This window comes from Streptomyces sp. NPDC037054, from assembly GCF_055606745.1.
This window is the reverse complement of the sequence record NZ_JBVJSJ010000001.1, coordinates 850,208-960,875: the sequence shown is the minus strand read 5'-3', so window position 1 is coordinate 960,875 and position 110,668 is coordinate 850,208. Positions and strand designations below refer to the sequence as shown.

Below are 110,668 nucleotides of genomic sequence, written 5' to 3'. Positions count from 1 at the left end.
TTCGGCGCGGCGATCGTCACCGTCACCACCCGGCAGCTCGTGCACGCCGCCCTGTGGCTGGTCGTGACCCTCGGCGGCCTCGCCGTCGAATACCTGCTGCTCACCGCCGAGTTCATCGCCTGGGTGCAGGTCCTCATCTACGTCGGTTCCGTCGTCGTCCTCCTCCTGTTCGGCCTGATGCTCACCCGGGCCCCCATCGGCCGCTCCCCGGACGCCGACTCCGGCAACCGCTGGGCCGCCCTCACCGTGGCCGTCGCCGCAGCAGCCGCCCTGGTCTGGGTCGTCGTCGACGCCTTCCGCACCACCTGGATCGACCTCGACGGCGCCGCCGAGGGCACCACCCGCGCCACCGGCGAGAGCCTCTTCCAGAACTGGGTCCTCCCCTTCGAGGCCCTCTCCGTCCTCCTCCTCGCCGCCCTGGTCGGCGCGATCGTCCTGTCCCGCAAGGCCAAGGCGGACGCGCAGGAAGGGGCCCGCTGATGCACCTCGCCTATCCCGCCGTGCTGTCCGCCCTGCTGTTCTGCACCGGCCTGTACGGCGTCCTCGCCCGGCGCAACGCGATCCTCGTCCTGATGTCGGTCGAGCTGATGCTCAACGCCGTCAACCTCAACCTGGTCGCCTTCGACGTCTGGCTCAGCAAGACCGCCGAGGAGACGCTGCACTCCGGCCAGGCCCTGACCCTGTTCACCATCGCCATCGCCGCCGCCGAGATCGGCATCGGCCTGGCGATCGTCCTCGCCGTCCACCGCAACCGCGGCACCGCGGACATCGACAAGCTCCGCGACACCGCCGAGCCCCGCGACGCCGACGGACCCGACGGCGACGACCCCGACAGCGACGCCCTCACGGCCGGCCCGGCCGAGAAGGCCGAGGCCACCGCGTGACCACCACCACCCTCGCCGTACTCGTCCCCCTCCTTCCGTTCCTCGGCGCCGCCGCCGGACTGCTGCTGGGCCGCACCGCGCCCGGCTTCGTCCGCCCGCTCGCCGTGCTGCCGACGCTCGCCGCGCTGGTACTCGCCGTGCTCGTCGCCGTGCGCCAGGACGGCGGCCGCGCGATCGACGCCGCCACCGAGCTCACGCCCACCGGCTCCGTCCCCGTCGAACTCGCCCTGCACATCGACGGCTTCGCCGCCCTCGTCGCCGTCCTGGTCGGCCTCGTCGCCACCTGCGTGCAGATCTACTCCACGGGCTACCTCCGCGACGACCCGCGTTACCCCTCGTACGCCGCGCTCGTCTCCCTGTTCACCTCCGCCATGCTGCTCGTCGTCTACTCCGGCGACCTGATGGTGCTGCTGGTCGGCTGGGAGATCATGGGCATCTGCTCGTACTTCCTCGTCGGCCACTACTGGGAGACCCCCGAGGCGCGCGCCGCCTCGCTGAAGGCCTTCCTGGTGACCAAGCTCGGCGACGTCCCCTTCCTCATCGGCCTGTTCGCGCTGGCCACCGACGCCGGGTCGTTCCGCATCACGAAGGTCCTCGGCGCCGTCGCGAGCGGCGGACTCGACCACCCGACGCTGATCGCCCTGCTGCTCCTGGCCGGCGTGGCGGGCAAGTCGGCGCAGTTCCCGCTGCACACCTGGCTGCCCGACGCGATGGCGGGTCCCACGCCCGTCTCCGCGCTGATCCACGCCGCGACGATGGTCGCCGCCGGTGTCTACTTCGTCGCCCGTCTCCTCCCGCTCTTCGAGGCCTCGCGGGCCGCGATGCTGGTCCTCGCCGTCATGGCCGCGGTCACGATGGTCGGCTCGGCGCTCGCCGCGCTCGCCCAGGACGACATCAAGCGCGTCCTCGCCTACTCGACGATCGGTCAGCTCGGCTACATGACCGGCGCCCTCGCCGTCGGCGACCGCGGCGCCGCCGTCTTCCACCTCCTGTCCCACGGCGCCTTCAAGGCGCTGCTGTTCCTCGCCGCCGGCGCGGTCATCCACGCCGCCGGCACCAACTCGCTGGCCGCCATGTCCCGCATGGGGAACCTGCGGGCCCGCGTCCCGGACGCCTACTGGACGATGACCGTGGCGCTGCTCGCGCTCGCCGCGATCCCGCCGTTCAGCGGCTTCTTCTCCAAGGAGTCCGTCCTCCGCGCCGCCGAGCACGTCCTGACCGGGCACACCGAGCACGCGCCCGGCGCCGCCGGCTGGACCGTCCTCGTCGCCGGACTGCTCACCGCCCTGCTCACCGCCGCGTACGCCACGCGCCTGTGGCTGCTGGCCTTCCGCGGCCGGGGCGCCGAGGCCCCCGACCACGGCAGGCAGCCGGTGCCCATGACCGCGGTGCTGTGGGTGCTCGCCGTGCCCTCCCTCGCCTTCGGCGGGCTCGCGTTCCGCCTGCTGCCCCACTGGTTCGACGTCGCCTCCCTCGCCCCGACGCTCACCACCTCCGTGCTCGGCACGGGCGTGGCCCTCGTCGGCGGCATCGTCACCTACGCGACCTGGCGGCACACCACCGCGCTCGCCGCCCGCGTCCCCCTGGGCGCCGTCGCCGCCCACCCCGAGGGCGACGCCGGGCAGGTCGAGGCCGAGGCCATCGCCAGCCACACCCCCGCCTACGGCGACGTGGCGTCCGCGCCCGACCCGGCCGACCCGGGCCGGCTGCTGCTCGGCCCGCTGCACCGGCACGCGGCCGGCGGCTTCCATCTGGACGCCGTGTACTCCGCGCTGTTCGTCCGCCCGGTGCGGGTCGCCGCGAGCGTCGTCAGGTTCCTCGACCGGGAGGTCGTCGACACCTACGTACGCGGCGCGGGCGCCCTACCCCGCTGGCTCGGCATCGCCGTACGGCGGGCCCAGACCGGCAATGTGCAGACCTATGTGAGCGCGCTGCTCGCCGGCACCGTCGTCCTCGCGGTCGCCGCCGTCCTCGTCGCCACGGGAGCGTGAGCAGGCGTGATCGATATCAACGAGTCCGTGATGCAGTTCCTTCTCGCGTTCGTCGTCGTCGGCCCGCTCCTCGGGGCCGCCGCCGCTCTCCTGCCGGCCCCGCCCGGACTGAAGGGGAAGTCGCCCGAACAGGCCGTCCTGCGGCACGGCGTCACCGTCACCGGCGCCGTGCTCCTCGCGGCGGTCGTCCTCGCGCTCGGCTTCGACCACGACCAGCCGTCGAAGATGCAGGCAAGCACGGACATCAGCTGGATCCCCGCGCTCGACGTGCGGATCCACCTCGGCATCGACGGCATTTCCCTCCCCCTTCTGGTCCTGACCGCGCTGCTGACCTTCCTCTGCGCGCTCTACTCGTACTTCAAGCTGCCCGCGGGCCCGACCCCGAAGGCGTTCGTCGCCCTGCTGCTCGTCCTCGAGTCCGGCACCCTCGCCACCTTCGCCGTCCTCGACCTGCTGCTGTTCTTCCTCGCCTTCGAGATGGTCCTCATCCCGATGTACTTCCTCATCGCCCGCTGGGGCGGCGAGGGCCGGGCCGAGGCCGCCTGGAAGTTCATCCTCTACACGCTGCTCGGCTCGGTCGTCATGCTGCTCGGCCTGCTCCTGATCGGTCTCAGGGCGGGCACATTCGACATGGTGGCACTCGCCACTGACAACGGCCGGTCGCTGACCACATCCGTGCAGGTCATCGCCGTTCTGGCGATCGGGATCGGGCTCGCCGTGAAGACGCCGATGTGGCCGCTGCACAGCTGGCTGCCCGACGCCCACACCGCCGCCCCGACCGTCGGCTCGGTCCTCCTCGCCGGCGTCCTGCTGAAGATGGGTACGTACGGATTCGTCCGGATCCTGCTGCCCGTCGCGCCCGACGGCTTCCGCACCTTCGCGCCGTACCTCGCCGCCTTCGCCGTCGTCGGCATCATCTACGGCTCCCTGGCCTGCCTGGCCCTCGCCCGGCGCGGCGCCAAGGGCGACCTCAAGCGCCTCATCGCCTACTCCTCCGTCGGCCACATGGGCTTCGTCCTGCTCGGCATCGCCACCATGACGCCCACCGGCGTCAACGGCGCCCTGTTCGCCAACGTCGCCCACGGCCTCATCACCGGCCTGCTGTTCTTCCTGGTCGGCGCCCTCAAGGACCGCACCGGCAGCACCGACCTCGACACCCTCGCCGAACAGACCGGCGCCGCCCTCTACGGCCGGGCCCCGCGCCTGGGCGCCCTCCTCGCCTTCGGCGCCGTCGCCTCCCTCGGCCTGCCCGGACTCGCCGGGTTCTGGGGGGAGATGCTGGCCCTGTTCGGCGCGTTCGACCCCGCCGAGGGCCTCAGCCGCCCCGCCTTCCTCACCTTCATGGCCATCGGCGCGTTCGGCACGCTGCTGACGGCCGCGTACCTCCTCGTCGTGGTCCGCCGCGTCTGCATGGGCGCCGCCCCGCAGGACGCGCCCCGCCTCGCCGACGTCCGGGCGTACGAGTTCGCGGCCTGGACCCCGCTCGTCGTCCTCACCCTCGTCGCAGGCCTGTGGCCCAAGGCCCTCCTCGGCCTGACCGACCCGGCCGTGCAGCAGCTCCTCGCAGGAGGCACCCGATGAGCTCCCTGGCCCAGGGACCGGCACTCGCCCAGTCCGTCGTCCAGTCGGTCGACTGGCTCGCCATCGCGCCGCCCACCCTCGTGGCGGTCGTCGGCCTGGCCGTCCTCGTCGCCGACCTGTTCGTGCCCGAAGGCCGCAAGGCGGTCCTCGGCTGGGCGTCCGTCGCCGGACTCGCCGCCTCCACGGCCCTCCTGCTGCCCCTCCTCGACGGCGACCGCAGCACCTTCTGCCAGACCGGCGACCCCGGCGTCTGCAGCTACACCGCCGACCACTTCACCCTGGTCGTCCAGTTCCTGGTTCTCGGTGGCGCCCTCCTCGCCGCCCTGCTGTCCGTCACGGCGCTCAAGGACGACGCCGAGCGGCTCCCCGCGGGCGAGTTCTGGTTCCTGCTGCTGTCCAGCGCGGCCGGCGCCGCCCTGCTGCCCGCCTCCCGCGACCTCGCGACCCTGATCGTCGCCCTGGAGGTCGCCTCCCTGCCCGCGTTCGCCCTCGTCGGCCTCAGGCACGGCGACCGCAGGTCCTCCGAGGCCGCCCTGAAGTTCTTCCTCTCCTCGGTCACCGCGACCGCGGTCAGCCTCATGGGCATCAGCTTCGTCTACGCCTCCACCGGCACCCTCTACCTCACCGAGATCGCCGAACGCATCCAGCAGGTCGACGGGCAGCTCCACACCCTCGCCCAGACCGGCGTCGTCCTCACCCTCGTCGGCTTCGCCTTCAAGACGGCCGCCGTCCCCTTCCACTTCTGGGTCCCCGACACCTACGTCGGCGCCCCCCTGCCGATCGCCGCCTACCTGTCCGTCGTCGGCAAGGCCGTCGGCTTCACCGGCCTGATCCTCGTCACCGTCGTCGCCCTCCCGTCGTACGCCCACGTCTGGGGCCCGGCCATGGCCGCGCTCGCCGCGCTCACCATGACCATCGGCAACGCGGGCGCCCTGCGCCAGCAGGCCACGCGCGCGTACAGCGCCGTACGCCTGCTCGCCTGGTCGTCCGTCGGACAGGCCGGCTACCTCCTGGTGCCGGTCGCCGCCGCGGCGTACTCCGACGACGCCGAACGCTCCATCGGCTCCACCGTCGCCTACGCGCTCATGTACGCCGCCGTGAACCTCGGCGCCTTCGCGGTCGCCGCCCTCGTGGGCCGCACGCGCGCGTACAACCGCCTCACCGACTACCGCGGCCTGTACGCGACGAACCCCGTGGCCGCCCTGCTGCTGGCGTTCTTCCTGCTCTGCCTCGCCGGGCTTCCGCCGGGCATCATCGGCCTGTTCGCGAAGGTCGCCGTCTTCTCCGCGGCCGTCGACGCCGGCCTCGGCTGGCTCGCCGTCGTCATGGCCGTCAACGTCGTCGTCGCGCTGTTCTACTACCTCCAGTGGACGGCCCTGCTGTTCCGCGCCCCCGAGGGCGAGGCCGTCCGGCACCGCGTCCCCGCCCCGCTCACGGCGGCGCTCGCCCTGACCGCCGTCATCGGCGTCGCCCTGTCCGGCGCGCCCCAACTGGTCCTGCGCTTCGCGGACACCGGCCTCTTCTAGCGCGGACACCGGCCTCTTCTAGCGCGGACACCGGCCTCTTCCAGAGCGGACACCGGCCTCTTCCAGAGCGGACGCCCCCCTTCCGGCACGAGCTCACCCGGACGGCCGACGCCCCCCTCCGCGCGCGTCGGGGAACCGGCGGCCCTCGCCTGGCGTTGACCAGTAGGGAAGGGTCCACTGGACGTGTCACCACGCCACCAGTGGTGCCACGCACAGGCAGAGCAGCACCGATCAAGCACACCGACCAGCACCGACCAGCAGCGACCAGCAAAGGGTTCCCCTGCCGCACCACTTGGAGGGCGTACCGTGCACCGCCGGCACAACGGGCTCAGGACCGCAGTACTCCTCGGGGGACTGTCCGCACTCATCATCGTCATCGGCAGCTTCTTCGGCCGAGTCGGGCTCGTCGTCGCCGTTCTCGTCGCGCTGGGCACCAACGCCTACGCGTACTGGAACAGCGACAAGCTGGCGCTACGCGCGATGCGCGCACGCCCGGTGAGCGAATTCGAGGCCCCCGCGCTCTACCGCATGGTCCGCGAGCTCTCCACGCAGGCCCGCCAGCCCATGCCCCGCCTCTACATCTCCCCGACGGAGGCGCCCAACGCCTTCGCCACCGGCCGCAACCCGCGCAACGCCGCGGTGTGCTGCACCGACGGCATCCTCCGCCTGCTCGACGAGCGCGAGCTGCGCGGCGTCATCGGGCACGAGCTGAGCCACGTCTACAACCGCGACATCCTGATCTCGTCGGTGGCCGGCGCCCTCGCCTCGGTGATCATGTTCCTGGTCAACTTCGCCTGGCTGATCCCCATCGGCCGCTCGGACGACGAAGACGGCCCCGGCCTGCTCGGCATGCTGCTGATCATGATCCTGGGCCCGCTCGCCGCCACCCTCATCCAGCTCGCGATCAGCCGCTCCCGCGAGTACGAGGCCGACGCGTCCGGCTCCCAGCTCACGGGCGACCCGCTCGCCCTCGCCAGCGCCCTGCGCAAGCTCGACGCGGGCACGAAGCAGCTTCCGCTGCCGCCCGAGCCCCGGATCGAGACCGCGAGCCACATGATGATCGCGAACCCCTTCCGTCCCGGCCAGGGACTGTCGAAGATGTTCTCCACACACCCACCCATGGCCGAGCGCATCGCCCGGCTCGAAAGGATGGCAGGCCCTCGGTGAAGACAATTCTCAACGTCATCTGGCTCGTCTTCAGCGGGTTCTGGCTGTTCCTCGGCTACGTACTCGCCGGCGCGCTCCTGTGCGTGACCATCATCGGCATCCCGTTCGGCATAGCGGCCTTCCGCATCGGCGTCTACGCGCTGTGGCCCTTCGGGTACGCGGCGGTCGAGCGCCGGGACGCGGGCGCGGCGTCCTGCGTGGGCAACGTCCTGTGGCTGGTCCTCGCGGGCTGGTGGCTGGCCCTCGGCCACATCGTCACCGGCCTCCTGCTGTGCGTCACGATCATCGGCATCCCGCTGGGCATCGCCAACTTCAAGCTCATCCCGGTCTCGCTGACCCCGCTGGGCCGCGAAGTCGTCCGCACCGACCAGCAGTTCGCCAGAACGGCCTGGTGACGCCGGGCGGCGGTCACGCGCGCGTGCGTGTCACCGCCGCCCCCTCCACCGCCGTACGCCGTACACCGCCGCGCCGACGGCCAGCACGCTCGCACCCACGGCCACGGACGTCGCCGGCAGCGCGAACGCGAGCACCGCGCAGCCGACGAGCCCGACGACCGGCACCACACGCGCCCGTGGGGCCGCGTCCAGCGTCCAGGCCGACGCGTTGGCCACCGCGTAGTACGCCAGCACCCCGAAGGACGAGAACCCGATCGCCCCGCGCACGTCCACCGTGGCGGCCAGCACGGCGACCACCGCGCCCACGGCCAACTCCGCGCGGTGCGGCACCTGGAAGCGCGGGTGCACGGCCGCCAGCGGGGCGGGCAGGTGCCGGTCCCGGGCCATCGCCAGCGTCGTACGCGAGACGCCCAGGATCAGGGCGAGCAGCGAGCCCAGCGCGGCCACGGCGGCGCCCGCGCGGACCACCGGCTCCAGCTCCGGCACACCGGCGGCACGCACCGCGTCGGCCAGCGGCGCGGTCGCGCTGCCGAGGCCGCCCGACCCCAGGACGGAGAGGACGGCGACCGCCACGCACGCGTACACGGCCAGCGTGATGCCGAGGGCGAGCGGAACGGCGCGCGGAATCGTCCGCGCCGGATCCCGCACCTCCTCGCCGAGCGTGGCGATGCGCGCGTACCCGGCGAACGCGAAGAACAGCAGACCGCCCGCCTGCAGCACCCCGCCGACCCCGCCGGACGTCCCGATGTCCAGCCGCCCCGCCTCGGACTCGCCCGACCCGAGGCACACGACCACCACGGCGGCCAGGACCGCCAGCACCACGGCCACGATCACCCGCGTCAGCCAGGCGGACTTCTGGACGCCGCCGTAGTTCACCGCGGTCAGCGCGACCACGGCCGCGACCGCGACGGCGTGCGCCTGCCCCGGCCAGACGTACGCGCCGACGGTGAGGGCCATCGCCGCGCAGGACGCCGTCTTGCCGACGACGAACGCCCAGCCGGCCAGGTAGCCCCAGAACTCCCCGAGCCGCTCGCGCCCGTACACGTACGTGCCGCCCGAGGCCGGGTACCGGGCGGCCAGCCGCGCCGACGAGGAGGCGTTGCAGTAGGCGACGACGGCGGCGGCCGCGAGCCCGAGGAGCAACCCGGAACCGGCGGCGCGCGCGGCGGGCGCGAGGGCGGCGAAGATGCCGGCGCCGATCATCGAGCCGAGCCCGATGACCACGGCGTCCGCGACGCCGAGCGTGCGCCGCAGTTCAGGACCGGTGGAAGTCATGGCCGCACCCTACTGATCCGGCCCACCCGGCCAGGCGACCACCAGGTGCCGCGCGGACGTCCTCTCGGCCGGCACGTGATGACGGCGGCATGAACGACGCCCGGGGCGGGCCAGGACAGGACAGGACCAAGATCACACGGAGCGGGACCGGCGGGGCGGCTTGTTCGCAGCGGGAAGGGGCAGGGTCACGGCATGACGTTCATCAGCTGGATCATCCTGGGGCTGCTGGCGGGAGCCATCGCCAAGTTCCTGCTGCCGGGCCGCGACCCGGGCGGACTGGTCGGCACGACCGTGATCGGCGTCGCGGGCGCGTTCCTCGGCGGCTGGATCTCGGCCCGCTGGCTGGACCACCCGATCACCCGGGACTTCTACGACGGCGCGACCTGGGCGGCGGCCATCGGCGGCGCGCTGGTCCTGCTGATCGGCTACCGCCTGTTGTTCGGCCACTCCCGCGACTGAGGCGGCGGCCTGCCCGGTTGAGGAACGGGGTGGGCACCACGGCGGCCGGCGCCCACCCGACGGACTAGCGGTAGTTCACGAACTGCAGCGCGAAGTCGAAGTCCTTGCCCTTGAGCAGCGAGATGACGGCCTGGAGGTCGTCACGGCTCTTGGAGCTGACGCGCAGCTCGTCACCCTGCACCTGGGCCTTCACGCCCTTCGGGCCCTCGTCACGGATGATCTTCGCCACCTTCTTCGCGTTCTCCTGGGAGATGCCCTCCTCGATCGAGGCGAAGATCTTGTACTCCTTGCCGGAGAGCTGGGGCTCACCGGCGTCCAGCGCCTTCAGCGAGATGCCGCGCTTGACCAGCTTGGACTGGAAGACGTCGAGAACGGCCTTCACCCGGTCCTCGGAGTTCGCCTCCATGAGGATCTTCTCCCCGGACCACGAGATCGAGGCACCCACGCCCTTGAAGTCGTAGCGCTGCGAGATCTCCTTGGCGGCCTGGTTGAGGGCGTTGTCGACCTCCTGCCGCTCGACCTTCGAGACGATGTCGAAACTGGAGTCGGCCATGTCCTGTGGCTCCTTGTATCGGGGTGCGTATCGGGTGCGTACCGGGCGCGGACCGGCGTACGTGGGGTGGCCGCCGGTCCCGGTGGGGACCCGGGCCGCATCCGCACAAGACTAGCCACCCCCGGCCTCCCGGACGCCGATCAATCGGGTGGCGAAGCACCCCTCCGCATCGGGTATTGTTTACGTCGTTGCCACGGAGCACCGCCGAAAGGCGGTTCGAAGGGCAGCAACCCCGGCGGTGTGCCCGAGCGGCCAAAGGGAGCAGACTGTAAATCTGCCGGCTTCGCCTTCCCAGGTTCGAATCCTGGCGCCGCCACACTTGAGGAGACCCCCTCCGAACTGCGGAAACGCAGCGCGGAGGGGGTCTCCTCGTTCTCGTCGTGTCCGGGGGCACCCCGGGGAATCCGTTCGTGAGACCCCCTGTCGGCCGGGGCACACTGATCTCATGTCCACGCCACGCAGACCGTGCCCCGAGTGCCGTCGTGAGATCGCTGTCGTCGCCGGGCGGTTCGCGCGGCACGATCCGCCCGGGGCCCGTGAGCAGGGTGAGCTGGTGTCCTGTCCGGGGTCCCGGCGGCAGGCCCGACTGGGCGTGCCGCAGCCCACCTTGGACGGGTACGTCGTGCCGGACTTTCCCGGGCAGCTGCCGCTCTTCTAGGCGCCCTTCCAGGCGCCGGCCGACAACCTCAGTTGCCCGCCACCGACTTCACCGCCACCGACACCGGCGTCGAACCGCCGACCAGTTCCAGCGTCAGGCCGGCCGTCGACGACGTCTCCACCAGCTCCGCCAGGACGGCTGCCACGTCGTCGCGCGGGACCGGGCCGCGGCCCGTGTGCGCCTCCAGCCGGACGAGGCCGGTTCCGGCGTCGTCCGTCAGTGAACCCGGGCGCAGGATCGTCCAGTCGAGGCCCTTCAGGCGCTGCACGTACGCGTCGGCCTCGCCCTTCGCCCGCAGGTACACGTCGAAGATCTCGCGGCCCTCGTGCTTCGGGTTGGCCCCCATCGACGACACGACGACCAGGCGCCCCACACCCGCCCGCACCGCCGCGTCCGCGAACAGGACCGCCGCGCCCTTGTCCACCGTGTCCTTGCGGGCCGCCCCGCTGCCCGGCCCCGCGCCCGCCGCGAACACCGCCGCGTCCGCGCCCCGCAGCGCCTCGGCGACTTCCTCGACCGACGCCGACTCCAGGTCGAGCACGACCGGTTCGGCGCCGGCCTGCCGCAGATCGCCGGCCTGTTCCGGCTTGCGGATGATGCCCGCGACCTCGTCCCCGCGCGCGGCGAGCAACCGCTCCAGCCGCAGCGCGATCTGACCATGACCACCAGCGATGACAATGCGCATGTCTCCGACCGTACGCCCGCCCCGCCCCGTCCGCCGTGCGACTTCGGCCATCCCGCCCCCGACCCGCCTCGCCCGCTCTCCGGCAGGACGCACCCCCCATGGAGCCCCCCGCTTCGAACTCCCCGCTACGAAACCTCTCCCCGCCCCTGCCGCGGCAGCCCCAGCTCCGTCGAGCCCGCCGTGTTGCAGTACTCCCGCACCGCGCTGGTCCGTGCCACCACGCGCCCCCGGTGCACCACGATGCGGCTGTACGCCAGTGACAGCGCGCCCGCCAGGCCCTCGCCGCGCACCGCCAGCAGCTCGGCGGGGAAACCCGCCTCCACCCGGACCTCGGGCAGTCCCAGCACCGCCCGTGCCGACGAACTCACGGCGTCGTACGCCTCCTCGGGCCGCAGCCCGCACCGTGAGGCCAGCAGGTACGCCGCCTCCAGCGGGTCCCCGCGGCCCACCGGGTTGGACAGGTCCCGCAGTGCCCCGCTCCCGGCCGCCAGCCGCACCCCGGCGGCCCGCAGCAGCCGTACCGGCGCCGCGCCCTGCCGGTCGGCGCTCCCGCAGCCGCCCTGCGGCAGGCACACCACCGTGACGCCCGCCGCCGCGAGCTGGTCCGCCGTGCGGGAGGCCAGCTCGGACGGCAGGCGGCTCAGGCCCGCGCACGGGCCGAGCGTCACGCCGGGACGCAGTCCGCCCGCCATCGCCGCGAGCCGCGCGAGGCGGGCCGGGTCGTCGGCGTCGGTGTGCAGGTCGACGGGGCAGCCGTGCTCGGAGGCGACCTCCAGCACGGCCTCGACGTAGCCGGTCGGGTCGGGGTCGAGGTCCGGGCAGCCGCCCACCACCGTGGCGCCCATCTTCACGGCGTCCCGCAGCACCGCGAGCCCTTCCGCCCCCGCCACCCCGGTCAGCACCCGGGGGACGGCGACCGTGGTCAGCTCGGCCAGCCCGCGCAGCGCCCGCCGGGCCCGGAGGACGGCGCCGAGCGCGCCGAGGCCCTGCACGTCGCCGACGCGCACGTGTGCCCGTACCGCCGTGGCCCCGTGCCCGAGTTGCAGCAGCGTGGCCTCCGTGGCGCGGCGCTGCACGTCGTCGGCGTCGTACGTCACCGGGCCGGCCGCGTCGGCCGTGAGCGCGGTGTCGCCGTGGGCGTGCGGCTCGGCGGGGGCCGGCAGGAGGAGGTAGCCGCCGAGGTCGACCCGGGCGCCGCGGGTGCCGGCCGGCGACAGGCTGCCCGCCGTGCCGACCGCCTCGATGCGTCCGCCGCCCAGCCGTACGTCCACGGTCCGGCCGTCGGTCAGGCGCGCCCCGCACAGCAGGAGCGAGGCCGGTTCGTCCGGGCCCGACGAGGACGACGACGAATGCGGTGGCTGCGGCTGGCTGTCGGGCATCGCGCTCCTGGATCTCGGGGGGCTGCGCTGGGGGAGGACGCAAGATCACGCAGAGTGGGTCGAGCCTAGGACGGCGACCCGGCCGCGGCGCGCAGGAGCGCAATAGTCGTACCGGCGTGGCACGCCGTCCGGCGCGGCCGGAAACCGGTACGGCAGGGGCAGTTGAGGTGCGCGGGAAGGCGGTCCGGGGCAGGTCCGGCGGACGCCGCGAAACGGATTTGGGGGAACCGCTGCCCACCGTGTAATGTCTTCATCGCTCGCCCCAATAGCTCAGTCGGCAGAGCGTCTCCATGGTAAGGAGAAGGTCTACGGTTCGATTCCGTATTGGGGCTCTGGTGTGAGAGGTTCCCGCCGCGAGGCGGGGCCCGATCGCATCCAAGCGGTGTAGCTCAGTCGGTAGAGCAAGCGGCTCATAATCGCTGTGTCACCGGTTCAAGTCCGGTCACCGCTACTCTCAGTAGCCGATTGCGGGGTCGGTCCTTCGATCGGCTACTCTTCTTGCGTTAATACAGTCAATCCGTTCGTCAAGGAGCACTCACGTGGCTGCCACCGACGTCCGCCCGAAGATCACGCTGGCCTGCGTGGAGTGCAAGGAGCGGAACTACATCACCAAGAAGAACCGGCGTAACAACCCGGACCGTCTTGAGATGAAGAAGCACTGCCCGCGTTGCAACGCGCACACCGCGCACCGCGAAACGCGATAAAACAGGCTCGTACACGAGGCCGCCCCCGCAGTCGGGGGGCGGCCTCGCGTCGTTCCCGGCCCCGGTTACCGGCCGGTTCATCAGAGAAGACAGCAGGAGGTGCCGAGCCATGGCGCTCGACCAGTCCTTCGTGGGGCGGAGCTACCCGCCTACCGAGGCCTACGAGGTGGGCCGGGAGAAGATCCGTGAGTTCGCGGAGGCGGTGGGGGACGCCAACCCGGCGTACACGGACCCGGAGGCCGCCAAGGCGCTCGGGCACCCGGACGTCATCGCTCCGCCGACGTTCGTGTTCGCGATCACGTTCAAGGCCTCGGAGCAGGTCGTGCAGGACCCGCAGCTGGGGCTCGACTACAGCCGGGTGGTGCACGGCGACCAGAAGTTCGCCTACGCCAGGCCGGTGCGGGCCGGTGACCGGCTGTCGGTCACCCAGACCATCGAGTCGGTCAAGTCGATGGCGGGCAACGACATCCTGGACGTCCGTGGCGAGGTCCACGACGAGGCCGGGGAACTCGTCGTGACCGCGTGGACGAAGCTGGTCGCGCGCGCGGCCGAGGGGGCGTGAGCATCACCATGACGGCGAAGATCGCGTACGCCGACGTCGAGGTCGGCACCGAACTGCCCGCCCAGTCCTTCTCCGTGACGCGCGACACGCTCGTCCGGTACGCGGGCGCGTCGGGTGACTTCAACCCGATCCACTGGAACGAGAAGTTCGCCAAGGAGGTCGGACTGCAGGACGTCATCGCGCACGGCATGTTCACCATGGCCGAGGCGATCCGCGTCGTCACCGACTGGACCGGTGACCCGGGCGCGGTCGTCGAGTACGGCGTCCGCTTCACCCGGCCCGTCGTCGTCCCCAACGACGACAAGGGCGCCGTGATCGAGGTCACCGGAAAGGTCGGGGCCAAGCTGGACGACAACACGGTCCGCGTCGACCTGACGGCGACCAGCGGCGGCCAGAAGGTGCTCGGCATGTCGCGGGCGGTCGTACGGCTCGCCTGATCGTGACTTTGTGTAAGGGGCGCCCTTCCCTGGAGGGCGCTCCTTACGTGTTTCAGGACACGTGACGTGTTCCCGAACGCTTGACGTAGTTAGTGATTGAGTACTAACTTCGTATTCATGGTCAGGATGAGCGCAGAAGAGAGGCGTGAGAGCGTCATCCGCGCGGCGATCACGGAATTCGCGCAGAACGGCTACCACGGCACCTCCACCGAGGCGATCGCCAAGCGGGTGGGTGTCTCGCAGCCGTATCTCTTCCGGCTCTTCCCGGGCAAGAAAGCGATCTTCCTGGCGGCGACCGAGCGCTGCATGCGGGACATGCGGCGGCTGTTCGAGGAAGCCGCCCAGGGGCTGGAGGGCGAGGAGGCCCACCACGCCATGGGAGAGGCGTACGCGCGGCTGATCTCCGAGCGGCCCGAGCGGCTGCGCATGCAGTTGCAGACCTTCCTCGCGGTCGCCGTCGCCGAGGCGGCGGGGGATCACGAGTTCGGCGAGATGGTGCGCAAGGGCTGGATGGAGATCTGGGACAGCGTGCACCTGCCGCTCGGGGCCGACGCCGGCGAGACCACGACCTTCATGGCGTACGGAATGCTGATCAACACCCTGTCCGCCATGGGCTTCCCGCCCGGCCACCGGGTGTGGGAGGGGCTCGACACCACGGCCCGCGTGAAGCGGGAGGTCGAGGGCGCATAGCGACCCTCATGAGGGGCCGCACGCCGAGGCTCTGTCACACCCACAGAAGTTAGTCATTGATAACTAACACCCCACGGGGGAGCGATGTCACAGCACACGGAGCAACGCCGCGGGGGGACCGCCTGGGCCCTCGCCCTCACCAGCGTCGCCGGATTCATGGCGGCCCTCGACAACCTCGTCGTCACCACCGCGCTGCCCTCGATCCGCGAGGACCTCGGCGGGGCGCTGCACGACCTCGAATGGACCGTGAGCGCCTACACGCTCACCTTCGCGGTCCTCCTCATGTTCGGCGCCGCCCTCGGCGACCGCTTCGGACGGCGTCGCCTCTTCATGGCCGGCATCACCGTCTTCACCGCGGCCTCGGCCGCCGCGGCCATGGCACCCGGCATCGACTCCCTCATCGCCGCCCGCGCGGTCCAGGGCGTCGGCGCGGCCGTCATGATGCCGCTGACGCTGACCCTGCTGACGGCGGCCGTGCCGGCCGAGCGGCGCGGGATGGCGTACGGCATCTGGGGCGCTGTGAACGGCCTCGCCGTTGCCTCCGGACCGCTGGTCGGCGGCAGCCTCACCGAACACATCTCCTGGCAGTGGATCTTCTGGCTGAACGTCCCGCTGGGCCTGGTCCTCGTGCCGCTCGCCCGGCTCCGCCTCGCCGAGTCCCACGGCACCGGCGCCCCGCTCGACCTCCCCGGCACCCTGCTCGCCAGCGGCGGCCTCTTCGGGCTCGTCTACGGACTGGTGCGCGGCCCGGTCGACGGCTGGACCGGTCCGGTCGTGATGACCGGCCTGTTCGCCGGGGCGGCGCTGCTCGTCGGGTTCGTCCTCTACAGCACCCGCGCCAGGAACCCCATGCTGCCGATGCGGTTGTTCCGCTCCCGCGCGTTCGCCGGCATCAACGCGGCGAGCCTGCTGATGTTCCTCGGCATGTTCGGCTCGATCTTCCTGCTGAGCCAGTACATGCAGGGCGTCCTCGGCTACTCGCCCACCGAGGCCGGCCTGCGCATGCTGCCCTGGACCGGCATGCCGATGCTCGTCGCGCCCGTCGCGGGCATCCTCTCCGACCGCATCGGCGGCCGCCCCGTCGTCGCCACCGGGCTCTTCCTCCAGGCCGCCGGCCTCGGCCAGCTCGCCCTCGTGGCCACCGTCGACGCGTCCTACGCCGCCCAGCTGCCCGGCCTCGTCCTCGGCGGCGTCGGCATGGCGCTGTTCTTCGCGCCCGCCTCGAACCTCGTGATGTCCAGCGTCCGCGCGAAGGAACAGGGCATCGCCTCCGGCGCCAACAACGCGCTGCGCGAGGTGGGCGGCGCACTAGGCATCGCCGTCATGGCGTCGATCTTCTCGGCGCAGGGGGGCTACGAGTCCGGCCAGGCCTTCGTCGACGGGCTGCGGCCGGCGCTGGTCACCGGAGCCGCGGTCGTCGCCCTCGCCGGTGTCGCCGCGCTGCTGATCCCGACCAGGCGGAGCGCGGCGCGCGCGGCGGTCCCGAAGGAGCCGGAGCGGGTGCCGGAACCGGCCATCCGCTGACGCGCCGACCGGCCCGCAGCCCGAGCGCGCGACTCAGCATCACCGATCACCGACCGCAACCCGCGCCAGGCGTCACCGACCGCACACCACCGACGCACACCACCCAGGAGGAACCATGCCCACCCTTCCCTGGACCAGCCCGAACCCGGCGCCGACCGGTGCGGAGGTCCACGTGTTCGCCTCCCGCTTCGAGACCCGCACCCTGTGGGGGGCGCTGAAGTTCCTCGCCGGTACGCCCGCCGTGTGGCGGCAGGTGAGCCGGGCGCCCGGGGCGTACGGGGCGACGCTCAGGGCGGCGCCGTTGCGCAGGACGTTCTGGACGCTGTCCGCGTGGGAGTCGCCCGCGGCGCTCAAGGACTTCGCCCGCTCCGGCGTCCACGCGCCGACGTCCCGGAAGCTGTCCGGCCAGATGCGCGACTCGCGGTTCGTCCGCTGGCAGGTGACGAGCGACGAGCTGCCGCTCGACTGGGACGACGCCATCCGGCGTCTGACGTGACCACGCGTGCGTGCGGCCCCGCCCTCGTCGCCGGGCCGCACGCACGCGTGCCGGGGCTGTCGGTGCCGTCTCGTAGTCTTGGGCCCGTGCAGGAACTCCACGACGCCCCCCTCGCCCCGCTGACCACCTTCCGGCTGGGCGGCCCCGCGACCCGGCTGGTCACCGCCACGACCGACGCCGAGGTGATCGCGGCCGTCCGCGACGCCGACGCCACGGGCACGCCGCTGCTGATCATCGGCGGCGGATCGAACCTGGTCATCGGCGACAAGGGCTTCGAGGGCACCGCGCTCGTCATCGCCACCAAGGGCTTCGAGCTGGACGGCACGCGCCTGGAGCTGGCCGCCGGAGAGGTGTGGACCGACGCCGTCGCCCGCACCGTCGAGGCCGGACTCGCCGGCGTCGAGTGCCTCTCCGGCATCCCGGGCTCGGCCGGCGCGACGCCCATCCAGAACGTGGGGGCGTACGGCCAGGAGGTCTCCTCCACGATCACCGAGGTGATCGCCTACGACCGCGAGGCGGGCGAGACGGTCACCCTGCGGAACGAGGACTGCGACTTCTCGTACCGCCACAGCCGCTTCAAGGCCGGCCCCGAGCGGTACGTCGTGCTGCGGGTCCGGTTCGAGCTGGAGGACGCCGGGGGCCTGTCGGGTCCGATCAAGTACGCGGAGACCGCCCGCGCCCTTGGTGTCGCTCCCGGCGAGCGCGTGCCGCTGGCCACCGCTCGGGAGACGGTTCTGAAGCTGCGGGCCGGGAAGGGCATGGTCCTGGACCCCGAGGACCACGACACGTGGTCGGCCGGGTCCTTCTTCACGAACCCGATCCTCACGGCGGAGCAGTTCGCCGTGTTCCACGCGCGCGTGAAGGAGCGGCTCGGCGCGGACGCGGAGCCGCCCGCCTATCCGGCGGGGGAGGGGCGGACGAAGACCTCCGCGGCGTGGCTCATCGACAAGGCGGGGTTCACGAAGGGGTACGGCGGCGGCGCGGCGCGGATCTCCACGAAGCACACGCTGGCCCTCACCAATCGCGGTGACGCCAGCACGGAGGACCTGCTGGCGCTCGCCCGCGAGGTGGTGGCCGGCGTGCGGGAGGCCTTCGGCGTCACGCTGGTCAACGAGCCGGTGATGGTCGGCGTGAGCCTCTAGCACGGGGTTCGCGCGGTCCGGCGCAGGGCTCCGTCAAGCCGTCAGCCACCTGTCGATGTCCGCCAGGAGTTCCGACTTCACCGGCTCCGGGGCCGCCGAGCCACGGACCGACTGACGGGCCAGTTCCGCCAGTTCCGCGTCAGAGAAGTCGTGGTGGTGGCGGGCCAGTTCGTACTGGGCCGCCAGGCGGGAGCCGAAGAGGAGCGGGTCGTCCGCGCCCAGGGCGAGCGGGACCCCCGCGTCGAACAGCCGCCGCAGCGGCACGTCCTCCGGCTTCTCGTACACGCCCAGCGCCACGTTCGACGCCGGACACACCTCGCACGTCACGCCCCGGTCCGCCAGCCGCTTCAGCAGGCGCGGATCCTCCGCCGCCCGCACGCCGTGCCCGATCCGATGCGCCCCGAGGTCGTCCAGGCAGTCCCGCACCGACGCCGGGCCGGTCAGCTCGCCCCCGTGCGGCGCCGACAGCAGACCGCCCTCGCGGGCGATCGTGAACGCCCGGTCGAAGTCCCGCGCCATGCCGCGCCGCTCGTCGTTCGACAGCCCGAAGCCGATGACACCCCGGTCCGCGTAGCGCACCGCAAGCCGGGCCAGCGTCCGCGCGTCCAGCGGATGCTTCATGCGGTTCGCCGCCACCAGCACCCGCATCCCGAGCCCCGTGTCCCGCGACGCGGTCTCGACCGCGTCCAGGATGATCTCCAGCGCCGGGATCAGCCCGCCCAGACGCGGCGCGTACGACGTCGGGTCGACCTGGATCTCCAGCCACCGGGACCCGTCCCGCAGGTCCTCCTCCGCGGCCTCGCGCACCAGCCGCTGGATGTCCTCGGGCTCCCGCAGGCACGAGCGGGCCGCGTCGTACAGCCGCTGGAAGCGGAACCAGCCCCGCTCGTCCGTCGCCCGCAGCTGCGGCGGTTCCCCGCTCGTCAGGGCCTCGCTCAGCGTGTCCGGCAGACGGACGCCGTACTTGTCGGCCAGTTCCAGCACGGTTCCCGGCCGCATCGAACCGGTGAAGTGCAGGTGCAGATGGGCCTTCGGCAGCTCAGAGAGATCACGTACACGCTCCATCCCAGGATCCTGCCGTACGTTTCCGCCGTCCCGGTAGCGGTTTCCCCTTTCGTGGTCTTGCTCGCACAAACAAGCGGGGCCACCGCCTCCGGAAATCCGGAAGTGGTGGCCCCGCGGCCGGAGGCGGACGTCAGTCCCGGGCCTCCGCCAGCAGCTTCTGGATCCGGCTCACGCCCTCGACGAGGTCCTCGTCCCCGAGCGCGTACGACAGCCGCAGGTACCCGGGCGTACCGAACGCCTCACCCGGGACGACCGCGACCTCGACCTCCTCCAGGATCAGCGCGGCCAGCTCGACCGTGTTCCGCGGGCGCTTGCCGCGGATCTCCTTGCCGATCAGCTCCTTGACCGACGGGTAGGCGTAGAACGCGCCCTCGGGCTCCGGGCAGACCACGCCGTCGATCTCGTTGAGCATCCGCACGATGGTCCTGCGGCGCCGGTCGAAGGCCTCCCGCATCGTCGCGACGGCGTCCAGGTCGCCGGAGACGGCGGCGAGGGCCGCGGCCTGCGCGACGTTCGAGACGTTGGACGTGGCGTGCGACTGGAGGTTCGTCGCGGCCTTCACGACGTCCTTCGGGCCGATGATCCAGCCGACCCGCCAGCCGGTCATGGCGTACGTCTTGGCGACGCCGTTGACGACGACGCACTTGTCGCGCAGCTCGGGCAGGAGCGCGGGCAGCGACGTGAAGGTCGCGTCGCCGTAGACGAGGTGCTCGTAGATCTCGTCGGTCAGCACCCACAGCCCGTGCTCGACGGCCCAGCGGCCGATCGCCTCGGCGTCGGCCCGGCTGTAGACGGCGCCGGTCGGGTTCGACGGCGAGACGAAGAGGACGACCTTGGTCTTCTCGGTGCGGGCGGCCTCCAGCTGCTCGACCGAGACGCGGTAGCCGGTGGTCTCGTCGGCGACGACCTCGACGGGGACACCGCCGGCGAGCCGGATCGACTCGGGGTACGTCGTCCAGTACGGGGCCGGGACGATGACCTCGTCGCCCGGGTCGAGGATCGCGGCGAACGCCTCGTAGATCGCCTGCTTTCCGCCGTTGGTCACCAGGATCTGGGCCGGGTCCACCTCGTAGCCGGAGTCGCGCAGCGTCTTCGCGGCGATGGCGGCCTTCAGCTCGGGCAGGCCGCCGGCCGGCGTGTAGCGGTGGTACTTCGGGTTCTTGCAGGCTTCGATCGCCGCTTCGACGATGTAGTCCGGCGTCGGGAAGTCCGGCTCACCCGCGCCGAAGCCGATCACCGGACGCCCGGCGGCCTTGAGGGCCTTGGCCTTGGCGTCCACGGCGAGGGTGGCGGACTCGGAGATCGCGCCGACTCGGGCGGAGACCCGGCGCTCGGTGGGAGGGGTTGCAGCGCTCATGGGGCCATCGTTTCAGACCGGAAACTCCAGCGGCACGGGGGTTTCACAGACTGAACAGGACCGGGCAAAGGCCTGAACATCAGTCCGTATCCACCGCGGGTTCACCGCTGCCCACCCCCGCCGACACGGCGATCTTCCGCCATCCCGGGGCCCGCCGGGCCGGTTCGAAGAGCCGCGCGGCCACTTTCTGTTCGACGCCCGGCCCCGGAACACGTACACTCTCACCTCGTTGGCCTTCAGCGGGTCGCGCTCATCCGGTGCACACCGAGCACCCGGGTGTATGCGGTACGTTGGGGGGCACACAAAGGGTCGTAGCTCAATTGGTAGAGCACTGGTCTCCAAAACCAGCGGTTGGGGGTTCAAGTCCCTCCGGCCCTGCTACACACACCTTCGCCAGGATGTGTGCGCATGTACGTACAGCATTGCACCGCCGTGCGGCTCAGACCGGGCGCGGCACGGCCACGACCCGGAATCAGGTGAGGACGCGTGACGGACGCCGTGGGCTCCATCGACATGCCTGATGCCCAGGACGAGGCGCCGGACTCCAAGAAGAAGTCCCGCAAGGGCGGCAAGCGGGCCAAGAAGGGTCCCCTGAAGCGTCTCGCGCTGTTCTACCGCCAGATCGTCGCGGAACTCCGCAAGGTCGTCTGGCCGACGCGCAGCCAGCTGACGACGTACACGACCGTGGTGATCATCTTCGTGGTCATCATGATCGGCCTGGTGACCGTGATTGACTATGGGCTCAGCAACGCCGCCAAGTACGTCTTCGGCTGAGCACACAGCGAAGAGCGCCGAGGTACCCGGCGCTCCTTTCGCATGTTCCACCCCTATGTATCCAGGAAGAAGCAGCCACCGTGTCTGACCCGAACGTGAACGACGCCATCGAGCCTGCCGAGTCCGTCGAGGACGAGCTCGACACCGTCGAGGGCGCGGACAGCGAGGACACCGAGGCCTCCGCGGAGGTCGAGGCTGCCGACGCCGTCGCGGACGAGCCCGCGGAGGCCGAAGAGGCCGACGCCGAGGCCGCCGAGGAGGAGTCCGAGGCCGAGCCCGAGGACACCCGCGACCCGATCGAGAAGCTCCGCGACGAACTGCGGGTCCTGCCCGGCGAGTGGTACGTCATCCACACGTACGCCGGCTACGAGAACCGCGTGAAGACCAACCTGGAGCAGCGCGCCGTCTCGCTGAACGTCGAGGACTACATCTTCCAGGCCGAGGTGCCGCAGGAAGAGGTCGTCCAGATCAAGAACGGCGACCGCAAGACCATCAAGCAGAACAAGCTCCCGGGCTACGTCCTCGTCCGCATGGACCTGACGAACGAGTCCTGGGGCGTCGTCCGCAACACCCCCGGCGTCACCGGCTTCGTGGGCAACGCCTACGACCCGTACCCGCTGACCCTGGACGAGATCGTCAAGATGCTCGCGCCGGAGGCCGAGGAGAAGGCCGCCCGCGAGGCCGCCGAGGCCGAGGGCAAGCCGGCTCCGCAGCGCAAGGTCGAGGTCCAGGTGCTGGACTTCGAGGTGGGCGACTCGGTCACCGTCACCGACGGGCCGTTCGCCACGCTGCAGGCGACGATCAACGAGATCAACCCGGACTCGAAGAAGGTCAAGGGTCTCGTCGAGATCTTCGGCCGCGAGACCCCGGTCGAGCTGTCCTTCGACCAGATCCAGAAGAACTGAGTCGTCAGTCTTCCGGACCCACCGCTTCCGAACAGGTCAGACAGGCTCTCGCAGCATGTCTGACCTGCTCGGTTTTTGGCCGCGCATGGATACCCGTTATCGTTGTGCGGTATGCCTCCGTCCGGATGATCCGGACCGGTAGGCGGAAAAACTCTCACTAGGACCCGGAGAGAGCAATGCCTCCCAAGAAGAAGAAGGTCACGGGGCTCATCAAGCTCCAGATCCAGGCCGGTGCCGCCAACCCGGCCCCGCCGGTCGGCCCCGCGCTGGGCCAGCACGGCGTGAACATCATGGAGTTCTGCAAGGCGTACAACGCCGCGACCGAGTCGCAGCGTGGCTGGGTGATCCCGGTGGAGATCACGGTCTACGAGGACCGTTCCTTCACCTTCATCACCAAGACGCCGCCGGCCGCCAAGATGATCCTCAAGGCCGCGGGCGTGGAGAAGGGCTCCGGCGAGCCGCACAAGACCAAGGTCGCGAAGATCACGCGCGACCAGGTCCGCGAGATCGCCACCACCAAGATGCCCGACCTCAACGCCAACGACCTGGACGCCGCCGAGAAGATCATCGCCGGCACCGCCCGTTCCATGGGCGTCACGGTCGAGGGCTGACCCCACCCCGTCACCAAGCAGAAGTGTGGAAGGGCCTGCTCGGCCCGGACCACGACTCCTAAGAATCCACAGGAGCAGTAGTGAGCAAGCGCAGCAAGTCCCTTCGCGCTGCGGACGCCAAGATCGACCGGGAGAAGCTGTACGCCCCGCTCGAGGCCGTCCGTCTCGCCAAGGAGACCTCCACGACCAAGTTCGACGGCACCGTCGAGGTCGCCTTCCGTCTGGGTGTCGACCCGCGCAAGGCCGACCAGATGGTCCGTGGCACCGTGAACCTTCCGCACGGCACCGGTAAGACCGCCCGGGTCCTGGTCTTCGCGACCGGTGACCGTGCCGAGGCCGCGCGTGCCGCGGGCGCTGACATCGTCGGCGCCGACGAGCTCATCGACGAGGTGTCGAAGGGCCGTCTGGACTTCGACGCCGTTGTCGCCACCCCGGACCTCATGGGCAAGGTCGGCCGCCTCGGCCGCGTGCTCGGTCCGCGTGGTCTGATGCCGAACCCGAAGACGGGCACCGTGACGCCGGACGTCACCAAGGCCGTCAACGACATCAAGGGCGGCAAGATCGAGTTCCGCGTCGACAAGCACTCGAACCTGCACTTCATCATCGGCAAGGTGTCCTTCGACGACACCAAGCTGGTGGAGAACTACGGCGCCGCGCTGGAGGAGATCCTCCGTCTGAAGCCGTCCGCCGCCAAGGGTCGTTACATCAAGAAGGCCGCCATCACCACCACGATGGGCCCCGGCATTCCGCTCGACCCGAACCGCACCCGCAACCTCCTCGTCGAGGAGGACCCGGCCGCGGTCTGAGCCTGAGGCTCACCACGTCGGACGACGGGCCCCGCACCTTTCGAGGTGCGGGGCCCGTTCTCCTTTTTCCGGCGCCGTAGGGACGTTTCTCCGGCGCCGTAGGGGCGTTTCTCCGGCGTCGTAGGAGCGGATTTGCTTGACAGCCGTGCGGTCACGTACGCTCCTACAGAAGCCAAAGACCGCTGGTCGTTGCCGTGCGCTCGTCAGAGGGCGCGGTGGCCGAAGGATCCGCTGAACTGCGGACGACCCGCGCAGGTGACTGTGGAAGAACTCCCGGAGTGCGCTCGTGGAAGCGTGCGTGCGCCCGGTCGAGTCCGCCCCGTGCGCCTGCGCCGGGGCGTTTCGTTTTCCCTCAGTCCTCCTTCGGGTCCGCGCGGTCCGAATCACCCGGAAGGAGGCCGAGGCTCTATGGCGAGGCCCGACAAGTCCGCCGCGGTTGCCGAGCTGACGGACAAGTTCCGCAGCTCGAACGCCGCCGTGCTGACCGAGTACCGCGGTCTCACCGTGGCGCAGCTGAAGCAGCTGCGCCGGTCGCTCGGTGAGAACGCCCAGTACGCCGTGGTGAAGAACACGCTGACCAAGATTGCGGCCAACGAGGCCGGGATCACGACGCTGGACGACCAGTTCAATGGTCCGACGGCTGTCGCCTTCATCACCGGTGACCCGGTGGAGTCGGCGAAGGGTCTGCGCGACTTCGCCAAGGACAACCCGAATCTCGTCATCAAGGGCGGTGTCCTTGACGGCAAGGCGCTGTCCGCCGACGAGATCAAGAAGCTTGCGGACCTCGAGTCCCGCGAGGTTCTGCTCTCCAAGCTGGCCGGTGCCATGAAGGGCAAGCAGTCCCAGGCTGCCTCTGTCTTCCAGGCGCTGCCCTCGAAGCTCGTCCGCACCGTGGACGCGCTCCGTGCCAAGCAGGACGAGCAGGGCGGTGCCGAGTAATTCGGCTCGCTTTCCGATCCTCGCCGCCTGAGGCGAGGGTCGATGCGGGCCCGACGTACGCCCGCCTCACCCCGTACATCCGGCACCTGCCGATTTAGTGGAAGGACCGCCATCATGGCGAAGCTCAGCCAGGAAGACCTGCTCGCGCAGTTCGAGGAGATGACCCTCATCGAGCTCTCCGAGTTCGTGAAGGCCTTCGAGGAGAAGTTCGACGTCACCGCCGCCGCGGCCGCCCCGGTCGTCGTCGCGGGTGGCGGCGCTGCCGCCGGTGGCGCCGAGGCCGCCGAGGAGAAGGACGAGTTCGACGTCATTCTCACCGGCGCCGGCGACAAGAAGATCCAGGTCATCAAGGTCGTGCGTGAGCTGACCTCCCTGGGCCTGAAGGAGGCCAAGGACCTCGTCGACGGCACCCCGAAGCCGGTCCTCGAGAAGGTCAACAAGGAGCAGGCCGACAAGGCCGCCGAGGCCCTCAAGGGCGCCGGCGCGGCCGTCGAGGTCAAGTAAGACCTCTCGGGTCCCCTGGACCTGTAACGCCTCAGCACCGAGGAGCGATCATCCAACCGGGTGGTCGCTCTTCGGCGTTTCCGAGGCCCGGCGGCGGCTGCCTTGCACCTGTGGCGGTGCGGAGTATGGTGATCTTCGTCGTGCCTCCGAGGGCCAGGAAGACACCGGGCGGCAACCAGTTTGGGCAAGGGGGCCCTTGACGAACCGGACGCAGCGCGCGATTCTCAGGACGCGTCGCCAGAAGGATCCGAATCCGAGGCATGGATCGGCGACGAAGAGGGCAGTATCACCGTGCGTTGAGGGCAGGGCCTTGTCGCAGGAGTTGAGAACAACGAGGGTCTCACAAACCCGCACTGGACATCAGTGTGCCAAGTGGCTACACTGACCCTTTGCGCTGCCTGTTAGCTGCCCCCTGCCCGTCACCAGGGGTCTGCCCTCACTTCAGCACCGACGAAAAGATCGTCTCTGACCTGGGACTCTTGTCTGTGCATGGGTGAGGGGCCGGTACGCGCGTAGTGAGTCCGAGCCCTCGGAAGGACCCCCTCTTGGCCGCCTCGCGCAACGCCTCGACCGCGAATACGAACAACGCCGCCAGCACCGCCCCGCTGCGCATCTCTTTTGCAAAGATCAAGGAGCCCCTCGAGGTTCCGAACCTTCTCGCGCTGCAAACCGAGAGCTTCGACTGGCTGCTCGGCAACGACGCGTGGAAGGCTCGCGTCGAGGAGGCTCTCGAGAACGGGCAGGACGTCCCCACCAAGTCCGGTCTGGAGGAGATCTTCGAGGAGATCTCCCCGATCGAGGACTTCAGCGGGTCGATGTCGCTGACCTTCCGCGACCACCGTTTCGAGCCGCCGAAGAACTCGATCGACGAGTGCAAGGAGCGCGACTTCACGTACGCGGCCCCGCTCTTCGTCACCGCCGAGTTCACGAACAACGAGACCGGCGAGATCAAGTCCCAGACGGTCTTCATGGGCGACTTCCCGCTCATGACCAACAAGGGCACCTTCGTCATCAACGGCACCGAGCGTGTCGTCGTCTCGCAGCTGGTGCGTTCGCCCGGCGTCTACTTCGACTCCTCCATCGACAAGACGTCCGACAAGGACATCTTCTCCGCCAAGATCATCCCGTCCCGGGGTGCCTGGCTGGAGATGGAGATCGACAAGCGCGACATGGTCGGTGTCCGCATCGACCGCAAGCGCAAGCAGTCCGTCACCGTCCTCCTGAAGGCGCTCGGCTGGACCACCGAGCAGATCCTCGAGGAGTTCGGCGAGTACGAGTCCATGCGCGCCACCCTGGAGAAGGACCACACCCAGGGCCAGGACGACGCGCTGCTCGACATCTACCGCAAGCTGCGCCCGGGCGAGCCCCCGACGCGCGAGGCGGCGCAGACCCTGCTCGAGAACCTCTACTTCAACCCGAAGCGCTACGACCTCGCGAAGGTCGGCCGCTACAAGGTGAACAAGAAGCTCGGCGCGGACGAGCCGCTGGACGCCGGTGTGCTCACCACCGACGACATCATCGCCACCATCAAGTACCTGGTGAAGCTGCACGCCGGTGAGACCGAGACGACCGGCGAGTCCGGCCGCTCGATCATCGTCGAGACCGACGACATCGACCACTTCGGCAACCGCCGCATCCGCAGCGTCGGCGAGCTGATCCAGAACCAGGTCCGTACGGGTCTCGCCCGTATGGAGCGCGTCGTGCGCGAGCGCATGACCACCCAGGACGTCGAGGCGATCACGCCGCAGACCCTGATCAACATCCGGCCGGTCGTCGCCTCCATCAAGGAGTTCTTCGGCACCAGCCAGCTGTCCCAGTTCATGGACCAGAACAACCCGCTGTCGGGCCTGACGCACAAGCGTCGTCTCAACGCCCTCGGCCCGGGTGGTCTGTCCCGTGAGCGGGCCGGCTTCGAAGTCCGTGACGTGCACCCCTCGCACTACGGCCGCATGTGCCCGATCGAGACGCCCGAAGGCCCGAACATCGGTCTGATCGGCTCGCTCGCCTCCTACGGCCGGGTCAACGCGTTCGGTTTCATCGAGACGCCGTACCGCAAGGTCGTCGACGGCCAGGTCACCGACGACGTCGACTACCTGACCGCCGACGAGGAAGACCGCTTCGTCATCGCCCAGGCCAACGCGCCGCTGACCGACGAGCTCCGGTTCGCCGAGGCCCGCGTCCTGGTCCGCCGCCGCGGCGGCGAGGTCGACTACGTCGCCGGTGACGACGTGGACTACATGGACGTCTCGCCGCGCCAGATGGTGTCGGTCGCGACCGCCATGATCCCGTTCCTCGAGCACGACGACGCCAACCGTGCCCTCATGGGCGCGAACATGATGCGCCAGGCCGTGCCGCTGATCCAGTCCGAGGCGCCGCTCGTCGGCACCGGCATGGAGTACCGCTCCGCGGTCGACGCCGGCGACGTCGTCAAGGCCGAGAAGGACGGTGTGGTCCAGGAGGTCTCCGCGGACTACATCACCACCGCCAACGACGACGGCACGTACATCACGTACCGCCTGGCCAAGTTCTCCCGGTCCAACCAGGGCACCTCGGTCAACCAGAAGGTCATCGTCAACGAGGGCGACCGGATCATCACCGGTCAGGTCCTCGCCGACGGCCCCGCCACGCAGAACGGCGAGATGGCGCTCGGCAAGAACCTGCTGGTCGCGTTCATGCCGTGGGAGGGTCACAACTACGAGGACGCGATCATCCTGTCGCAGCGCCTCGTGCAGGACGACGTCCTCTCCTCGATCCACATCGAGGAGCACGAGGTCGACGCCCGTGACACCAAGCTCGGCCCCGAGGAGATCACCCGGGACATCCCGAACGTCTCCGAGGAGGTCCTCGCCGACCTCGACGAGCGCGGCATCATCCGCATCGGTGCCGAGGTCGTCGCCGGTGACATCCTCGTCGGCAAGGTCACGCCCAAGGGTGAGACCGAGCTGACGCCCGAGGAGCGCCTGCTGCGCGCGATCTTCGGTGAGAAGGCCCGTGAGGTCCGTGACACCTCGCTGAAGGTGCCGCACGGCGAGATCGGCAAGGTCATCGGCGTCCGCGTCTTCGACCGCGAAGAGGGCGACGAGCTGCCCCCGGGCGTGAACCAGCTGGTCCGCGTCTACGTGGCGCAGAAGCGCAAGATCACCGACGGTGACAAGCTCGCCGGCCGCCACGGCAACAAGGGCGTCATCTCCAAGATCCTGCCGATCGAGGACATGCCGTTCCTGGAGGACGGCACCCCGGTCGACATCATCCTCAACCCGCTGGGTGTGCCCTCCCGAATGAACCCGGGACAGGTCCTGGAGATCCACCTCGGCTGGCTCGCCAGCCAGGGCTGGGACGTCTCCGGCCTCGCGGACGAGTGGGCCCAGCGCCTCCAGGCCATCGGCGCCGACCAGGTCGACCCGCGCACCAACGTGGCGACCCCGGTCTTCGACGGTGCCCGCGAGGACGAGCTCGCCGGTCTGCTGGAGCACACCATCCCGAACCGCGACGGCGACCGCATGGTCCTGCCGTCCGGCAAGGCGCGGCTGTTCGACGGCCGTTCGGGTGAGCCGTTCCCGGACCCGATCTCCGTCGGCTACATGTACATCCTGAAGCTCCACCACCTGGTCGACGACAAGCTGCACGCCCGCTCGACCGGTCCGTACTCGATGATCACCCAGCAGCCGCTGGGTGGTAAGGCCCAGTTCGGTGGCCAGCGCTTCGGTGAGATGGAGGTGTGGGCGCTGGAGGCTTACGGCGCCGCGTACGCCCTCCAGGAGCTGCTGACCATCAAGTCCGACGACGTCACCGGCCGCGTGAAGGTCTACGAGGCCATCGTCAAGGGCGAGAACATCCCTGAGCCCGGCATCCCCGAGTCCTTCAAGGTGCTCATCAAGGAGATGCAGTCCCTGTGCCTCAACGTGGAGGTGCTGTCCTCGGACGGCATGTCCATCGAGATGCGCGACACCGACGAGGACGTCTTCCGCGCTGCGGAGGAGCTTGGCATCGACCTGTCCCGGCGTGAGCCGAGCAGCGTCGAAGAGGTCTGACGGGAGTCCGGCCGGGCTCGTCATGAGCCCGGCCGGCCCCAGGACCCCCGTATCAGACCCCATGACTTACAACCCTGAGAGGGATTGACGCATAGTGCTCGACGTCAACTTCTTCGACGAGCTCCGGATCGGTCTGGCCACCGCTGACGACATCCGTCAGTGGAGCCACGGCGAGGTCAAGAAGCCCGAGACGATCAACTACCGCACGCTCAAGCCCGAGAAGGACGGACTCTTCTGCGAGAAGATCTTCGGTCCGACCCGGGACTGGGAGTGCTACTGCGGCAAGTACAAGCGCGTCCGCTTCAAGGGCATCATCTGCGAGCGCTGTGGTGTCGAGGTCACCCGCGCCAAGGTGCGCCGTGAGCGGATGGGCCACATCGAGCTGGCCGCCCCCGTCACCCACATCTGGTACTTCAAGGGCGTCCCGTCGCGCCTGGGCTACCTGCTCGACCTGGCCCCGAAGGACCTGGAGAAGGTCATCTACTTCGCGGCGTACATGATCACGTACGTCGACGAGGAGCGCCGCACCCGCGACCTGCCCTCGCTGGAGGCCCACGTCTCCGTCGAGCGCCAGCAGATCGAGCAGCGCCGCGACGCCGACCTGGAGGCCCGCGCCAAGAAGCTCGAGACCGACCTGGCCGAGCTGGAGGCCGAGGGTGCCAAGGCCGACGTGCGCCGCAAGGTGCGCGAGGGTGCCGAGCGCGAGATGAAGCAGCTGCGCGACCGCGCCCAGCGCGAGATCGACCGTCTCGACGAGGTGTGGAACCGCTTCAAGAACCTCAAGGTCCAGGACCTGGAGGGCGACGAGCTGCTCTACCGCGAGCTGCGCGACCGCTTCGGCACGTACTTCGACGGCTCGATGGGTGCCGCGGCGCTGCAGAAGCGCCTGGAGTCCTTCGACCTCGACGAGGAGGCCGAGCGCCTCCGCGAGATCATCCGCACCGGCAAGGGCCAGAAGAAGACCCGCGCGCTCAAGCGCCTCAAGGTCGTCTCCGCGTTCCTGCAGACCAGCAACAGCCCCAAGGGCATGGTGCTCGACTGCGTGCCGGTCATCCCGCCGGACCTGCGTCCGATGGTGCAGCTGGACGGTGGCCGCTTCGCGACCTCCGACCTCAACGACCTGTACCGCCGTGTCATCAACCGCAACAACCGCCTGAAGCGCCTTCTCGACCTCGGTGCGCCCGAGATCATCGTGAACAACGAGAAGCGCATGCTCCAGGAGGCCGTCGACGCGCTCTTCGACAACGGCCGCCGCGGTCGCCCGGTCACGGGCCCCGGTAACCGTCCGCTGAAGTCGCTGTCCGACATGCTCAAGGGCAAGCAGGGCCGCTTCCGTCAGAACCTGCTCGGCAAGCGCGTGGACTACTCCGCGCGTTCCGTGATCGTCGTCGGTCCGCAGCTGAAGCTGCACCAGTGCGGTCTGCCGAAGGCGATGGCGCTGGAGCTGTTCAAGCCGTTCGTGATGAAGCGCCTGGTCGACCTGAACCACGCGCAGAACATCAAGAGCGCCAAGCGCATGGTCGAGCGCGGCCGCACGGTCGTGTACGACGTGCTGGAAGAGGTCATCGCGGAGCACCCGGTTCTGCTGAACCGCGCGCCCACGCTGCACCGCCTCGGCATCCAGGCCTTCGAGCCGCAGCTGGTCGAGGGCAAGGCCATCCAGATCCACCCGCTCGTCTGCACCGCGTTCAACGCGGACTTCGACGGTGACCAGATGGCCGTGCACCTTCCGCTGTCCGCGGAGGCGCAGGCCGAGGCCCGCATCCTGATGCTGTCCTCGAACAACATCCTCAAGCCCGCCGACGGCCGTCCGGTGACGATGCCGACCCAGGACATGGTCCTCGGTCTGTTCTTCCTCACCACCGACGGCGAGATGCGCGAGCTCAAGGGCGAGGGCCGGTCCTTCGCCTCCGTCGCCGAGGCGATCATGGCCTTCGACGCGGGCGACCTGTCGCTCCAGTCGAAGATCGACATCCGCTTCCCGGTGGGCACCATCCCGCCGCGCGGGTGGACGCCGCCGGCGCGCGAGGAGGGCGAGCCGGAGTGGCAGCAGGGTGACAGCTTCCGGCTGAACACCACGCTGGGCCGCGCGCTCTTCAACGAGCTGCTGCCCGAGGACTACCCGTTCGTCGACTACGAGGTCGGCAAGAAGCAGCTCTCCGAGATCGTCAACGACCTCGCCGAGCGCTACCCCAAGGTCATCGTGGCGGCGACGCTCGACAACCTGAAGGCGGCCGGCTTCTACTGGGCGACCCGTTCCGGCGTCACCGTGGCCATCTCCGACGTCGTCGTCCCCGAGGCGAAGAAGGAGATCGTCAAGGGCTACGAGGCGCAGGACGAGAAGGTCCAGAAGCAGTACGAGCGCGGTCTGATCACCAAGGACGAGCGCACGCAGGAGCTCATCGCGATCTGGACCAAGGCGACCAACGAGGTCGCCGAGGCGATGAACGACAACTTCCCGAAGACCAACCCGATCTTCATGATGGTGAACTCGGGTGCACGAGGCAACATGATGCAGATGCGTCAGATCGCCGGTATGCGTGGTCTGGTGTCGAACGCGAAGAACGAGACGATCCCGCGTCCGATCAAGGCGTCGTTCCGTGAGGGCCTGTCCGTGCTGGAGTACTTCATCTCCACCCACGGTGCCCGTAAGGGTCTGGCGGACACCGCCCTGCGTACCGCCGACTCGGGTTACCTCACCCGTCGTCTGGTCGACGTCTCCCAGGACGTCATCATCCGCGAGGAGGACTGCGGCACCGACCGCGGCCTCAAGCTCGACATCGCCGAGCGCGGCGCCGACGGCGTCCTGCGCAAGGCGGACGACGTCGAGACGTCCGTGTACGCGCGCTGCCTCGCCGAGGACATCGTCGTCGACGGCAAGGTGCTGGCCCCGGCCGGCACCGACCTGGGCGACGTCCTCATCGAGGAGCTCGTCAAGCACGGCGTCCAGACGGTCAAGACCCGCTCGGTCCTGACCTGCGAGTCCGCCGTCGGCACCTGCGCCATGTGCTACGGCCGCTCGCTGGCCACCGGCAAGCTGGTCGACATCGGTGAGGCGGTCGGCATCATCGCCGCCCAGTCCATCGGTGAGCCCGGTACCCAGCTGACGATGCGTACCTTCCACACCGGTGGTGTGGCCGGTGACGACATCACCCAGGGTCTGCCGCGTGTCGTCGAGCTCTTCGAGGCCCGTACCCCGAAGGGTGTCGCCCCGATCTCCGAGGCCTCCGGCCGCGTGCGGATCGAGGAGACCGAGAAGACCAAGAAAATCGTCGTCACCCCGGACGACGGCAGCGACGAGACGGCGTACCCGATCTCGAAGCGCGCCCGTCTCCTGGTCAGCGAGGGCGAGCACGTCGAGGTGGGCCAGAAGCTCACCGTGGGTGCCACCAACCCGCACGACGTGCTGCGCATCCTGGGCCAGCGTGCCGTCCAGGTCCACCTGGTCGGCGAGGTCCAGAAGGTCTACAACTCGCAGGGTGTGTCGATCCACGACAAGCACATCGAGATCATCATCCGGCAGATGCTGCGCCGCGTGACGATCATCGAGTCCGGCGACGCCGAGCTGCTGCCCGGCGAGCTGGTCGAGCGCTCGAAGTTCGAGACCGAGAACCGTCGTGTGGTCCAGGAGGGCGGTCACCCGGCCTCGGGTCGTCCGCAGCTGATGGGTATCACCAAGGCCTCGCTGGCGACGGAATCCTGGCTGTCGGCCGCCTCCTTCCAGGAGACGACCCGAGTGCTGACGGACGCGGCGATCAACGCCAAGTCCGACAGCCTCATCGGCCTCAAGGAGAACGTCATCATCGGTAAGCTCATCCCGGCCGGTACGGGTCTGTCCCGCTACCGCAACATCCGGGTCGAGCCGACCGAGGAGGCCAAGGCCGCGATGTACTCGGCCGTGGGCTACGACGACATCGACTACTCGCCGTTCGGCACGGGCTCCGGCCAGGCCGTTCCGCTGGAGGACTACGACTACGGTCCGTACAACCAGTAAGGCGTAGGTCCGCGTCACTGAGGGGCGGTCACCCGGTTCACGGGTGGCCGCCCCTCGGCGTGCCCGGTGTGTGTCGCGTCCCCGGCGTGTGACGGGCGTGTCACGAACGGGTGGGTTCCGGGGGTGGGCGGAACCGAAGGGTGGGTATGGGGCGTTCGAGTCTTCGACAGCATTCGAGTTCTCGGCAGCAGTCGACCGCCCCCGGGGAGGCACCCGTGTCGTACCCGACACCGTGGCAGGGCAAGCCGTTGCAGGGACCGGGCGGGCCGCCGATGCTCGCGTCGCACGCGGACCGGGAGCGGGCCGTGGACGTGCTCCGGGCGGGGTACGGGGAGGGGCGGCTGGACCACCCCGAGTTCGAGAAGCGCGTCGCACGTGCCTACCAGGCCCGTACGGTGGCCGACCTGGCGGTGCTGGTGGCCGACCTGCCGCAGGGGCCCGTGCCGCAGCCGATGGCCGCCGTGGGCCCTGTGCCCCGGACGTTCCTGCCGGCGCCGCAGCCGAAGACCAACGGCAAGGCGATCGCGTCGATGGTCTGCGGCATCCTGTGCGTGGCCACGGGCGGGCTCACGGGCCTGCCCGCGGTGATCCTGGGGCACATGGCCCAGTCGGAGATCCGCCGCACCGGCGAGGGCGGCGACGGCTTCGCCCTCACGGGCCTGGTGCTGGGCTGGGTGTCCGTGGCGGGCTGGGTGCTGTTCGTGGGCCTGATCGGGCTGGTGGCGGTGTTGGCGGGGTCTTCCTGACCGGCGCGGGTCAGCGTGACGGCTGGAGGTACGGCCGCAGATGGTGCAGGCGCGTGTAGTAGTCCGGGTGTGAGGCCAGCAGCTTGCTCGCCGCGCTCTCCTCGACCGGGACGCCCCGGTTGGCCGCGGTGAGCAGGGCGATCTGGTGCTGCTCGTGCTGGTGCATCTTCTCCAGTACGGCCGCCAGCATCGGGGCGTAGCCGAGCGCGGCGGCGTGCTGGTCGGCGCGGAGCTCGGAGCGGCGGCCGACGGCGGCGATGGCGTAGGGCAGGGCGAGGATCAGCAGGGGCAGTCCGTACAGCGTCTGGATCGAGAGCGTCGCGAGGCCGATCGCCAGCGTGCCGAGGACGAGGACGCCGAGGCAGGCGAAGACGCTCGACAGGCGGAACAGGAACGCGGTCACCACGCGCAGCACGCGCCAGGCGAACCGGCCGGGCACCGCGTACCAGTAGCCGAGCAGCGAGGACCACGCGTGCCCTCCGACGTGGTGGCCCAGCTCGTGCGCCATGACCGCGGCGAGTTCGCCGTTGGGGAGCTGGTGCATGGCGAAGCGGGTGACGCCGACGATGTGGCCGGCCGCGGCGACCGCGTTGAGGCTGTCGCTGTCCTCCACCCACAGCTCGTACGTGCGTCCGTCGATGCCCGCCTGGGCGGTCACCTGGTGCCAGACAGGTTCGAGTTTGGCGCGTTCTTGCGGCGTGGGGTAGCGCAGACGGAGCAGATGGCGCGCGAGGGCGCGTTCGGTGGGGCGGTGGAACACGAGTGCGCCGCTGGCGAGCCAGGCGAGGACGACGAGCAGGCCGAGGGGGCCGAGCGGCAGGGAGACGAGCGCGACGACGAGGAGGCTGCACAGGAAGTTCGGCAGGTGGAGCAGCAGGTTGCCGACGGCGGTGGCGTCGGTGCGGCGCTGGTGGGCGGAGAGGTGGACGCGGCCGACCTGGGTGGTGTCGATGTGGTGGGGGTGGGTGGGGTCCTCGGCGGGGGAGGGCGGCACCAGCCCGGGGTACGGCGGGGGCGCCTGCGGCGGGACCTGAGCGCGGGCCTCGGCCGTGGGATACGGCGGGGGCGCCGTGGGCTGCACCTGGGGTGTGGGGTACGGCGGGGGCGCCGTGGGCTGGGTGTACTGCGGGGGTGGCATCTGGGGGTACTGCGGCGGCACCTGCGGGTACTGCGGCGGGATCAGGTGCGGAGGGATCTGTTGCGGGTGCGTGGGCTGTGGCCCGCCGGGCTGCGACTGGGCCTGCCCGGCGGCGGGCTGTGGGTATTCGGGCGGGGTCGGTGGTGTCGGCGGGGGCTGCGTCATGGTCATTCCTCGGTGTGCGTGGGTGATGGCCGGCCCGTGGGTCAGCCGATGAGCAGGGAGGCGGGCAGCAGGAGCGTTCCGGCGCAGAAGGCGATCAGGCCGGCACGGATCCACTGGTGCTTGCGCCAGGCGATGAGGCTCGTGTCGGTGAGGGCGGCGACCAGGCCGGCCTCGGGGGCGGCCTGGGTGTCCGCGAGTGCGGCGTTCAGGTGGCCGCCGGCGACGGCCCGCCGGATGTCGCCGAAGTACGTCAGCGGTCGGCCCGGCGCCCAGGTCCCGGTGCGGTAGCGGGGCAGGACGGCCAGGAGCAGCGCGCAGAGCGAGACGGTGAGGGCGAGGACCCCGGTCCACCAGCACAGGGTGCCGGCGGTGGAGAGCGCGTCCGGGGTCCAGCCGCGCCCGGCGAGCAGGCCGCTGAAGACACCGGCGGTCATACCGAGCGCGGCGACGAGGACGGCGGCCTTGCTGTCGGCGCGGGCTATCTCGGCGCGCTGGTCGGTGAGGAGGCGTTCGCAGAGGTGGAGGCGGGTGGGTGAGGGCGGCGCGGGTGCGGGTGCCGGTGCCGGCGCCCCTGAGGGCGAGGGCGAGGGCAAGGGGGTGGGCGTGGGCAGTGGGTCGGCGGGTGTCATGGGCCGGCGTCCTCCTGCGCGCCGTCGTCGGCCCGCGCGTCGGTACGGGTCTGAGGTGCGTGCGCGGTCTGGGGTGCGTCGCCGGTCTCAGGCGCGGCGCCGGCCTGCGGTGTGTTGTCGGCCCGCGGCGCGTCAGGCGCGTTCGGGGTGCTGCCGTAGCCGGGCGGCGGCTGCCAGGGAGGCGTGGCAGGGGCGGGCGGCGCGGGCACCGGCGGCGTGCCGGGCGGCGGGGGCGTGTACGGCGTCGGCGGCGGCGTGTACGGCGTCGGGGCGTACGGCGTCTGCGGGGACGCGTACGGCGGTGCCTGGGGCGGGACGTACGGCGAGGCCTGGGGTGGAGCGGACGTCGGCGGGGTCTGGGCCTGCGGGGCGGCCGGTGAAGGTGGCGTCTGGACCGCCGGGGCGGCCGGTGAAGGCGGGGTCTGCGGTGTCGAGGCGGGCTGGTCCGTCGGGGGCGGGAGCAGGGGCGGGGTCTGCGGGACGCCCGGCAGGCGCTGGTTGAGGATGTCGCTGACCGTGCGCAGCGCCAGCTGCTTGGGGCCCTCCATTTCGAACTTCTCCGCGTTCTCGCCGCCGAGCAGTTCCTTCACGAGGTCCATCTGGGCCTGGATCATGCGGAGTTGGTCCTCGCGCATGCTGTTCATGACGAGCCGCGAGTCCTCGGGGTGCTGGGCGAGGTGCAGCGCCCAGGCGTGCACGCCGCCCTGGGCCAGGTACCACTGGTAGAACTCGATCTTCTTCGCCTCGAGTTGCTGGAGCTCCAGCGCCTGCTGCCCCTGGAGCACCGCCCGTTCGTGCTGCCACTGCTGGTGCTGGAGGGCGAGTTCATGCTCGGTGCGGCCGTATTCCCTGGCGCGGTTGAGCTGGAGCGCGTCCTGCTGCCGGTGCCGTTCGTCCATCTCGGCGTCGACCCGCATGCCCTGCTGCGCCGTGCGGATCTGCTCGGCGGCGGAGTGGTCGATGGCCTGGAGGCGCTGCTGGTGTTCGATGTTCGCCTGGTCGCGGCGCAGGCGCAGCGTCCAGGTGACCTGGAGCCCGGCGGGCGCGCCGAGCGGGCCGACCACGGTGACGGCGCGCAGCAGTTCCTGTTCCGCCGCCGCGCTGTCGGTGATGGCGAAGCGGCGTGTCACCGGCCGGGCCGCCTGCTGGAGTTCGCCCAGCAGCAGCGCGGGGACGTCCCGGACGCCGCTCTCGACGAACCGGGCCGGGTCGAGGACCTGCCAGGACAGGTCCGCCTCGGCGGTGAACTCGAACGCGTCGTTGTCGCTGGGCAGGACGAGCGTGTCGGTGAAGGGGTGGACGCCCATGTCCACCTCGTACACGGCGGTGTAGCGGCGTCCCGCGATCTCGCTCCGCGTGGGGCGCCGGGGCGGCGGATAGGCCTCGTACCCGCCCTTGGGGGTGGCGAAGACCAGGGCGTGGTCGATGCGGACCACGTGCTTGAGGGACGTCTCGAAACGGGACAGTTGCCGCACGGTGAGCACGGGGTCGATCAGCCGGGTGTGCCGGTCCGCGGGCTGCTGCCACTCGGGTGGGCGGTGGAAGCCGGGCATGGTGGGTGCTTCTCCTAGGGACGGTGGGACGGTGCGGGCCCGTGCGGGCGGGCGGTCAGCGGGTCGGAAGGGTGGTGAGCAGCCGGGCCGCGACGCGGGGCGGCGGGTTGCCGTCCTCGCCGGGCATCGTGCGCAGCAGGTGGCCGAGGCGGGCGTGCTCGGTCGGTGTGGTGACGAGGTCCGGCAGGAGCGCGGCGAGCGCCCATTCCGTGGTCGTCGACCGGTCGGCGGTGAGCACCCACGCGCGCAGGACGTCGAGGGCGTGCCGGGTGGTGTGCGGGTCGCCGAGGGCCTCGCGCCACAGGTGGGCGACGCCGTGCGCGGACGCCGGGTCCTCGGTGCTCGCCCGGGCGTACCAGCCGAGGACCAGCGGTGTGCCGTGGAGTTCGTCGCCCTCGGTGCGGCGGCACGCGTTGACGAAGCCGCCGAGCGTCAGGTCGCGCACGGGACGGTCGTCGTCCAGGTGGGCGCGCAGCTCGGTGAGGACCTGCGGGGCGGCGGAGGACAGCAGGAGCAGTTCGACGGCGGCGGCGAGTTCGTCGGCCATCTCCAGGTCGAAGTCGTCCGGGTCGGAGAGGTCGGCGTGCAGCCGGCGGGCGGCTCCGCGCAGGGCGGCGAGAGCCTGTCCCGGACGCTCCGGGCCGATCAGCGCGTAGGCGCGGATCGCCACCCAGCGCAGCCGCCGGTCCTCCTCGTCACGGGACCAGGCGTCGAGGATGCGCGGGACGTTGGGGGTGCCGACGGCGTGGGCGAAGGTGAGGGAGTTGACGGCGACCTGCCGGTGGCGGAAGCGGCTGGACCGCGCCCACGGCTCGATGACCAGGGCCATCGCGGACGGCAGGTCGGTGCGGGCGAGGACGGCGACGGTGGACGCGGCGCGGGTGCGGACCAGGGGCCGGCCGTCCTCGGCGAGGCGGCGCAGCCACTCGATGAGCGCGGGACGCGCGGAGGGGTGGCCGGTCCACACCTCGCGCAGCAGCACCAGCGAGACGCGTTCGTCGAGGAACGCCGCCTTGGTCTGGGTGACCGGTCCCCACTCGGTGTTCTCGGGCTCCTCGTACCGCTGGGCACGGGCGAGCTGGAGGCGTTTGCCGATGTGGGTGCCGAAGATGGGGATGTCGGGGGAGAGCCGGCTGTTCTGCGTCTTCTGGAGGAACTCGTAGAGCAGGTCGCCGAGTTCGGCGGTGAGCGCGTACGGGCCGCCGTCGAACGCGGCGAGTGCCACGAGGAACGCCTTGTCGCGCAGGTGGACGGCGCTCTCGTCCTCCTCGAACCACTCCTGGACCTGGTTCTCCAGGGACGCAAGGGAGAACTGCGCGACCTCGTCCCCGGTGGCCTCCCCGGCGGAGTACCGGACGAGCAGGTGGGCGAACGCGGCGATCTCGCGAAGCTGGTGACCGCGCGCCAGGAACTCCTTGACGTCCGGCATCCCGAGCAGCCGCCCGGTCGTCGCCGCGTCGGTGCGGGCGCCCAGGTGCGCGGCGAGCACGTCCTCGGCGGCGGGAGGCCGCCACTCGGCGGGCTGCACGTCCTCCAGTACGGCGGTGGGGCCGACGGTGACGACGAGGTAGCCGTCCTGCTCGGTGAGGCGGTCCCGGGCGGCCAGCAGGTGCGGTTCGCGCAGCGGGTTGTCGCGCCGGGTCACGAGGTCGCACAGCACGTGCCCGCGGGGCCGCGGGGTGTCGTCGTCGCCGGTGAACCGCTCGGCGAGCGCGCCGGGCGTGGTCTCGCGGTCCAGCGCGTGCACGGAGGTGACGCCGAGCCGGTGCAGCAGCATCAGGGCGGCGGTGCGGCGGCCGGTGAAGCGGGCGCCGGACAGTACGAGGACGCGTTCGCGGCGCAGCCTGTCGAGCAGGCCCGCGAACTCCGTGTCGCCGGCGACGAAGGACGCGGCCAGCCGGTCCAGGGTGGTGCGCGGGATCTCGCCGGAGGCGGCGCCGGTGGAGAACCCGGAGAAGGTCCAGTGGTGGACCGTTTTGCTGCCCATGATCACGTCGCCGGTGACCCGGGCCCCGGCGGCGACGTTGGTGTCGCCGCCGCCGAAGCTGCCGCCGAAGTCGACGGATCCGCCGTGCACGTTCATCGTGCGGGGGCTGTGGTCGACCAGGTCGCGCCGGGCGGCCCAGGCCTTCTGGGTCTGCTCGGGCTCCTGCGCCTCCTCGGCGCCGCCCTTCTTGGTCGCGTCCGCCGCGGCCTCGCCGGCGTCGGGCGGGGGACCGGACCCGTCCGACGGCGCCGCCGGGCCCGCCCCCTGCTGGTCCTGGACCGTCACGGCCGCTCACCCCGCTCCCGGTCGCCCAGGACGATGTTGGTGTCGCCGCCGCCGAAGCTGCCGCCGAAACTGACCGAGCCGCCGCTGACGTTGAAGACATGGCCCGACGCCGGGGCTCCCCGTGATCCCGCCGGCGCCGGGCCGCTCGTGGGGCCCCCGTGGTCCCGCGGCGCCGGACGGTCCCCTGATCCGTCCGGCGCCTGCTCCGTGCCCCCGCCGTCGTGGCCCTCGCCGTGTCCCGCCGGGCCGGCCGCCGTCGGCAGCGGGCCGTGCAGCCAGGCCCGCAGCGGGCCGTTCTTGCTGTCCAGCGTGACCGGGTGGAACTCCGACGCCGGTACGCCGGTGTGGTCGTGGCGCACGACACCCCGGTACAGCGCGTCCGACACGCACAGCGCGAAGTCGTCGGGGCGTTCCCGCAGCGCCGCGCGCAGCAGTTCCGCGTCCAGCAGCCGGCAGGCCCGGTTCAGGTCGGAGCCGACCCAGCCGCCCTGCCCGTCCACGGCGACCCAGCCGGTGGCGACGACGCCGCGCAGCCGGATCTGCGCCGAGCGGGACGCCATGCGGTTCATCTGCCGCAGCTGTGCCGGTACGTCGGTGAGCAGAGCCCGCAGCAGCGCCGTGACCGGGGCGTTCGCGTCGATCAGCTCCATGACGGCGTCCCCGCGGTCGGCCCGCAGGCGCAGGGTCTCGTCGATGCCCGCGCTCTCCAGCGCACGGTCGGTGATGTCGTAGAGCATGCGCCGCAGATAGGCCTGCTCGACGTCGTCGCGGTCGCTGAACCTCTCGATGTCCAGCAGCAGGATCGTGCGGCTCACGGGGTCGGTCATGGTCGCCCTTCGAACGGTGGGGTGGCCGTGCAGGGCAGCCAGAGTGACCGGAGTGCGGAGCGGGGCGTGAGGGCGCATGACCCAGTCGAAGTGTGAACGTGTGCACAGAAGCGCGACACGGACACGGACGACCGGCAGGGCGTACGGGCGGCGTTCCGCTGCGCCGTGCCGCGTTCCGCTACGCCTTGCCGGGGCGGCACGAGCGCGCCGGCCCGTCCGCCGCGCGGGGTGGACGTGACGGTGCGGGAACGCCCGGCACCGGCTGATCCGTGGCCGCGATCAGGCGCAGCAGGTCGGGCCGCAGGATGATCAGGGCGCGGCGGCCCGTGACGACGGCCTCCTTCTCGCGCAGCTCCCGCAGCAGGCGCTGCACCATCTCGCGGGAGGCGCCCACCGAGCCCGCCAGTTCCTGCTTGCTGAGCGGCACGACCAGTTCGATGCCCTCGGCGGTGCGGCGGCCGTGGGTGCGGGCGAGGTCCAGGAGCAGCACGGCGAAGCGCTGCCGGACGTTCATCGAGGCGAACTCCAGGCGCCGCCGGTCGGCCGCGCGGGTCCGGTCCGCGGTGAGACCCAGCAGGGCGAAGGACACGGCGGGGGAGCGGTTCAGGAAGTCCTTGAAGCGGGAGTGCTCCAGCGCGACCGCCCGCACCGGTTCCAGCGCGGTGACGGTCGCCGAGCGGGGCCGTCCGGTCAGCGCGGCGGACTCGCCGACGATGTCGCCGGGGCCGCGCAGGGCGAGCAGCGCCTCGTATCCGCTGGCGGCAGCGGCCGTGACCTTGGTCCAGCCCTCCACCAGGAACAGCACGTGCGCCGACGGTTCGCTCTGGTGCAGCAGGACGACGCGGGCCGCGAACCTCAGTTCCCGGCCGAGCGACAGCAGCGCTGTACGGTCCGGGCTCTCCAGCCGGGCCAGGAACGGCACCCGGTCCTCCAGGCCCCCGTCGTCCGGTGAGTGCGGCGCCGATCCCATCAGGTTGAACCCCCGTTCGTCGCAGCGGACGGATCAACGTACTGAACGGCTCGACCGCCGGTGCCGTACAGGGCGCGATCCGGCCAATCCGGGCCGCGGGCGGCCCGCGGCCTCCGTCACCTGGGGCCGCGTTCCATTTGTTTTGACCGATGTCCTTGCGGTAGGTACGCTCAGACCTTGTGCCTGGGGTGTGCCCTGGCCCTCGTGTGTGCCTCTGAACCGCACAGGGTCCGAGAGCGGCCACCGTAATCTGCGCCTTTTCCGTCCCTGCGGCGGGAGTCTGCGGGATTCGACACACCCGACCGCGTGGGTCGGCGACGTTCCAGGTTAGCTGTACCCATCGGCACACAGAAACCGGAGAAGTAGTGCCTACGATCCAGCAGCTGGTCCGCAAGGGCCGGCAGGACAAGGTCGAGAAGAACAAGACGCCCGCACTCGAGGGTTCCCCTCAGCGTCGTGGCGTCTGCACGCGTGTGTTCACGACCACCCCGAAGAAGCCGAACTCGGCCCTGCGTAAGGTCGCGCGTGTGCGTCTGACCAGCGGGATCGAGGTCACCGCTTACATTCCGGGTGAGGGACACAACCTGCAGGAGCACTCCATCGTGCTCGTGCGCGGCGGCCGTGTGAAGGACCTGCCGGGTGTTCGCTACAAGATCATCCGCGGCTCGCTCGACACCCAGGGTGTCAAGAACCGCAAGCAGGCTCGCAGCCGTTACGGCGCCAAGAAGGAGAAGTAAGAATGCCTCGTAAGGGCCCCGCCCCGAAGCGCCCGGTCATCATCGACCCGGTCTACGGTTCTCCTCTGGTGACCTCCCTGATCAACAAGGTGCTGCTGAACGGCAAGCGCTCCACCGCCGAGCGCATCGTCTACGGCGCCATGGAGGGCCTGCGCGAGAAGACCGGCAACGACCCGGTCATCACGCTGAAGCGCGCTCTCGAGAACATCAAGCCGACCCTCGAGGTCAAGTCCCGCCGTGTCGGTGGTGCCACCTACCAGGTCCCGGTCGAGGTCAAGCCCGGCCGTGCCAACACGCTGGCGCTGCGCTGGCTGGTCGGTTACTCCCGCGCCCGTCGCGAGAAGACCATGACCGAGCGTCTGCTCAACGAGCTCCTCGACGCCTCCAACGGCCTCGGTGCCGCTGTGAAGAAGCGCGAGGACACGCACAAGATGGCCGAGTCCAACAAGGCCTTCGCGCACTACCGCTGGTAGTCGCAGACCCCATCGAGACCGAGAGAAGACGAAAGCCTTATGGCTACCACTTCGCTTGACCTGGCCAAGGTGCGCAACATCGGCATCATGGCCCACATCGACGCGGGCAAGACGACCACCACCGAGCGGATCCTGTTCTACACCGGCGTTTCGTACAAGATCGGTGAGGTCCACGACGGCGCTGCCACCATGGACTGGATGGAGCAGGAGCAGGAGCGTGGCATCACGATCACCTCTGCTGCCACCACCTGCCACTGGCCGCTGGAAGACGTCGACCACACCATCAACATCATCGACACGCCGGGCCACGTCGACTTCACCGTCGAGGTGGAGCGTTCCCTGCGCGTGCTCGACGGTGCCGTGACGGTGTTCGACGGCGTCGCCGGCGTTGAGCCCCAGTCCGAGACGGTGTGGCGTCAGGCGGACCGCTACGGCGTTCCGCGCATCTGCTTCGTCAACAAGCTCGACCGGACCGGCGCGGAGTTCCACCGCTGCGTCGACATGATCAGCGACCGCCTGGGTGCGCAGCCGCTGGTCATGCAGCTGCCGATCGGTGCCGAGGCCGACTTCAAGGGCGTCATCGACCTCGTGACGATGAAGGCCCTGGTCTGGTCCGCCGAGGCCACCAAGGGCGAGATGTACGACACCGTCGACATCCCGGACACGCACGCCGAGGCTGCCGAGGAGTACCGCGGCAAGCTGCTGGAGGCCGTGGCCGAGAACGACGAGGAGCTGATGGAGCTGTACCTGGAGGGCACCGAGCCCTCCGTGGAGCAGCTGTACGCCGCGATCCGTCGTATCACCATCGCGTCCGGCAAGGGCGGCGGCACGACCGTCACCCCCGTGTTCTGCGGTACCGCGTTCAAGAACAAGGGCGTTCAGCCCCTGCTCGACGCGGTCGTGCGCTACCTGCCGTCGCCGGTCGACATCGAGGCCATCGAGGGCCACGACGTCAAGGACCCGGAGACGGTCGTCAAGCGCAAGCCGTCGGACGACGAGCCGCTCGCCGCGCTCGCGTTCAAGATCATGAGCGACCCGCACCTCGGCAAGCTCACCTTCGTCCGCGTGTACTCCGGCCGTCTGGAGTCCGGCACCCAGGTGCTGAACTCCGTGAAGGGCAAGAAGGAGCGCATCGGCAAGATCTACCGCATGCACGCGAACAAGCGTGAGGAGATCGAGTCGGTGGGCGCCGGTGACATCGTCGCCGTCATGGGCCTGAAGCAGACCACCACGGGTGAGACGCTGTCCGACGACAAGTCGCCGGTGATCCTGGAGTCCATGGACTTCCCGGCCCCGGTCATCCAGGTCGCCATCGAGCCCAAGTCGAAGGGCGACCAGGAGAAGCTCGGCGTCGCGATCCAGCGGCTGGCCGAGGAGGACCCGTCCTTCCAGGTCCACTCGGACGAGGAGACCGGCCAGACCATCATCGGTGGTATGGGCGAGCTGCACCTCGAGGTGCTGGTCGACCGTATGCGCCGTGAGTTCAAGGTCGAGGCCAACGTCGGCAAGCCTCAGGTCGCGTACCGTGAGACGATCCGCAAGTCGGTCGAGAAGGTCGAGTTCACCCACAAGAAGCAGACGGGTGGTACCGGCCAGTTCGCTCGCGTCATCATCGCGATCGAGCCGATCGAGGGCGGCGACGCCTCGTACGAGTTCGTCAACAAGGTCACCGGTGGTCGTATCCCGAAGGAGTACATCCCTTCGGTCGACGCCGGCTGCCAGGAGGCCATGCAGTTCGGCATCCTCGCCGGTTACGAGATGACCGGTGTGCGCGTGACGCTGATCGACGGTGCCTACCACGAGGTGGACTCCTCCGAGCTCGCGTTCAAGATCGCCGGCTCGCAGGCCTTCAAGGAGGCCGCGCGCAAGGCTTCGCCCGTGCTCCTCGAGCCGATGATGGCCGTAGAGGTCACCACGCCCGAGGACTACATGGGTGACGTCATCGGCGACATCAACTCCCGCCGTGGCCAGATCCAGGCCATGGAGGAGCGGGCGGGTGCCCGCGTCGTGAAGGGCCTCGTGCCCCTGTCGGAGATGTTCGGCTACGTCGGCGACCTCCGCAGCAAGACGTCGGGTCGCGCAAGCTACTCGATGCAGTTCGACTCCTACGCCGAGGTTCCGCGGAACGTCGCCGAGGAGATCATCGCGAAGGCCAAGGGCGAGTAACGGACCGCGCGTCCACGCCGTAGGCTTGACTCCGGAGCCTTGTGGGGCATTCCGCCGCAATCGTGGTGGGAATGCCCCTGGGCCCGGGCTTTCCAGCAAAGATCACCTGGCGCCGATGAGTAAGGCGTACCAGAACCACTCCACAGGAGGACCCCAGTGGCGAAGGCGAAGTTCGAGCGGACTAAGCCGCACGTCAACATCGGCACCATCGGTCACATCGACCACGGTAAGACGACCCTCACGGCCGCCATTACCAAGGTGCTGCACGACGCGTACCCGGACCTGAACGAGGCCTCGGCCTTCGACCAGATCGACAAGGCTCCTGAGGAGCGCCAGCGCGGTATCACCATCTCCATCGCGCACGTCGAGTACCAGACCGAGACGCGTCACTACGCCCACGTCGACTGCCCCGGTCACGCGGACTACATCAAGAACATGATCACGGGTGCGGCGCAGATGGACGGCGCCATCCTCGTGGTCGCCGCCACCGACGGCCCGATGCCGCAGACCAAGGAGCACGTGCTCCTGGCCCGCCAGGTCGGCGTTCCCTACATCGTCGTCGCCCTGAACAAGGCCGACATGGTGGACGACGAGGAGATCCTGGAGCTCGTCGAGCTCGAGGTTCGTGAGCTGCTCTCCGAGTACGAGTTCCCGGGCGACGACGTTCCGGTCGTCAAGGTCTCGGCGCTCAAGGCGCTCGAGGGCGACAAGGAGTGGGGCGAGTCCGTCCTCAAGCTCATGGAGGCCGTGGACACCGCGATTCCGGAGCCGGAGCGCGACGTCGACAAGCCGTTCCTCATGCCGATCGAGGACGTCTTCACGATCACCGGTCGCGGTACGGTCGTCACCGGCCGTATCGAGCGTGGTGTCCTGAAGGTCAACGAGACCGTCGACATCATCGGCATCAAGACCGAGAAGACCACCACCACGGTCACCGGCATCGAGATGTTCCGCAAGCTGCTCGACGAGGGCCAGGCCGGTGAGAACGTCGGTCTGCTCCTCCGTGGCATCAAGCGCGAGGACGTCGAGCGCGGCCAGGTCATCATCAAGCCGGGTTCGGTCACGCCGCACACGGAGTTCGAGGCCCAGGCCTACATCCTGTCCAAGGACGAGGGTGGCCGCCACACGCCGTTCTTCAACAACTACCGTCCGCAGTTCTACTTCCGTACGACGGACGTGACCGGCGTGGTGACCCTCCCCGAGGGCACCGAGATGGTCATGCCGGGTGACAACACCGAGATGAAGGTGGAGCTCATCCAGCCCGTCGCCATGGAAGAGGGCCTGAAGTTCGCCATCCGTGAGGGTGGCCGGACCGTGGGCGCCGGCCAGGTCACCAAGATCAACAAGTGAGTCCGTTGATCTGACCTGGTAGCTCCAGCGAGCACCGGGAAGGGCCCGCACGACTTCGGTCGTGCGGGCCCTTTCGTGTGCGCGGTCCGTGGGTGTGTCCGGGGCCCGGTGCGCGGTTCATTGCATGTGCTGGAGGTGCGGGTGGTCGTACGAGGCTTCGCAGACGTAGAGCTGGAGGCAGTGGCCGCGGCCGATGGTGAGGTGGGTGTCGTGCGCCGCGTTCGCGTCCGCGTCGGTGTCCTCGACCGGGCGCCAGCTCGCGCTGCCGCCGTCCCATTCGCTGCCGTCGATCGTGAGCAGGGGGCGTACGGCGCCGCCGCACTCGGGGCAGGTCATCGGGACGGGGTCGGAGAAGCTCCACGGGGCGTGGCCGGCGACCTTGCAGCCGGGGGCCACGCCGAGGTCGTACTGGTAGGTCACGTCGTTCCCCTCCTCCCACGCCGCGATGCGGGCGGCCAGGTCGTCGGGGAGTTCGTGCGGGGCCGGGTATTCGGTGACGGGCTCCGGGTGCAGGACGCAGGGCTCGGGGAGGTAGTCGTCGTTGCCGACGACCGGGGGCCGCGGGGCGTCGTCGAGGAGGTGTATGACGTCGGCGGCGGTACGCCAGTGGAGCTCGGTGCGGGGGAGGTAGTCGCCGACGTGGTCGAACGGGCACCACAGGACCTGGAGCAGGTCGGTGCCTTCGGGGCGGGGCAGGCCGGGGACGTCGCCGGCGTAGAGCTGGGCGACGGGGATGAGGGGGGAGGGGCCCTCGACCGGGACGCGGCGGTCCTCGGCGGCGCGGTCCACGAGCTCGCGCTCCTCGGGGGTGAGGGGGTCCGTGCGGTCCGTTCCGGGGGCGGGGCGGGGGTCTTGGCGTTGGCGCTGCCAGGCGTGGGCGAGGACGGCGCGGCGGTGGTGGATCTCGTCGGGGACGAGGCCGCGTTGCCAGGGTTCGCCGTGGTCGGGACAGACGGGCCAGGGCTCGTCCTGCGGCCACAGCAGAGGGCCGCCGAGGGAGCTGTCGGTGGGGGTGGGGGCGCCGGCGCGGGGGTGCAGGCGGGTGGTGGTGCGGGCGAGGGGGGTGAGCTCCGGGAACTCGATGGTGATGTCGAGGGGGCGGGGTGGTGTCGTGCGGGTCATGATCGGCAGGGTATGGGGTGCGGGGGGTGGTGTTTGCCTGCGTTGTGGGGTGGGGCGGGGGTGGGGTGGGTGTTACGGGGTTTGTGTGGGCCGGGGTGCGGTGGGTGTTACGGGGCTGGTGTGGGCCGGGGTTTGCATGGTCCGGGGGGTGCGGTGGGCGTCACGGGGTTTGCGTGGCCCGGCGTTGCGTGGTGCCGCCCTCTGTGGGACGGGTGCCGCCCTGCGGCGCGACTGCCCGCGGCTGGGCGGGCTTCGCCCGCCGTCGCGCCGCAGCCCCGCCGTGCCAGCCGCGCAGCCCCGCCGGGGCCCGTCGGCGTGTTGGTCAGTGGGGGGTTCGGATGGTGTCGATGATTCGGGTCCAGTTGTCCGGGCCGTGGCCGGTTTTGATGGCCTGGTGGTAGTGGGACTGGATGGCCAGGGGGAGGGCCAGGTCCAGGCCGAGGGTCTTGGTGGTTTCGACGATGTGGTCGGCGGTCGCGCCCATCATGGTGACCGTGCTGAGGTCGCCGGGGTGTTCTCCGGCGTCGAGCGCGGCGCCGGGGTTCTCCTCGCCGGCCCTCAGCATGTCCCCGATCGAGTCGGTCAGGGCGAGCAGCTCCGGCAGTGCTTCCGTGGCCTTGACTCCGGCCGTACCCAGCATCGCCGTGGCGTGCATCAGGCCCGACAAGGTGGTGAGGAAGACGGTGAGGTGGGCCTGGTACATCAGTTGGGCCAGGCCCGGGTCCTCGCCCAGGGGACGGGGGGCTCCCAGCAGCGCGAGCGTCTCCCGGTGGCGTCGCAGCGCCTCCTCGGGGCCGCTGTAGTAGATGTAGGACGCCTCCGTGCCGACCATCGGCGCCGGGACCATGACACCTCCGGTGAGGAAGGTGGCGCCGTGATCCGCTGCCCAGGTCGCCGCCTCGCGTGAGCGGTCCGGGGTGTCGGAGCTCAGGTTGACCAGCGTCCGGCCGGCCAGCGACGCGGTGGCGCCGTCGAGGATGTCGTACATCGCGCGGTAGTCGGTCAGGCTGAGGATGACCAGGTCGCTCGCCTCGACCGCCTCGGCGGGTGTCGCCGCGAGCGTCGCACCGTCGGCGACGACGTCGGCGGCGCGGGCGGCGGTGCGGTTCCAGACGGTGACCCGGTGGCCGGCGGCGAGGAGCGTGCGGGTCATCGCCTGGCCCATCGGGCCGAGCCCGATCACGGTGACGGTGTTGTCCTTGCTGGTCGACTGGTTCTCTTGTTCGTTCACGCCTCCATGCTCGGAGAGCGTCACTACTCTCGGAAGTACCTACTAATTTCTGCGGTACTTACCTTTTTGTAAGGGGGAGGGTCGGGATGGCCAAGGCGCCGAGACGTGGGCCCTACATCTGCGGCATCGACGCCGCGCTCGACGTGTTGAGCGGCAAGTGGAAGGGGCTGATCCTCTGGGAGCTCGACGCCCATGGTGTCCGCCGCTTCGCTCAACTCCGTCGGGGGCTGCCGGGGGTGAGCGAGAAGATGCTGACGCAGCACCTGCGGGAGATGGAGGAGGACGGTCTCGTGCACCGGGAGGTGTACGCCGAGGTGCCGCCGCGGGTCGAGTACTCCCTGACGGAGCACGGGCGCACGCTCAATCAGGCGCTTGAGGCGCTCGGCGCCTGGGGGACCGAGCGGATCCGCCGTGAGGGCTCCGAGACGGTCGACGTGGTCGAGGCCGTCTCACGCGGGTGAGCATCCCCGGCCCCGGAAAGTTCAAGTGCCGCCCGTACAGCCCTTGAGCCGTGGCGGGAGTCTGAACGGGCGGAAGATCCACGACCGTTGAGAGTGAGCGCCGCGCCCGTGAGTACCCTTCAGCCGCCCGAGCAGCCCGAGCAGCCCGACGAACGGCCGGGTGAAGCGGCCTTCAGCGACGAGGAGTTGGAGGCGTTCCTGCGGGAGGCCGCTGAGGGCGGGAGCGTATCCGCGCCAAAGGAGCCGTCGGCGCGGGCGCGGATGGTGACCCGGCGGCTGCGTGAGCAGGAGCGGGCGGGTGTCTCGCCGCCGGGGTGGCGGGCCGGGCCCACCGCGTTGCAGGAGGCGGCGGGGCGGCGCCGGACGCGGCGGCGTCGGATCGGGGCAGGCGTCGGTGTGGTCCTCGCCGTCGCGCTGGCCGTCGTCGCCCTGCGGCCCTCGTTGGTGCTCGACCGGATACCCGGTCTCGGTGCCGATTCCGGCGCCGCCTCGCCCACGCCTCTTCCCGCCGAGAGCGGCCGGCCCGGTGACGCGCCCGGCGATGCCACGAGCTCCGGGGCGGCCACCCGCGCGCACCCCTTCCGCGGTTCGCCCGCCGAGCGGTGGGCGGACGGCGCCGACGCCATCGTGCTGCCGGAGGCCAAGGCCCTCGGCGGACTCGGCGAGGCGGAGGTCGCCCGCGGTCTGCGGCGTGCCAAGGAGTTCCTGGTGGCCGCCAACCTGGACGAGGCGACGCTGCGGGGCGAGACGCCGCGGCGGGCGCTGGACGTCCTGGATCCCCAGCAGCCCGACCTCCTGCCCGACCTGCGGCGGGCGCTGCGCGAGCCGACGCGGGACAACGACCCGATCATGCTGTTCAGCCGCTTCGACCCGGACGAGGCGCGCCTCGCCGGTGACGTGATCAAGGTCCGCGGGCACATGACCGTCGCCGACGGACGGCCGGGCGAGGTCAAGATCCACGCGGACTACACGTTCGTCTACCCGACGGTCCGGGCGCGGGGCGGCAGCGACGCCGTGGAGCGGACCATCGTCCGCCGCGACATCACGTTCCTGCTGTCGAACCCCCGGAACTGGACCGTCACCGAGGGCCGCCTGATGCTGGAGTCGTACGACGTGCGCTCGTACAACGACGCCTGCGACGTGCACGACGGGTACTTCCACCCCGACTTCCCCGGGGAGGAAGGGAAGCCCGGCACCGGCCCGACCATGGACCCGTACGACCGCAGGGACGCCGTGGGTGAGGGGGCGGACTGCGCGACGGTCAGCCGTACCTGAGGCGGTGCGCGGAAGGGCCCGGTGGCCGCCCCGTCGGTCGGCCACCGGGCCCTTCCGCGCCCCCTCAGTGGATCAGACGCGCTGCCACAGCGCGGGAGCGTTCGGCGGCTCCCAGCCGACCTGGGCCTGGTGGCCCTGGAGGCAGCGGTACGTGGCACCGCCGTAGGTCACCTGGGCGCCCGCCTGGTAGACGGTGCCGGCCGCCCAGGTGCCGCCGGGCTCGCCCGGCTCACCGGGTCCGGGCTCGCCGGGGCCGCTCGTGGTGGTCTTCAGGGTGAGGCCGTACGTCTGGAGGAGCGGGTTGAGCGGCTGGAAGTACGTCGTGCCGCCCGTCGAGCAGTTGCCCGAGCCGCCCGAGGTGACGCCCTGCGCCTGGCTGCCGGAGATGTAGGAGCCTCCGGAGTCGCCGGGCTCGGCGCACACGCTGGTGCGGGTGACGCCGTAGATGGTGCCCTCGGGGTAGGTCACGCTGGTGTTGTGCTGCTGGACGGTGCCGCAGTGCCAGCCGGTGGTGGAGCCGGAGCGGCACACGGACGCTCCGACGGCGGCCTGCGTGGAGCCCGTGACCTGGACGTTCTGGCCGCCGGCGCCCTTCACGTACGGCGTGGCCGTCCAGTTGGTGTTGGTGGCCACCCACGCCATGTCGTTGCCGGGGAAGGTGGAGCCCTGGAAGGTGCCCTGCGCGACGCGGTTGAAGCCGGTCGTGCTGGTGCCGGTCCGGCCGCAGTGCCCGGCCGTGGCGAAGCCCTGCTGGGTGCCGCGGGTGACGGGGAAGCCGACGGAACACCGGCCGCTGTTGTTCATGTAGTACGCGTCGCCGCCCCGCAAGTCGTAGAGCGGGCGCGGCTGTTCGGCCGACCGCTCGACGCGGGCGAGGGAGCGGTCGACGCCGGCGGCGGCCAGCAGGGCGCGGGCGGCGGCGGGTTCGCCGGCCTCGACGACGAGGGAGTTCGTGCGGACGTCGACGTACCAGACGTGTGCGTCGGCGCTGCCGTGGTCCTTCGCCGCCCGGTCGAGGCGGGACTTGGCGGCGTCGAGCGCGGTGAGCGGACGGCGTACGACGGCGGCCGTGGCGCCCTGCGCCTCGATGGCCGGTACGTCGGCGGCGTCGGTGGTGGCCACGGTCAGCGTGCCGGAGTCGGCGCCGCGCACCCAGGCTCCCGCGAAGTCGGCGCCCAGCGCGGCGCGCAGCCGTCCGGCGGTGGCGCCGGCCTCGGCCTCGTTGGCCAGGCGGCGCTGAGCCTGCCGCCGGTCGCTGAGGCCGAGGTCGCGCCGCATGGCGTCGAGCAGGGCGGGAGGGGCGTCGGCGGTGCGGAGGGTCTCGGCGGCGGAGGCGGCCGGGTCCGGCGAAGTGGCGGCCGGGTCCGACGCGGTGGCGGACCGGGAGGTGGCGGCGGCCGTGTCGCTGAGGCCCGTGAGGAGCAGGGCGCCGGTCGCCGCGAGGGCGGCGCACAGAGCTCTGCTGTGACGTTGGAGCATGGGGATCTCCTCGGTTTCGGTGAGGCAGCTGAGGCAGCTGAGCCAGCTGGGGAAGCTCCGTGGGGAGGTGCCGAAACCGTAGGGAGCGCCGACCGGCCCGGGTAAGCCGTCAGTCGACCCCCCTCCCCGGTGTTATGGAACGCGGCACACGGCTACGGGACCGGGTCGGGACCGTGCGAGGCGAGCCAGTCGGCGTACCCGGCGCTGCGGTTCGCCGCCGCCGCGTGGGCGCCCCGGGCCTGCGCCAGCACGGTCGCCGCGAGGTCCGGCGGCTGCGAGGCGGGGTGCAGGCCGAGCAGGTGCCGCCACAGCAGCGGCGTACCGGCGAGGGGCCGGGTGGTGATGCCGGGCGTGGTGGGGAACGTGGCCCGGCACAGGCCGACCGCGCGGCCGACCTGCACGAGGTGGACGAGGGACGCGGTGTCCGTCTCGTACATGCGGCGCGGGGTGAACCCGGCGCGGGCGCAGGCGGCGGTGAAGCAGTCGCCGAAGCAGCCGTCGCCGGGGACGCAGGCCCAGGCGTCGTCGGCGAGTTCGCCGAGGTCGACGTCGGGGCGGTGGGCGAGGTGGTGGTCGTCGGGGAGCATGGCGAAGACGGGGTCGACGGCGATCTCCCGCCACACGAGGTGCGGGGCGCCCGGCGGGGTGGCGGCGCCGCAGGTTCCGGCGAGGGCGAAGTCGAGGGTGCCGTCGGTGAGTTGCTCGGCGAGCTGCCGTTCGGACCAGGAGGCCGAGGTGGTGACGGTGACACCGGGGACGGCGGCGGCGAGCCGGTCGACGAGCGCGCCGAGCAGCGGGCCGTGCGTGCCGCCGATGCGCAGGCGCTGCTTCGAGCGCCGGTCGCGTGCGAAGCGGTGGGCCTCCTGCTGGAGTTCGCTGACCGCGGGCAGGACGACGCGGGTGCGCTCCAGGACGAGTTCGCCGAGCGGGGTGGCCCGCACGCCGTGCCGGCCGCGCTCGAACAGGGCGCCGCCCAGGGCCCGTTCGATGCGCCTGAGCTGGGCGCTCAGCGCGGGCTGGGTCAGGCCGAGGCCGGTCGCGGCCCGGGTGAGACTGCCCGCGTCGGCGATGGCCCGGATGGTCTTCAGATGCCGCAACTCCAGCTCCATGAGGGGAGCTTGCGGTGCGGGCGGGGCGGGGGCAAGGGGTTGGTACGGACCTGTGGAACACGGTGCGCCGGAACGCCTCGCGGCACGGGTGCACCGCGAGGCGCGTGAGGCATGTGAGGCGTGTGAGGGCCGCGAGGCGCGTGGGGGAGGGCCGCGCGGCCCCTGGTGACGCTGGTGCCCCCTACCGCGCGGCGCCGTCGGCCGCCGACACCCGCACGTAGTCGATGGTCATCGTCTGCGGGAACTGGGTGCTGTCGTCGGGGCTGCCGGGCCAGTTGCCGCCGACGGCGAGGTTGAGGATGAGGAAGTACGGGTGGTCGAAGACCCACTTGTTGCCGTTCAGGTCGGCGGGTGTGCGGGTCTGGTAGGTCTGGCCGTCCACGGACCAGGTGATCTTCTCGGGGCTCCAGTCGACGGCGAAGACGTGGAAGTCGTCGGCGAAGGCCTGGCCGTCCGGGAGGCTGTACGGGGCGCCGATGCCGCCGCTGCCGGAGTAGCCGGGGCCGTGCAGGGTGCCGTGGACCGTGCCGGGTTCCTTGCCGACGTTCTCCATGATGTCGATCTCGCCGCTGCCCGGCCATCCGACGCTGCCGAGGTCGTCGCCGAGCATCCAGAACGCGGGCCAGATGCCCTGGCCGCGCGGGATCTTGATGCGGGCCTCGAAGTGGCCGTAGGCCTGCGTGAAGGTGGTGGCGGTGTTGAGCCGTGCGGAGGTGAACTGGCAGGGCCCGTACCAGCAGGTCAGGCCCGGGTCGGAGTTCTTGCAGGCGGTGATGACGAGGTTGCCGTTGCCGTCGAGGGCGGCGTTGTCCGTGCTGTTCGTGTAGTACTGCAGCTCGTTGTTGCCGTTGCCGGTGCCGCCGGTCTCCAGGGTCCACTTGCCCGGGTCGGGGGCGCTGCCGGCGGCGCCGTCGAACTCGTCGGACCAGGTCACCGCTGTGGGGGAGGCGGTGGCGGGGGTGGCGGCGTCGGCCCGTTCGGTGCCGGGGCCGGTGCCGGTCAGGACGAGGGCGCCGGTGACGGCGGCGGCGACGAGCAGTGCGAGTCCGCCGAGGGAGCGTCGGCGTGCGCGATGAGCAGCCATGGCTGAACACACCTCTGTATGTGGGGGGTTGGTGGTGCGTGATGGTCGAGCGTGGTGGAACGTGGTGGATGCTACGGACGGTTCACGACGCAACCAACCGTTGGTTCAGGCCAGAGATCGGGCTTAACGACGGCTTAAGGCGCACTTAAGGCGGCCGGCGGGGGTACGGCCGGCCGCCTCGGTCCGCGCGGGTCAGGACGCGTGGAAGGCGCCCACGCGGACGTGCGGGCCGCACACGTCGAAGGAGCCCGGAGATCCGTCGCCCTTGGTGACGCGCACGGTGCGGGCCACGTCCTCGGGCAGGGCGATCTCGACGGAGGACGCCTGTACGGCGCAGACGTCGCGGCCCGACGCGCTGCCCTCGGAGTTGACGTTGCTGTAGGTCACCTCCGACGTCGCCGTGGCGCCCGGCGCGATGTCGACGGCGTCGGTGCCGTTGCGCGAGTTGTCCGTCTCGATGGGGTCGGCCTTGTCCTGGTCGTCCTTCGCGGTCAGCGTGACGGCGCCCACGAGCGTGCAGGTCGCGCCGGAGGTGTTGGTGACCTCGATGGCGCCCTGGGCCGCCTCGTGTTCGCCCGCGCGGTTGGCGGCCTGGACGAAGCGGATCTCGGTGTTCTTCGTCGTGCAGGCCGCGGTGGCGTCGTCGCCGGTGCCCGCACCGGCCGGGGTGGCCGTCGCGCCGCCCTTGGCGGAGTCGCCCGAGCCGGTCCCCTCCGGCGTCGGCGCGGCAGAGGCGGAGCCGGAGGGCGCGGAGGCGGACGGAGTCCTCCGGCCTTCCGGCACGTTGACGTCGCCGCCGTTGTCGTCGCTGCCGTTGCAGGCGGTCAGCGCGAGGGCCGACAGGACGAGGACCGCGGTGCTGGTGGCGATGCGAGCACGCATGAGTGTGGGTTCCTTCCCCCGTGACAAGCTGTTGTCACGCGGCAGGACGGCATCGCCGACGCCCGCGTTCCCTCGCCCGGCCCGAGGCCCATGTCTGTCACACGGCCGTGACGGTCCGCGTACACTCCGGCCCGGAAAGAGCTTGGTCCGTACCTTTCTGTTCCTCTGACCGTTCCTCGGGGGGATCGTGCGCGGCACCACTGTTCCGGCGGGGACGCCCTGCCTCGTGCCCCGTGCCGGTGAACTGCCCTTGCACCGGCTGGAGATCGCCGGTCCGGACGACCCGCCCTTCGCGGCCGGTGGCTTCGACGACATCGGGCCGCTCGCCCGTTCGGGGCTGCCGCACCGGCACACGTTCTACGAGATCGTCCACGTCACCGCCGGCACCGGAACCCACGTCGTCGACCTCGACCGCCGGCCCCTCACCCCGCCGCACCTCGGTGTGCTCCGCCCCGGTCAGGTGCACCACTGGGAGCGGAGCGGTGGCCTCGACGGCACCCTCGTGCTGTTCACGGACGACTTCCTGGTGGACCACCCGGCAGACCGGGGCCTGTTGCGGCGACTGGCGGAAGGGCGCTGGTTCCGGCCTCCTCCCGAGGAGGACGCGCGCATCGGCGCGTTGATGTCCGAGCTGGTGACCGAGCACCGGCGGCGCGAACCCGGTTACGACAGCGTCCTTCGGTCCCTGCTGCACGTCCTCGTCGTCCGGCTGGCGCGACTGCCCGGCGGACCCCCGCTCCCCAGTGACGCCGAGGGGCGGGCGGCGGCTGTGGCGGAGGAGTTCGTCCTGCTCACCGCGCGGCGTGAGGCGGTGGCGTGGACGGTCCGGGACTGCGCCGCCCGGCTCGGGGTGACGCCGGGGCACCTCAGCCGGGCGGTGCGCGCGGCGACCGGCCGCAGCCCCGGGCGGCTGCTCATCGAGGCGCGCGTGCTGCGCGCCCAACGGCTCCTGGCCCACACCGAGTTGTCCGTACGGCAGGTGGCGTCGCGGACCGGGTTCAGCGACCCGGCGTACTTCAGCCGCTTCTTCCGGCGCGAGACCGGCGTCAGCCCCGGCACCTTCCGAAAACACCACAGCCGCGCACACCAGTCCATCGAAGCGGGGGAGCCGCGGGCCTAGGTTCGGTGCCGTTCCGACAGCCCCCCACAAGGAGCAGGCATGGACGAGCACATCACGAACGAGCCGACGGCGGACGAGCCGACCCACCCGGTCGAGGGCGCGCCGCCCGCCGGCATCCCCCGCAAGACGGTGCTGCGTGCCGCGCTGGCCGCCACGGCGGCGATCCCCGTGGCGATGATCGGCGGCCCGGCGCTGGCCCGCACCTTCGCCGGTGCCGGAACGCCGGCACCCCCGCCGACCCCGGCCTGCGACGACGGCGACGACCCGACACCGCCGCAGACCGAAGGCCCGTACTTCAAGCCCAGCTCCCCGCGCCGCACCAGCCTCGTGGACGCGAGCACGCCCGGCACACGGCTCACCGTGACCGGGTTCGTCCTCGGCCTGGCCTGCCGACCGATATCGGGCGCGCTCCTGGACTTCTGGCAGGCGGACGTCAACGGGGCGTACGACAACACCGGCTATCGCTTCCGCGGCCACCAATTCTCCGGCGCCGACGGCGCGTTCACGCTGACGACGATCGTTCCCGGCCTCTACCCGGGCCGCACCCGCCACATCCACGTCAAGGTCCAGGCACCGAATCGCCCCGTCCTGACGACACAGCTCTACTTCCCCGGCGAGCCGCGCAACAACACCGACACCATCTTCGACCCGCGCCTGCTCATGACGGTCCGCGACAGCGGCGGCGCCAGGCAGGCCTCCTTCGACTTCGTCCTCGACGTGCCCCAGGATCCCGGCCCGACCCCGACCTCCACGACCACCCCGCCACCCGGCGGTACGACCTGGACCGCCGGCACCTCGTACCGCACGGGCGACCGCGTCACCTACGCCGGCCGCGCCTACGCCTGCCTCCAGTCGCACACGGCCCAGCCGGGCTGGGAGCCGCCGTCGGCCCCGGCTCTGTGGCGCGCCGTCTGACGCCGGCCGCACGACCTCAGCAGTCCGGTTCCCGGGCCGAGGCGCCCACTTCCGCCCACACCGTCTTGCGCGGAAAGCGGTCCTCCGCCACGCCCCAGCGGTCCGCCAGCGTCTCCACCAGCAGCAGGCCCCGGCCCGACTCCGCGTCCCACGTCGGCTCCTTCGGGCAGGGCAGGCGGTCACCGCGCGTGTCCGTGACCTCGATGCGGAGGGTGCCGCCGACGACGTAGAGCGTGAGCCGGAAGTCGCGCCCCGGTACGCGCCCGTGCGCCGCCGCGTTGGCGGCCAGTTCCGCCACGATCTGCCGTGCCGGGTCCAACGGCACCCCCCAGGTGCGGAGTTGTTCGGTCGCCAGCAGGCGCGCCAGGCGTGCGCCGCGCGGCGTGGAGGAGAGCTGCACGCTGAAGTCGCGTACGGCGGTCGTGGTTTCGGCGGATTTCTGGTTCACGTCACTCAGCGTGGGCGCATGCGCCTACCGTGAACAGTGACTCAGAGGGTACGTACCGTCACTGTCCGGAGCTTGTCCGGTGCTGTCCGGGCTGTCGGAGCGTTGCGTACGGGTAGGGCGCCGTGTGCACATCGGCGGGAGACGGAGGGGCACGGATGACGGTCGAGGCGGACACGGACCGGCTCAGGAGCGAGGCGGACGAACCGGGTTGGGAGGTGGATCCGGACGACGAGTGGGGCGTCGCGGTCATCACGACCGTCGGCCGGCAACTGAAGCTGCGCCGGGAGGCCGTCGGCCTGCGCGCCGCCGAGTTCGGCCGGGCGATCGGCTACGGCGAGGACCTCGTCTACAAGATCGAGGGCGGCAGGCGGATCCCCCGCCAGGAGTACCTGGACAGGGCCGACGAGGTACTCGACGCGGGCGGGCTGCTCTCGGCGGCGTGGGAGGACGTGAAGAAGGTCCGGTACCCGAAGAAGGTGCGGGAACTGGGGAAGTTGGAGGCCAAGGCGACTGAGATCGGCGTCTACGAGCCCAACAGCATCCATGGGCTTCTGCAGACGTCCGAGCATGCCCGCGCCCTGTTCGAGGCGGCGCAACCGCCGTACTCGTCGGACGACGTGGAACGCATGGTCGCGGCACGTCTCGCCCGGCAGGCGGTCTTCGAACGCGACCCTGCTCCTGCGGTGCACTTCGTCCTGGAAGAGGCGCCTGTGCGGCGCCCCATCGGGGGCAGAATGGTGTGGCGACGCCAGCTCGAACGGCTGCTGGAGGTGGGGGCGTTGCGCAATGTCGTCCTTCAGGTGATGCCGTTGCACTGCGAGTCCCACTCCGGCCTCGACGGCGGGATCGAGTTGCTGAAGTTCGCGGACGGAACCGCGGTGGGTCGCTCGGCCGGTGCCTGCAATGGCCGCCCGACCCACGATCCCAGGCACCTGCACATCCTGGAGTTGCGCTATGGCACGATCCGGGCGCAGGCGCTCTCGCCGCGGGAGTCGCTGGCCTTTATCGAGAGACTGCTGGGAGAGACATGATCCGCAAGGCCCCCGCCGGGGACGCCTCCGAACTGGCGTGGTTCAAGAGCAGTTACAGCAGTGGCAACGACGGCAACTCCTGCGTCGAAATTGCGATAACCCCCCGAAAGATTCACGTCCGCGACTCGAAGCACGTGGCCGCCGGACCCCGCCTGGCGCTCACCCCCGCCGCCTGGGCGGACTTCGTGTCGTACGCGTCCGAGGTCTGAGATTCCCAAAGGCCCCGCATGCACGGGTATTGACCCCGTGCATGCGGGGCCTTTAGCTTCCGTCCACGCCAAATGTTTCGGACAGCACTTCGAAACATTCGAAAACGAACGACGGAATGAGACTCCCCGCATGAGATCCATTCGCTTCGCCACCGCCGCCCTCGCCGCGGCCGCCCTGTCCCTGCCGCTCGTGACGGGCGTGGCGACGGCCGAGCCGGCGGCGGACCAGCAGGCCGCGCCGCAGGCCAACGCCAAGTTCGACCGGCTGCGTTCGGCCGCCCCCGAGGGCTTCGTCGTGGGCACCGCCGTGGCCGGCGGCGGTCACCACCTGGAGCAGGACTACCCGGACCCGTTCACGCACGACGCCGAGTACCGCAAGATCCTGGGCAAGCAGTTCAGCTCGGTGTCGCCCGAGAACCAGATGAAGTGGGACTTCATCCACCCGGAGAAGGACCGCTACGACTTCGGACAGGCGGACGCGATCGTCGAGTTCGCCAAGAAGCACGGCCAGGTCGTGCGCGGCCACACGCTGCTCTGGCACAGCCAGAACCCGGCGTGGCTGACGGAGGGCGGCTTCTCGAAGGAGGAGCTGCGCGAGATCCTGCGCGAGCACATCACCACGGTCGTCGGCCGCTACGCCGGCAAGATCCAGCAGTGGGACGTCGCGAACGAGATCTTCGACGAGCAGGGCAACCTGCGGACGACGGACAACATCTGGATCCGTGAGCTGGGCCCGGGCATCGTCGCGGACGCGTTCCGCTGGGCGCACGAGGCCGACCCGAAGGCGAAGCTGTTCTTCAACGACTACAACGTGGAGAGCGTCAACGCGAAGAGCAACGCGTACTACGCGCTGGTCCAGGAGCTGAAGGCGCAGGGCGTGCCGGTGCACGGCTTCTCCGTGCAGGCGCACCTGAGCACGCGGTACGGCTTCCCGGGCGACCTGGAGACCAACCTGCGCCGCTTCGACGCGCTGGGCCTGGAGACGGCGGTCACCGAGCTGGACGTCCGCATGGACCTGCCGGAGAGCGGGACGCCGACCCCCGAGATGGAGCAGAAGCAGGCCGACTACTACCAGCGCGCCCTGGCGGCGTGTCTGGCCGTGGACGGCTGCAACTCCTTCACCATCTGGGGCTTCACCGACAAGTACTCGTGGGTCCCGGTGTTCTTCCAGGGCGAGGGCTTCGCGAACGTCATGACCGCCGACTTCGACCGCAAGCCGGCGTTCTACGCCCTGCGCGACACCCTGAAGGCGGCGCGCGAGGACTGAGCGCGGCCGATCGACTCGGGGCTCAATCAGGGCTCGTTCGCGTACAACCCTTTGCCGTTCTCGGTGGTCTCCCGTGTGCTCTCGCCCCACCGTGCTCTCTGGAGGAGCCCGTGCGCACACGCACCTTGCTGACGTCTGCTGTCATGCTCGCCTCAGGCATTGCTCCGCTGGCGGCGGCATCGGCACACGGGGCCACCGGCACGGCGGGTGACATCAACAAGGACGGCTACCGCGATGTCGTCGTCTCGGCGCCGGACGCCACGGTCGCGGGCCACGCCAGGGCAGGTGCCCTGGTCGTCATGTACGGCACGGCCCGTGGCGTCGACACGACCAGACGGACCGTCGTCACGCAGAACTCCACCGGCATCCCGGGAAGCGCCGAGGCGGGCGACCGCTTCGGCGCTTCCGTCGTCGTGCACGACCTGAACGCCGACGGGTACGCCGACATGGTCGTGGGCGCTCCGGGCGAGGAGGTCCACGGCGACGTCGGCGGCGGGTCGGTCACGGTCGTGTGGGGCACCTCCTCCGGCCCGACCAGGGCGAAGACGGTCGAGGACCCCTGGCCGTACAGCCACGACGCCTGGGGCCGGACCCTGGCCGTCGGTACCTACAACTCCCTCAACCCGGTCAACGGGGGGAAGCTGTCGATCGCCGTGGGCGCCAACGACGGCGAGGTGACCTTCATGCCGGCGGACCTGTCCGAGCAGTCCGGCACCAGCGGCACCGGCACCACCTTCAACCCCGAGCACGGCATCGTCGCCCTGACCCACGTCAACCTGCCGAACACCACCAACGACCGGCTGGTGATCCACGGCCGCGGCCACTGGGACGGCAGCTGGGGGTACGACGGACACGGCGACGACCCCGGCACCTGGCTGGTCACCCCCGGCGACTTCCACGACGACGCCCTTCCCGCCGGCACGGTCTCCGCCGTCGGCAACCTCGACGGCGACGGCTCCCCCGACATCGTGATCGGCCACCCGGAGGACCCCGCGCAGAGCCCCGAAACCTCGCTGGGCGGCCGGGTCACCGTCTACTACGACGCCGCGTACGGCGGGTCCCCGAGCCGCGTCCAGACGATCGGCCAGGACACCGCGGGCGTGCCCGGCGCCGGCGAGGCGGGCGACCGCTTCGGCGCCTCGGTCGCGATCGGCGACACCGACAAGGACGGACTGGCCGACCTGGTGATCGGCGCCCCGGGGGAGGACAGCGGCACCGGAGCCGTCACGGTCGTCCGGGGCACCACCGGCATGCTGGACACGGCCCACGCCCGCATGTGGACGCAGAACAGCAGCGGCGTCCCCGGGACGTCGGAGAAGGGCGACGCGTTCGGCACCGCCGTGCGGCTCGTCGACACCGACAAGGACGGCTACGCGGACCTGCTGGTCGGCGCGCCGGGGGAGAACGCCGGCGCGGGTTCCGTCTGGTCCCTGCGCGGTTCGGCCACGTCCGTCACGGCGTCCGGGGCGGTCGGTTTCAGCGTCGGCGGTGCGGGACTCGGGTCGGCGGGAGCCGCCCGCCTCGGCGCGGTGATCACCGGCCCGTGACCCCCGCCTCCTCCGTCACCTCGCCCCTGTCGTCACCGCCGTCCCCGCGGCCCTTCGCTCCCGGAGCCGTCATGCCCGCCTCCAGCACCACGCCCTCCCGGCCCGCCCCGGGCCCCGTCGCGTCCCGCCGCCTCGCCGCCGCCGTCGCGGCCAGTGCCGCCGCCGCCCTGACCGCCGTGGTCCTGCCCGCGCACCCCGCCGCGGCCGCCCCTGTCTACCGAGGCGCCAACACCCCCGCCGTCCAGGACGACTTCAACGGCGACGGCTACCGCGACCTGGCCGTGGGCGCGCCCGGTGCGTCCAACGGCTCGGTCGACGCGGCGGGCGCCGTCGTCGTCCTGTACGGCTCCGCGACCGGCGTGGCCGCCTCCCGCCGTACGGTGATCACCCAGGCGACCAGCGGCATACCGGGCGCGCCCGAGGAGTGGGACCGCTTCGGTACGGCGGTCGCCTCCGCCGACCTCGACCTCGACGGCTACGCCGATCTGCTGGTCGGCACCCCCGCCGAGGCGGCGGGCACCATGGGGGCGACCGGTTCGCTCACCGTGGTGTGGGGCGGCTCCGCCGGGCTCAAGGGCGGTGCCACGGTCCCGACGCCGACCGGCCTGGACGAGGGCTGCAACTTCGCGGCCGGCATCGCCGCGGGCGACGTCACCGGCGACGGGGCACCCGACCTCGGCGTCACCGGCCAGTGCGGCGCGACGAGCTACACGGGCCCCTTCACCCGCACCGGGACCCCCGCCCGCAGGGAGTTCGTGAACTGGCTCGGCACCAACCGCGGCGTCGCCATCGGCGACGTCGACGGCGACGGACGGGCCGAGCGGTTCTGGCTGCCCGGCCCCACCGGCGGAGACCCCAACGGCTCCGTCCACGTCGAGGGCCACGACGGCTCGCACACCGAACTCCCGCTCTCCGACGGCCTGTCCGGGCAGATCGGCGACGTCAACGGCGACGGCTACGGCGACCTGGTCACCGGAAGCTCCCGCGACGCCTCCCTGACGCCGTCGGCGAACCCCGCCCACCGCGGCGGGGAGATCCAGGTCCTCTACGGCAGCGCGCAGGGCATCACCACCACGCAGCAGCCCCAGGTCATCCACCAGGACACCGCCTCGGTGCCCGGTGTCGGCGAGGACACCGACCTGTTCGGTGACTCCCTCAGCGTCGGGGACGCCAACGGCGACGGATACGCGGACGTCCTCGTCGGCAGCCGCGGGGAAGCCGTCGGGTCCGCCGGTTACGCGGGCTCGGCGACGCTGCTGCTCGGCTCCGCCGCCGGGCTGACCGGGTCCGGTTCCACGGCGTACACGCAGAACACGAGCGGCGTGCCCGGCACCAGCGAGCGCGGGGACATGTTCGGCGCCTCCACCCATCTCGCCGACCTGAACAAGGACGGCCGGGCGGAGGCCGTCGTCGGCGCGCCCGGCGAGAACGCCGACGGCCTGCTGTGGGTCGCCCGGGGCTCGGCCACCGGCCCGGTCACCAGCGGCTCGATCGCGATCAGCGGCACCGCGGCGGGAGCGACCCGGCGCTACGCGGACACCGAGTTCGGCGAGGAACTGTCCGGCGCCCGCTCCACGCTGTGAGCCGGGGCCGCGCCATGTGTTTGACGCGGATCACCCTCGGGGTATTCTCTCCGGCTCGATTGGCGTCCGCCGTGGCCCATATGGCAGACTGTCCGAGTTGCTCGGTCGAGTGTTGATGCTGCGCGCCTCCCGCCGGGAGGACCGGAAGCGAGTCCCACAGTACTCGTCGCCCCTGATCAGGGGCGGACGTACGGGAATCTTCCGGGAAGCGTATGCGCGGCACCGGCCAGGCACCCGGTGGGCCTCTCGCCCTCGGCCTGCGGTTCCGGAAGGGCCGTGCGCAATCCCGCAGGGATGTTCGAACAAGGGACATCTGTGTCAGCGAGAGTGCGACACGCCCGACCGCGTGGGTCGGAGAGGCGAAGTGCGGAACACCGGGTTCCAGAGCTGTAGAGAGACAGGACTACTGAGTAGCCATGGCGGGACAGAAGATCCGCATCCGGCTCAAGGCCTACGACCACGAGGTCATCGACAGCTCGGCGAAGAAGATCGTCGAGACGGTGACGCGTACTGGTGCGTCGGTCGCGGGCCCGGTGCCGCTGCCCACTGAGAAGAACGTGTACTGCGTCATCAAGTCGCCGCACAAGTACAAGGACTCGCGCGAGCACTTCGAGATGCGCACGCACAAGCGCCTGATCGACATCCTCGACCCGACTCCCAAGACCGTTGACTCTCTGATGCGACTCGACCTCCCGGCCGGTGTCGACATCGAGATCAAGCTCTGAGGCCGGTGATCTGAGAATGGCTAAGCAGATCAAGGGCATCCTGGGCGAGAAGCTCGGCATGACGCAGGTGTGGGACGAGAACAACCGCGTTGTTCCCGTCACCGTCGTCAAGGCCGGCCCCAACGTCGTGACCCAGGTCCGTACGAACGATGTCGACGGCTACGAGTCCGTCCAGATCGCTTTCGGCGAGATCGACCCGCGCAAGGTGAACAAGCCCCTCAAGGGCCACTTCGCCAAGGCCGACGTCACCCCTCGTCGCCACCTCGTCGAGATCCGCACGGCTGACGCCTCCGAGTACACGCTCGGCCAGGAAGTCACCGCCGAGGTCTTCGAGGCCGGCGTCAAGGTCGACGTGACCGGCAAGAGCAAGGGCAAGGGCTTCGCCGGTGTCATGAAGCGCCACAACTTCCGTGGCCTCGGCGCCGGACACGGCACCCAGCGCAAGCACCGCTCGCCCGGTTCCATCGGTGGCTGCGCCACCCCGGGCCGCGTGTTCAAGGGCCTCCGCATGGCGGGTCGCATGGGCAACGAGCGGGTCACCACCCAGAACCTGACCGTCCACGCCGTTGACGCGGAGAAGGGTCTGCTGCTCATCAAGGGCGCGGTTCCCGGTCCGAACGGCGGCCTCGTCCTGGTCCGCACCGCGGCCAAGGGGGCCTGAGGTAACCGATGAGCACTGTTGACATCCTTTCGCCGGCGGGCGACAAGGCCGGCACCGTCGAGCTCCCCGCGGAGATCTTCGACGTTGAGAAGGTCAGCATCCCGCTGATCCACCAGGTCGTCGTCGCGCAGCTGGCCGCTGCCCGCCAGGGCACGCACAAGACCAAGACCCGTGGCGAGGTCCGGGGTGGCGGTAAGAAGCCTTACCGCCAGAAGGGCACCGGCCGCGCGCGCCAGGGCTCGACCCGTGCGCCGCAGTTCGCCGGCGGTGGCGTCGTCCACGGCCCGCAGCCGCGTGACTACTCGCAGCGGACCCCGAAGAAGATGAAGGCTGCCGCTCTGCGTCACGCCCTCACCGACCGGGCCCGTCACAACCGCATCCACGTCGTCACCGGCGTGATCGAGGGCGAGACCCCCTCCACCAAGGCCGCCAAGTCGCTGTTCGGCAAGATCTCGGAGCGCAAGAACCTGCTCCTGGTCGTCGACCGCGCCGACGAGGCCGCGTGGCTGTCCGCCCGCAACCTGCCCCAGGTCCACATCCTGGAGCCGGGCCAGCTGAACACGTACGACGTTCTCGTCTCCGACGACGTGGTCTTCACCAAGGCCGCCTTCGAGTCCTTCGTGTCCGGCCCGAAGGCCAATGACACCGAAGGGAGCGAGGCCTGATGGCTATCCGTCACCCCGCTATCGCCTCCAAGGCCGCGAAGAAGGCCAAGGAAGCGCGCGTCAAGAAGGCGCGTCGCCACGCCGCCGAGGGCAAGAACACCGTCGTCACCCCGGCCAGCAAGGCGTACACGGACCCCCGTGACGTGCTGCTGAAGCCGGTCGTGTCCGAGAAGAGCTACGCGCTCATCGACGAGAACAAGTACACGTTCATCGTCGACCCGCGTGCCAACAAGACCCAGATCAAGGAGGCCGTCCAGGCGGTCTTCGAGGTCAAGGTCACCGGGGTCAACACGATCAACCGCCAGGGCAAGCGCAAGCGGACCCGCACCGGCTTCGGCCAGCGCGCGGCGACCAAGCGCGCGATCGTGACCCTCGCTGAGGGCGACCGTATCGACATCTTCGGCGGTCCGACCGCCTGAGGGCGGTCCGGATCGTCCGATATCGGACGAGGACTGAGAAATGGGAATCCGCAAGTACAAGCCGACTACGCCGGGCCGTCGCGGCTCGAGCGTCGCCGACTTCGTCGAGGTCACGCGGTCCACGCCGGAGAAGTCGCTGGTCCGCCCTCTGCACAGCAAGGGCGGCCGTAACAACGCCGGTCGTGTGACCGTTCGCCACCAGGGTGGCGGACACAAGCGCGCCTACCGCGTGATCGACTTCCGTCGTCACGACAAGGACGGCGTGCCGGCGAAGGTCGCGCACATCGAATACGACCCCAACCGCACCGCGCGCATCGCGCTGCTGCACTACGCGGACGGCGAGAAGCGCTACATCCTCGCCCCCCGCAACCTGCAGCAGGGCGACACCGTGGAGAACGGCCCCGGGGCCGACATCAAGCCGGGCAACAACCTGGCCCTCCGCAACATCCCGGTCGGTACCACGATCCACGCGATCGAGCTCCGTCCCGGCGGTGGCGCCAAGTTCGCCCGCTCCGCGGGTGCCTCGGTGCAGCTGCTGGCGAAGGAGGGCACCATGGCCCACCTCCGCATGCCGTCCGGTGAGATCCGCCTGGTCGACGTCCGCTGCCGCGCCACCGTTGGCGAGGTCGGCAACGCCGAGCAGAGCAACATCAACTGGGGCAAGGCGGGCCGCAAGCGGTGGCTGGGCGTTCGCCCGACCGTCCGTGGTGTCGTCATGAACCCGGTTGACCACCCGCACGGTGGTGGTGAGGGCCGGACCTCCGGTGGTCGCCACCCTGTGTCCCCGTGGGGCAAGAAGGAAGGCCGTACTCGTTCGCCCAAGAAGGCGTCGAACAAGTACATCGTCCGCCGCCGCAAGACGAACAAGAAGCGCTAAGGACGGGTTGAGATGCCTCGTAGCTTGAAGAAGGGACCCTTCGTCGACGACCACCTGATCAAGAAGGTGGACGCGCAGAACGAAGCCGGTACCAAGAACGTCATCAAGACCTGGTCCCGTCGCTCGATGATCGTCCCGGCAATGCTCGGTCACACGATCGCGGTGCACAACGGCAAGACCCACATCCCGGTGTTTGTCACCGAGTCCATGGTCGGCCACAAGCTCGGCGAGTTCTCGCCGACGCGCACCTTCCGGGGTCACGTCAAGGACGACCGGAAGTCGAAGCGCCGCTAACAGCGGGGTGGAATGACCAATGACAGACACTGAAGGGACAACCATGGAAGCCAGGGCCCAGGCGCGGTACATCCGCGTCACGCCCATGAAGGCCCGCCGAGTGGTGGACCTCATCCGTGGCATGGACGCCACGGAGGCTCAGGCGGTCCTGCGTTTCGCCCCGCAGGCCGCGAGCGTGCCGGTGGGCAAGGTGCTGGACAGCGCCATTGCCAACGCCGCGCACAACTACGACCACACCGATGTCGACAGCCTCTACATCTCCGAGGCCTACGTCGACGAGGGCCCGACCCTGAAGCGGTTCCGGCCGCGTGCCCAGGGCCGCGCCTACCGGATCCGCAAGCGGACCAGCCACATCACCGTGGTCGTCAGCAGCAAGGAAGGAACCCGGTAATGGGCCAGAAGGTAAACCCGCACGGGTTCCGGCTCGGTGTCACGACCGACTTCAAGTCGCGTTGGTACGCCGACAAGCTGTACAAGGACTACGTCAAGGAAGACGTCGCCATCCGTCGGATGATGACGTCCGGCATGGAGCGCGCCGGCATCTCCAAGGTCGAGATCGAGCGCACCCGTGACCGTGTCCGCGTGGACATCCACACGGCGCGCCCGGGCATCGTCATCGGCCGCCGCGGCGCCGAGGCCGACCGCATCCGCGGTGACCTGGAGAAGCTGACCGGCAAGCAGGTCCAGCTGAACATCCTCGAGGTCAAGAACCCGGAGACGGACGCTCAGCTGGTGGCCCAGGCCGTCGCCGAGCAGCTGTCCTCCCGCGTCTCCTTCCGCCGTGCCATGCGCAAGAGCATGCAGTCGGCGATGAAGGCCGGCGCCAAGGGCATCAAGATCCAGTGCGGTGGCCGCCTCGGCGGCGCCGAGATGTCCCGCTCGGAGTTCTACCGCGAGGGCCGCGTGCCCCTGCACACGCTCCGCGCGAACGTGGACTACGGCTTCTTCGAGGCCAAGACGACCTTCGGCCGCATCGGCGTGAAGGTCTGGATCTACAAGGGCGACGTCAAGAACATCGCCGAGGTCCGCGCCGAGAACGCTGCTGCCCGCGCCGGCAACCGCCCGGCCCGTGGCGGTGCCGACCGCCCGGCCCGTGGTGGCCGCGGTGGCGAGCGTGGCGGTCGCGGTCGTAAGCCGCAGCAGGCTCCGGCTGCCGAGGCCCCCAAGGCCGACGCTCCCGCCGCCGCTCCGGCTGAGAGCACCGGAACGGAGGCCTGACCGACATGCTGATCCCCCGTAGGGTCAAGCACCGCAAGCAGCACCACCCCAAGCGCAACGGTATGTCCAAGGGTGGAACGCAGGTTGCGTTCGGCGAGTACGGCATCCAGGCGCTGACCCCGGCGTACGTCACGAACCGCCAGATCGAAGCGGCTCGTATCGCCATGACCCGTCACATCAAGCGTGGCGGCAAGGTCTGGATCAACATCTACCCGGACCGCCCCCTCACCAAGAAGCCGGCCGAGACCCGCATGGGTTCCGGTAAGGGCTCCCCGGAGTGGTGGGTCGCCAACGTCAAGCCCGGACGCGTGATGTTCGAGCTGTCGTACCCCAACGAGAAGATCGCCCGTGAGGCGCTGACCCGTGCGGCCCACAAGCTGCCGATGAAGTGCCGGATCGTCAAGCGCGAGGCAGGTGAAGCGTGATGTCGGCCGGTACCAAGGCGTCCGAGCTGCGCGAACTGGGTGACGAGGAGCTTCTCGCGAAGCTCCGCGAAGCCAAGGAAGAGCTGTTCAACCTCCGCTTCCAGGCGGCGACCGGTCAGCTCGAGAACCACGGGCGGCTCAAGGCCGTCCGCAAGGACATCGCGCGGATCTACACCCTGATGCGTGAGCGCGAGCTGGGCATCGAGACGGTGGAGAGCGCCTGATGAGCGAGAGCAACGTGACTGAGAACACCGAAGCACGCGGATTCCGCAAGACCCGTGAGGGCCTGGTCGTCAGCGACAAGATGGACAAGACCGTCGTCGTCGCCGTCGAGGACCGTGTGAAGCACGCGCTGTACGGCAAGGTCATCCGCCGTACGAACAAGCTCAAGGCCCACGACGAGCAGAACGCCGCGGGCGTCGGCGACCGCGTCCTCCTCATGGAGACCCGGCCGCTGTCCGCGACGAAGCGCTGGCGCGTCGTCGAGATCCTCGAGAAGGCCAAGTAATTCCTGCGGGCAAACCCGCAGGTCAGTTCCGCCAGGCTCCGGGGGCCGTCCTTGAACGGCCCCCGGGGAACCGGCAGACGATCAGGAGATAGACGTGATCCAGCAGGAGTCGCGACTGCGTGTCGCCGACAACACTGGTGCGAAGGAAATCCTTTGCATCCGTGTGCTCGGTGGCTCCGGTCGCCGCTACGCGGGCATCGGTGACGTCATCGTCGCCACCGTCAAGGACGCGATCCCCGGTGGCAACGTGAAGAAGGGTGACGTCGTCAAGGCGGTCATCGTTCGCACCGTCAAGGAGCGTCGCCGTCCGGACGGCTCGTACATCCGCTTCGACGAGAACGCCGCCGTCATTCTGAAGAACGACGGCGACCCCCGCGGCACCCGTATCTTCGGCCCGGTGGGCCGTGAGCTGCGCGAGAAGAAGTTCATGAAGATCATCTCCCTCGCGCCGGAGGTGCTGTGAGCATGAAGATCAAGAAGGGCGACCTGGTCCAGGTCATCACCGGCAAGGACAAGGGCAAGCAGGGCAAGGTCATCGCGGCCTACCCCCGCGAGGACCGTGTCCTGGTCGAGGGTGTCAACCGGGTCAAGAAGCACACCAAGGCCGGTCCCACGGCTCGTGGTTCGCAGGCCGGCGGCATCGTCACCACCGAGGCCCCCATTCACGTGAGCAACGTTCAGCTCGTCGTGGAGAAGGACGGCCAGAAGGTCGTGACCCGCGTCGGTTACCGCTTCGACGACGAAGGCAACAAGATCCGCGTTGCCAAGCGGACGGGTGAGGACATCTGATGACGACCACCACCACTCCGCGTCTGAAGACGAAGTACCGCGAGGAGATCGCGGGCAAGCTGCTCGAGCAGTTCTCCTACGAGAACGTCATGCAGGTTCCCGGCCTCGTCAAGATCGTGGTCAACATGGGTGTGGGCGACGCCGCCCGCGACTCCAAGCTGATCGAGGGCGCCATCAAGGACCTCACCACGATCACCGGTCAGAAGCCGGCCGTCACCAAGGCCCGCAAGTCCATCGCGCAGTTCAAGCTGCGTGAGGGTCAGCCGATCGGTGCCCACGTCACGCTCCGTGGCGACCGCATGTGGGAGTTCCTGGACCGCACCCTGTCGCTCGCGCTGCCGCGCATCCGCGACTTCCGCGGTCTGTCCCCCAAGCAGTTCGACGGCCGTGGCAACTACACCTTCGGTCTCACGGAGCAGGTCATGTTCCACGAGATCGACCAGGACAAGATCGACCGTGTCCGGGGTATGGACATCACCGTGGTCACCACGGCGACCAACGACGAAGAGGGCCGTGCCCTTCTCCGTCACCTCGGCTTCCCGTTCAAGGAGGCGTGAGCGAGATGGCGAAGAAGGCTCTCATCGCGAAGGCTGCTCGCAAGCCCAAGTTCGGCGTGCGCGCGTACACCCGCTGCCAGCGCTGCGGTCGTCCGCACTCCGTCTACCGCAAGTTCGGCCTCTGCCGCGTGTGCCTTCGTGAGATGGCTCACCGTGGCGAGCTGCCGGGCGTGACCAAGAGCTCCTGGTAATCCGGTAATTCCGGACTCCCAGGGCTCTCGGTAAGCAATGGGACGGCAGGAGGCCCACCCCGCATGGCTTAGGCTTGTGGGGTTGGGCACCTGCCGTGCCGTACGACTTACTACGCCGTAGGTCCACCGCGCCGCACCCGTCCCGTCTCGGATCGGGGAGAGGGATGGCGCACCAGGAAACCCCGGCGAGAGAGGCCGAAGGCCAATTCATGACCATGACTGATCCGATCGCAGACATGCTTACGCGTCTGCGGAACGCGAACTCGGCGTACCACGACTCCGTGACGATGCCGGCGTCCAAGATCAAGTCCCACATCGCGGAGATCCTCCAGCAGGAGGGCTTCATCACGGGCTGGAAGGTCGAGGACGCCGAGGTCGGCAAGAACCTCGTCCTGGAGCTGAAGTTCGGCCCCAACCGTGAGCGCTCCATCGCGGGCATCAAGCGGATCTCCAAGCCCGGTCTCCGGGTCTACGCGAAGTCCACCAACCTGCCCAAGGTCCTGGGCGGTCTGGGCGTGGCGATCATCTCCACGTCCCACGGGCTGCTGACCGACAAGCAGGCGCAGAAGAAGGGCGTGGGTGGGGAAGTCCTCGCCTACGTCTGGTAACTCGGGAACGGAGGAGAGACAGCAATGTCGCGTATCGGCAAGCTCCCCATCCCGGTTCCCACCGGCGTGGACGTCACCATCGATGGCCGTACGGTCAAGGTCAAGGGCCCCAAGGGCGAGCTGACCCACACCGTTGCCGCGCCGATCGAGATCGTTAAGGGCGAGGACGGCGTTCTCAACGTCACGCGCCCCAACGACGAGCGTCAGAACAAGGCCCTCCACGGCCTGTCCCGCACGCTGGTGGCGAACATGATCACCGGTGTGACCCAGGGATACGTCAAGAAGCTCGAGATCAGCGGTGTCGGTTACCGCGTCCAGGCCAAGGGCTCCAACCTGGAGTTCTCCCTGGGCTACAGCCACCCGATCCTCATCGAGGCCCCCGAGGGCATCACCTTCAAGGTGGAGGCCCCCACCCGTTTCTCGGTCGAGGGCATCGACAAGCAGAAGGTCGGCGAGGTTGCGGCCAACATCCGCAAGCTGCGCAAGCCCGACCCGTACAAGGCCAAGGGCGTCAAGTACGAGGGCGAAGTCATCCGCCGCAAGGTCGGAAAGGCGGGTAAGTAAGCCATGGCATACGGGCAGAAGATCCTCAAGGGCGACGCCTACAAGCGTGCTGCTATCAAGCGTCGTCACATCCGGATCCGCAAGAAGGTCTCGGGTACTGCCGAGCGTCCCCGTCTGGTCGTGACCCGCTCCAACCGCCACATCGTGGCGCAGGTGATCGACGACCTGAAGGGTCACACCCTGGCATCGGCGTCCACGCTGGACAGCTCGATCCGCGGTGGCGAGGGCGACAAGTCCTCGCAGGCCAAGCAGGTCGGCGCCCTGGTCGCCGAGCGTGCCAAGGCCGCCGGTGTCGAGGCAGTCGTGTTCGACCGTGGTGGCAACCAGTACGCCGGGCGCATCGCCGCCCTGGCGGACGCCGCCCGCGAAGCCGGGCTCAAGTTCTGAGCCGGTTCCGTAGCTAGCGGAAACAGAGAGAGGTAATTCCAATGGCTGGACCCCAGCGCCGCGGTGGCGGTGCCGGTGGCGGCGAGCGGCGGGACCGGAAGGGCCGTGACGGCGGCGCTGCTGCCGCCGAGAAGACCGCGTACGTTGAGCGCGTTGTCGCGATCAACCGCGTCGCCAAGGTTGTGAAGGGTGGTCGTCGCTTCAGCTTCACCGCGCTGGTCGTGGTGGGCGACGGTGACGGCACCGTGGGTGTCGGTTACGGCAAGGCCAAGGAGGTGCCGGCCGCCATCGCCAAGGGCGTTGAGGAGGCCAAGAAGCACTTCTTCAAGGTCCCGCGTATCCAGGGCACCATCCCGCACCCCATCCAGGGTGAGAAGGCTGCCGGCGTCGTGCTGCTCAAGCCCGCGTCGCCCGGTACCGGTGTGATCGCCGGTGGTCCGGTGCGCGCCGTGCTCGAGTGCGCCGGTATCCACGACGTGCTGTCGAAGTCGCTCGGCTCCGACAACGCCATCAACATCGTGCACGCGACCGTGGCGGCCCTGAAGGGCCTGCAGCGTCCCGAGGAGATCGCGGCCCGCCGTGGTCTGCCGCTCGAGGACGTCGCTCCCGCGGCTCTGCTGCGTGCGCGTGCCGGGGCGGGTGCGTAATCATGGCGCAGCTCAAGATCACGCAGGTCAAGTCCTACATCGGCAGCAAGCAGAACCACCGTGACACGCTGCGTTCGCTTGGTCTCAAGGGGATCAACGACGTGGTCGTCAAGGAGGACCGCCCCGAGTTCCGCGGCATGGTTCGCCATGTCCGTCACCTCGTGACGGTCGAGGAGGTCGACTGATCATGGCGGAGAACAACCCGCTCAAGATCCACAACCTCCGTCCCGCCCCGGGCGCCAAGACCGCCAAGACCCGTGTGGGTCGTGGTGAGGCGTCGAAGGGTAAGACGGCCGGTCGTGGTACCAAGGGCACGAAGGCCCGCTACCAGGTTCCGGAGCGCTTCGAGGGTGGCCAGATGCCCCTCCACATGCGTCTCCCGAAGCTGAAGGGCTTCAAGAACCCGTTCAAGACCGAGTTCCAGGTCGTGAACCTCGACAAGCTGGCCGCGCTCTACCCGCAGGGTGGCGAGGTCACGGTCGAGGACCTGGTCGCCAAGGGCGCTGTTCGCAAGAACAGCCTCGTGAAGGTGCTCGGCCAGGGTGAGATCTCCGTGGCGCTGCAGGTGACGGTCGACGCCGTCTCCGGCTCCGCCAAGGAGAAGATCACCGCTGCCGGCGGCACCGTCACCGAGCTCGTCTGAGCCGGCTGACGCGTTCGGCGAAGGCCGGGAATCCCCTCGGGGGTTCCCGGCCTTCTGCCGTGCTGTGTCAGCGGTGTTGGGGCGCGCGCCGGTGAAAGCGCCGCCGAATCCCCGGGGGAATGGCCGGAAAACGCTCTCAGGGGGCTGTACGGCCGTCACGGGGACGTCTGCCGTTGTCCGGGGGGTGCGCGGCGGCCGGAGAAGGGCTCAAAGGCGTCTGCGGGCGCGGGGCGCAACTGCGCAGATGGGCGCGGAGCGGGCGTACCGCCCGCGTGTCATGGCCGAGGAGACGGTTTCTTACCGGTGCGGGCTCCGCGTAGGGTAGTCGGCACTGTTAGTCTCCCTGATGGCCTGTCGTCGGACAGGACACAGGAACTGAGACATCCGTCCCTCGCACAACATACCGTCACCTCTCGCGTAGCGAACGCGGGGGTCGCAGGAGGCACCGTGCTCACCGCGTTCGCCCGGGCGTTCAAGACGCCCGACCTGCGCAAGAAGCTGCTCTTCACGCTCGGCATCATCGTCCTGTACCGGATCGGCACGCACATTCCGATCCCGGGCGTGGACTACAAGAGCGTTCAGGAATGTGTGGACCAGGCGTCCGGCAACCAGGGCCTGTTCGGTCTGGTCAACATGTTCAGCGGCGGCGCCCTGCTCCAGATCACGGTGTTCGCGCTCGGCATCATGCCGTACATCACGGCGAGCATCATCCTGCAGCTGCTGACCGTGGTCATCCCGCGTCTGGAAGCCCTCAAGAAGGAGGGCCAGTCCGGCACGGCGAAGATCACGCAGTACACGCGCTACCTGACGGTGGCGCTCGCCGTGCTGCAGGGCACCGGCCTCGTCGCCACCGCCCGCAGCGGCGCCCTGTTCCAGGGCTGCACGGTCGCGAGCCAGATCGTGCCGGACCGCGCCATCTTCACCACGATCGTCATGGTCGTCACGATGACCGCCGGTACGGCGCTGGTCATGTGGCTCGGTGAGCTGATCACCGACCGCGGCATCGGCAACGGCATGTCGATCCTGATGTTCATCTCGATCGCCGCGACCTTCCCGTCCGCGCTGTGGGCCATCAAGAAGCAGGGCGAGCTGGCGGGCGGCTGGATCGAGTTCGGCACCGTCTGCGCCGTCGGCCTCGTGATGATCGGCCTCGTGGTCTTCGTCGAGCAGGCCCAGCGCCGCATCCCGGTCCAGTACGCGAAGCGCATGATCGGCCGCCGGTCCTACGGCGGCACGTCGACGTACATTCCGCTGAAGGTCAACCAGGCGGGCATCATCCCTGTGATCTTTGCCTCGTCGCTGCTCTACATCCCGGCGCTTATCGTTCAGTTCACCAACTCGACCGCGGGTTGGGCGACCTGGATCCGGACGAACCTGGCCGACACAGCGGCGCCGGCGCACATCGCGCTGTACTTCCTTCTGATCGTTTTCTTCGCCTTCTTCTACGTGGCCATCACGTTCAACCCCGAAGAAGTCGCTGACAACATGAAGAAGTATGGTGGCTTCATCCCGGGCATCCGGGCTGGCCGACCGACCGCTGAGTACCTCAGCTACGTGCTCAACCGGATCACCTGGCCGGGTTCGCTGTACTTGGGGCTGATCGCTCTCGTTCCGACAATGGCGTTGGCTGGTTTCGGGGCAAACCAGAACTTCCCGTTCGGCGGCACCAGCATCCTGATCATCGTGGGTGTGGGCCTTGAGACGGTGAAGCAGATCGAGAGCCAGCTTCAGCAGCGCAATTACGAAGGGTTCCTCCGCTGATGAGAATCGTCCTCGTCGGGCCGCCGGGCGCCGGTAAGGGAACGCAGGCCACGCGCCTTGCTGAGACGCTGCGCGTACCGCACATCTCCACGGGTGACCTGTTCCGCGCAAACATCAGCCAGCAGACGGAGCTCGGGAAGCTCGCGAAGTCCTACATGGACGCCGGCAACCTCGTGCCCGACGAGGTCACGATCGCGATGGCCAAGGACCGCATGGAGCAGGACGACGCCGAGAACGGCTTCCTGCTCGACGGTTTCCCGCGCAACGTCTCGCAGGCCGAGGCGCTCGACGAGCTGCTCGAGTCCGAAAGCATCAAGCTGGACGCCGTGCTCGACCTGGAGGCCCCCGAGGAGGAGGTCGTCAAGAGGATCGCCGGCCGGCGGGTGTGCCGCAACGAGTCGGCGCACGTGTTCCACGTGACGTACAACCCGCCCGCCGAGGAGGGCGTCTGCGACGTGTGCGGCGGCGAGCTGTACCAGCGCGACGACGACTCCGAGGAGACGGTCCGCAAGCGGCTGGAGGTCTACCACACGCAGACCGAGCCGATCATCGACTACTACAAGTCGCAGGGGCTGGTCGTCACCATCTCCGCGATGGGCGCGGTCGACGCGGTCACGGGCCGGGCGCTGGAGGCGCTGAAGCGCGAGGACGCGTAGTCGTTCCGTACTGATCGTCTCGCACGGTCGCTTTACGTGGTGCAGCCGCGGTCCCCGAGGGGGCCGCGGCTGTGCTGTGGGGTGGGAGGGCCGGGTGGGCCGCGCTCCCCGTATCGTTGGACGCGTTCGTTGTTCCGGTCCAGAAAGGCCGTCGTCACTCATGGTGCAGATCAAGAGCCCCGAGCAGATCGCCAAGATGCGCGAGGCGGGGCTGGTCGTCGCCGCCATCCACGCGGCCACCCGTGAGGCCGCGGTGCCCGGTGCCACCACCAAGGACCTGGACCAGGTCGCCCGCAAGGTGCTCGCCGAGCACAACGCGAAGTCGAACTTCCTGGGCTACGGCGGCTTCCCCGCCACGATCTGCACCTCGGTGAACGAGGTCGTCGTGCACGGCATCCCGTCCGACGACGTCGTCCTGAAGGACGGCGACATCATCTCCATCGACGCCGGCGCGATCGTCGACGGCTGGCACGGCGACGCCGCCTACACGGCCTTCGTGGGCTCCGGTCACGCTCCGGAACTGGTCGAGCTCTCCCGGGTGACCGAGGAGTCGATGTGGGCCGGCATCGCGGCCATGAAGCAGGGCAACCGGCTCGTCGACGTCTCCCGGGCCATCGAGACGTACATCCGCCGCCAGCCGAAGCCGGGCGGCGGCAAGTACGGCATCGTCGAGGACTACGGCGGCCACGGCATCGGCACCGAGATGCACATGGACCCGCACCTGCTGAACTACGTCGAGCGCCGCCGCGGCAAGGGACCCAAGCTGGTCCCGGGCTTCTGCCTCGCCATCGAGCCGATGGTCTCCCTGGGCACCCCGAAGACGGTCGTCCTGGAGGACGACTGGACCGTCGTCACGACGGACGGCACCTGGTCCTCCCACTGGGAGCACTCGGTCGCCCTCACGGAGGACGGCCCCCTGGTGCTGACGGCACCGGACGGAGGCAGGGCGAAGCTGGCGGAGTACGGGGTCACGGCTGCTCCCGATCCGCTCGGTTAAGGATCAGTGGCGTGGGGCAGACTTCCCCGATTCGTCTTTCCGGGAGCCCTGACGTAGACTGACTCGTCGGCTCTTGTGTACCCGCATGTCCGCATGGACCTCGGGGATGCGCCAAGAGTCGATCAAGGTAGTCGATTCGAAGGGCGAAGCGTGGCCAAGAAGCAAGGTGCCATCGAGATCGAGGGCACTGTCGTCGAGTCTCTTCCGAACGCCATGTTCAAGGTCGAGCTCCAGAACGGCCACCAGGTCCTGGCACACATCAGCGGCAAGATGCGCATGCACTACATCCGCATCCTCCCTGACGACCGGGTCGTGGTGGAGCTGTCTCCGTACGACCTGACCCGTGGCCGGATCGTCTACCGCTACAAGTAGATCTTGCCCACGTCCCGCGTCAGCGGGGCCGCCGGCAACTGACCCGGAGAACCTCACCCCATGAAGGTCAAGCCGAGCGTCAAGAAGATCTGCGACAAGTGCAGGGTGATCCGCCGTCACGGCCGGGTCATGGTCATCTGCGAGAACCCGCGCCACAAGCAGCGCCAGGGCTGACGCACGACCGTACCTCTGCGATTCGCAGATTTTCGCGCGACGCGAGCTGAATATCGTCATACGCAGAACCCGAGCCCGCGCGGCTCGACACCCTCGGTTCGGAGGCCGGGGACCCAGTTCGTACCTAGTACGGCGGCTGGGAGTCGGTTCTGTGGAAGACCTCCGAAGATCAAACTGGAGCCATTGAATGGCACGCGTTTCCGGTGTTGACATCCCGCGCGAAAAGCGCGTGGAGATCGCCCTCACCTACGTGTTCGGCATCGGCCGGACCCTCTCGCAGCAGACGCTCGCTGCCACCGGCGTGGACCCGAACACCCGTGTTCGCGACCTCACCGAAGAGCAGCTCGTCGCGATCCGCGAGTACGTCGACAACAACATCAAGACCGAGGGTGACCTCCGTCGCGAGATCCAGGCCGACATCCGCCGCAAGGTCGAGATCGGTACCTACCAGGGTCTCCGTCACCGTCGCGGTCTGCCCGTCCGCGGTCAGCGCACCAGCACGAACGCCCGTACCCGCAAGGGCCCGCGTCGCGCCATCGCCGGCAAGAAGAAGCCGGGCAAGAAGTAGTCCGCAGCGGACTCGCCGTCCAGCGGTCTTCGCTGTAGGACCGACCACCTCCCGTAGGAGATACAGATGCCCCCCAAGGGACGTCAGGGCGCTGCCAAGAAGGTGCGCCGCAAGGAAAAGAAGAACGTCGCTCACGGCCACGCGCACATCAAGAGCACGTTCAACAACACCATCGTTTCGATCACGGACCCGTCCGGCAACGTGATCTCCTGGGCCTCCGCCGGCCACGTCGGCTTCAAGGGCTCCCGGAAGTCGACGCCGTTCGCCGCGCAGATGGCCGCCGAGTCGGCCGCCCGCCGCGCCCAGGAGCACGGCATGCGCAAGGTCGACGTGTTCGTGAAGGGCCCGGGTTCCGGTCGTGAGACCGCCATCCGCTCCCTCCAGGCCACCGGCCTCGAGGTCGGCTCGATCCAGGACGTCACGCCGACCCCGCACAACGGCTGCCGTCCGCCGAAGCGCCGCCGCGTCTGACGCGAGGCTGCTTCACGCAGACCGAGGTTCCGGGCGGTACGGCTCCGTAAAGGGTCGTATCGCCCGTACCCTTGCAGTACCCGCACTTTTCACCGGGTGCGGTTTCCGTCGGGCGTCAAATAGCGGGCGTCCACGAAAGAAGGATCTGATCCACACATGCTGATCGCTCAGCGTCCCTCGTTGACCGAAGAGGTCGTCGACGAGTTCCGGTCCCGGTTCGTGATCGAGCCGCTGGAGCCGGGCTTCGGCTACACCCTCGGCAACTCCCTCCGCCGTACCCTCCTGTCGTCGATCCCCGGTGCCGCCGTCACCAGCATCCGCATCGACGGCGTCCTGCACGAGTTCACCACCGTGCCGGGCGTCAAGGAGGACGTCACCGACCTGATCCTCAACATCAAGCAGCTGGTCGTCTCCTCGGAGCACGACGAGCCGGTCGTGATGTACCTGCGCAAGCAGGGCCCGGGTCTGGTCACCGCCGCCGACATCGCGCCCCCGGCCGGTGTCGAGGTGCACAACCCCGACCTCGTCCTCGCCACGCTCAACGGCAAGGGCAAGCTGGAGATGGAGCTGACCGTCGAGCGCGGTCGCGGCTACGTCTCCGCCGTGCAGAACAAGCAGGTGGGCCAGGAGATCGGCCGTATCCCGGTCGACTCGATCTACTCGCCGGTTCTCAAGGTCACCTACAAGGTCGAGGCGACCCGTGTCGAGCAGCGCACCGACTTCGACAAGCTGATCGTCGACGTCGAGACCAAGCAGGCGATGCGTCCCCGTGACGCCATGGCCTCCGCCGGTAAGACGCTGGTCGAGCTGTTCGGTCTGGCCCGCGAGCTCAACGTCGACGCCGAGGGCATCGACATGGGCCCGTCGCCGACGGACGCCGCGCTGGCCGCCGATCTGGCGCTGCCGATCGAGGAGCTGGAGCTCACGGTCCGCTCGTACAACTGCCTCAAGCGCGAGGGCATCCACTCCGTGGGTGAGCTCGTGGCTCGTTCCGAGGCCGACCTCCTGGACATCCGCAACTTCGGTGCGAAGTCCATCGACGAGGTCAAGGCGAAGCTGGCCGGCATGGGCCTGGCCCTGAAGGACAGCCCGCCCGGATTCGACCCCACGGCCGCCGCCGACGCCTTCGGCGCCGACGACGACGCGGACGCGGGTTTCGTGGAGACCGAGCAGTACTGATCCGTACGTGATCGGTCGATGCCGGTGAGCATCCGCTCATCGGGTTCCTGACCCCGGTACCTGATACGGCCGGGGCAGACACACAGGAGAAGAACCATGCCGAAGCCCACCAAGGGTGCCCGTCTGGGCGGCAGCGCCGCGCACGAGAAGCTGCTCCTCGCGAACCTCGCGAAGTCGCTGTTCGAGCACGGCCGCATCACCACCACCGAGGCGAAGGCCCGCCGCCTGCGCCCGTACGCGGAGCGTCTGATCACCAAGGCGAAGAAGGGCGACCTTCACAACCGCCGCCAGGTGCTCCAGGTCATCACGGACAAGGGCATCGTCCACACGCTCTTCACCGAGATCGGCCCGCGCTACGAGAACCGCCCCGGTGGTTACACGCGCATCACCAAGATCGGTAACCGTCGTGGCGACAACGCGCCCATGGCCGTCATCGAGCTGGTCGAGGCGCTGACGGTCGCGCAGGAGGCCACGGGCGAGGCCGAGGCCGCCACCAAGCGTGCGGTCAAGGAAGACGCCCTCAAGAAGGACGAGGCCGTCGAGGCCAAGCCCGACGAGGCCGCCGAGGCTCCGGCCGAGGAGTCCAAGGACGCCTGAGGCAACACCTCGTGCTGAGCGGGTCCGTCCCTTGCGGGGCGGGCCCGCTTTCGCATCCTTGAGAGGATTCAGGAGTGAGTGACGAAGTACAGCCCGGGTTCGTGCGGGTGCGGATGGACCTGTCGTACGACGGGTCCGGGTTCTCCGGGTGGGCCAAGCAGGCCGGCGGGCGCCGGACCGTGCAGGGCGAGATCGAGGACGCGCTGCGCACCGTGACGCGGTCCGGGGACACGACGTACGAGCTGACCGTGGCCGGGCGGACCGACGCCGGGGTGCACGCGCGCGGGCAGGTGGCCCACGTGGACCTGCCCGCCGGGCTGTGGGCGGAGCACCGGGAGAAGCTGCTGAAGCGGCTCGCCGGGCGGCTGCCGCGCGATGTGCGGATCTGGTCCCTGACCGAGGCCCCGGAAGGCTTCAACGCCCGCTTCTCCGCGATCTGGCGGCGCTACGCCTACCGCGTCACCGACAACCCGGGCGGCGTCGACCCGCTGCTGCGGGGCCATGTCCTGTGGCACGACTGGCCGCTCGACGTCGACGCCATGAACGAGGCGGCCGAACGGCTGCTGGGGGAGCACGACTTCGCCGCCTACTGCAAGAAGCGGGACGGCGCGACCACCATCCGCACGCTCCAGGAACTCAGCCTGGTGCGGGGCGACGACGGCATCGTCACGGCGACCGTGCGGGCCGACGCGTTCTGCCACAACATGGTGCGCTCCCTGATCGGCGCGCTGCTGTTCGTCGGCGACGGACACCGCCCGCCGGACTGGCCGGGCAAGGTCCTCGCCGCGGGCGTCCGCGACTCCGCGGTGCACGTCGTACGGCCGCACGGGCTGACGCTGGAGGAAGTCGGCTACCCGGCCGACGAGTTGCTGGCGGCGCGCAACAAGGAGGCCCGGAACAAGCGGTCGTTGCCGTCGCAGTCGACGGCCGGGTGCTGCTGAGGCCGGAGGGCCGTCACTTCCGCTCCGCCCAGGTGGTGAGGAGCGCGGCGAGGGCCGCGGCGGCCTCGTCGGCGTCGCGGCCGTCGCCGCGGGCCTCGGGGGCGAGTTCCGCGTGGACGAACGTCGTGTGGTGCCGCTGGGCGGACCGGCCCTGGACGTTGGTGGTGCCCTCCAGCGGGCAGCGGGCCGACCAGCCGCGGCAGACCCGCAGGCCGTCCGCCGCCATGCGGTCGGCGAGCGCGCCGACCTCGGCGGGCGCGCTCTGGACCGCGCCGGTGGACAGGACCGCGTCGTAGGGCCGGTCGGAGTCGTCGTCGAAGCCGTGCAGTTGTAGGCCGGGCAGGCCGCGCTTCTGGAGTTCCAGGACGACGGCGTGGAAGGCGGAGTCCTCGCGGTGGGCGACGTCGGCGGCCTCGTCGCGGCCCGCGCGGCGGTGGGCCCCGGCCAGCACCAGGGCGCCGCCGGGGACGTCCTCCAGCAGGTCCACGCCGAGGCGTTCGGTGCGGCGGTCGGAGACCGGGTGCGGCACCTGGACGTTCCAGCGGGCCGTGGAGTCGGCGTTCACATACAGCCGGCCCCAGCGCGCCGCGTCGCCCGGGCCGGTCGCGGCGACCTCGTCGTAGCGGCGGCCGGACTCGGTGTCGGTGAGTCTCGTCACGCCGAAACCGGCGGAGGCGAGGTCGCGTTCCGCCTCGCGTGCCTCGCCGTCCAGGAGGTGTCCGACGCCCCGGGCCAGTCGCTCACGCTCTTCGTCCTCCGGGGGCGTGTAGCGGTCGCCGGGCCGGAACTCCGCCGTATACGCGAGGATTCGGCCCCGCAGGTCGACCAGTTCCCGGGCCGACGGAGCCGATTCGTCCGTTTCCTGCGGCGATGTCAACTGACAACCGAACAAGGTCAGCATCAAACCCACTTGGACAAGAAAGCGCGTGAAACGTGACTGTCTTGTGATGGGAGTGACAGATGCTGTTGTGACGGTCATGTGAACATGATTGCGTGACATTTCGAACGTCCCTCCGTAGGGGTCGCACTCTCGCCCTCCTGTCGACGGTCGCCGCACTGACCGCCGGGTGTGCCTCGGGCCCCGTGGAAGTGCAGGCCAAGCCGGGTGGCCGCAGCTTCACCGTCGCCGCCGCCGGCGACGTGCTGATCCACCCGGAACTGGTCGAGCAGGCGGCGAAGGACGCCGAGAAGACCGGCAAGGGGGAGGCGGGCCTGGACTTCGGCCCGCTGCTGGCCGGCCTCAAGCCCGTCATCAGCAAGGCCGACCTGGCGATCTGTCACATGGAGACCCCCGTCGGGAAGCCGGAGGGGCCCTTCGAGGGATACCCCGAGTTCCTGGTGCCGCCGCAGGTCCTGACGACGCTGAAGGACGTGGGGTACGACACGTGTTCCACGGCGTCGAACCACACCTTCGACCACGGTATGCCGGCGGTGCGACGGACCCTCGACGCCATGGACGAGGCGGGCCTCGGGCACACGGGAGCGGCGCGTACGCCCAAGGAGGCCGAGCGGATCAACATCCGTGACGTCAAGGGCGTCAAGGTCGCGCACCTCTCCTACTCCTGGGAGTCCTTCGTCCACCCCGTGCCCGAGAAGCAGCGCTGGGCGTTCAACCCGACCAGCCTGTCCGAGATCAAGAAGGACGAGGACCGCGCCCGTGGCAAGGGTGCCGAGGTCGTCATCCTCTCGATCCACTGGGGCGCGGAGTACTACAACGAACCCGGCGTCGCCCAGATGAGGCTGGCGCAGCGTCTCAGCGAGGAGACCGGCATCGACCTCGTGATCGGCCACCACTCCCACGTGGTCCAGCCGATCCAGAGGGTGAACGGCACGTGGGTCGCCTACAGCCTCGGCAATCAGGCGGCGCGGCACTCCTCGCCCATGGGCGTGACCGAGGAAGGCGCGATCGGCTGGTTCGAGTTCCGGGAAGGCGTGGACGGCTGGGACGTCGCCGCCCGGTACCGGACCACTCTGGTGGACATCCCGCCGGAGGTGGAGCCCGGCGAGAAGCTTCCCGAGGGCGCGGTCGAGGACCATCGCGTTGTCGACGTGGCACGTGTGCTGGGTGATCCGGGCGACGTGTCCGCGGACCGTCTCGCCCGCTACCGCCTGGCCGCGGACCGTACGCGCGGCTTCCTCTACAACCGGGGAGCGCCCGGCGGCGACGGGCTGAAGGAGCTCTCCCTCGGGGAGTGACCCAAAGCACATGCCGAATCGCGTCGCGGACCACAACCTTGGCGACCGATAAAAGTCTTTTGAGTGGATAAGCGTTGCGCGGCTGTGTCTGTGGTGGCCCCGGGCGCCGAAGACGCGTGGAAACCGAGGGAAGAGCACCGGTGACATCGAGCCATGGCGCGCGGACCGCGCGCGGCGGACGGCGGCGCAGCCGCAGACGCGCGGACATGCCGCTCCTGGGTGGTATCCGACCGCCCATCGCGGTGCTGTGCGTCCTGGTCCTCGCCCTGGCAGGTCTCACCGCCAAGGTACTCGGGCCCGGCGGCGAACCGGTCGTGCCGAAGGCAGTGCTCAAAGCCCAGGAGCACTTCGCGCAGGACGGTGCGATCGCGCTGCGCGCCTCGATCGACGAGCGGGTCACGGACCTCAACCGCACGGCGGCAGCCCTCAGCTCCGGCGCCCCGACGGAGCCCGAGAAGGTCCTCTCCGACCTGGGCAAGACCTACCAGAAGTGGACCGGCACCACGATCGTGGACCTGGCGACCGGGAACGTGCTCGCAGCGCGGGGCGAGGCGATTCCCCTGGCCTGGCTGAACAAGGACGTACTCGTCGGCAAGCACGCGCTCGCTCCCCGCATGGTGCGTCTGACGACAGGCGACGTCCGCCTGATGACGATGGCCGTGCTCGGCGGGAAGGGCGAAGGGCAGCAGCTGCTCGTCGCTTCCAACAGCCTGGCGGTGCCGCCCATCACGCTCGGGCCCTTCCGCACCATGGCGGTGGCGGCCCGCGACGGCGAGGTCCTCGCCACCGCCGGATTCGAGCAGTCCGAGGCGCTCAACTCGGACCAGCAGCGCAAGGAACTCACCTTCCTCCAAAAGCAGATGAGCACCCTCTCCGGCCGCGCCGCCGAAGAGGCCGAGCAGCACCCCGTCACCTCGAAGGAACCCGGCTCCCGCGGCTACCCCGGCGTCAGCGGCACCCTGCTCGGCGACGACTACAACGGCCGTATCGCCACGGCGGGCTACGCCTCCCTCGCCTCCTCCGACCCGGAGGACAAGAAGAGCGTCGCCGCCGGGCTCGGGCTCACCGTCGTCGCCATGCTGCCCGTGGTGCAGCAGCAGGCCGTCGCGCAGGACCGCGAGCTGTACGGCCTGGCCGTGGCCGGTGTCCTCGTGGTGCTCGGGCTGCTCGCCGTCGGCGTGCTGTGGGCGACCGTGCAGCGGCCCCTGCTGCGGCTGTTCCTGGAGTCCCGCCGCCTCGCCCGCGGCGACCTCACCCGGCCCGTCGCCGTACCCCGCTGGGCGGAGGCGGCGCGGATCGGCAATGCCCTGGAGCGGCTGCGCCTGCAACTCGTCGGCGGTGCCGACCCCGGCCCCGGCGGCCGGACCAGGAGCCGGGCCGGCGTGCGCGGCACCGTCGCGCTGACCGCCGTACTGCTGCTGCTGTGGTGCGTGCCCGTCGGGCTGCTGCTGAACCGCACCGACGGCTCCGTCAGCGTGCCCGCCAGCATGGTCAACGACCAGCGCGACCGCACCGACCTGATCGCCGACCGTGTCCGCCGCGCCCTCAACGAGGCGCAGGCCGACCTCGTCTCCACCTCCCGGCTGATCGACGCCGAGGACCCCGGCGCCACCGCGGGCCTCCTCAAGGACGCGCTGCGGGAGCACACCCGTTACGAGACGCTCTACGTCGTCGACGAGGACGGCGAGGTCGTCGCCCGGGCCGGTGAGGAGCCGCAGGCCGCGTGGGGCGCCGGCAAGGACCTGCCGCTGATCCGCGTCGCAGGGAAGGGCGAGAGGAAGCCCGTCGTCCAGGCCGGTGCCCCGGTGCCCGGACAGGACGGCACCACACTGGTCGGCGAGGTGCGCGTGACGTTCCTCAACTCGCTGCTGAACCGGCCCGGCCTCGGGGAGGTCCGCGTGGTCGACGCCGACGCGCTGACCGTCGCCGCCAACGACGGCTTCCTCGCCTTCGAGGAGCTGCCCCGCGAGGCCCTCGCCGACCTCGCGCGGGCGGGCAACGTGCAGGTGGGCGCCGGTCCCGTCGAGAACGGTCTGCTGCTCAGGGACGGCGGCGGCGTCACCGTCGCGGCGGCGGCGCCCTTCTCCGGCGGCGGCGTCGCGGCCGACATCGGCTGGACCGTCGTCAGCTGGCAGAACGCCAAGCACTTCCAGATCACCCCGTACGAGCGCGAGGACCGCAGCGTGCTCGCCGGGCTGCTCGGACTCGCCGCGATCGTGGTCTGCCTCGGCTGGATCCACCTCGTCGTCGTCCGGCCGCTGCGCGCCCTCGCCGCCGGTGCCGAGAAGCTCGCCGACGGCGACCTCAAGAGCGTCCACTACCCCCGCTACCAGGACGAGGTCGGGGCCGTCGTCCGCAGCCTCGAACTGCTGCGCCAGCAGTTGCAGGCCCGCAGACAGAACCCGGCACGCCGGCAGACCGAGCAGCGGCTCGGCGCCGGAGGAAGGTGACCGAAGGTGCTCTACCTCTACTTCGTCCTGCTGATCGGCGGGCTGCTGCTGTTCGCCGCGGGTGTCGTCGAGCAGCGCCGGCACTACGCCGCGCTGCACAGCATCCCGTCCCGCGTCCTCGTCAACGGCATCCGCGGCAAGTCCTCCATCACGCGGCTGTGCGCGGGCGCGCTGCGCGGCGGCGACCTCGTGACCGTGGCGAAGACGACCGGCACGGCCGCGCGCTTCATCCACCCCGACGCCACGGAGGAGCCGGTCTACCGCAAGTTCGGCATCGCCAACGTCGTGGAGCAGATCGGCATCGTCCGGCGGGCCGCCACCTACCGGCCCGACGCCCTCGTCATCGAGTGCATGGCCGTCATGCCGGCCCTCCAGGAGGTCAACCAGAGCAAGCTGATCCGCTCCACGATCGGCGTGCTGTGCAACGTGCGCGAGGACCACCTCGCCGAGATGGGCCCCACCCTGGACGACGTGGCCCGCTCGCTGTGCCGCTCGATGCCGGAGGACGGCATCTGCGTCACCGCCGAGAAGGAGCGCTTCCACATCCTCCAGGAGGAGGCCGACGCCCGTAACTGCCGGCTGATCTACGCCGACCCCGAGTCGGTCACCGACGACGAACTGCGCGGCTTCAGCTGGTTCACCTTCAAGGAGAACGTCGCGATCGCCCTGACCGTCGCCGAACTGCTCGGCGTGGAGCGCGAGGTGGCCCTCCAGGGCATGTACGACGCGCCGCCGGACCCGGGCGTCCTCTCCGTCGAGAAGTACGTCACCCACGAGGGCAAGCGGCTCGCCTTCGCCAACGTCTTCGCGGCGAACGACCCCGAGTCGACGCTGATGAACATCAACCAGCTGCTCGACCTCGGCGCCGTCCGCCGCCCGCTGAACGTGGTGATCAACTGCCGCCCGGACCGCGTCGAGCGCAACGGGCAGATGGGCGAGATCATCCCGGACCTCCAGCCCGACAACGTCTTCGTCATCGGACACCCCGCCAAGAGCGCCATCGACGCCATCCCCGCCGAGTGGCGGGACCGCGCCGTCGACCTCGGCGGCGACCGGCGCGCGGCCGAGGAGTTCATGCCGGCGCTGCTCGGCCGCATGTCGGACGGCTCCTCCCTCGTCGCCATCGGCAACATCCACGGCCAGGGCGAGGAACTCCTGGAGTACCTGGCCGAACTGCCCGCCGACGACAGCGACCCGGCCGCCGCCCCGGCCGCGTCCGCCGCCGCGCCCCAGCAGCCGCCCCGGCTCGACCCGTTCGCCCCGTACCCCGTGGCCTACGAGGAGCGGTACCAGGCCTCGCAGACGCAGGAGATCCCGGTCGTCAGCATCCCCGTCCAGCCGACGGGACCGCACGCCGACACCCGCTACGCGCCGCAGCGGCACCAGCCGTACGCGGACGAGGGCCAGGGCGCCTGGCCCCAGCAGCCGGCCCAGCCGTACGCGGACGCGGGTCCCGTGCCGCGGCAGCCTGCCCGGCCGTACCCCGACGCGGACCACGGGCCCCTGCGGCACCAGCCGTACGCACCCGGCCGACCGCCCGTGCCGTACGGCGAGGACCCCTACGGCCCGCCCTCCCACCCGACCGGCGGCGGCGGACGCCCCCCGCGCTCCTCCTGACCTCGCGGGCCCCCGCGCCCACCCCCGTAGACCTGCCCGGAGACCCCGTTGACCACCGCCGCGCTCACCCCCGAGATGGCCGCCCTCGGCATTGCCATAGGCCTGTTCTTCTCGCTGCTGTGCTACCTCACCACCAACCTCTCGCCCGGCGGGATGATCACTCCGGGCTGGCTCGCCCTCACCCTCATCGAGGACGTCCAGCGCGCGGCCATGGTGGTCGGCGTCACCGCGCTCACCTACGCCGGCACCCGGGTCATGCAGCGGCTGGTGATCCTCTACGGCAAGCGGCTGTTCGCCGCCGTGGTCCTGCTGGGCGTGCTGCTCCAGGCCACCGTGATGATCGTGCTGTCGATCGAGTTCCCGCTGCTGTACGGCAACCAGACCCTCGGCTTCATCGTGCCCGGCCTGATCGCCTACCAGATGGTCCGCCAGCCCAAGGGCGCCACCCTGCTGGCCACCGGCACCGTCTCGCTCCTGGCCTACATCGTCGTCGCCGCCGGTCTGCTCCTCGGCGTCATGCCCACCGTCTGACAACCCCGGAGAGAACCATGGCAAAGAAGAAGTCGAGGCCGGTCGTCTCGGGTCTCGTGGTGCTGGTGCTCGTCGCCACGTCGGGCTACCTGACCGTGGAACTGCGCAAGCAGGACGCCCCGGGCGTCACCGAGGTCACCAACGTCGGCGTCCTGGACGGCGCGCGCGGCTCCGGCGGCGGGTCGAAGGAGCGGGGCGAGCAGCGCTGGTCCCGGCTGGAGAACCCGGCGCGCAGCGTGCTGCGCGGGTCCGACGGCCAGATCAAGGCCGTCTTCACGGACGGGGCGCGCACCGCCACCCTGACCGGACCGGCCCGCACCTTCGAGGAACCCACGTCCACCGCCTCCAAGGTCTCCACCACGGACTGGGTGCGGCTCATGCCGGAGCCGTGGACGAAGGGCGCGCAGGACGAGAAGTGGTTCAAGGACTGGTACGCCGAGTACCGGGACAGCAAGGAGGACGACCTCTTCGCCTTCGCCTTCCAGTACGTGGCGGGCGCCCCGCAGAAGAAGGACGAGCAGGGTGTCGCGTACGCCGGGGACGCCAACTTCGGCCCGCTGAACACCGGCGGCGCCGAGGGCGGCGACCTGCGCCTTGAGCAGTCCGACTTCTACGACTACCTCGGCGTCCCGTACCCGTTCCGGGACGGCAGCGTCGGCGCGCCGGAGAGCATGCGGGCGAAGTCCCTGGACTGCTCCGGCTTCATCCGCATGGTGCTGGGCTACCGCGCCCGCTACCCCCTGATGTCGTCGGACCGCTCGGGCGACGGCCTGCCCCGCACCGCCAACGGCATGGCCCGCTCGAAGGAGGGCGTCGACGTGCTGCCGCTGACCGGCATCACGGCGAAGGACCGCCCGTCCGGCATCGACCAGCTCCAGCCGGGCGACCTCGTCTTCTTCAAGCTCGACGCCCGCACCAAGGAGCGCCTCGACCACGTCGGCATGGTCCTGGGCTACGACACCGAGGGCCACCTGATCTTCGTGTCGAGCCGCGAGGAGGTCAACGGCCCGACGATCGGAGACGTCGGCGGTGTCTCCCGGCTGGACGGCAACGGCTACTACGCGAAGACCCTGCGCAGCGCCAAGCGGCTGTGAGCCGCACCTATTCGTTCGCCGCCGCCGACGCCTGGGCCTCGCCGCGGCGGCGGATCTGGCGGAAGGCGAACTCGGCGAGGTCGTCGCCGGACGCGAACACCTCGGTGTTCTTCTCGGTGACGTCCTTGCCGCTGGGGTAGCCGGCGATCGTGAAGTAGGCGTAGCGGCCGTAGGAGTTGGTGGTCGAGCGGCAGACCGCGCCCGTGCAGAACGGCTGCACGCCGCCGCCGGACAGCGAGCGGATGATGCTCTTGGTGTCGGCCTGCTTCTTCGCCTTCAGGGCCTGCGCCTCGGTGTCGAAGACGGCGACGCCGACGGTCACGGCGACGCCGTCCCGGGTGTAGGTGACGCGCATCAGACGGGTGCAGTCGTTCGCCGTGAGGACCTTCGGCAGGGTGCCCTGGGCCGCGGAGGAGCAGGTCCGTGAGTCGGCCGTCGGGCCCTTCTTGTAGACGGTCCCGGCCATGGTCAGCTGCGTGCCCGGGAAGAGGATCTCGGGGCTGAGCGGGGCCTTGTCCTTCTTCTTGCTGGACACGAAGTCCTTCGGGTCCAGCGGGGGAGGAGCCGTGGTCGGGTCGAACGACGGCGCCGCCGCGCTCTTGCTCGGGATGTCGGCCGAGGGGAGCCCGGAGGCCGCGTCGTCGGACGGGTCGCCGCTGCCGTTCGCCGAGACGACGGCCACCGCGACGGCCGCGCCTATCGCGACGGTGGCGAGCGCGCCACCGCCGATCATCAGCAGCCGGCGCCGCTTGGCGCGGGCCTCGGACGCCTCGGCGAGGGCCGCCCAGTCCGGGGTGCCGTCGCCGCCGCTGTTCCAGGGCTGCTGCTGGGAATGCGGTTTCCAGGGATCCCACTGAGACTGGGGTCCCCCTTGCCCAAAGCTCATGGGGCGCATCTTAGACGGGGCAAGGGGCGTGCTGTTCCGCCCCGACGAGGGCCGGGGCCCCTAGCGTTCTGCCAATGAGAACAGACAAAAGCGGCATCTCCGGGTGGTTGGTGCGGCCGGCCGGCGGGCATCTGTGGGCCGGGCTCGCCGTCGTGCTCGCCGTGCTCGCCGCCCGCACGGTGCGCGGGCGCCTGGACGGGGGGATGGACAACGCGATCGTCGTCGAGGCCGCGCGCACCTGGCTGCACGGCGGCTCCCCCTACGGCGACCCGCACTTCCTCTATCTGCCGGGCGCGGTCCTGGCCGCCGTACCGCAGGCCCTGCTGCCGCAGGAGGTGCTGCGCGTGCTGGTGCCGCCGGTGACGGCCGGCCTGCTGGCCCTCGGCTGGGCCTGCGCCCTGCGGCTGCACGGCGTGCCGCTGCGCAGCCGCCTCGCCGCGCTCGGCCTCGGTTGTCTCGCGGTGGGCTTCGCGCCGTTCGGTCACCTGGTGCACCTGGGCAACTGGACGGTGACCGCCGCCCTCGCGCTGCCGCTGTCCCTGCTGCTGGCGAGCCGCGGCCGGTGGGTGGCGGCGGGCGCGGTGGTCGGGGTGGCCGTGGCGCTGAAGCCGCTGCTGGTCCCGCTGGCGCTGCTGTTCCTGTTCGCGCGGCAGTGGCGGGCGCTGGCCGTGCTGGTCCTGCTGCCCGCCGTCGTCTCCGCGTCGGCCGCCCTGCTGATGCCGGACCCGGCGGGCTTCTTCACGCGCACCATGCCCTTCCTGCTGAGCGGCGACGACGGCTTCGTCCGCCTCTACGAGGCCTCGCCGGGCGCCGTCCTGCCCCGGCTCGGCGTGCCCCGGACGCTCGCCGGGCTGCTCGCCTTCGCGGCGGCAGGCGCCGGAGTGCTCTGCGCGTACCGGCGCTGGCGATGCGGCGATCCAGGCCCGCTGCGGCCCGCCGAGACGGCCGCGACCCTCATGCTCTCGGCGTTCCTGGTGTCCCGTCCGTCGTACGACCACTACCTCGTGGTGGTCGTGCCGGTGCTGCTGGCCGGGCTGCCGTACGCCGCCTCCGTCGCCCGCGCGCCCTGGTTCTGGCTCGCGCTCGTGCCGCAGCTGCCGGGGCTGACCTGGCCTTATCTGGAGCGGGAGCAGCGGCGCGCCTTCAAGGACGCCTTCACGCTGTGCGCCCTCGCGGTCACGCTCATGCGGCACGCGTGCGCGGCCCCCGCGCCCGGTGCTGCGGGCGCCCCCGGCGGGGCGGCGGTGGCGCGGCCGGGCGGGGAGCGGGTGGGCGCCGGTCGCGTAGGCTGGGAGGGGCAGGAGTCAGGCGTCCGGCGGGATCGCTCGTTTTGACCCGTCCGGGGCAGCCCGGCTATCCTGCATGTTCGTTGTGTATTGGCTTGCTCATTCTCACGGGACGGGCCCTTACACCGGTCCACCGGGCCGATGACCAGCGACCCCATGTACGCGGTATGCGTCGCCGCCGTGCGGTCAAGGCTGTCGTGATCGTTTCGGTGACCTTGTCAGGACCATTCACTCGAAGCGAAGGCTACGAACCGTGCGTACGTACAGCCCCAAGCCCGGCGATGTGACGCGCCAGTGGCACGTCATCGACGCTCAGGACGTTGTCCTGGGCCGTCTCGCCACCACCGCCGCCACCCTTCTGCGGGGCAAGCACAAGCCGATCTACGCGCCGCATGTCGACGCTGGTGACTTCGTCATCATCATCAACGCCGACAAGGTGCACCTCTCCGGCAACAAGCGGACCCAGAAGATGGCGTACCGCCACTCCGGTTACCCGGGTGGTCTGCGCTCCGTCCGTTACGACGAGCTGCTCGACAAGAACCCCGAGAAGGCCATCGAGAAGGCCGTCAAGGGCATGCTCCCCAAGAACACGCTGGGCCGTCAGATGCTCTCGAAGCTGAAGGTCTACAAGGGTGACCAGCACCCGCACGCTGCGCAGCAGCCGGTGCCGTTCGAGATCACCCAGGTCGCGCAGTAAGTCCGGCCACCCCCTAAGACTGAAGAGAATCTGAGGAGAATCGTGGCCGAGACCACTGCCGAGCAGCCGCTCGAAGAGATCGACATCGACAGCTACACCACCGAGTCCGAGGTGCCCGTCGAGGGCGAGTACACCTCGGAGTCCCTGGCCTCCCGCTTCGGCGAGCCCCAGCCGGCCGCCGGCCTGGGCCGCCGCAAGAACGCCATCGCCCGCGTCCGGATCGTCCCGGGCACCGGCAAGTGGAAGATCAACGGCCGCACCCTCGAGGACTACTTCCCGAACAAGGTGCACCAGCAGGAAGTCAACGAGCCCTTCAAGGTGCTCGAGCTCGAGGGCCGTTACGACGTCATCGCCCGCATCGCCGGTGGCGGCGTCTCCGGCCAGGCCGGTGCCCTCCGCCTCGGTGTCGCGCGCGCCCTCAACGAGGCCGACGTCGACAACAACCGCGGTCCGCTGAAGAAGGCCGGCTTCCTGCGCCGCGACGACCGCGCGGTCGAGCGGAAGAAGGCCGGTCTGAAGAAGGCCCGCAAGGCTCCGCAGTACAGCAAGCGCTAAGCTCCGCTGCCTGCTCGTACGTCCTACGAGCCGGATCGGCTCGCTCGTACGTACTCCGAACGCCCCGGCGGCACGCCACAGTGCTGCCGGGGCGTTCGTTTATCACGGCCGTTGGGCGTATAACGGCACAAGACGCTCAAAGGCTTGTGTGTTCGGATGCCCGGGCATGGACCGGCATCACCGGCCCGGGCCACGGGAACCGCCTGCGCGAGCCGCACCGGCACGGTTTCCGTCATTGACGCTTCCTCAGGAGGACAAGTGGGACGACTCTTCGGCACGGACGGCGTGCGCGGTGTCGCCAACGCGGACCTGACGGCGGAGCTGGCGCTCGGCCTCTCCGTCGCCGCGGCGCACGTGCTGGCCGAGGCGGGCACGTTCGAAGGGCACCGGCCGACCGCCGTGGTCGGACGTGATCCGCGCGCGTCCGGGGAGTTCCTGGAGGCCGCCGTGGTCGCCGGTCTCGCCAGCGCCGGCGTCGACGTCCTGAAGGCCGGCGTGCTGCCGACGCCCGCGGTCGCCCACCTGACCGGCGCGCTCGGCGCCGACCTGGGCGTCATGCTGTCCGCCAGCCACAACGCCATGCCGGACAACGGCATCAAGTTCTTCGCCCGCGGCGGCCACAAGCTCGCCGACGAGCTGGAAGACCGCATCGAAGCCGTCTACGAGGAGCACCGCACCGGCGCCCCCTGGGACCGCCCGACCGGCGCCGGCGTCGGCCGGGTCCGCGACTACGAGGAAGGGCTCGACCAGTACGTCGCCCACCTCCTCGGCGTGCTGCCCCACCGCCTCGACGGCCTGAAGATCGTCCTCGACGAGGCGCACGGCGCCGCCTCCCGCGTCTCGCCCGAGGCCTTCACCCGGGCCGGCGCCGAGGTCGTCACGATCGGTGCCGAGCCCGACGGCCTCAACATCAACGACGGCTGCGGCTCCACGCACCTCGGGCTGCTGACGGCCGCCGTCCTGGAGCACGGCGCCGACCTCGGCATCGCCCACGACGGCGACGCCGACCGCTGCCTCGCCGTGGACCACACCGGCGCCGAGGTGGACGGCGACCAGATCCTCGCCGTGCTCGCGCTGGCCATGCGGGAACGTTCCGCTCTGCGCTCCGACACCGTCGTCGCGACCGTCATGTCCAACCTGGGCTTCAAGCTCGCCATGGAGCGCGAGGGCATCTCCCTCGTGCAGACCGCCGTCGGCGACCGCTACGTCCTGGAGGAGATGAAGGAGCACGGCTACGCCCTCGGCGGCGAGCAGTCCGGGCACGTCATCGTCCTCGACCACGCCACCACCGGCGACGGCACGCTCACCGGCCTGCTGCTGGCCGCGCGGGTCGCCGAGTCCGGCCGGACCCTCCGGGAGCTGGCGTCCGTCATGGAACGGCTGCCGCAGGTGCTGATCAACGTGAAGGACGTCGACAAGTCCCGCGTGAAGACCTCCGCCGACCTCGCCGCCGCGGTCGCCGAGGCCGAGCGGGAGCTGGGCTCCACCGGCCGGGTGCTGCTGCGCCCCTCCGGCACGGAACCCCTGGTCCGCGTCATGGTCGAGGCCGCCGACATCGACCAGGCCCGCTCGGTGGCGAGCCGCCTGGCCGACGTGGTGAAGTCGACGCTCGGTTAGACGCTCGCTCAGCGGAACGCGGGATGCGGGGGGTGGCGCGGCGCGGGCTCGATCACGGCTGAGCCGCGCCTCGCCCGCGGCGCGGTGCTCGCGTTCTACGCCATGCCGTCGGCCCGTACCGGCTTGCGTTTGTGCTGGCGGGACCAGAGCCACTTCTGGGTCAGCAGGGTGAGGATGCCGGCGATCATGATGCCGACCAGGTTGAGCAGGAGCTGCTGCGTCGAGCCCCACATCTGCTTCGCGTCGCCGTAGCTGAGGGCCACGGCCGCGTTCGCGGCGGCCGGGACGGTCGTCACGGAGATCGCGACGCCGACCAGCGCGCCGGACTTCGACGACGTCAGCGACAGCGTCCCGGCGGCGCCCGCGAGGACCGCCACGACGAAGGAGAACCAGTCCGGGGCGTACACGAACCCGGTGTTCGGACGGTCCGCCTCCAGCTTGGCCTCGGTGAACAGGCCGACGCCGTCCATGAACCAGCTGAACGCGACCGTCATCGCCATCGCCGCGGCGAACCCGGCCAGCAGCGCGATCAGCGACCGCAGCGCGAGCCGCGGCGCCCGCTGCACGGCGGCCGTGCAGATCCCGGCGAGCGGGCCGAACTCCGGTCCGACCGCCATCGCGCCGACGATGAGGATCGCGTTGTCGAGGACCACACCGCACGCCGCGATCATCGTGGCCAGGGTGATGAAGGCGACGTAGGTGACGGAGAGCGTCGACTCCTCGTGCGTGGCGTCCGTGAGCTGCTCCCACAGCACCGCGTCCGCTGCCTCGCCCGGCGCCTCGTGCTCGGCCTTGTCGGCGCGGCTCGACAGCGACAGGTCGATGTTCTCCACGGCGATCGAGCCGGACTTGTCCAGCCCCAACTCCCGCAGTTCCTGGAGGAGTTCGTCGCCGGTCTCGCGGGCGACGTCGCACATGACGACGTCCCCGGTCGGGTTGCGGGCCGCGCCCGGCATCACGCAGACGTGGGTGGTGCCGACCGTGTCCTCGATCAGGCGGACCACGTCGTCCGTCCGCTCGGCCGGGGTGATCAGGCGCAGATGCAGCATGGCCGCAGCGTAGCCGTCACAGTTTGCGCAGACTCAGCCGCTGCACCGTGTGGTCCGGCCCCTTGCGCAGCACGAGGGTGGCCCGGCCCCGGGTGGGGGCGATGTTCTCCACCAGGTTCGGCTTGTTGATGGTGCGCCACATGGTGCGCGCGTAGTCGAGGGCCTCCTCCTCGGAGACCTGCGTGTACTTGCGGAAGTACGAGGACGGGTTCTGGAAGGCCGTCGCGCGCAGCTTCTTGAAGCGGTCGAGGTACCAGCGCTCGATGTCCTCGGTGCGGGCGTCGACGTACACGCTGAAGTCGAAGTAGTCGGCGAGGCCCACCCTGGTGCGGCCGTCCTTGCCGGGCATCGCGGGCTGGAGGACGTTGAGGCCCTCGACGATCAGGATGTCGGGGCGGCGCACGGCGAGCTTCTCGCCGGGGACGATGTCGTAGATCAGGTGGGAGTAGACGGGCGCCGTGACCTCGCTCTTGCCGGCCTTGATGTCGGCGACGAACCGGGTCAGGGCCCGGCGGTCGTACGACTCGGGGAAGCCCTTGCGGGACATCAGGCCGCGGGCCTGGAGCTCCTTGGTCGGCAGCAGGAAGCCGTCCGTCGTCACCAGCTCGACGCGCGGGTGCTCGGGCCAGCGCGACAGCAGCGCCTGGAGGAGGCGGGCGACGGTGGACTTGCCGACCGCGACGGAACCGGCGACGCCTATCACGAACGGCGTGCCCGACTGGGAGCCCTGTTCGCCGAGGAACGTGTTCAGCGCCCCCCGGAGACCGTCCGTGGCGCCGACGTACAGGTTCAGCAGGCGGGACAGCGGCAGGTAGATGTCCCGCACCTCGTCGAGGTCGATGACGTCACCCAGTCCGCGCAGCTTCTCGACCTCCTCCGCGGACAGCGGCAGCGGCGTCTTGTCACGCAACGCGCTCCACTCGGCTCGGGTGAGATCGACGTAGGGAGTCGCCTCCGGCCGCTGCCGGTGGGCGCTCCGGGGGATCGCGGGGACCGGAGAGATCACAGTCCATTGTTAACGGAGTTTGAACCGGGGGGAGGGTGGGGTGCGTCACGCCGGCGCGCGGCCCGCGGCGGTCACGGGGGCGTCACGGTCGGGTACCGGGTCGGGCCTCCATGATCGTTTGTGGGGTTTCTGTGCGTAAAGTGCGCGCACAGGTTGCGAGGGGGGCGTGGTTTCGCGCGGGCCTTCGCGCGTTCGAAAGAGAGACCACGTGAGATCCATCACCGTTCGCCGTGCCGCCCTCGCCGCGTCCACCGCCGCGCTCGCCCTCCTCGTCACCGCCTGCGGCGGCAGCGGCGGCGACGACGCCAAGGACGGGGGCGAGCCCTCGGCGGCCCCGGAGAAGACCACCGCCGCCAAGGCGCTGACCGCCGCCGAGCTGGAGAAGGCCGCGCTGGCGCAGACCGACGTCAAGAGCGGCAAGGTCGCCGCGAAGGTGCCGGCGGCGAGCGACGTGGCCCCGGACGAGGTCACGTCGGGCGACGAGGCCTGCGCCCCGCTCGCGCGCGCCCAGTCGGGCACGTACGCCGGCACGCCCGCCGCGGACGTCAAGCGCATGTGGACCGGCCAGCCGGAGAAGCCCGCCAAGGGCGCGAGCATCGAGGACAGCGTGGCGGCCGCCCTCGACCTGGAGCAGGTCGTCGTGACCCTCGCGTCCTACGACGACGGCGGCGCCGAGCGGGCGCTGAAGGACCTGGCCACGGCGGCCGAGAAGTGCGCCGGCGGCTTCACGTACACCGCCAAGGGCAACGAGACGAAGGTCCTGTCGGTCGCCACGACCGCCGCGCCGCAGGGCGGGGACGAGGGCCTGGCCCTGACGGCGACCATCGACGCCGAGGAGGGCGTGAAGGCCCCGATGAAGGTCGTCGTCGTCCGCAAGGGCGCGACCCTCGCGTACTTCCCCGCCGTGAACCTCGCCTCGGCCGGAACGGGCAAGGACTTCACCTTCCCGTCGGAGATCGTCGACGCGCAGGTCGCCAAGCTCGGCTGACGGTCCATCAGCACACGTGGAGATTCCCGCCGGGAGGTTCGTACCCCGGTGGGAATTTCCGATTTCGGGCACGCTGCGGCCGTTTTTGGCGCGGAACTGATCGTAGGCTGCCGTTCCATGTGCGGAATCGTGGGATATGTGGGGTCGCAGTCGGCGCTCGAGATCGTGACGGCCGGACTGAAGCGACTGGAGTACCGGGGCTACGACTCGGCGGGCGTCGCGGTGCTCGCGGACGGCGGACTGGCCGCGGCCAAGAAGGCCGGGAAACTGGTCAACCTGGAGAAGGACCTGGTGGAACGGCCGCTGCCGACCGGCACCACCGGCATCGGGCACACCCGCTGGGCCACCCACGGCGGGCCGACGGACGCCAACGCCCACCCGCACCTCGACAACGCGGGCCGGGTCGCCGTCGTCCACAACGGCATCATCGAGAACTTCGCGCCGCTGCGCGCCGAACTCGCCGAACGCGGCCACGACCTGGCCTCCGAGACCGACACCGAGGTCGTCGCCCACCTCCTCGCCGAGGAGTTCTCCTCCTGCGCCGACCTGGCGGAGGCGATGCGGCTGGTGTGCCGGCGGCTGGAGGGCGCGTTCACACTGGTCGCGGTGCACGCGGACGAACCCGGCGTCGTCGTCGGCGCCCGCCGCAACTCGCCGCTCGTGGTCGGCGTCGGCGACGGCGAGGCCTTCCTCGCGTCGGACGTCGCCGCGTTCATCGCCCACACGCGGTCCGCGATCGAACTCGGCCAGGACCAGGTGGTGGAGCTGCGCCGCGACGGCGTGACCGTCACCGGTTTCGACGGCAGCCCCGCCGACGTGCGCGCGTACCGCATCGACTGGGACGCCTCGGCCGCCGAGAAGGGCGGCTACGACTACTTCATGCTCAAGGAGATCGCCGAGCAGCCCAAGGCGGTCGCCGACACGCTGCTGGGGCGCATCGACCCCTCCGGTTCGCTCACCCTGGACGAACTGCGCATCTCTGCGGCTGAGTTGCGCGAGGTGGACAAGGTCGTCATCGTCGCGTGCGGCACGGCCTACCACGCCGGGCTGATCGCCAAGTACGCCATCGAGCACTGGACGCGGATCCCCTGCGAGGTGGAGCTGGCGAGCGAGTTCCGCTACCGGGACCCGATCCTGGACCCCCGCTCCCTGGTCGTGGCGATCTCCCAGTCCGGCGAGACGATGGACACCCTGATGGCGCTGCGCCACGCCCGCGAACAGGGCTCCAAGGTGCTGGCCATCTGCAACACCAACGGCTCGACCATCCCGCGCGAGTCCGACGCCGTGCTCTACACGCACGCCGGGCCGGAGGTCGCGGTCGCCTCGACGAAGGCGTTCCTGACGCAGCTCGTCGCCTGTTACCTGGTCGCGCTGTACCTGGGCCAGGTGCGCGGCACCCAGTGGGGTGACGAGATCCGGGCGGTGATCCGGGACCTGTCGCACATCTCCGGCGCTGTCGAACGCGTGCTGGAGACGATGGAGCCGGTACGGGAGCTGGCTCGCTCGCTCGCCGCGAAGAACACGGTGCTGTTCCTGGGCCGGCACGTGGGCCACCCCGTCGCCCTGGAAGGCGCGTTGAAGCTGAAGGAACTCGCCTACATGCACGCCGAGGGCTTCGCCGCGGGCGAGCTGAAGCACGGGCCGATCGCGCTGATCGAGGAGGACCTGCCGGTGGTCGTCGTCGTGCCGTCGCCGAAGGGCCGGTCCGTCCTGCACGACAAGATCGTGTCCAACATCCAGGAGATCCGCGCGCGGGGCGCCCGCACGATCGTGATCGCGGAGGAGGGCGACGAGGCGGTCGCCCCGTACGCCGACCACCTGATCCGCATCCCGGCCACCCCGACCCTCCTCCAGCCGCTGGTCGCGACGGTCCCCCTCCAGGTCTTCGCCTGCGAACTGGCGACGGCCCGGGGCAACGAGGTGGACCAGCCGCGGAACCTGGCGAAGTCGGTGACGGTGGAATGACCTCATAGGCTGCCCCCATGAGCATCATCGGGGTCGGCATCGACGTCGCCGAGATCGAGCGGTTCGCGGCGTCGCTCGCGCGTACGCCCGCGATGGCGCGGCGGCTGTTTCTGGACAGCGAGTTGTACCTGGACAGCGGGGAGCGGCGGGGCGTCGCCTCCTTGGCGGCGCGGTTCGCCGCCAAGGAGGCGCTCGCCAAGGCGCTCGGGGCGCCGGCCGGGCTGCACTGGACCGACGCCGAGGTGTACGTGGAGGACAGCGGGCAGCCGCGGCTGCGGGTGTCCGGGACCGTCGCCGCGCGGGCGGCCGAGCTGGGCGTGCGGTCGTGGCACGTGTCCCTCAGCCACGACGCGGGGATCGCGTCGGCCGTCGTGATCGCCGAGGGGTGAGGCGGCGGACCCGGGGCGGGAGAGGATCCCGCGGTGGGCGCCGGGAGCCGCCTCACCCCCGTCAGCGCGTCAGCAGATCGACTGGGTGCTGTTGACCAGCGTGTTGTTGCGGAACGTGGTGTTCGTGCCGCACGGGCTCTCCCTGATGGCGGAGTTCGTCACCGTCAGGTTCTGGATGGTGATGTCGGCGTTGTTCGGGAACTCCGTGCGGGCCGCGAGGCGGATCTCGCCGCCGCCGTACACCGTGCCGCTCTGGGCGGCGATGTTCACGTTGTAGCAGTTCTCCACGAGGATCGCGTTGCTGCCGGTGTGGGAGATGTTGACCCGGTCGATGACCGCGCCGCCGCTCTCCGACACGCAGAACACGCCGCGCCCGCCGCCCCGGGCGACGACCTCGCCGACCCGGATGTTGGTCGGATAGCCGCTGCCCACGTGGCCGTTGCGGTTGGCCATGCGGAAGGCGGCGTAACCCGTGCCGGTGCCCGCGCCGTCCGCGTCGACCTTCGTCACCGTGGCGTTGATCGTCTGGTTGAACAGCAGGCCGGACTCGCCGACGTTGCGGGCGGTCACCGTGCCGATGGTGATGCCGTCGACGCCGTACGTCTCGACCGCGTGGCTGGACGCGCCGGAGACGTACACGGAGTCGATGCGGACGTTCCTCGTCCACTGGCTGGTGTCGCCGCGGTTGTCGATGCGGACGCCGAGGCCCGCCGACAGACGCATGTCGATCTGGCCCAGGACCACGTTCTGGACGTTGCGCAGGAAGATCCCGTACAGCGGTGTGCCCGTGACGTTGAGGTGCTGGACCTCGATGTCGCGCGTGCCGCGTGAGTAGACCGGCGCCTGGTCGCCCGTGCCGCTGCCGGTGACGTTGATCGTGCCGCACACGTCGAGGGCGGTGTAGCTGGGCAGGGAGATGCGGGAGCCGGCGGACATGGAGCCGGAACCGCGCACCACGACCCGCTCCTTCGCCGTGCGGCCCGACGTCAGGCTGCCGATGGCCGCCTGCACGGCCGAGCGCAGGTCGCCGCCGGTGTAGACGACGCGCGTGCCGCGCCGGGCGGTCCAGGTGCCGCCGCTGAGCACGGCCTCGGCGTGGTACGTGCCCTCGCCGCAGGCGGCCGCGGCGGCGGTCCCGGCCACGGCGGTCCACGCCGCGCGCTCCGAGGCGGGGGCAGGGGCGGGGGCCGCGGTGGCCGACGCGGTCAGGGTGCCCGCCGCGGTCAGCAGGGCGAGGGCGCCGGCGGTCGCGAGGCGGGCGTGCCCGCGCCCGGTCCTGAAGGTGGGGAGTACGGCCTTCCAAAGGGGGAGTACGGCTCTGCGTCCCATGGGGACGGTCCTCCGCTCGTCGAGTCGAACCGATGCGTATGAATCGATTCACCTGTGGGGGTGGCCGAGTGTGGCAAGGGCATGGCAAGCGGTCAATCGGTCCCGTCGGATATCGAGAACTTTCGGCGCCGTGCGGGACACTCGTCCTCATGCGTAGTGCCTACAGCGTCGAGACCGTCAGGACCGCCGAACGCCGCCTCATGGAGCGGCTCCCCGAGGGCGCGCTGATGCAGCGCGCCGCCGCCGGACTCGCCGCCGCCTGCGCCGAGTTGCTCGGGCGCGTGTACGGCAGCCGCGTCGTCCTGCTCGTCGGCAGCGGCGACAACGGCGGCGACGCCCTCTACGCCGGCGCCCGCCTCGCCCGGCGCGGCGCGGGCGTCACGGCCGTGCCGCTCGCCCCCGGGCGGGCCCACGCGGGCGGTCTCCTGGCGCTGCGCAGGGCCGGCGGCTCGGTCACCGGCACCGCTGACGCCGAAGGCCTGATCGCGCGCGCCGACCTCGTCGTGGACGGCATCGTCGGCATCGGCGGCAAGGGCGGGCTGCGGCCGGACGCGGTGCCGCTCGCGGAGGCCGCCGCGCGGTCCCGGGCAGCCGTCGTCGCCGTCGACCTGCCGAGCGGCGTGGACGCGGACACCGGCGAGGTGCGCGGGGCGGCGCTGCGGGCCGATCTGACGGTGACGTTCGGGACGCACAAGCCGGGGCTGCTCGTAGACCCGGCGCGGGGGTACGCCGGTTCGGTACGGCTGGTCGACATCGGCCTGGGCCCCGAACTGCCCGCCGAGCCCGTGCTGGAGGCCCTCCAGCACGCGGACGTGGCCCGGCTGCTGCCCGTGCCGGGCGCCGAGAGCGACAAGTACCGGCGCGGTGTCGTCGGCATCGCCGCAGGGTCCGCGCGCTACCCCGGCGCCGCCGTCCTCGCCGTGTCCGGCGCGCTGCGGGGCGGCGCCGGGGCCGTCCGGTACGTCGGCCCCGCCGGGGACGCCGTCGTCGCCCGCTTCCCCGAGACGCTCGTGTCGGACCGGGGCCCGAGGAAGGCGGGCCGCGTGCAGGCGTGGGTCACGGGACCCGGCGCCGGTGACGACGCGGGCACCGTAGCCGAGGTGCTGACGGCCGACGTGCCCGTGCTGATCGACGCCGACGGGCTGCGGCTGGCCGACCGGGACGCCGTACGGGCCCGTACCGCGCCGACCCTGATGACCCCGCACGCCGGAGAGGCCGCCGCGCTGCTCGGCGTGTCCCGCGAGGAGGTCGAGGGGGCGCGTCTCGCGGCGGTGCGGGAGCTGGCGGCCCGGTACTCGGCGACGGTGCTGCTGAAGGGGTCGACGACGCTGGTCGCCGATCCGGCGGGCGGGCCGGAGGGCGGTCCGGCGGGTGGGCCCGAGGGTGCGGCGGGCGGGCCCGTGAGGGTGAACGCGACCGGGACGTCCTGGCTGGCCACCGCAGGGAGCGGCGACGTGCTGTCGGGGCTCGCCGGGTCGCTGCTGGCGGCCGGTCTGCCGGCGCGGGACGCGGGCAGCGCGGCGGCGTATCTGCACGGGCTGGCCGGGCGTTTCGCCTCCGACGGCGCACCGGCCGGCGCGCACGACGTGGCGTCGGCACTGCCGGACGCGTGGCGGGATGTGCGGGACGCTCGGGATATGCGGGACACGCGGGATATGCGGGACTGAAGGGAGCGGGCGGGGATTTCGGGGCCCGCGCTTCGGTCCGTACGTCCGAGTGACTTGCCGAGCGCGCCGTCCCCGTCGGCCGTCCGGGTCACGCTTCTCTGATCGCATGATCAGCAGACGTGTGGTGCGTCGGGGTGTCGCGGCGTTGCTCGCCGCCGTTGTGCTTCTGCCCGTCGAGGTCGCCTCGGGGGTGCCCGGCGCTCCCGTGCCGCCCGGCGCCGGGCCGGAGGGGCGGTGGGTGGGGCGGTCGGCGGGCGGGCAGGAGCCGGGGCCGTTCCGGCCGGGGGCGGGGCCCTTCAGGCCGGGGGCGCTGGACACGCCCGACCAGGCGCTTCCGCCGCAGGTGTACACGCCGAGCGCCGCCGAGGACGCCGTGGAACCGCCGGACGCTCCGCAGGGCACCGACGACCTCGTCGAGCACATCCCGCCCGGCGGGGCGGACCCGCGCGCGGGGTGCACGCGACGGACCGGGCCGTACCAGCGGCAGGCCGAGCGGTGGCTGGGGCTGAGGGTCGACGGCCGCCAGTCTCCCGCCGACTGCCGGGCCATCCGCGCCTTCCAGCAGTGGCAGAGCATCAAGCCCGCCGTCGGGTACGCGGGCGCCGTCACCTGGGCGCGGATGCGGCTCGTCTCCGCGCAGCTCGCCCCGAACGCCGGACGCAAGTGCCCCGTACGCGCGTACCGCATCGCCTGCGTCGACCTCGGCAGGCAGCTGGCCTGGGTGCAGAAGGGCAGGAAGGTGCTGTTCGGACCCGTGCCGATCCGCAGCGGGCGGGCCGGATACCGGACCAGGACCGGCTGGCACCGCGTCTACTGGCGGCACAAGAACCACTGGTCGACGCTCTACCACACGCCCATGCCATACGCGCAGTTCTTCAGCGGCGGCCAGGCCTTCCACGGCATCCACGGCAACATCCACGCCCGGCCGGGCTCCATGGGATGCGTCAATCTGCGCGTCCGGGACGCGCGCCGGCTGTGGAGCGTGCTGCGCAAGGGGGACCGGGTGTACGTGTGGGGCCGGAAGCCCGGCACCTGACGACCACGCGCCCGACCGGGCTGCCGCCGGGCCCGGCCGGGCTGTCCGGGCCCTCTGAGAGACTGGGGGCGCGATGACTGAGACAGCAAGCCCGCGGACGGCACCCCTGCGCGCCCGCGCCGAGATCGATCTGGCCGCCCTGCGGGCCAACGTGCGCGCGCTGCGCGCCCGGGCCGCCGGGTCCGCCCTCATGGCCGTGGTCAAGTCCGAGGCGTACGGCCACGGCGCGCTGCCCTGCGCCCGCGCGGCCGTCGCGGCCGGCGCGACCTGGCTCGGCACGGCGACGCCCGAGGAGGCGCTCGCCCTGCGCCGCTCCGGGAGCCTGCCGCCGGACGTCCGGATCATGTGCTGGCTGTGGACGCCGGGCGGGCCCTGGCGCGAGGCGATCGAGGCCGACCTCGACGTGTCGGTCAGCGGCATGTGGGCGCTGCGCGAGGTCACCGGGGCCGCCCGGCGGGCGGGCCGCCCCGCGCGCGTGCAGCTCAAGGCCGACACGGGCCTCGGGCGCAACGGCTGCCAGCCCGGCGACTGGGCCGAGCTGGTCGCCGAGGCCCGGCGCGCCGAGGCCGACGGCCTCCTGCGCGTCACCGGCCTGTGGTCCCACTTCGCCTGCGCCGACGAGCCGGGCCACCCCTCCATCGCCGCGCAGCTCACCCGCTTCCGGGACATGCTGGCCCACGCCGAGGCACAGGGCGTCCGCCCCGAGGTGCGGCACATCGCCAACTCGCCCGCCACGCTCACGCTTCCCGAGGCCCACTTCGACCTCGTACGGACGGGCATCGCGCTCTACGGCATCTCGCCGAGCCCCGAGATCGGCGTCCCGGCCGACTTCGGGCTGCGCCCCGTGATGACGCTGTCGGCCTCGCTGGCCCTGGTCAAGCACGTGCCCGGCGGTCACGGCGTGAGCTACGGGCACCACTACACGACCCCCGGCGAGACCACCCTCGGCCTCGTCCCCGTCGGATACGCGGACGGCATTCCCCGGCACGCCTCCTCGGCCGGCCCGGTCCTGGTGGACGGCAAGTGGCGTACGGTCGCGGGGCGCGTGGCGATGGACCAGTTCGTCGTCGACCTCGGCGGCGACGCGCCGTTGCCCGGCACGGAGGCGGTGCTGTTCGGCCCGGGCGACCGCGGCGAGCCCACCGCGGAGGACTGGGCGCAGGCCGCGGGGACCATCGCGTACGAGATCGTCACCCGGATCGGATGGCGGGTCCCGCGCGTCTATGTGAACGAGGAGCCGGAACCGCGGGACGGGTGACCAACGCGGCGACGCCCCGGGGCCCGCGCCCTGGCGTCGACGGGTGGCCGGGGGACGGCGACCCGCACGGCGGGCGAACGGCGAGGGCGGGCGGCGAGGGCGGGCGGTTTCCGGACGGGGCCGGGCGGGACCGGGCGGGACTGCCCGGGTCGGGAGCGGACGGGACCGGCCTGGACTGGACGGGACTGGACGGGACTGCGCGGCGATGAGGAGGGGTTCGTGAGCGAGAGCAACGCGGAGGCCGTGGCGCACGCCGCCACGGCGGCCGCCGCGTCCGCGGCCCGCGGCGCCGCGGCGGCCGGCGGAGCGGCGGGCACCTGGCGCCGGGCCGGCATCGCGGGCGCCGCGATAGGCATCGTCGCGGCCGGCGCGGCGGCCGGCGTCGCGATAGAGCGGCTCACCGTCGGGCGCGGCATGCGCCAGAAGGCCCGGCTCGCGCTCGACTCGGCGGGCCCGTACGGCGGGCTGCGCGGCATGCCCGGCAAGGCGTACGCCGAGGACGGCACCGAGCTGTACTACGAGGTCGACGACGTGGAGCCGGATGCCGCCGGTGCGACCGGGCCGCGCCGCAGGCGACTGTTCGGCCGCAAGGCGCCCGCGCCCGTCACCGTGGTGTTCAGCCACGGCTACTGCCTGAGCCAGGACTCCTGGCACTTCCAGCGCGCCGCGCTGCGCGGCGTGATCCGCACCGTGCACTGGGACCAGCGCAGCCACGGCCGCTCCGGGCGGGGCGTGGCCCAGGTGGAGGACGGCGCGCCGATCACCATCGACCAGCTCGGCCGCGACCTGAAGGCCGTCATCGACGCCGCCGCTCCCGAGGGGCCGCTCGTGCTGGTCGGCCACTCGATGGGCGGCATGACGGTGATGGCGCTGGCCGACCAGTACCCCGAGCTGATCCGCGAGCGCGTCGTCGGCACGGCCCTCGTCGGCACCTCGTCGGGGCGGCTCGGCGAGGTCAACTTCGGTCTTCCGGTGGCCGGGGTCAACGCGGTGCGGCGGGTGCTGCCCGGGGTGCTGAGGGCGCTGGGGCAGCGGGCCGAGCTGGTGGAGAAGGGGCGCCGGGCGACGGCCGACCTGTTCGCCGGGATCATCAAGCGGTACTCGTTCTCCTCGCGGGACGTCGACCCCGCCGTCGCCCGGTTCGCCGAGCGGATGATCGAGAGCACGCCGATCGACGTGGTCGCCGAGTTCTACCCGGCGTTCACCGACCACGACAAGACGGAGGCGCTCGCCCACTTCCGGGAGATACCGCTGCTGGTGCTGGCCGGGGTCGGCGACCTCGTCACGCCGAGCGAGCACAGCGAGGCCATCGCCGACCTGCTGCCGGACGCGGAACTCGTGCTCGTGCCGGACGCCGGGCACCTCGTGATGCTGGAGCACCCGGAAGTGGTCACGGACCGCCTCGCCGACCTGCTCACGCGCGTCGGCGCGGTGCCCGCAGGGGCTACCGTGGGTGGCTATGGAAGCACCAGCAGCACCGCACAACCCGGGCGGCAACCCGGCTGACGTCCCGGTCGGCGACCCGGCCGGCCGTCCGGGCGACGCCCCGGCGGCCGACGCGACGGGCACCCGGCTGACGATCACCTCGCCCGACCGGATGAAGGAGCTGGGGCGCAGACTCGCCAAACTGCTGCGCGCCGGTGACCTCGTGATGCTCTCCGGCGAGCTGGGCGCGGGCAAGACGACCCTGACCCGGGGGCTCGGCGAGGGCCTGGGCGTGCGCGGCGCCGTCACGTCCCCGACGTTCGTCATCGCGCGCGTGCACCCGTCGCTCGGCGACGGCCCGCCTCTCGTGCACGTCGACGCCTACCGGCTGTCCGGCGGCCTGGACGAGATGGAGGACCTCGACCTCGACGTCTCGCTGCCGGAGTCGGTGATCGTCGTCGAGTGGGGCGAGGGCAAGGTCGAGGAGCTGACCGAGGACCGCCTCCAGGTCGTCATCCACCGCGCCGTGGGAGACACGACGGACGAGGTGCGGCACGTGACGTTCACCGGCCTCGGGGAGCGCTGGGCGGCGGCGGACCTGAGCGTGCTGACGGCCTGACCGGCCGCGGCCCGGGTGCGGGCGCGGCCGGACAGGCGTCGATGGCGTCCTGGGGCGGCGTGGTCAGAAGGCGTCGGTGGGGAGGTAGGTGCCCCACACCTCGCGCAGCGCGTCGCAGACCTCGCCGACCGTGGCACCGGCGGAGAGAGCCTCCTTCATCGGGTACAGGACGTTGTCGGTGCCCCCGGCCGCCTTCTTCATCCGGGTGAGCGCCTCGTCCACCCGGCCGAACTCCCGCCAGGCCCGCAGCTTGCACAGCCGCTCCGCCTGCTGCGCCTCGATGGCCGGATCGACGCGGAGCGGCTCGTACGGTTCCTCCTCGTCGAGCTGGAAGCGGTTGACGCCGACGACCACGCGCTCGCCCGCGTCGGTCTCCTGCGCGATGCGGTACGCGTTGCGCTCGATCTCGGCCTTCTGGAAGCCCTGCTCGATCGCGCCGACGGCACCGCCCAACTGCTCGATCCTTCCCATGAGTTCGAGCGCGGCCACCTCGACGTCGTCGGTCATGCTCTCGATCACGTAGGAGCCGGCGAACGGGTCCACGGTCGCGGTCACGTCCGTCTCGTGGGCCAGGACCTGCTGCGTGCGCAGCGCGAGGCGGGCCGACTTGTCGGTGGGCAGGGCGATGGCCTCGTCGAAGGAGTTGGTGTGCAGGGACTGCGTGCCGCCCAGCACCGCGGCGAGTGCCTGGACCGAGACACGGACCAGGTTCACCTCCGGCTGCTGGGCCGTCAGTGCCACCCCTGCCGTCTGGGTGTGGAAGCGCAGCATCAGCGACTTGGGGTTCTTCGCGCCGAACTCCTCGCGCATCACCCGCGCCCAGATCCGGCGGGCGGCACGGAACTTGGCGACCTCCTCCAGGATCGTCGTCCGCGCGACGAAGAAGAACGACAGCCGCGGGGCGAAGTCGTCGACGTCCATGCCGGCCGCGACGGCGGTACGGACGTACTCGATGCCGTCGGCCAGCGTGAACGCGATCTCCTGCGCGGGCGAGGCGCCCGCCTCGGCCATGTGGTAGCCGGAGATCGAGATGGTGTTCCACTTCGGGATCTCGGCCCGGCAGTACTTGAAGATGTCCGCGATCAGCCGCAGCGAGGGCTTCGGCGGGAAGATGTACGTGCCCCGGGCGATGTACTCCTTGAGCACGTCGTTCTGGATGGTCCCCGTCAGCTTGTCGGCGCTGACGCCCTGCTCCTCGGCGACGAGTTGGTACAGCAGCAGCAGTACCGCGGCGGGGGCGTTGATCGTCATCGACGTCGACACCTTGTCCAGCGGGATCCCGCCGAACAGCACCCGCATGTCGTCGATCGAGTCGATCGCGACACCGACCTTGCCGACCTCGCCCGAGGCGATCGGCGCGTCGGAGTCGTGGCCCATCTGCGTCGGCAGGTCGAACGCCACCGACAGGCCCATCGTGCCGTTGGCGATGAGCTGCTTGTAACGGGCGTTCGACTCCGCAGCGGTGCCGAAGCCGGCGTACTGGCGCATCGTCCAGGGCCGGCCCGTGTACATCGACGGGTACACGCCCCGCGTGAACGGGTATGTCCCTGCCTCGCCCAGTCGTGCCGCGGGATCCCAGTGGGCGAGCGCGTCCGGCCCGTAGACCGGCTCGATGGGAATGCCCGACTCGGAATTGCGCACCCGGTGCCTCGCCTCCATGACTGTTCCTCCCGTTGACGACCGGAGTCAGACGCCGATCAGCTCGAAGGCGATGGCCGGTACGCCCCCGAATCGGCTGCCGAAGGTGCGGACCTTGCGTTCCAGGAACGCGCGGGCGTCGGCCATGGGGTGGTCCGGGCCCAGGTAGTCGAGGTAGCTGCGGTGGGCGGACAGCGCGGCCACTCCCTTCTCCCAGCAGTCGCTCACGTCCACGGCGTGTTCGGCCGCGGGGGAGCCGCCCACCGCCACGTAACGCACGCCCTTCCACGGGGCGAGCCCCTCCTCCAGCAGCTCGGGGAAGACCCACCGGTTTCCCGCGTCGCCCGCCGCGTCCAGCAGGGCGCGGCCGACATGGCGGTGGTCCGGGGAGTTCCAGTCACCGCCCCGCCAGCGCTCGTGGAAGTTGAGCGTGATGAGGATCTCCGGGCGGTGGCGGCGAATCGCGGCGGCGATGTCGCGGCGCAGCGGCAGCCCGTACTCCACCACGCCGTCCCGGTGGTCCAGGAAGGTCACGTCGCCGACCCCGACCAGCGCCGCCGCCTCGATCTCCTCGCGCTCCCGGAGCCGGGCGGCCTCCTCCGGGTCGACGGTGTCCATTCCGGCCTCACCGCGGGTGACCATCACGTACCCGACCTCGCGGCCCTGTGCCGTCCAGCCCGCGATCGCGCAGGCAGGTCCGTATTCCAGGTCGTCGGGGTGCGCGACGACGGCGAGCGCCCGCTGCCAGTCGTCGGGCATCGGCAGGTACGGCGCCGGCTCAGACACGGTGCGGCTCGCCCTCGGCGCCCTCGGGGTGCCACTCCGGGACGAAGTCGGCGTGGTCGACGGCGCGCTGCCACACGGCCTCGAACGCCTCCGTGCACTGGCGGATCAGCTTGGGGTCCTCGGAGAACTCGTGGGGGCCCCAGTTGCCGTCGCCGTGGAAGTGGGTGAAGCGCACCAGGCTGTCGTCGAACACCCAGAAGTCGTTGCCGGGCAGCATCAGGTCCGAGGCCTGCCGGCGGGGCAGCCAGCGCACCTTCTCGCCCGCGGGGACGTTGACGATGGTGGTCGTCTCCCACTCGTACTGGATGAAGTCCGTCACCGGTTCCGAGACGATGCGGGCCCGCCGCCAGTCGACGCCCCGGCCGACGGTCTCCCCGACCAGGTCCACCCAGTCCAGGTGGCGGTCGTACTCGATGGGCATGCCCTTCTGCCAGTCCACGAACACGGGACCCTTCGGGGTGTACACGTCCCGGGTCTCCAGGTGGATCGCCGAGTGCTTGGCCTGCCGGATCAGATCGGAGAAGGCGGGAAGGTCGCTGGACATGAGAGGTACTCCTCGGGTGTAGGGATTCAACGGGTCTGTGGGTCTGGAAGCGGGCGGAGTCAGGGGCCCGGCTGCGGCACCTTCGGCACCGGCTCCTCGTCCGGGACACGGGTGCGCTCCGCCCAGCGGACGGCCGGGCCGCCGGCGGCGAGCGCGGCGAGGAACATGGCGGCGAGCAGCAGCCAGCCCGTCGCGCCGAGCAGGTCCGGGACCGTGGTCACCAGGGTCGGTCCGGCGATGAGGGCGAGCGCGTCGCCGGTCGCGAAGACGCCTCCGTACTGTCCCTGGGCGCCCGCCGGGGCGAGTTCGTAGCGCAGTCCCCAGCGCGCCCCCTCGCCCCAGATCTCGCCGAGGGTGAACAGCACGGCGGCGGCCACCAGCACGGCCGCGGCCACCGCGCTGGGCAGCGCACCGGTCATGGTGACCGCCGCACACGCGACGGCCAGGACGACGAACGTGATGCGCTGAAGCCGGGCGGCTCCGCGCACGGTGTCGGCATCGCGTGCCAGCCGCACCTGGAGGAAGACCACCATCAGGGTGTTGACCAGCATCAGCCAGGCGGCGAGGGCGCGCGGCGCGTCGGTGTGGGTCACCAGCCAGACGGGAACGCCGAGCGCGAGCGCGGTCGGACCGATCCTGGCGATGCCCGACACCTGGGCCACCAGCACGTACGGCACGTCGCGGATCGCGCGGGCCGGCCGGCGCTCGCGCGGGGCGCCCGGCGCGTGGCCGGGAACGTGCGGCAGTCGCAGGTACAGCCCGGCGACCAGCACCATCGCCACGGCGTTGACCCAGAACAGGGCGAGATAGGCGCTGGTCGAGTCGGCCGCGATGACCAGACCCGCGGCGAGGGACGCCAGCGAGAAGCCGCCGTTGAAGACGCTGCGCATGTACGCGGACAACCGGACGCGGCCCTCCCGGCCCATGACGCCGGAGATCAGGGCACCGCGCGCCACATGACCGCTCTGTTCGGCCATCCCGTGGGCGGCGGCCGCCAGCAGGTACGTCTCGAAGGAGCGGGCGAAGACCGCGGCGATCAGCGCGACCGCCTTGCCCAGCGCGAACAGGGCGGTGACGCCCCGGGGCCCGAACCGGTCGGCGAGGTGCCCGACCGGTACGCCCAGCGGCAGCGCCAGGATGCCCGCGAGCGACAGCCCGATCCCCACCTGGCCGGGGGAGAGGCCGACCTTCTGCACGAAATAGACGGCACCGCCCGTGACGTACAGTCCGTTGCCGAGGCTGGCGACGGCGGTGCACAGGACG

Annotated in this window: 113 protein-coding genes, 4 tRNA genes and 1 pseudogene (2 of these 118 cut by a window edge); 90 read left to right on the top strand and 28 right to left on the bottom strand. The window is 70.7% G+C overall.

All coding sequences use genetic code 11. The features are described from left to right. The 7 genes from ACZ7D7_RS04235 to ACZ7D7_RS04205 form a co-directional block, all read left to right on the top strand. Positions 1-480, top strand: partial view of an NADH-quinone oxidoreductase subunit J family protein gene (locus ACZ7D7_RS04235; protein ID WP_470822149.1) — the 3' portion only. 81 nt of this gene lie to the left of the window's left edge; 480 of the gene's 561 nt are visible here — the last part of the coding sequence; its start codon lies off the left edge, out of view; its stop codon occupies positions 478-480. Further along, positions 480-884: an NADH-quinone oxidoreductase subunit NuoK gene (gene nuoK, locus ACZ7D7_RS04230; protein ID WP_470822148.1), complete on the top strand. Its 405-nt coding sequence runs from the start codon at positions 480-482 to the stop codon at positions 882-884. Before ACZ7D7_RS04235 ends, nuoK begins: the two co-directional genes overlap by 1 nt. Beyond that, a complete protein-coding gene (locus tag ACZ7D7_RS04225) occupies positions 881-2,875 on the top strand; it encodes an NADH-quinone oxidoreductase subunit 5 family protein (RefSeq protein ID WP_470822146.1) in 1,995 nt (664 codons plus the stop codon). Before nuoK ends, ACZ7D7_RS04225 begins: the two co-directional genes overlap by 4 nt. 6 nt (positions 2,876-2,881) lie before the next feature. Further along, entirely contained in the window at positions 2,882-4,456 is a 1,575-nt protein-coding gene (locus ACZ7D7_RS04220; protein ID WP_470822145.1) for an NADH-quinone oxidoreductase subunit M, read from the top strand. Next, on the top strand, positions 4,453-5,982 hold the full coding sequence (locus ACZ7D7_RS04215) for an NADH-quinone oxidoreductase subunit N (protein WP_470822143.1): 1,530 nt from the start codon (positions 4,453-4,455) through the stop codon (positions 5,980-5,982). The genes ACZ7D7_RS04220 and ACZ7D7_RS04215 overlap by 4 nt, the downstream gene beginning before the upstream one ends. 306 nt (positions 5,983-6,288) lie before the next feature. Then, complete coding sequence (gene htpX, locus ACZ7D7_RS04210) at positions 6,289-7,149, top strand: zinc metalloprotease HtpX (RefSeq protein WP_470822141.1); 861 nt, start codon at positions 6,289-6,291, stop codon at positions 7,147-7,149. Continuing rightward, the gene (locus ACZ7D7_RS04205) at positions 7,146-7,544 is read left to right on the top strand and encodes a YccF domain-containing protein (protein ID WP_470822139.1); all 399 of its coding nucleotides are present in this window, start codon (positions 7,146-7,148) and stop codon (positions 7,542-7,544) included. The genes htpX and ACZ7D7_RS04205 overlap by 4 nt, the downstream gene beginning before the upstream one ends. Before the next feature lie 30 nt (positions 7,545-7,574). Here ACZ7D7_RS04205 and ACZ7D7_RS04200 read toward each other — a convergent pair whose 3' ends face one another. Next, complete coding sequence (locus tag ACZ7D7_RS04200; RefSeq protein ID WP_470822138.1) at positions 7,575-8,819, bottom strand: APC family permease; 1,245 nt, start codon at positions 8,817-8,819, stop codon at positions 7,575-7,577. 192 nt (positions 8,820-9,011) lie between these two features. Between ACZ7D7_RS04200 and ACZ7D7_RS04195 the strand changes: the two genes are divergently transcribed. After that, complete coding sequence (locus tag ACZ7D7_RS04195) at positions 9,012-9,278, top strand: GlsB/YeaQ/YmgE family stress response membrane protein (protein WP_470822136.1); 267 nt, start codon at positions 9,012-9,014, stop codon at positions 9,276-9,278. A gap of 64 nt (positions 9,279-9,342) precedes the next feature. Here the strand turns inward: ACZ7D7_RS04195 and ACZ7D7_RS04190 are convergent, their stop codons facing one another. Beyond that, the gene (locus tag ACZ7D7_RS04190; RefSeq protein ID WP_279548946.1) at positions 9,343-9,831 is read right to left on the bottom strand and encodes a YajQ family cyclic di-GMP-binding protein; all 489 of its coding nucleotides are present in this window, start codon (positions 9,829-9,831) and stop codon (positions 9,343-9,345) included. A 234-nt stretch (positions 9,832-10,065) separates the two neighbouring features. Here ACZ7D7_RS04190 and ACZ7D7_RS04185 point away from each other — a divergent pair. Both ACZ7D7_RS04185 and ACZ7D7_RS04180 read left to right on the top strand, forming a co-directional pair. After that, positions 10,066-10,147, top strand: a tRNA-Tyr gene (locus ACZ7D7_RS04185). A 129-nt stretch (positions 10,148-10,276) separates the two neighbouring features. Further along, positions 10,277-10,489 (top strand): hypothetical protein, encoded by a 213-nt coding sequence (locus tag ACZ7D7_RS04180; RefSeq protein WP_470822135.1) that lies wholly within the window; start codon positions 10,277-10,279, stop codon positions 10,487-10,489. 28 nt (positions 10,490-10,517) lie between these two features. Here the strand turns inward: ACZ7D7_RS04180 and ACZ7D7_RS04175 are convergent, their stop codons facing one another. Both ACZ7D7_RS04175 and ACZ7D7_RS04170 read right to left on the bottom strand, forming a co-directional pair. Next, positions 10,518-11,174 carry an SDR family oxidoreductase gene (locus ACZ7D7_RS04175; RefSeq protein ID WP_470822133.1) on the bottom strand — a complete coding sequence of 219 codons (657 nt, stop codon included), beginning with the start codon at positions 11,172-11,174 and terminating at the stop codon, positions 10,518-10,520. 125 nt (positions 11,175-11,299) lie between these two features. Beyond that, complete coding sequence (locus ACZ7D7_RS04170; protein WP_470822132.1) at positions 11,300-12,553, bottom strand: amidohydrolase family protein; 1,254 nt, start codon at positions 12,551-12,553, stop codon at positions 11,300-11,302. Positions 12,554-12,812: 259 nt separating this feature from the next. Here ACZ7D7_RS04170 and ACZ7D7_RS04165 point away from each other — a divergent pair. The 9 genes from ACZ7D7_RS04165 to ACZ7D7_RS04125 all read left to right on the top strand — a co-directional run bounded on the left by ACZ7D7_RS04165 (position 12,813) and on the right by ACZ7D7_RS04125 (position 18,108). Beyond that, positions 12,813-12,885 (top strand) — tRNA-Thr (locus ACZ7D7_RS04165). A 46-nt stretch (positions 12,886-12,931) separates the two neighbouring features. Next, positions 12,932-13,004: transfer RNA gene (locus tag ACZ7D7_RS04160), tRNA-Met, on the top strand. A gap of 88 nt (positions 13,005-13,092) precedes the next feature. Further along, on the top strand, positions 13,093-13,257 hold the full coding sequence (gene rpmG, locus ACZ7D7_RS04155; protein ID WP_003948671.1) for a 50S ribosomal protein L33: 165 nt from the start codon (positions 13,093-13,095) through the stop codon (positions 13,255-13,257). A 109-nt stretch (positions 13,258-13,366) separates the two neighbouring features. Beyond that, the gene (locus ACZ7D7_RS04150) at positions 13,367-13,819 is read left to right on the top strand and encodes an FAS1-like dehydratase domain-containing protein (RefSeq protein ID WP_470822130.1); all 453 of its coding nucleotides are present in this window, start codon (positions 13,367-13,369) and stop codon (positions 13,817-13,819) included. 8 nt (positions 13,820-13,827) lie between these two features. Further along, complete coding sequence (locus ACZ7D7_RS04145) at positions 13,828-14,256, top strand: MaoC family dehydratase (RefSeq protein ID WP_470822458.1); 429 nt, start codon at positions 13,828-13,830, stop codon at positions 14,254-14,256. A gap of 117 nt (positions 14,257-14,373) precedes the next feature. Beyond that, positions 14,374-14,946 carry a TetR/AcrR family transcriptional regulator gene (locus ACZ7D7_RS04140; RefSeq protein ID WP_470822128.1) on the top strand — a complete coding sequence of 191 codons (573 nt, stop codon included), beginning with the start codon at positions 14,374-14,376 and terminating at the stop codon, positions 14,944-14,946. 84 nt (positions 14,947-15,030) lie between these two features. Continuing rightward, positions 15,031-16,470 (top strand): MFS transporter, encoded by a 1,440-nt coding sequence (locus ACZ7D7_RS04135; RefSeq protein ID WP_470822127.1) that lies wholly within the window; start codon positions 15,031-15,033, stop codon positions 16,468-16,470. A gap of 115 nt (positions 16,471-16,585) precedes the next feature. After that, complete coding sequence (locus ACZ7D7_RS04130) at positions 16,586-16,966, top strand: DUF3291 domain-containing protein (protein ID WP_470822125.1); 381 nt, start codon at positions 16,586-16,588, stop codon at positions 16,964-16,966. A gap of 86 nt (positions 16,967-17,052) precedes the next feature. Continuing rightward, positions 17,053-18,108 carry a UDP-N-acetylmuramate dehydrogenase gene (locus ACZ7D7_RS04125; protein WP_470822123.1) on the top strand — a complete coding sequence of 352 codons (1,056 nt, stop codon included), beginning with the start codon at positions 17,053-17,055 and terminating at the stop codon, positions 18,106-18,108. A 33-nt stretch (positions 18,109-18,141) separates the two neighbouring features. On the opposite strand, the gene ACZ7D7_RS04120 is transcribed toward ACZ7D7_RS04125, so the two are convergent. After that, positions 18,142-19,173 (bottom strand): adenosine deaminase, encoded by a 1,032-nt coding sequence (locus ACZ7D7_RS04120; RefSeq protein ID WP_470822122.1) that lies wholly within the window; start codon positions 19,171-19,173, stop codon positions 18,142-18,144. A 130-nt stretch (positions 19,174-19,303) separates the two neighbouring features. Then, positions 19,304-20,530 carry a pyridoxal phosphate-dependent aminotransferase gene (locus tag ACZ7D7_RS04115; protein ID WP_470822121.1) on the bottom strand — a complete coding sequence of 409 codons (1,227 nt, stop codon included), beginning with the start codon at positions 20,528-20,530 and terminating at the stop codon, positions 19,304-19,306. 305 nt (positions 20,531-20,835) lie between these two features. Here ACZ7D7_RS04115 and ACZ7D7_RS04110 point away from each other — a divergent pair. The 10 genes from ACZ7D7_RS04110 to ACZ7D7_RS04065 all read left to right on the top strand — a co-directional run bounded on the left by ACZ7D7_RS04110 (position 20,836) and on the right by ACZ7D7_RS04065 (position 33,840). Next, positions 20,836-20,908: transfer RNA gene (locus ACZ7D7_RS04110), tRNA-Trp, on the top strand. Between the two features lie 108 nt (positions 20,909-21,016). After that, positions 21,017-21,304: a preprotein translocase subunit SecE gene (secE, locus tag ACZ7D7_RS04105; protein ID WP_470822119.1), complete on the top strand. Its 288-nt coding sequence runs from the start codon at positions 21,017-21,019 to the stop codon at positions 21,302-21,304. A gap of 80 nt (positions 21,305-21,384) precedes the next feature. Then, on the top strand, positions 21,385-22,209 hold the full coding sequence (gene nusG / locus ACZ7D7_RS04100; RefSeq protein ID WP_470822117.1) for a transcription termination/antitermination protein NusG: 825 nt from the start codon (positions 21,385-21,387) through the stop codon (positions 22,207-22,209). A gap of 176 nt (positions 22,210-22,385) precedes the next feature. Continuing rightward, complete coding sequence (rplK, locus tag ACZ7D7_RS04095) at positions 22,386-22,820, top strand: 50S ribosomal protein L11 (protein ID WP_006130605.1); 435 nt, start codon at positions 22,386-22,388, stop codon at positions 22,818-22,820. A gap of 80 nt (positions 22,821-22,900) precedes the next feature. Further along, complete coding sequence (rplA, locus tag ACZ7D7_RS04090) at positions 22,901-23,626, top strand: 50S ribosomal protein L1 (RefSeq protein WP_279548933.1); 726 nt, start codon at positions 22,901-22,903, stop codon at positions 23,624-23,626. 408 nt (positions 23,627-24,034) lie between these two features. Then, positions 24,035-24,565, top strand: a complete 531-nt coding sequence (rplJ, locus tag ACZ7D7_RS04085) for a 50S ribosomal protein L10 (protein WP_470822116.1) — start codon at positions 24,035-24,037, stop codon at positions 24,563-24,565. A gap of 114 nt (positions 24,566-24,679) precedes the next feature. Further along, positions 24,680-25,069: a 50S ribosomal protein L7/L12 gene (rplL, locus tag ACZ7D7_RS04080; RefSeq protein WP_470822114.1), complete on the top strand. Its 390-nt coding sequence runs from the start codon at positions 24,680-24,682 to the stop codon at positions 25,067-25,069. Between the two features lie 545 nt (positions 25,070-25,614). Next, entirely contained in the window at positions 25,615-29,100 is a 3,486-nt protein-coding gene (gene rpoB, locus ACZ7D7_RS04075) for a DNA-directed RNA polymerase subunit beta (protein ID WP_470822112.1), read from the top strand. Positions 29,101-29,194: 94 nt separating this feature from the next. Next, positions 29,195-33,094: a DNA-directed RNA polymerase subunit beta' gene (locus ACZ7D7_RS04070; protein ID WP_470822111.1), complete on the top strand. Its 3,900-nt coding sequence runs from the start codon at positions 29,195-29,197 to the stop codon at positions 33,092-33,094. A gap of 215 nt (positions 33,095-33,309) precedes the next feature. Continuing rightward, on the top strand, positions 33,310-33,840 hold the full coding sequence (locus tag ACZ7D7_RS04065) for a DUF1707 and DUF4190 domain-containing protein (protein ID WP_470822110.1): 531 nt from the start codon (positions 33,310-33,312) through the stop codon (positions 33,838-33,840). A 10-nt stretch (positions 33,841-33,850) separates the two neighbouring features. Here the strand turns inward: ACZ7D7_RS04065 and ACZ7D7_RS04060 are convergent, their stop codons facing one another. The 6 genes from ACZ7D7_RS04060 to ACZ7D7_RS04035 all read right to left on the bottom strand — a co-directional run bounded on the left by ACZ7D7_RS04060 (position 33,851) and on the right by ACZ7D7_RS04035 (position 41,394). After that, positions 33,851-35,143 carry a M48 family metalloprotease gene (locus tag ACZ7D7_RS04060; protein WP_470822108.1) on the bottom strand — a complete coding sequence of 431 codons (1,293 nt, stop codon included), beginning with the start codon at positions 35,141-35,143 and terminating at the stop codon, positions 33,851-33,853. Positions 35,144-35,184: 41 nt separating this feature from the next. Then, on the bottom strand, positions 35,185-35,772 hold the full coding sequence (locus ACZ7D7_RS04055) for a Pycsar system effector family protein (RefSeq protein WP_470822106.1): 588 nt from the start codon (positions 35,770-35,772) through the stop codon (positions 35,185-35,187). Continuing rightward, the gene (locus tag ACZ7D7_RS04050) at positions 35,769-37,325 is read right to left on the bottom strand and encodes a hypothetical protein (protein WP_470822105.1); all 1,557 of its coding nucleotides are present in this window, start codon (positions 37,323-37,325) and stop codon (positions 35,769-35,771) included. Before ACZ7D7_RS04050 ends, ACZ7D7_RS04055 begins: the two co-directional genes overlap by 4 nt. Positions 37,326-37,380: 55 nt before the next feature. Continuing rightward, positions 37,381-39,597, bottom strand: a complete 2,217-nt coding sequence (locus tag ACZ7D7_RS04045) for a HEAT repeat domain-containing protein (protein WP_470822104.1) — start codon at positions 39,595-39,597, stop codon at positions 37,381-37,383. Continuing rightward, a complete protein-coding gene (locus ACZ7D7_RS04040) occupies positions 39,594-40,424 on the bottom strand; it encodes a hypothetical protein (RefSeq protein ID WP_470822102.1) in 831 nt (276 codons plus the stop codon). The genes ACZ7D7_RS04045 and ACZ7D7_RS04040 overlap by 4 nt, the downstream gene beginning before the upstream one ends. Before the next feature lie 178 nt (positions 40,425-40,602). Beyond that, complete coding sequence (locus tag ACZ7D7_RS04035; RefSeq protein WP_470822100.1) at positions 40,603-41,394, bottom strand: Crp/Fnr family transcriptional regulator; 792 nt, start codon at positions 41,392-41,394, stop codon at positions 40,603-40,605. Between the two features lie 365 nt (positions 41,395-41,759). On the opposite strand from ACZ7D7_RS04035, the gene rpsL reads away from it, so the two are divergent. The 4 genes from rpsL to tuf all read left to right on the top strand — a co-directional run bounded on the left by rpsL (position 41,760) and on the right by tuf (position 46,120). Continuing rightward, positions 41,760-42,131 (top strand): 30S ribosomal protein S12, encoded by a 372-nt coding sequence (rpsL, locus tag ACZ7D7_RS04030; RefSeq protein ID WP_003948652.1) that lies wholly within the window; start codon positions 41,760-41,762, stop codon positions 42,129-42,131. A 2-nt stretch (positions 42,132-42,133) separates the two neighbouring features. Next, the gene (gene rpsG, locus ACZ7D7_RS04025) at positions 42,134-42,604 is read left to right on the top strand and encodes a 30S ribosomal protein S7 (protein WP_003998848.1); all 471 of its coding nucleotides are present in this window, start codon (positions 42,134-42,136) and stop codon (positions 42,602-42,604) included. Positions 42,605-42,643: 39 nt separating this feature from the next. Next, positions 42,644-44,770, top strand: coding sequence for an elongation factor G (gene fusA / locus ACZ7D7_RS04020; RefSeq protein ID WP_470822097.1), 2,127 nt, complete (start codon positions 42,644-42,646; stop codon positions 44,768-44,770). A 156-nt stretch (positions 44,771-44,926) separates the two neighbouring features. Then, complete coding sequence (gene tuf / locus ACZ7D7_RS04015; protein ID WP_470822095.1) at positions 44,927-46,120, top strand: elongation factor Tu; 1,194 nt, start codon at positions 44,927-44,929, stop codon at positions 46,118-46,120. 117 nt (positions 46,121-46,237) lie between these two features. Here tuf and ACZ7D7_RS04010 read toward each other — a convergent pair whose 3' ends face one another. Both ACZ7D7_RS04010 and ACZ7D7_RS04005 read right to left on the bottom strand, forming a co-directional pair. After that, positions 46,238-47,242: an FmdB family zinc ribbon protein gene (locus tag ACZ7D7_RS04010; protein WP_470822094.1), complete on the bottom strand. Its 1,005-nt coding sequence runs from the start codon at positions 47,240-47,242 to the stop codon at positions 46,238-46,240. 322 nt (positions 47,243-47,564) lie between these two features. Further along, a complete protein-coding gene (locus ACZ7D7_RS04005; RefSeq protein WP_470822093.1) occupies positions 47,565-48,473 on the bottom strand; it encodes an NAD(P)-dependent oxidoreductase in 909 nt (302 codons plus the stop codon). A gap of 86 nt (positions 48,474-48,559) precedes the next feature. Here ACZ7D7_RS04005 and ACZ7D7_RS04000 point away from each other — a divergent pair, with 86 nt between their 5' ends. After that, complete coding sequence (locus tag ACZ7D7_RS04000) at positions 48,560-48,934, top strand: winged helix-turn-helix transcriptional regulator (RefSeq protein WP_470822092.1); 375 nt, start codon at positions 48,560-48,562, stop codon at positions 48,932-48,934. A 108-nt stretch (positions 48,935-49,042) separates the two neighbouring features. Continuing rightward, positions 49,043-50,209, top strand: a complete 1,167-nt coding sequence (locus ACZ7D7_RS03995; RefSeq protein WP_470822090.1) for a serine/threonine-protein kinase — start codon at positions 49,043-49,045, stop codon at positions 50,207-50,209. A gap of 72 nt (positions 50,210-50,281) precedes the next feature. On the opposite strand, the gene ACZ7D7_RS03990 is transcribed toward ACZ7D7_RS03995, so the two are convergent. From ACZ7D7_RS03990 to ACZ7D7_RS03975, 4 genes and pseudogenes are all read right to left on the bottom strand, one after another. Beyond that, positions 50,282-51,688, bottom strand: coding sequence for an alpha-lytic protease prodomain-containing protein (locus tag ACZ7D7_RS03990; RefSeq protein ID WP_470822088.1), 1,407 nt, complete (start codon positions 51,686-51,688; stop codon positions 50,282-50,284). Between the two features lie 152 nt (positions 51,689-51,840). Continuing rightward, positions 51,841-52,797 (bottom strand): LysR family transcriptional regulator, encoded by a 957-nt coding sequence (locus ACZ7D7_RS03985; protein WP_470822086.1) that lies wholly within the window; start codon positions 52,795-52,797, stop codon positions 51,841-51,843. Between the two features lie 190 nt (positions 52,798-52,987). Then, positions 52,988-53,881: pseudogene (locus ACZ7D7_RS03980) on the bottom strand (glycoside hydrolase family 16 protein); the annotation flags it as partial. Positions 53,882-54,073: 192 nt separating this feature from the next. After that, positions 54,074-54,763 (bottom strand): DUF4232 domain-containing protein, encoded by a 690-nt coding sequence (locus tag ACZ7D7_RS03975; RefSeq protein WP_470822084.1) that lies wholly within the window; start codon positions 54,761-54,763, stop codon positions 54,074-54,076. A 187-nt stretch (positions 54,764-54,950) separates the two neighbouring features. Between ACZ7D7_RS03975 and ACZ7D7_RS03970 the strand changes: the two genes are divergently transcribed. Together ACZ7D7_RS03970 and ACZ7D7_RS03965 are read left to right on the top strand one after the other, a co-directional pair. Then, entirely contained in the window at positions 54,951-55,883 is a 933-nt protein-coding gene (locus ACZ7D7_RS03970; RefSeq protein ID WP_470822082.1) for a helix-turn-helix domain-containing protein, read from the top strand. Between the two features lie 39 nt (positions 55,884-55,922). Beyond that, on the top strand, positions 55,923-56,798 hold the full coding sequence (locus tag ACZ7D7_RS03965; RefSeq protein ID WP_470822081.1) for a dioxygenase family protein: 876 nt from the start codon (positions 55,923-55,925) through the stop codon (positions 56,796-56,798). Positions 56,799-56,814: 16 nt separating this feature from the next. Here ACZ7D7_RS03965 and ACZ7D7_RS03960 read toward each other — a convergent pair whose 3' ends face one another. Beyond that, complete coding sequence (locus ACZ7D7_RS03960; RefSeq protein WP_470822079.1) at positions 56,815-57,246, bottom strand: ATP-binding protein; 432 nt, start codon at positions 57,244-57,246, stop codon at positions 56,815-56,817. A gap of 155 nt (positions 57,247-57,401) precedes the next feature. On the opposite strand from ACZ7D7_RS03960, the gene ACZ7D7_RS03955 reads away from it, so the two are divergent. The 36 genes from ACZ7D7_RS03955 (at position 57,402) to truA (ending at position 80,777) form a co-directional block, all read left to right on the top strand. Beyond that, complete coding sequence (locus ACZ7D7_RS03955; protein ID WP_470822078.1) at positions 57,402-58,277, top strand: helix-turn-helix domain-containing protein; 876 nt, start codon at positions 57,402-57,404, stop codon at positions 58,275-58,277. Further along, on the top strand, positions 58,274-58,486 hold the full coding sequence (locus tag ACZ7D7_RS03950; protein WP_470822077.1) for a DUF397 domain-containing protein: 213 nt from the start codon (positions 58,274-58,276) through the stop codon (positions 58,484-58,486). The genes ACZ7D7_RS03955 and ACZ7D7_RS03950 overlap by 4 nt, the downstream gene beginning before the upstream one ends. 130 nt (positions 58,487-58,616) lie before the next feature. Then, positions 58,617-59,753 (top strand): endo-1,4-beta-xylanase, encoded by a 1,137-nt coding sequence (locus tag ACZ7D7_RS03945; protein WP_470822075.1) that lies wholly within the window; start codon positions 58,617-58,619, stop codon positions 59,751-59,753. Positions 59,754-59,863: 110 nt separating this feature from the next. Continuing rightward, a complete protein-coding gene (locus ACZ7D7_RS03940; protein WP_470822074.1) occupies positions 59,864-61,300 on the top strand; it encodes a hypothetical protein in 1,437 nt (478 codons plus the stop codon). Between the two features lie 71 nt (positions 61,301-61,371). Continuing rightward, a complete protein-coding gene (locus tag ACZ7D7_RS03935; protein ID WP_470822069.1) occupies positions 61,372-62,883 on the top strand; it encodes a hypothetical protein in 1,512 nt (503 codons plus the stop codon). Positions 62,884-63,299: 416 nt separating this feature from the next. Continuing rightward, positions 63,300-63,608, top strand: a complete 309-nt coding sequence (gene rpsJ / locus ACZ7D7_RS03930; protein WP_003948644.1) for a 30S ribosomal protein S10 — start codon at positions 63,300-63,302, stop codon at positions 63,606-63,608. A gap of 16 nt (positions 63,609-63,624) precedes the next feature. Next, positions 63,625-64,269 carry a 50S ribosomal protein L3 gene (gene rplC, locus ACZ7D7_RS03925; RefSeq protein ID WP_030571197.1) on the top strand — a complete coding sequence of 215 codons (645 nt, stop codon included), beginning with the start codon at positions 63,625-63,627 and terminating at the stop codon, positions 64,267-64,269. Between the two features lie 8 nt (positions 64,270-64,277). Next, positions 64,278-64,934, top strand: a complete 657-nt coding sequence (gene rplD / locus ACZ7D7_RS03920) for a 50S ribosomal protein L4 (protein WP_470822066.1) — start codon at positions 64,278-64,280, stop codon at positions 64,932-64,934. Then, the gene (gene rplW / locus ACZ7D7_RS03915) at positions 64,934-65,353 is read left to right on the top strand and encodes a 50S ribosomal protein L23 (protein WP_279548911.1); all 420 of its coding nucleotides are present in this window, start codon (positions 64,934-64,936) and stop codon (positions 65,351-65,353) included. Before rplD ends, rplW begins: the two co-directional genes overlap by 1 nt. Positions 65,354-65,393: 40 nt before the next feature. Next, positions 65,394-66,230 (top strand): 50S ribosomal protein L2, encoded by an 837-nt coding sequence (rplB, locus tag ACZ7D7_RS03910; protein WP_279548910.1) that lies wholly within the window; start codon positions 65,394-65,396, stop codon positions 66,228-66,230. A gap of 12 nt (positions 66,231-66,242) precedes the next feature. After that, on the top strand, positions 66,243-66,524 hold the full coding sequence (rpsS, locus tag ACZ7D7_RS03905) for a 30S ribosomal protein S19 (protein ID WP_010036728.1): 282 nt from the start codon (positions 66,243-66,245) through the stop codon (positions 66,522-66,524). A gap of 43 nt (positions 66,525-66,567) precedes the next feature. Next, a complete protein-coding gene (gene rplV / locus ACZ7D7_RS03900) occupies positions 66,568-66,915 on the top strand; it encodes a 50S ribosomal protein L22 (protein WP_028420772.1) in 348 nt (115 codons plus the stop codon). Next, complete coding sequence (rpsC, locus tag ACZ7D7_RS03895; RefSeq protein WP_055570325.1) at positions 66,915-67,742, top strand: 30S ribosomal protein S3; 828 nt, start codon at positions 66,915-66,917, stop codon at positions 67,740-67,742. Before rplV ends, rpsC begins: the two co-directional genes overlap by 1 nt. 5 nt (positions 67,743-67,747) lie before the next feature. Further along, positions 67,748-68,167 (top strand): 50S ribosomal protein L16, encoded by a 420-nt coding sequence (gene rplP, locus ACZ7D7_RS03890; RefSeq protein WP_029380975.1) that lies wholly within the window; start codon positions 67,748-67,750, stop codon positions 68,165-68,167. Then, complete coding sequence (gene rpmC / locus ACZ7D7_RS03885) at positions 68,167-68,391, top strand: 50S ribosomal protein L29 (RefSeq protein WP_003998824.1); 225 nt, start codon at positions 68,167-68,169, stop codon at positions 68,389-68,391. Before rplP ends, rpmC begins: the two co-directional genes overlap by 1 nt. Then, complete coding sequence (gene rpsQ, locus ACZ7D7_RS03880) at positions 68,391-68,675, top strand: 30S ribosomal protein S17 (protein ID WP_014674375.1); 285 nt, start codon at positions 68,391-68,393, stop codon at positions 68,673-68,675. Before rpmC ends, rpsQ begins: the two co-directional genes overlap by 1 nt. Before the next feature lie 94 nt (positions 68,676-68,769). After that, complete coding sequence (gene rplN / locus ACZ7D7_RS03875) at positions 68,770-69,138, top strand: 50S ribosomal protein L14 (RefSeq protein ID WP_003998823.1); 369 nt, start codon at positions 68,770-68,772, stop codon at positions 69,136-69,138. 2 nt (positions 69,139-69,140) lie between these two features. Further along, positions 69,141-69,464 (top strand): 50S ribosomal protein L24, encoded by a 324-nt coding sequence (gene rplX, locus ACZ7D7_RS03870; RefSeq protein ID WP_069779212.1) that lies wholly within the window; start codon positions 69,141-69,143, stop codon positions 69,462-69,464. Then, positions 69,464-70,021, top strand: a complete 558-nt coding sequence (gene rplE, locus ACZ7D7_RS03865) for a 50S ribosomal protein L5 (RefSeq protein WP_470822063.1) — start codon at positions 69,464-69,466, stop codon at positions 70,019-70,021. The genes rplX and rplE overlap by 1 nt, the downstream gene beginning before the upstream one ends. Before the next feature lie 5 nt (positions 70,022-70,026). After that, positions 70,027-70,212, top strand: coding sequence for a type Z 30S ribosomal protein S14 (locus ACZ7D7_RS03860; RefSeq protein ID WP_003956452.1), 186 nt, complete (start codon positions 70,027-70,029; stop codon positions 70,210-70,212). A 209-nt stretch (positions 70,213-70,421) separates the two neighbouring features. Next, entirely contained in the window at positions 70,422-70,820 is a 399-nt protein-coding gene (rpsH, locus tag ACZ7D7_RS03855) for a 30S ribosomal protein S8 (protein WP_030839654.1), read from the top strand. 24 nt (positions 70,821-70,844) lie between these two features. After that, positions 70,845-71,384: a 50S ribosomal protein L6 gene (gene rplF, locus ACZ7D7_RS03850; protein WP_470822062.1), complete on the top strand. Its 540-nt coding sequence runs from the start codon at positions 70,845-70,847 to the stop codon at positions 71,382-71,384. 3 nt (positions 71,385-71,387) lie between these two features. Beyond that, positions 71,388-71,771: a 50S ribosomal protein L18 gene (gene rplR / locus ACZ7D7_RS03845; protein ID WP_279548906.1), complete on the top strand. Its 384-nt coding sequence runs from the start codon at positions 71,388-71,390 to the stop codon at positions 71,769-71,771. Positions 71,772-71,812: 41 nt separating this feature from the next. Next, positions 71,813-72,418 (top strand): 30S ribosomal protein S5, encoded by a 606-nt coding sequence (rpsE, locus tag ACZ7D7_RS03840; RefSeq protein ID WP_003992370.1) that lies wholly within the window; start codon positions 71,813-71,815, stop codon positions 72,416-72,418. A gap of 2 nt (positions 72,419-72,420) precedes the next feature. Continuing rightward, positions 72,421-72,603, top strand: coding sequence for a 50S ribosomal protein L30 (gene rpmD / locus ACZ7D7_RS03835; RefSeq protein ID WP_279548905.1), 183 nt, complete (start codon positions 72,421-72,423; stop codon positions 72,601-72,603). A gap of 2 nt (positions 72,604-72,605) precedes the next feature. Beyond that, entirely contained in the window at positions 72,606-73,061 is a 456-nt protein-coding gene (rplO, locus tag ACZ7D7_RS03830) for a 50S ribosomal protein L15 (protein ID WP_470822060.1), read from the top strand. A gap of 447 nt (positions 73,062-73,508) precedes the next feature. Then, positions 73,509-74,822, top strand: coding sequence for a preprotein translocase subunit SecY (gene secY, locus ACZ7D7_RS03825; RefSeq protein ID WP_470822058.1), 1,314 nt, complete (start codon positions 73,509-73,511; stop codon positions 74,820-74,822). Beyond that, positions 74,822-75,478 (top strand): adenylate kinase, encoded by a 657-nt coding sequence (locus ACZ7D7_RS03820; protein WP_470822057.1) that lies wholly within the window; start codon positions 74,822-74,824, stop codon positions 75,476-75,478. Before secY ends, ACZ7D7_RS03820 begins: the two co-directional genes overlap by 1 nt. 160 nt (positions 75,479-75,638) lie before the next feature. Further along, positions 75,639-76,475, top strand: a complete 837-nt coding sequence (gene map, locus ACZ7D7_RS03815; protein WP_470822055.1) for a type I methionyl aminopeptidase — start codon at positions 75,639-75,641, stop codon at positions 76,473-76,475. A gap of 150 nt (positions 76,476-76,625) precedes the next feature. After that, positions 76,626-76,847, top strand: a complete 222-nt coding sequence (gene infA / locus ACZ7D7_RS03810; RefSeq protein ID WP_003948620.1) for a translation initiation factor IF-1 — start codon at positions 76,626-76,628, stop codon at positions 76,845-76,847. 60 nt (positions 76,848-76,907) lie between these two features. Further along, a complete protein-coding gene (gene rpmJ / locus ACZ7D7_RS03805; protein WP_003998809.1) occupies positions 76,908-77,021 on the top strand; it encodes a 50S ribosomal protein L36 in 114 nt (37 codons plus the stop codon). Between the two features lie 187 nt (positions 77,022-77,208). Beyond that, a complete protein-coding gene (gene rpsM, locus ACZ7D7_RS03800; RefSeq protein WP_006130767.1) occupies positions 77,209-77,589 on the top strand; it encodes a 30S ribosomal protein S13 in 381 nt (126 codons plus the stop codon). Positions 77,590-77,655: 66 nt separating this feature from the next. Then, on the top strand, positions 77,656-78,060 hold the full coding sequence (gene rpsK / locus ACZ7D7_RS03795) for a 30S ribosomal protein S11 (RefSeq protein ID WP_003956432.1): 405 nt from the start codon (positions 77,656-77,658) through the stop codon (positions 78,058-78,060). A 156-nt stretch (positions 78,061-78,216) separates the two neighbouring features. Beyond that, a complete protein-coding gene (locus tag ACZ7D7_RS03790; RefSeq protein WP_009715858.1) occupies positions 78,217-79,239 on the top strand; it encodes a DNA-directed RNA polymerase subunit alpha in 1,023 nt (340 codons plus the stop codon). A gap of 96 nt (positions 79,240-79,335) precedes the next feature. Next, complete coding sequence (rplQ, locus tag ACZ7D7_RS03785; protein WP_470822054.1) at positions 79,336-79,836, top strand: 50S ribosomal protein L17; 501 nt, start codon at positions 79,336-79,338, stop codon at positions 79,834-79,836. Positions 79,837-79,910: 74 nt separating this feature from the next. Then, the gene (gene truA, locus ACZ7D7_RS03780) at positions 79,911-80,777 is read left to right on the top strand and encodes a tRNA pseudouridine(38-40) synthase TruA (RefSeq protein WP_470822053.1); all 867 of its coding nucleotides are present in this window, start codon (positions 79,911-79,913) and stop codon (positions 80,775-80,777) included. 13 nt (positions 80,778-80,790) lie between these two features. Here truA and ACZ7D7_RS03775 read toward each other — a convergent pair whose 3' ends face one another. Continuing rightward, positions 80,791-81,777, bottom strand: coding sequence for a hypothetical protein (locus ACZ7D7_RS03775; protein ID WP_470822052.1), 987 nt, complete (start codon positions 81,775-81,777; stop codon positions 80,791-80,793). Positions 81,778-81,815: 38 nt separating this feature from the next. Here ACZ7D7_RS03775 and ACZ7D7_RS03770 point away from each other — a divergent pair, with 38 nt between their 5' ends. The 5 genes from ACZ7D7_RS03770 to ACZ7D7_RS03750 all read left to right on the top strand — a co-directional run bounded on the left by ACZ7D7_RS03770 (position 81,816) and on the right by ACZ7D7_RS03750 (position 88,665). Next, the gene (locus ACZ7D7_RS03770) at positions 81,816-82,973 is read left to right on the top strand and encodes a CapA family protein (RefSeq protein WP_470822456.1); all 1,158 of its coding nucleotides are present in this window, start codon (positions 81,816-81,818) and stop codon (positions 82,971-82,973) included. A gap of 206 nt (positions 82,974-83,179) precedes the next feature. Then, positions 83,180-85,423, top strand: coding sequence for a HAMP domain-containing protein (locus ACZ7D7_RS03765; RefSeq protein ID WP_470822454.1), 2,244 nt, complete (start codon positions 83,180-83,182; stop codon positions 85,421-85,423). Positions 85,424-85,429: 6 nt separating this feature from the next. Then, entirely contained in the window at positions 85,430-87,040 is a 1,611-nt protein-coding gene (gene pgsB / locus ACZ7D7_RS03760) for a poly-gamma-glutamate synthase PgsB (RefSeq protein WP_470822050.1), read from the top strand. 48 nt (positions 87,041-87,088) lie between these two features. Beyond that, positions 87,089-87,571, top strand: a complete 483-nt coding sequence (locus ACZ7D7_RS03755) for a poly-gamma-glutamate biosynthesis protein PgsC/CapC (RefSeq protein WP_470822049.1) — start codon at positions 87,089-87,091, stop codon at positions 87,569-87,571. A gap of 17 nt (positions 87,572-87,588) precedes the next feature. Next, complete coding sequence (locus ACZ7D7_RS03750) at positions 87,589-88,665, top strand: C40 family peptidase (RefSeq protein WP_470822048.1); 1,077 nt, start codon at positions 87,589-87,591, stop codon at positions 88,663-88,665. A 7-nt stretch (positions 88,666-88,672) separates the two neighbouring features. Here ACZ7D7_RS03750 and ACZ7D7_RS03745 read toward each other — a convergent pair whose 3' ends face one another. After that, entirely contained in the window at positions 88,673-89,551 is an 879-nt protein-coding gene (locus ACZ7D7_RS03745; RefSeq protein ID WP_470822047.1) for a hypothetical protein, read from the bottom strand. A 74-nt stretch (positions 89,552-89,625) separates the two neighbouring features. On the opposite strand from ACZ7D7_RS03745, the gene ACZ7D7_RS03740 reads away from it, so the two are divergent. From ACZ7D7_RS03740 to glmM, 4 genes are all read left to right on the top strand, one after another. Then, entirely contained in the window at positions 89,626-90,885 is a 1,260-nt protein-coding gene (locus ACZ7D7_RS03740; RefSeq protein ID WP_470822046.1) for a glycosyltransferase 87 family protein, read from the top strand. A gap of 205 nt (positions 90,886-91,090) precedes the next feature. Further along, the gene (gene rplM / locus ACZ7D7_RS03735; RefSeq protein ID WP_030345455.1) at positions 91,091-91,534 is read left to right on the top strand and encodes a 50S ribosomal protein L13; all 444 of its coding nucleotides are present in this window, start codon (positions 91,091-91,093) and stop codon (positions 91,532-91,534) included. A gap of 42 nt (positions 91,535-91,576) precedes the next feature. Then, a complete protein-coding gene (gene rpsI, locus ACZ7D7_RS03730) occupies positions 91,577-92,089 on the top strand; it encodes a 30S ribosomal protein S9 (protein ID WP_067271042.1) in 513 nt (170 codons plus the stop codon). 258 nt (positions 92,090-92,347) lie between these two features. Continuing rightward, on the top strand, positions 92,348-93,706 hold the full coding sequence (gene glmM / locus ACZ7D7_RS03725) for a phosphoglucosamine mutase (protein ID WP_470822044.1): 1,359 nt from the start codon (positions 92,348-92,350) through the stop codon (positions 93,704-93,706). Between the two features lie 95 nt (positions 93,707-93,801). On the opposite strand, the gene ACZ7D7_RS03720 is transcribed toward glmM, so the two are convergent. Beyond that, positions 93,802-94,755 carry a DUF389 domain-containing protein gene (locus ACZ7D7_RS03720; RefSeq protein ID WP_470822043.1) on the bottom strand — a complete coding sequence of 318 codons (954 nt, stop codon included), beginning with the start codon at positions 94,753-94,755 and terminating at the stop codon, positions 93,802-93,804. Between the two features lie 16 nt (positions 94,756-94,771). Next, positions 94,772-95,761, bottom strand: a complete 990-nt coding sequence (coaA, locus tag ACZ7D7_RS03715; RefSeq protein WP_470822042.1) for a type I pantothenate kinase — start codon at positions 95,759-95,761, stop codon at positions 94,772-94,774. A 208-nt stretch (positions 95,762-95,969) separates the two neighbouring features. Between coaA and ACZ7D7_RS03710 the strand changes: the two genes are divergently transcribed. The 3 genes from ACZ7D7_RS03710 to ACZ7D7_RS03700 all read left to right on the top strand — a co-directional run bounded on the left by ACZ7D7_RS03710 (position 95,970) and on the right by ACZ7D7_RS03700 (position 99,103). Beyond that, a complete protein-coding gene (locus ACZ7D7_RS03710; protein ID WP_470822041.1) occupies positions 95,970-96,749 on the top strand; it encodes a hypothetical protein in 780 nt (259 codons plus the stop codon). A gap of 117 nt (positions 96,750-96,866) precedes the next feature. Then, positions 96,867-98,714, top strand: coding sequence for a glutamine--fructose-6-phosphate transaminase (isomerizing) (gene glmS, locus ACZ7D7_RS03705; protein ID WP_470822039.1), 1,848 nt, complete (start codon positions 96,867-96,869; stop codon positions 98,712-98,714). 17 nt (positions 98,715-98,731) lie between these two features. Continuing rightward, positions 98,732-99,103, top strand: coding sequence for a holo-ACP synthase (locus ACZ7D7_RS03700; RefSeq protein ID WP_470822038.1), 372 nt, complete (start codon positions 98,732-98,734; stop codon positions 99,101-99,103). Positions 99,104-99,172: 69 nt separating this feature from the next. Here ACZ7D7_RS03700 and ACZ7D7_RS03695 read toward each other — a convergent pair whose 3' ends face one another. After that, positions 99,173-100,432, bottom strand: a complete 1,260-nt coding sequence (locus ACZ7D7_RS03695; RefSeq protein WP_470822037.1) for a hypothetical protein — start codon at positions 100,430-100,432, stop codon at positions 99,173-99,175. Positions 100,433-100,581: 149 nt separating this feature from the next. Here ACZ7D7_RS03695 and ACZ7D7_RS03690 point away from each other — a divergent pair, with 149 nt between their 5' ends. From ACZ7D7_RS03690 to tsaE, 5 genes are all read left to right on the top strand, one after another. Continuing rightward, positions 100,582-102,099, top strand: coding sequence for an NAD(P)H-hydrate dehydratase (locus ACZ7D7_RS03690; RefSeq protein ID WP_470822036.1), 1,518 nt, complete (start codon positions 100,582-100,584; stop codon positions 102,097-102,099). Positions 102,100-102,205: 106 nt separating this feature from the next. Next, positions 102,206-103,135 (top strand): L,D-transpeptidase, encoded by a 930-nt coding sequence (locus ACZ7D7_RS03685; RefSeq protein WP_470822034.1) that lies wholly within the window; start codon positions 102,206-102,208, stop codon positions 103,133-103,135. 73 nt (positions 103,136-103,208) lie between these two features. Then, a complete protein-coding gene (gene alr, locus ACZ7D7_RS03680) occupies positions 103,209-104,393 on the top strand; it encodes an alanine racemase (RefSeq protein ID WP_470822033.1) in 1,185 nt (394 codons plus the stop codon). 219 nt (positions 104,394-104,612) lie between these two features. Further along, positions 104,613-105,899, top strand: a complete 1,287-nt coding sequence (locus ACZ7D7_RS03675) for an alpha/beta fold hydrolase (protein WP_470822031.1) — start codon at positions 104,613-104,615, stop codon at positions 105,897-105,899. After that, the gene (gene tsaE, locus ACZ7D7_RS03670) at positions 105,853-106,437 is read left to right on the top strand and encodes a tRNA (adenosine(37)-N6)-threonylcarbamoyltransferase complex ATPase subunit type 1 TsaE (protein WP_470822029.1); all 585 of its coding nucleotides are present in this window, start codon (positions 105,853-105,855) and stop codon (positions 106,435-106,437) included. The genes ACZ7D7_RS03675 and tsaE overlap by 47 nt, the downstream gene beginning before the upstream one ends. Before the next feature lie 63 nt (positions 106,438-106,500). Here tsaE and ACZ7D7_RS03665 read toward each other — a convergent pair whose 3' ends face one another. The 4 genes in view from ACZ7D7_RS03665 to ACZ7D7_RS03650 are tightly spaced (at most 59 nt apart) and all read right to left on the bottom strand, a layout consistent with a single transcriptional unit that may run on beyond the window. Then, positions 106,501-108,096, bottom strand: coding sequence for an acyl-CoA mutase large subunit family protein (locus tag ACZ7D7_RS03665; RefSeq protein ID WP_470822028.1), 1,596 nt, complete (start codon positions 108,094-108,096; stop codon positions 106,501-106,503). A gap of 27 nt (positions 108,097-108,123) precedes the next feature. Then, positions 108,124-108,834, bottom strand: coding sequence for a PIG-L deacetylase family protein (locus tag ACZ7D7_RS03660; RefSeq protein WP_470822452.1), 711 nt, complete (start codon positions 108,832-108,834; stop codon positions 108,124-108,126). A 19-nt stretch (positions 108,835-108,853) separates the two neighbouring features. Continuing rightward, a complete protein-coding gene (locus ACZ7D7_RS03655; RefSeq protein ID WP_470822027.1) occupies positions 108,854-109,405 on the bottom strand; it encodes a DUF6879 family protein in 552 nt (183 codons plus the stop codon). Positions 109,406-109,464: 59 nt separating this feature from the next. Continuing rightward, positions 109,465-110,668, bottom strand: the 3' portion of a protein-coding gene (locus ACZ7D7_RS03650; protein WP_470822025.1) for an MFS transporter. Its footprint extends 53 nt past the window's final position; the window shows 1,204 of its 1,257 coding nt (coding positions 54-1,257); its start codon lies off the right edge, out of view; it ends in the stop codon at positions 109,465-109,467.

Bases quoted from the DNA above. Each gene is read 5' to 3' on its own strand.
- nuoK (WP_470822148.1), top strand. From the start codon at position 480: ATGCACCTCGCCTATCCCGCCGTGCTGTCCGCCCTGCTGTTCTGCACC.
- ACZ7D7_RS04215 (WP_470822143.1), top strand. From the start codon at position 4,453: ATGAGCTCCCTGGCCCAGGGACCGGCACTCGCCCAGTCCGTCGTCCAG.
- ACZ7D7_RS04200 (WP_470822138.1), bottom strand. From the start codon at position 8,819: ATGACTTCCACCGGTCCTGAACTGCGGCGCACGCTCGGCGTCGCGGAC.
- ACZ7D7_RS04195 (WP_470822136.1), top strand. From the start codon at position 9,012: ATGACGTTCATCAGCTGGATCATCCTGGGGCTGCTGGCGGGAGCCATC.
- ACZ7D7_RS04190 (WP_279548946.1), bottom strand. From the start codon at position 9,831: ATGGCCGACTCCAGTTTCGACATCGTCTCGAAGGTCGAGCGGCAGGAG.
- ACZ7D7_RS04180 (WP_470822135.1), top strand. From the start codon at position 10,277: ATGTCCACGCCACGCAGACCGTGCCCCGAGTGCCGTCGTGAGATCGCT.
- ACZ7D7_RS04175 (WP_470822133.1), bottom strand. From the start codon at position 11,174: ATGCGCATTGTCATCGCTGGTGGTCATGGTCAGATCGCGCTGCGGCTG.
- ACZ7D7_RS04170 (WP_470822132.1), bottom strand. From the start codon at position 12,553: ATGCCCGACAGCCAGCCGCAGCCACCGCATTCGTCGTCGTCCTCGTCG.
- ACZ7D7_RS04150 (WP_470822130.1), top strand. From the start codon at position 13,367: ATGGCGCTCGACCAGTCCTTCGTGGGGCGGAGCTACCCGCCTACCGAG.
- ACZ7D7_RS04145 (WP_470822458.1), top strand. From the start codon at position 13,828: ATGACGGCGAAGATCGCGTACGCCGACGTCGAGGTCGGCACCGAACTG.
- ACZ7D7_RS04140 (WP_470822128.1), top strand. From the start codon at position 14,374: ATGGTCAGGATGAGCGCAGAAGAGAGGCGTGAGAGCGTCATCCGCGCG.
- ACZ7D7_RS04135 (WP_470822127.1), top strand. From the start codon at position 15,031: ATGTCACAGCACACGGAGCAACGCCGCGGGGGGACCGCCTGGGCCCTC.
- ACZ7D7_RS04130 (WP_470822125.1), top strand. From the start codon at position 16,586: ATGCCCACCCTTCCCTGGACCAGCCCGAACCCGGCGCCGACCGGTGCG.
- ACZ7D7_RS04120 (WP_470822122.1), bottom strand. From the start codon at position 19,173: ATGGAGCGTGTACGTGATCTCTCTGAGCTGCCGAAGGCCCATCTGCAC.
- ACZ7D7_RS04115 (WP_470822121.1), bottom strand. From the start codon at position 20,530: ATGAGCGCTGCAACCCCTCCCACCGAGCGCCGGGTCTCCGCCCGAGTC.
- rplK (WP_006130605.1), top strand. From the start codon at position 22,386: ATGCCTCCCAAGAAGAAGAAGGTCACGGGGCTCATCAAGCTCCAGATC.
- rplJ (WP_470822116.1), top strand. From the start codon at position 24,035: ATGGCGAGGCCCGACAAGTCCGCCGCGGTTGCCGAGCTGACGGACAAG.
- rplL (WP_470822114.1), top strand. From the start codon at position 24,680: ATGGCGAAGCTCAGCCAGGAAGACCTGCTCGCGCAGTTCGAGGAGATG.
- ACZ7D7_RS04060 (WP_470822108.1), bottom strand. From the start codon at position 35,143: ATGACGCAGCCCCCGCCGACACCACCGACCCCGCCCGAATACCCACAG.
- ACZ7D7_RS04055 (WP_470822106.1), bottom strand. From the start codon at position 35,772: ATGACACCCGCCGACCCACTGCCCACGCCCACCCCCTTGCCCTCGCCC.
- ACZ7D7_RS04050 (WP_470822105.1), bottom strand. From the start codon at position 37,325: ATGCCCGGCTTCCACCGCCCACCCGAGTGGCAGCAGCCCGCGGACCGG.
- ACZ7D7_RS04040 (WP_470822102.1), bottom strand. From the start codon at position 40,424: ATGACCGACCCCGTGAGCCGCACGATCCTGCTGCTGGACATCGAGAGG.
- ACZ7D7_RS04035 (WP_470822100.1), bottom strand. From the start codon at position 41,394: ATGGGATCGGCGCCGCACTCACCGGACGACGGGGGCCTGGAGGACCGG.
- rpsG (WP_003998848.1), top strand. From the start codon at position 42,134: ATGCCTCGTAAGGGCCCCGCCCCGAAGCGCCCGGTCATCATCGACCCG.
- fusA (WP_470822097.1), top strand. From the start codon at position 42,644: ATGGCTACCACTTCGCTTGACCTGGCCAAGGTGCGCAACATCGGCATC.
- ACZ7D7_RS04010 (WP_470822094.1), bottom strand. From the start codon at position 47,242: ATGACCCGCACGACACCACCCCGCCCCCTCGACATCACCATCGAGTTC.
- ACZ7D7_RS04000 (WP_470822092.1), top strand. From the start codon at position 48,560: ATGGCCAAGGCGCCGAGACGTGGGCCCTACATCTGCGGCATCGACGCC.
- ACZ7D7_RS03990 (WP_470822088.1), bottom strand. From the start codon at position 51,688: ATGCTCCAACGTCACAGCAGAGCTCTGTGCGCCGCCCTCGCGGCGACC.
- ACZ7D7_RS03985 (WP_470822086.1), bottom strand. From the start codon at position 52,797: ATGGAGCTGGAGTTGCGGCATCTGAAGACCATCCGGGCCATCGCCGAC.
- ACZ7D7_RS03975 (WP_470822084.1), bottom strand. From the start codon at position 54,763: ATGCGTGCTCGCATCGCCACCAGCACCGCGGTCCTCGTCCTGTCGGCC.
- ACZ7D7_RS03965 (WP_470822081.1), top strand. From the start codon at position 55,923: ATGGACGAGCACATCACGAACGAGCCGACGGCGGACGAGCCGACCCAC.
- ACZ7D7_RS03955 (WP_470822078.1), top strand. From the start codon at position 57,402: ATGACGGTCGAGGCGGACACGGACCGGCTCAGGAGCGAGGCGGACGAA.
- ACZ7D7_RS03950 (WP_470822077.1), top strand. From the start codon at position 58,274: ATGATCCGCAAGGCCCCCGCCGGGGACGCCTCCGAACTGGCGTGGTTC.
- ACZ7D7_RS03945 (WP_470822075.1), top strand. From the start codon at position 58,617: ATGAGATCCATTCGCTTCGCCACCGCCGCCCTCGCCGCGGCCGCCCTG.
- ACZ7D7_RS03935 (WP_470822069.1), top strand. From the start codon at position 61,372: ATGCCCGCCTCCAGCACCACGCCCTCCCGGCCCGCCCCGGGCCCCGTC.
- rpsJ (WP_003948644.1), top strand. From the start codon at position 63,300: ATGGCGGGACAGAAGATCCGCATCCGGCTCAAGGCCTACGACCACGAG.
- rplC (WP_030571197.1), top strand. From the start codon at position 63,625: ATGGCTAAGCAGATCAAGGGCATCCTGGGCGAGAAGCTCGGCATGACG.
- rplD (WP_470822066.1), top strand. From the start codon at position 64,278: ATGAGCACTGTTGACATCCTTTCGCCGGCGGGCGACAAGGCCGGCACC.
- rplW (WP_279548911.1), top strand. From the start codon at position 64,934: ATGGCTATCCGTCACCCCGCTATCGCCTCCAAGGCCGCGAAGAAGGCC.
- rplB (WP_279548910.1), top strand. From the start codon at position 65,394: ATGGGAATCCGCAAGTACAAGCCGACTACGCCGGGCCGTCGCGGCTCG.
- rpsS (WP_010036728.1), top strand. From the start codon at position 66,243: ATGCCTCGTAGCTTGAAGAAGGGACCCTTCGTCGACGACCACCTGATC.
- rplV (WP_028420772.1), top strand. From the start codon at position 66,568: ATGGAAGCCAGGGCCCAGGCGCGGTACATCCGCGTCACGCCCATGAAG.
- rpsC (WP_055570325.1), top strand. From the start codon at position 66,915: ATGGGCCAGAAGGTAAACCCGCACGGGTTCCGGCTCGGTGTCACGACC.
- rplP (WP_029380975.1), top strand. From the start codon at position 67,748: ATGCTGATCCCCCGTAGGGTCAAGCACCGCAAGCAGCACCACCCCAAG.
- rpmC (WP_003998824.1), top strand. From the start codon at position 68,167: ATGTCGGCCGGTACCAAGGCGTCCGAGCTGCGCGAACTGGGTGACGAG.
- rpsQ (WP_014674375.1), top strand. From the start codon at position 68,391: ATGAGCGAGAGCAACGTGACTGAGAACACCGAAGCACGCGGATTCCGC.
- rplX (WP_069779212.1), top strand. From the start codon at position 69,141: ATGAAGATCAAGAAGGGCGACCTGGTCCAGGTCATCACCGGCAAGGAC.
- rplE (WP_470822063.1), top strand. From the start codon at position 69,464: ATGACGACCACCACCACTCCGCGTCTGAAGACGAAGTACCGCGAGGAG.
- ACZ7D7_RS03860 (WP_003956452.1), top strand. From the start codon at position 70,027: ATGGCGAAGAAGGCTCTCATCGCGAAGGCTGCTCGCAAGCCCAAGTTC.
- rpsH (WP_030839654.1), top strand. From the start codon at position 70,422: ATGACCATGACTGATCCGATCGCAGACATGCTTACGCGTCTGCGGAAC.
- rplF (WP_470822062.1), top strand. From the start codon at position 70,845: ATGTCGCGTATCGGCAAGCTCCCCATCCCGGTTCCCACCGGCGTGGAC.
- rplR (WP_279548906.1), top strand. From the start codon at position 71,388: ATGGCATACGGGCAGAAGATCCTCAAGGGCGACGCCTACAAGCGTGCT.
- rpsE (WP_003992370.1), top strand. From the start codon at position 71,813: ATGGCTGGACCCCAGCGCCGCGGTGGCGGTGCCGGTGGCGGCGAGCGG.
- rpmD (WP_279548905.1), top strand. From the start codon at position 72,421: ATGGCGCAGCTCAAGATCACGCAGGTCAAGTCCTACATCGGCAGCAAG.
- rplO (WP_470822060.1), top strand. From the start codon at position 72,606: ATGGCGGAGAACAACCCGCTCAAGATCCACAACCTCCGTCCCGCCCCG.
- ACZ7D7_RS03820 (WP_470822057.1), top strand. From the start codon at position 74,822: ATGAGAATCGTCCTCGTCGGGCCGCCGGGCGCCGGTAAGGGAACGCAG.
- map (WP_470822055.1), top strand. From the start codon at position 75,639: ATGGTGCAGATCAAGAGCCCCGAGCAGATCGCCAAGATGCGCGAGGCG.
- rpmJ (WP_003998809.1), top strand. From the start codon at position 76,908: ATGAAGGTCAAGCCGAGCGTCAAGAAGATCTGCGACAAGTGCAGGGTG.
- rpsM (WP_006130767.1), top strand. From the start codon at position 77,209: ATGGCACGCGTTTCCGGTGTTGACATCCCGCGCGAAAAGCGCGTGGAG.
- rpsK (WP_003956432.1), top strand. From the start codon at position 77,656: ATGCCCCCCAAGGGACGTCAGGGCGCTGCCAAGAAGGTGCGCCGCAAG.
- ACZ7D7_RS03790 (WP_009715858.1), top strand. From the start codon at position 78,217: ATGCTGATCGCTCAGCGTCCCTCGTTGACCGAAGAGGTCGTCGACGAG.
- rplQ (WP_470822054.1), top strand. From the start codon at position 79,336: ATGCCGAAGCCCACCAAGGGTGCCCGTCTGGGCGGCAGCGCCGCGCAC.
- ACZ7D7_RS03775 (WP_470822052.1), bottom strand. From the start codon at position 81,777: ATGTCACGCAATCATGTTCACATGACCGTCACAACAGCATCTGTCACT.
- ACZ7D7_RS03765 (WP_470822454.1), top strand. From the start codon at position 83,180: ATGCCGCTCCTGGGTGGTATCCGACCGCCCATCGCGGTGCTGTGCGTC.
- ACZ7D7_RS03750 (WP_470822048.1), top strand. From the start codon at position 87,589: ATGGCAAAGAAGAAGTCGAGGCCGGTCGTCTCGGGTCTCGTGGTGCTG.
- ACZ7D7_RS03745 (WP_470822047.1), bottom strand. From the start codon at position 89,551: ATGAGCTTTGGGCAAGGGGGACCCCAGTCTCAGTGGGATCCCTGGAAA.
- ACZ7D7_RS03740 (WP_470822046.1), top strand. From the start codon at position 89,626: ATGAGAACAGACAAAAGCGGCATCTCCGGGTGGTTGGTGCGGCCGGCC.
- ACZ7D7_RS03720 (WP_470822043.1), bottom strand. From the start codon at position 94,755: ATGCTGCATCTGCGCCTGATCACCCCGGCCGAGCGGACGGACGACGTG.
- glmS (WP_470822039.1), top strand. From the start codon at position 96,867: ATGTGCGGAATCGTGGGATATGTGGGGTCGCAGTCGGCGCTCGAGATC.
- ACZ7D7_RS03700 (WP_470822038.1), top strand. From the start codon at position 98,732: ATGAGCATCATCGGGGTCGGCATCGACGTCGCCGAGATCGAGCGGTTC.
- ACZ7D7_RS03695 (WP_470822037.1), bottom strand. From the start codon at position 100,432: ATGGGACGCAGAGCCGTACTCCCCCTTTGGAAGGCCGTACTCCCCACC.
- ACZ7D7_RS03690 (WP_470822036.1), top strand. From the start codon at position 100,582: ATGCGTAGTGCCTACAGCGTCGAGACCGTCAGGACCGCCGAACGCCGC.
- ACZ7D7_RS03685 (WP_470822034.1), top strand. From the start codon at position 102,206: ATGATCAGCAGACGTGTGGTGCGTCGGGGTGTCGCGGCGTTGCTCGCC.
- alr (WP_470822033.1), top strand. From the start codon at position 103,209: ATGACTGAGACAGCAAGCCCGCGGACGGCACCCCTGCGCGCCCGCGCC.
- tsaE (WP_470822029.1), top strand. From the start codon at position 105,853: ATGGAAGCACCAGCAGCACCGCACAACCCGGGCGGCAACCCGGCTGAC.
- ACZ7D7_RS03665 (WP_470822028.1), bottom strand. From the start codon at position 108,096: ATGGAGGCGAGGCACCGGGTGCGCAATTCCGAGTCGGGCATTCCCATC.
- ACZ7D7_RS03660 (WP_470822452.1), bottom strand. From the start codon at position 108,834: ATGCCCGACGACTGGCAGCGGGCGCTCGCCGTCGTCGCGCACCCCGAC.
- ACZ7D7_RS03655 (WP_470822027.1), bottom strand. From the start codon at position 109,405: ATGTCCAGCGACCTTCCCGCCTTCTCCGATCTGATCCGGCAGGCCAAG.